This window comes from Paraferrimonas sp. SM1919, assembly GCF_010993985.1.
In the GTDB taxonomy this organism is placed as follows: domain Bacteria; phylum Pseudomonadota; class Gammaproteobacteria; order Enterobacterales; family Shewanellaceae; genus SM1919.
The window spans coordinates 1-115343 of the sequence record NZ_WINH01000010.1 but is presented as its reverse complement, the minus strand read 5'-3'; the positions used below and the strand labels follow the sequence as shown (position 1 = coordinate 115343).

The window sequence follows — 115343 nt, the reverse complement described above, 5'->3', positions numbered from 1 at the left end:
TAATTCACTGAATGCACCAGTAATTTACCATTATTTTGGAAAATACTGATGCTATGAAGTTGAGGATCCTTGACCCATGTATCAGTTAACCATTGTAATTGCTCTACTTTTTTCTCTTGTAAAAGTGGGGCTAGTGCCAATCCTAGCTGTTGTGTCATATTAGTCATTATATTAAAGCTTTGCTGCTGGACCAATTTACTAACGTTGTCTTCAGCCTCTCTCAAATAAGCAAAGCTCACCGTCACTAACGCAAGACTGGCAATAATAGCCAATAAACGCTGAGTTTTTTGGACTCTATTTAAACGTGTAAATATTTTCATCAATGTTCTGCTAGTAACTCGGTTATCAATATTTAATAATACATCAAAATAATAAATCTCGGCTTAGGCTAAGTGAACACGAGTTTCTTAATGACACAAATTCAACAATGGTTAACCAACCCCACCAGCAAAGCGACATTTGCTCAATTAACTCTTCTGCCAATTGAGGATGCGCCTGAGCACTTTATCTTTAAGCGCCTACTTAGTTACAACTCAAATGCTATAGAGACACTACTCCAACAACTCAGTTCAGAAGTAGCGGTAAAACCTCTGCAACCATGTGGACGTTGCTACGGTTGGAGAATTGCCTTACCACAAGATGTGGATTTAACTTGGATGGTGGATCAACAAACAGAAGTTGTCTGCGAAGATACATTGACTGCAAGCTTATCCGAGCCAGGGCTATTGTTGATGGATATGGACTCGACCGCTATTACAATCGAATGTATTGATGAATTGGCCTTATTAGCGGGTGTCGGTCAAGAAGTTGCAGCGGTCACCGCTCAAGCAATGGCGGGGCAATTAGACTTTGAACAGAGCCTAAGACAAAGAGTAAGTAAACTTAAAGGCGCAGATGAAAACTTTATTAAACAATTATGCTCCGATCTGCCTTTAATGCCGGGTATTGAGGCTATGGTCGCAAGACTAAAACAACACGGCTGGATAGTGGCAGTGGCCTCAGGTGGTTTTGTTCCTTTTGTTGAGCAGCTGAAACAGCAATTGCAACTTGATGCCGCTTTTGCCAATCATTTGGACGTTGGCGACGGCATTTTACTTGGCACGGTTTCTGGTCAAGTTGTTGATGCCAACTATAAAGCCCAAGTTTTACTAAAATTAGCTGCGCAATTTAATATTAAAGTCGGTCAAACCGTAGCGATTGGGGATGGCGCTAATGATATTCCAATGATCAAACAGGCTGCAGTTGGTATTGCTTACCATGGTAAAGCCGCTTTGGTTGATGCTGCCGACACCGCGATCCAAAACCTAGGCTTGGACAGCTTACCGCTACTTTTAGAAGACTAACAAAAAAGCCGAGGGCAGCAGCGCTCGGCTTTTTATTCTATCAGCAATATCGATTAAAGCGTCAGTGTTGCTTCTAAAGTCATTTCAATCATATCGTTGAAGGTAGTTTGACGCTCTTCTGCTGTGGTCGCTTCACCAGTGCGGATATGATCAGAAACGGTTACCACACATAATGCTTTTGCACCAAATTCAGCTGCGACACCGTAAAGGCCTGCAGCTTCCATTTCCACCCCTAGAATACCCATTTTTTCCATGGTATCGAACATGCTAGGATCTGGAGAGTAGAAAAGATCAGCAGAGAAAACATTACCAATGCGGGTTGCAATGTTTTGCTTTTTCGCTGATTCAACTACTGCGTTTAGTAGGCCGTAGTCAGCGATAGCTGCGAAATCGTGACCACCAAAACGCATACGGTTTACTTTAGAGTCAGTTGCAGCACCCATACCGATAATCACATCACGAACTTTTACGTCGTGGCTAATGGCACCACATGACCCCACACGGATTAGGTTTTTAACGCCATATTCTGTGATCAGTTCTTTTGCATAGATCGATGCTGAAGGGATCCCCATACCAGAACCCATTACAGAGATGCGCTTGCCTTTATATGTTCCGGTGAAACCAAACATATTACGGACGTCTGTCACTTGAACTGCATCTTCTAAGAAAGTTTCTGCAATATACTTGGCACGCAGTGGATCACCTGGAAATAGAACAGTTTCAGCAAAAGCGCCTTCTGGAGCATTAATATGTGGAGTAGCCATTGATTGACCTCTAATTAGTTTGATAAAAACGATTGACCGTAAGCCATTGGCTCTAGGTCGAAATAGGATGCGATTGATTGACCAATATCGGCAAAGGTGTCACGACGGCCTAATGAACCTGCCGCGAGTCCTGCACCAAAGGCAATCACAGGTACGTGTTCACGGGTGTGATCCGTGCCTGGCCAAGTTGGGTCGCAACCATGGTCTGCGGTGATAATCACTAAATCATCTTCGTTTAATAGCTCGAATAGCTCTGGCAGACGGGCATCAAAGTACTCGAGTGCACGGGCATAACCCGCTACATCACGACGATGACCATAGTGAGAATCGAAATCGACAAAGTTGGTGAATACAATGGTGTTGTCACCCGCTTTTTTCACTTGCTCTAGGGTTGCATCAAATAGATTTGGCAACTCTGAAGCTTTAACCTTTTGGGTTAGACCTTTATGGGCATAAATGTCAGCAATTTTACCCACGCTAACCACTTCACCGCCAGCTTCCGCCAGTTTTTCTAAAACTGTTTTTGCAGGTGGCTCAATTGAATAGTCTTTACGGTTGCCGGTACGGGCAAAACCGTCAGCTTTATTGCCAATAAATGGACGCGCAATCACACGGCCAATGTTATATGGCTCTAGCTCTTCACGGGCAATTTCACAAAGCTTGTATAGGTTGTCTAGGCCGAAAGTTTCTTCGTGACAGGCAATTTGGAACACCGAATCTACCGAGGTGTAGAAAATCGGCAAGCCCGAGTTCATGTGCTGTTCACCCAGCTCGTCTAGGATCACAGTACCACTGCCGTGGCAGTTTCCTAGGAAGCCTTCTAACTCGGCACGGGCTAAAATTTTGTCAGTTAGCTCTTTCGGGAACGAGTTTTGTTTATCAGTGAAGTATCCCCACTCAAACAATACTGGCACACCGGCCATTTCCCAGTGACCACTTGGGGTGTCTTTGCCTGAGCTAATTTCAGCGGCATGGCCGTAAGCACCAGTCACGCTAATCGATTCGTCTAAGCCAGGTGCCCACTTGTTCGAGCTTTCAAAACCAGCATGAAATAAACCTAATTTAGTTAGGTTTGGTAATTTTAATGGGCCTTCGCGGCCGTCATCGGCTAAACCTTGGGCACAGTGCTCTGCAATGTGGGCAAACGTGTTTGAACCAACATCACCAAATTTTTCAGCATCAACGGTAGCGCCAAGGCCGAAAGAATCCATCATTAAAATTATTGCTCGTTTCATTAAGAACCTCTTTATTAAGCCTTTCCGTTAATCACTTGGTAGACTTGAGTCGGTTGTTCAACTTGTGAATCACCTAATTGGATGGCGGATAATATAGACTTTTGTGCCGCATTGAAAGTGTCTTCACTGTTTGCGTGCACCATCGCAATTGGCGTATGACTATCTAGCTTATCACCTAGGCTACAAATATCCGTTAAACCTACGCTGTAATCTAAGCTTTGGCTTGGATGCGAACGTCCACCACCTAAGGCTACCACAGCCATACCCATAGCGCGGGTATCCATCGTTTGAATAAAGCCAGCTTGCTGGGCGTATACCGGGCGAATGATTTTCGCTTGTGGTAGGTACAGATCTGGTTTTTCAACAAAATCGGTCGCACCACCTAAACCTGTTACCATTTTAGCAAATTGTTCTAATGCTTTACCGCTGGTTAATGCTTGCTCTAGTTTAGCTTGGGCCTGTTGTTCATCACTGGCAAGGCCTGAAATCAGTAGCATTTGTGTAGCTAGGGCTAGGGTCACCTCACGCAAACGCGGGTTTACAGGTTCATTCTTTAGAAATGCTAGGGTTTCACGAATTTCTACTGCGTTACCAGCACTTGACGCTAACACCTGATTCATGTCTGTCAGCAGGGCATTGGTTGGCGTGCCGGCACCTGTGCCCACACCCACAATCGATTCTGCCAAGGCAATGGATTGCTCCATGGTTGGCATAAAGGCACCACTGCCAACTTTAACGTCCATGACTAACGACTCTAGCCCAGCAGCTAATTTCTTCGACAAAATAGAAGAAGTGATCATGGCAATGGAGTCAACCGTAGCGGTGACATCACGAATACCGTATAAACGTTTATCCGCTGGCGCTAACGACGCCGACTGACCAATAATGGCAATGCCTGCTTGTTTTACTACTTTTTCAAACTGAGCGTTAGAGACTTCGGTTTGGTAACCTTTAATGGCGTCTAGCTTATCTAGGGTGCCACCGGTATGCCCAAGGCCACGGCCAGAAATCATAGGCACATAACCACCACAGGCGGCGACTAATGGCCCTAGCACTAGGCTGGTTAAATCACCTACCCCACCGGTAGAATGTTTGTCTACCACGGGGCCATCAAAGTGCATTTGCGACCAATCAATAGTATCGCCAGAATCACGCATGGCCGCCGTTAAAGCTACCCGCTCGTCCATGTCCATATCATTAAAGAAAGTGGCCATGGCGAAGGCCGCTACTTGACCTTCAGAAATTGAATTGTCGCTAATCCCTTTAACAAAAAACTCGATTTCGGCTTTGCTTAGCTTATTACCGTTACGCTTTGAACGGATAACTTCTTGGGCTAAAAACATCTTAAAGGCTCAACGTTAGTTAGTAGTATTAGTACGCATTTTTGTCAGTGTTGGCTTCGCCGTAACCTAAAGTTGCTAATAAGTTAGCAAGTAGGCTTGATGCGCCAAAACGATACTTGTCTTTGGTTAACCACTCTTGACCTAAAGTATCGATCGCCGCTTGCATATAATCAGCTGCAGTCTGTGCGTCTTTAACACCACCAGCGGCTTTAAAGCCCACTTCAGGGTTGTGCTCTTTAATGGCTTTGAGCATGATTTTCGCTGCTTCTAGGGTCGCGTTTACTGGTACTTTACCGGTAGATGTTTTAATAAAGTCGGCACCAGCTTTAATTGAAATTTCAGAGGCTTTTGCAATTAGCTCTTCGGTTTTTAACTCACCAGATTCGATGATCACTTTCAGCATTTTGTCGCCACAGGCAGCTTTACAGGCCTTAACTAGTTCAAAACCTACTTCTTCATTGCCCGCCATAAGGGCACGGTATGGGAACACTACGTCTACTTCGTCGGCACCGTAGGCAATGGCAGCACGGGTTTCAGCTACGGCAATTTCAACGTCGTCGTTGCCATGTGGGAAGTTCGTTACTGTGGCAATGGCTACGTCTTCACAACCATTGGCTTTTAGGGTTTTGCGGGCAATAGGGATAAAGCGTGGGTAAATACAAATTGCAGCGGTTTTACCTGCTGGAGAGTTCGCTTGTTCGCATAACGCAATCACTTTCGCATCAGTATCGTCATCGTTAAGTGTGGTTAGGTCCATGAAGCTGATTGCTAATTTAGCGGCTTGCTGTAGATCGGTCATTGGAGGCCTCAATAAAGAATTAAGAATCTGTATATTTTAGCTTAGAACAGGAAGGATTAAACCCATTCAAGTTACTTTTATTTATGCGTATTAAATCTTATTTTGAAAACAAAAAAGGTGAGCTAGCGCTCACCTTTTAAAATTTGTTAACAAGTTCTAAGTTTTATTAGAAATCGTAAGCAATACGGTAAATTAGTGCATCACCGTAGTGTTGTGTGCCTGAAGACGAACCGAAAACGCCTAACTTGTTTTCAAAGTAACGGTACTGAACGCCCATTTTGAAGTTTTGAGTTAGGTGGTAGAAGATGATCGCCGCACCTTGAATAGATGAATCACCACCTTCAACAGCTGCTACTTCTTTAGCACGGTCAAATTCAATTTCGTTCCAGTTTACGAATGACCAATCTTCGTTGAAGCGGTACATTGCCGACCAACCAGCCATATAACCGTTGTCGCCAGAATAGTTGAATGCTGAGCCATAGTTTTCGCGCTTGTGGATTTGGTGCATACCAATCCAAGGCTTGAAGAACCAACCTTTACCTGCAAGCCCAGTGTAACCTAGACCTAATACTTGGTTATGCTCTGAAGCATTAGCGTTAGCGTGGTTGTAAAATTGACCGTAAGCAGACAGACCAGAATCACCTAGGTAGATGTGAGCAGAACCTTTAACGGAAGTTTTCTCTTTCTCACCTGCAGTACCAATGTTCTCGTGATCATAGAAGCCGTAAACTTCACCCCAAGAGAAACCAGCACCACCTTCAAGACCTAATACCGCTTGGTTACGACCAGACGCACGATCTTGACCACCTGGTCCTGTAATTGGGTTTGCACCATCACGCCAGTGTTGGTAATCAAGATACATGCTACCAAAACCATACTTGTATTCAGCTTGTGCTTGTGCGCTTAAGCCCATAACAGCTGCCGCTGCTAAAACTAAAAACTTTTTCATCATTTACCCTATTTAGAATAATTTATTTATCCTGAGGCTAACCCCTCAACGATGGCTATTGTATGCAATAGTTCACATTTTTTTAGCGACCCAGATCACAAAACCTAAGGTATTAATGTTCCCAGCAACATCCCCACAGCATTGCTACCACAAGTGTGGCTACACCAATTCAACACAAAAAAAACAAAAACCGCTTGGGTTGCCCCAAGCGGTTTCAAAAGGTACTCAATTGGCATTAACCACCTGTTCCGCCGCCACTGCCGCCAGTACCCGAACCTGAGCCTGAGCCTGTACCCAACCCACCATCTGGTAACATACATTCCAATCTGTCTTCATCCCAAACGGCTGGCGCTTGACACTCAGGTGTTTCCTGCACCTGACAGCCTGCCGTGCCAGAGTTTTCATCACATGGTTTAGCCGGACTTACACCAACCCCACCAACGGCGTTGACCTCTTCTGGAGTCCAAAGTTTTTCGGCAACTTCATCGAATAATGTTTTACCTGGAAGGGTAGGCGTCACTAAAGCAGATTTAATATCAAAGTAAACTTGCTCACCATTACTTTCTGGAAAATTAGGGTAGTCCCTCAAAACCACAGCTGTGGCATTGTTAGTTACCGTCACCATTTGCTCCGGTGTTGCGCCATCAGGGGCTGCAATCAATACATCGTGTAGAGCCTGAGTCACAGTTACTACCCTAGAGTATGAGCCTGGGGTTGCAAGCGCCTTAATGGTCTCGATCGACTCTTCCGGGTTTGAAAGAAATTCAATCACACTTACACCCGCTTCAGATAAGGCTGTTCCTAGGCCTAAATCTTCAATCAACTCAGACGCTGTTGAGTCATCATAAGGCTGATCACCTAATATATTAGTCAGTAGGGTTGTCACCGGTGATGCCGCTTTAGGTTGTCCCACCGCAAACATACCTATTGGCGCTTTATATACTGCCCCAGCCATCGACTTACCATTAGCAGCATCCACTGATTCAGTGCTAGCAGTAAAGGTGTAGCTACAGTTTTGTGGCGTATTTACTACGTCTCCAGCAGTATTACTTGAGAAATAACTATATCCATTAATGTCTGTTGGGGTACCATTGTAAGAAGTACTACCACAATTAGCCACGGTATCCATTAAGGTTACCGGGCCATCAAACGCTTGAATTTCAATAGTTTCAACCGGTGGTGGTGGCGTATCCACCACTACAAAGTTAACATTATCGCTGCCACAAGCGGCGATAATGCCCGCCGTCAAAGCAGTGATTAATAACTTGGTTTTCATCTTAGTTCCTTGTTTCATCAAAATTTCTCCCTAAAAGCGGTAGCGCAAACCTAAAGAGGTTTGGGCGATATTTGGACCACCAACATTAGTATAATTTTGATACTCTATTTTGGCAGAAAACGCAGCATTAAAGTCATAAGCTAAACCGGCACCCACCGTAGAGGTCCAGTCTTTGTTGTCATTAAAAACCCCTTCACCCTGTGCATCCCAATCAAAATGCGCTGTACCTAATTTCGCATAAATACTGGCATTGTCGACAAATTCGAAGCTGGCGATAGCAGTAAATTCGAGTGCAGTGGCACTGTAAGAACCCGCAACATCTTTTAGCTTGGCTTTACCAAAATCAACGTAGCCCATTTCCACGGCTAACCAGTCATTAGCTACGAAACCAACACCAAAGCTGTAGCCATTATCTTCGTCATCCACACCAGTGACTGAGGTTACACCTTCTCCCAGGTCGCCAAATTTAGATTTTGAAGCTTCAACAGAAAGATAAAAAGGGGTTTCAACAGAGTGATCAGCAGCATAGGCATTACCCACACCTGCAAGCAAAATCACTGGGAGTAAAGTAGAGCGAACATCCATAGTTGCTATTCCTTTGTGAATTCCGAAAAATTGTATAATTAATAGTCTGACTTAAAAATTTAGCACAACTTAGTTGAATAAACTTCCTAAGTCAGATCAAATTATAGACAATATGTACAAATTTCAAACAAATAATACAAAAAACAGCAATTTAAATTAAAGATTTTTTTTCAACTGTCGCTTTATTGCAGCAAAAAATCAACCGTCGTCAGCACTTCGGTCATTATCAAGCTCAAAATAAGAAGCAACAAAAGTCGATGAGGGATTAAATAGCATAATAAAGCCCCTAATGGAGCACCAATGCTCACTACTGGAATAGCGCTAAGCAACAACTCCAATAATCGCTGGTTCTCGCCACTAAGGACTACAAAATGATATGCCGTTGCCACTAATGAAGTTGTCGCCATCACTAATACCGATGTTGCAATGGCCATTCTCAGAGGAATACCAAGTAACAACGCGGCAAAGGCAAACACCAGCATATCGGCTCCTGAACCAATTAAGCCACTAAGTACGCCGCCACAAAAACCGATTAAACTCGCTGTACCATTTATCGAACTATGGCTTAGTTGCTTTTGTGGCTGATATTCCAATTTAATGAGCACCACAAAAACAAATAATAAAAAGCTACTAAATAGTACTTTTAATACCACCAAAGGAAAAACATCAGAAAATAAAATCAGACTGCTTAACACACCTAGACACGCGGCTGGCATAGTATGAATTAATACAGGCTTGTATACTGGGATCTGTTTATGCAGAATAAAGAAACTGGCAGTTCCCATTCCCACCGTTTGGATAGCTAAGCTAAATTGCTTTGCGAATTCTGGGCTATAGCCAAGTAGTTTGGTCATGACCGGAAATGCCACAGCCCCTCCCCCTAATGGTGTACCACCTGCAACCATAGACCCAAACAGCATGGTAATTGCAATAGGGTAGTGTTCAGCAATTACCTCTAGGTAACCATTGAAGCCTTTAATAACCACAAAAACAGCAATCCAGCTAAAACTCAGTAGAATAGGTAATTTAAAATGGTTTAGCGTTCGTCTGAATAGAGATAAATGCATTTACTTACTTAGAAACAATATCAACAAAAACATTCGCCGTGAGTCTAGGCGATTGTGAATTTAAGTCTTGCTGGGCATTAATTAAGCCACAATGGAGCAAATTAGCTGGGTAAACCACCACTGAGTTATCGCAGTAATCAAAACGATGAATCAGCTCATAATGGCTATCACTACCCTGCAAGTAACCTGATGATTGATAATCATTGATAAAGTCTGATGCTGTTGTGGCGGCTAGGTATTGTTGCTCAACATTGGCGTTAATGCGCTCAAGTCCGGTTTGCTTATGCCTAAACAACCCGGTTCCCCCATGCTTATGCTCCGATAAGTAATGCATAATCGCTAAGCTATTGGCTTTAGTATTATCAATATGTGGGTACTTTTGGTTTATGGCTAATTCTTGTGGTGATTTAGCCACCACAGAGAACACGGCATTGGTTGGCTGTAAACCATGATTTTGAGTCAAACCCAAATGCTGATAGAGATATGGCGCGATGGCACTAAAAAGCTGTTGCACATACTTTTTAGGTAACGGCGCCCGCTTACCAGGGTAATAACTTTGTTGCTCTTTAACTAATTGACCGTCATTAAGGGCATATTGACGCCAATATTGGTGATCAATATCGACATCAAATATTTGTAGGGCCTGATGTTTGCCTGCCCCTACTTCAAAAGCTTTAACATGCATTAGTCGAAATTACTCGGACAATAATGAGCAATAAACTGCAAATGCGATGGCCAATTCGCCACCTTAGATTTGGCATTCTCGGCAATATTATCTAAGAACTTTTTCAGTTCAGCTTCTGGCATTAAATCTACCGCAGGATGGTAGGTTTTAGGGGTTAAGCCCTGACCTAACATCACCTGTACCCAGGAACTTTCACCAAAGATCTCAATGTCTTTTTTGAACGTATGGCCAGTGTTTTCAAACATTTGCATTCTATGCTTTAGCCCCGCTGGCACCTGCATGCCCTTACAGTATTGCCAAAATTGGGAATCGTCACGCTGAGTTAAGTGATAATGCAACACCACAAAATCACGCACGTTTTCAATTTCTTCTAGGGTTTGGCTGTTAAATTCATCAATAGATTGCTGGGATAACCCGGCCTGTGGAAACAGCTGTACCAAGCGTAAAATGCTGCGCTGGAATAGATGAATGCTAGTGGACTCTAATGGTTCAATAAAACCGCTAGATAGGCCAATGGCAACACAGTTTTTGTGCCAGTGCTGTTTACGGGTCCCGGTTTTAAAGTTAATCACCCTTGGTTGATTAATGGGTTCGCCGTTAATGTTGCTGAGCAGTTTGTCAATGGCTTGCTCATTAGTCATGTATTTAGAGCAAAATACAATGCCGTTACCGGTACGGGTTTGCAGTGGAATTTGCCACTGCCAGCCGGCATCATGGGCAATTGAGCGGGTAAAGGCTGGGGCATTGTCTAACTTTTGGGTTTGCACCGCAACGGCGCTATCCATTGGCAAAATATCTGACCAATCGTGATAGCCCACATGCAAGGTTTTTTCAATCAATAATGCCTTAAAGCCGGAGCAATCGATAAAGAAATCCCCTTCAATTACCTGACCGCTTTGCAGTACCAGTTCACTAATATTGCCGGTCTCTTTACAGGTATTCACTTGCTCAATCATGCCTTCAATGCGGGTACAGCCATGTTCTTCGGCCATTTGTCTTAGGAACTGGGCATACTTAGTGGCATCTAGGTGATAGGCATAATTTAAATCCTGCTTATTTAAGATGGCATAGCGACCTTCACGGGCCCCTAGATGCTCGGGGCAGTAGTCCCCAATTTCTGGGCTGGCAAGGCCAAGCTCAACCCCTTTTTTCCAAAAGTGTTGGAAGCTGGTTGCCCAAGAATTACGACCTAAATAGCCAAAAGAATGAAAATACTCATGCTGCTGTGCTTTCCAATTTTCAAAGTTAATGCCTAGCTTAATGGTGGCATTAGTCTTAGCCATAAATTCTTTTTCGTTAATATCGAGAATTCGGTGTAGGTTATGCAAAGTAGGAATGGTGGCCTCGCCTACCCCTACTGTGCCAATGGCATCGGATTCAACCAGGGTAATGTCTAAACCTTTCCCCATTAATTTAGAGAAGGTGGCTGCGGCCATCCAGCCTGCGGTACCGCCACCAGCAATGACCAGTTTTTTTATTGGTTTTGCATTCATTCGCTTGGTTTCCATTATTGATACTTTAATTTCTCAGCCAACATAGCTCTAAGTCTTTGGCTATTTTTGGCGCTAATTGGTTGCTGCAATATCCCTAAGGCTTGCGCTGGAATATGCCCATGTTGGTTATCGGCAAACACATAATAATCAAACAGCCGCTGCCAGTGTTTACGCTCGAATTTATCAAGCCCGCGGATATTTAAAATACTGTGTAGCAGCGCATCCATAGGTCGTCCACTTTGGCTTGGGGTTTGTTTCCACCAATGGGTCACTAACAAGTTAATATCATCCAGCCCTTCCACATGGTGCCACCACATGCTCGGTATAAACAGGGCATCACCCGCTTCTAGGGTTACCGTTAGCCCATGTTCTAAAGCCTGTTTAAACTTAGGAAATTGCTGCCAATCTGGATTATCGAAATCGACCATAGAAATTTCCTGACCACCTGGAGCAAACAATAATGGCCCTGGGTAAAGATTGGCGAGTTGTTCAGGCGGAAACAGGGTAAAGCGGCGGCGACCACCGCCACAAACGGCTAAATTATTGGGGTAATCGTAATGGGCCGCCACCCGAGTGCGGTTACCTAACCACAAACTGGTGAGTTCTGTTTGCGAAATGGCTAAAGGGTGAGCATCCGTAAAGCCATTGATCAGCGAATTAGCTTCGGTAGAACCCATGTAAAAGCCCTGTTTACCACCCGAGGCTGACTCAGAGGCTAGCGCCCCTAATAATTGACTGAGCTTAATTTGGGCTGAGCTGTAGTTAAAGCCCTGCACAGAATCGTCATAGAACACCCTGCCCTGCTGTTCGGCTGGCAATTGATAGGCAACAATGTCACGCCCAGTGTAACCCTGCTCTAGATAATCAAGCAGGGCTTCATCGGATTGTTTGGCCTGCTGCACTAACGGCCAATGGTTGGCTACGCCCCTAAATACTGCCGGCTGATTTTGTGTCGTTAATTTAGGTAGTACCTTAGCCAAATCATCAGCTTGATACTCAGCTATGGGTTGCAGTTGTTCTATGTATTCCATTATCCGATTACTTTTCTTAGCTCAGCGTTAAGCCGTTTGTGCCTGCATTACAGTGGCGTTCTTACGGCGCACCAACTCACGTACGTGAGACTGGGAGGCAATGATCATATAAATCGCTTGTAAGTAGCCCTGCTTGTGTAGGCCTGCCAATTGCTCGGCGGTTAAATCGTTTAATAAGTCTTCATTGATGGTGTAAAAACCTATCATTTGGTTTTCTGAGCCATCGTTTAGGGTAATGTCTAGGGTGAAAGACTCGAGTAATTCTAACTCACAAATGGCATCGATAAACTTCTGGGTGCTTTCTAGACCATGGTGCATAAGCTCAAGCATATTGCCGGCATCTTTTAGGTAGTCGGTTGGGCTGCCATCAAGGTTAAACAGCGGCTCGCCTTGAGACTCAGATACCCTTGGGCTGTCCATGTCGATATGGATAACACGGTTGCTTCTTTCTTTACCATCAATCACTTGCTTTTGCATACCGATTAAAAATGGCAAGCGCTTTACCGAAACAGGAATGTAGCTGGCGTCCCAACCTTGCTCAGTTAGGAATAGGTTTTCATTATGTTGGAAACCAAACATGGCATGGGGCAAGAAACGACCCGATTGCTGATCTTTTTGGAAGAAAATTGGGTAACACTGCTGCACATTACGAAACTCTTCTAAAAAAGTAATGCTGGTCCACAGGTTATCGCCTAATTCAACTGAACGGGCGGTATTAATTTTTACGTTTTGGTGATCGTTTTGATTCAGTAACTGTACGTTAGTCATTGTCTGTCCCTGATTTATTATTTTGGTTATTCGTTAAGTGATTTAAGAGCTGCCTGTTGCTTGGCAACATGGATAATAAGCGATTAGTTTGGCGCACATTATCGTTAAAACTTTGATTGGCCATGGCCTGTAATTTGGGGTTGTTGACGGTATTGTTTAGCTGCCAGCCCATACCTAGTAATACATACAAATAACTGGCCGATGGAAATAGGTTGTAGTTGTATTGATTCGGCATCACATGGGGTAACTGGTAACGCCATAATGCTAATTTTTGCTGCAAACTTGTCGGTATGCTGTCCTGATGTTTTTGCGCCTGCCAGTAATCACTGTCATTAGTAGATAACACATAGTGCAGCTTTAAAAACTCGATAATATCTTGCCAGTGGCGCAGCATGGTGTGGTTATAAATATCCGCCAGCATTTGCATATGACTACGGTCTTGGGGCAGTTGGTTCGCCACTAGGTTAGCACCCTGCTCTATCAGCGCCAAGGCTGATGCTTCTAAGGGTTCAATAAAGCCTGCTGACATGCCAATAGCGACACAGTTTTTATGCCAAAAGGTCTTATGGTGGCCCGGCTTAAATTGAATATGGCGGTAACTAAGCTGTTCTTGTTCATCCCCTAAATAAGCTTTTAGCTCATCTTTAGCTTGTTCAAAACTGGCGTGTTTAGAGCTGAATACATGGCCGGTACCGCGGCGGTTTTGCAGACCGATGTCCCATATCCAACCGATATCAGTGGCGGTAGATATCGTATGCGAGACAATCTCTTGTTGGGGATCTTGATAGGGCTGCTGGGCCGCCACTGCGCTGTCATTTAATAACACATGCTCAAGCCCCTTAAATTCAACTCCATAGTGCTTATTCAACAGTAGCGATTTAGAACCGGTGCAATCTATAAATAAGTCACCTTTAATGGTGTTGCCACACTCAAGCTGCACTTGTTTGATATAGCCTAGATTATCATTAGTAATAGCAACCACATCGCCAATAATATGCTCCACTTTGAGTACTTGGGTGCAATGCTGGGTTAAAAGCTGGGCAAATTTTACTGCATCAAGGTGGTAGCCATAATTTAAGCTGCCTTGGTAAGGCTTTTGAATGGTGGTTTTCGGGGCTAAATTAGCATCACAGACCGCCACTTGGGATGATACCGCCGCCGCAAAATTCACTTTATCAGCATGGGGCTGCCAATAGGGACCCAAGTTTAACTGATAGTAATTAATGGGTTGGGTAAACGGGTGGTAATAATTGCTGTTAGGTTTATGCCAGTTTACAAACTGCGAACCCTGTTTAAAACTGGCATTGGTAAAGGCTAAAAATTGGTTTTCATCAATACCAATTTTTGACAAGGTTTCACGCATTGACGGCCAGGTACCTTCGCCCACGCCTATGGTTGGAATATTGGCCGATTCTATTAAGCTGACTTGTACATTGGGGTTTTGGCTGGCAATCAATCCAGCGCTTAACCAACCGGCGCTGCCGCCGCCAACTATGGTAATTTTTAGTGCCTGTTCCATGGGTCTTAATACCTTGTTTATTACCCCTTGATACTAACAAAAAACCAAACAAAACATTACAACAAAATGACGTTTATCGTGCTTTTTAGGTAAAAAAAAGCACAGCTATTTGCTGTGCTTTTGAACTCTTCTAATCAAAGGGTAAATTAGAAGCTGTAGCGTGCGCCAACCATGTAACGGGCACCAGATTCAACTAGGCTCAATACCTGTGATTCTGAGCGACCATGCACACGGATTGGTTCATTAGTAATGTTGATACCTTCAACAACTACATTTAAACCTTTAACCCAAGGCAGTTCATAACCAACGTTGAAGTCTACTTGGCCATAAGCTTCAACAAACTGTGGCGAAGCTTCACCAGTATCTTGACCTTTACCAGTTAGGAACTTGTCACGCCAGTTATAAGCTAAACGCGCTTGAACACCATGGTTATCATATACCGCAATAAAGTTAGCGGTATCTGAAATACCCACGATTGCTGGCTGGTCACCTTGAACAGCTGGGTTGTATTCTGACTCAGAGTTCACCTTAGTGTAGTTAGCAATCACACCAAAACCAGTGTCACCAAAGAAGTGTTGCACACCAGCTTCTAGGCCATCAATTACGAATTCACCTTCGTTAACAGGCACATCTACGATGTAGTCCATCGGTGCATCTTCAGCTGCAGCGTAAATATGGCCATTGGCTACGTCTACGTTTGGATCATCAGCGTAGTTATCAAAGATGTACTGGCGAATTTCATTGTTGTTGGTTGCACCTGCTGCACGAGCCGCATCCGCTTTAGGGCCTTCGAACGGGTTATTTAAACCGTCAAAATTACGGGTTAACTTGCCGTTAGAAATCGCATTAACGGTATCTTTACGGAAGTAACCTACGTTCACGTAGCTGCCTTCGGCGTAGTACCATTCCCAAGCAAGGTCGATGTTTTTAGACTCTAGCGGTAATAGTGCTGGGTTACCCGAGCTACCACCAAAGTTTGACACGTTACCTAGGGTTGGTACTGAGGTACCACCTTGAATGGCAACATAGTTAGGACGCCCAAGGGTGTGGCTGTAGGCCGCACGTACTAGCATGTCTTCCATCACCTCAAGGTTTAGGTTGACATTAGGTAACCAGTAGTCGTATTCACCAGTTTGAGTTTGGTAAGTTAACTGGGGATCAATTTGCTCAAGCTCGGTATCACCTACCCAACGGATATCTGAATATTGCTGAGTGTTAGAGGTTGAAGTGACTTCAGTTTTCTCGTAACGCAAACCAACATGAGCACTGAATGGCATATCGGCAATGTCTGTCTCAAGGTTGTACTGGAAGTAGGCCGCCATTGATTTCTCATTGGTTAGGCGGTCATCACCTTTAGAGAAGTCTGATGAAGGGCAATAACCGTTACCACAATCACCACCTGCATCAGATGGATACATTTCAGCTGCACGGGCACGTACTTTCTCAAAGTCCCATAGGAACATGTAGTCTAGGATATTGGCTTGTAAGGTATCTTTGTCTAACTGAGGGTGCTGATCTGCAATTGAGAAGTCACCACCTGAGGTATCAAACTTATCTTGAATCGATGAAGTTGGGAACCAGGCATCATCCATATCACCCGGTTGGCTAACACCACCCCAATCGTTACGTTGCACGTTCACAGACTGTTGTAGGTTTTCTACTTCAGTAGAAGCTAAACCAAAGTCAATGCTCATGGTGTCATTTAAGAGGTAGTTACCATCGAATTGAGCTTGGGTAATATCCATCTTGTTATGGGCATTACCAAATACCGAACCAGTAACGATCATGTCTGATGGCTCAAGCGGTTTTGTGAAACCTACCGATAAAATTGGACGATCACCAGTAAAGTCGGTTGCAGAGAAGGCACGAACCATACCCGCCATTGATAAATTAGCCGCAGTACCGTGCGGGCCATTCGGACCATATTCAGCAGTTGATTTATGAGCATCAAGTGAAAGTGATAAATCATCATTTACTTGCCATTCAATATTGAAACCAAGCTGTTGTGACTCACGACGCTCAGCAGACATACCCGCTGCCATTGACACATCAGGCTGACCTGGCTGGCCTTCCCAATAAACTAATGGAGAAGATACTGCGCCATCAGTCCAAACGCCACGAGCACCGTTTACGTCGTCATTTAGGAAGTTGTACCAAGCTGAAATATCGTGGTGCTGACGGTCGATGTCATTTTGCATCACATAGTAATCTAGGGTCGCACGAATTGAATCGGTTGGCTGGTACTGCAGTACTAGCTGACCGTTCATACGCTTACGCTGTTGCTCTTCAAACTTGTAAATAGTGGTTTGTGGCACACCGTAGATTTGGCCTTCACCTGGACGGTTGATGTGATGGTCTGGATTTTGAGTAATACCACCCCAGCTATTGGTGTTATCTTGGTCATGAGTAAAAGTACGCCAACCAGTACCTACGTTGGCTTGGGCGTTACCGCTTTCACGATCTTGGTAACTGAAGTTTGCCGAAATACCAAATTTGTCATCGGCAAAAGTACGGCTGTATAAAGCTGAGATTTCAGGAGTGACGTTTGCATCACGGCTAGATGAATCCGTTACCGCTTTGACACCAAAACTGGCTTTCACGCCTGGGCTGTTTAATGGCTTGTGGGTGGTAATGTTAATGGTAGAACCAATACCACCGGTACCAAGGGAAGCTAATGATGTTTTGTAAACTTCAACGCCAGATACACCCTCAGCAGCAATGTTGGCAAAATCAAAAGAACGATTACCTGTGGTGTTTGGAAGTTGACGACCATTTAAGGTGACTAAGTTAAATTCTGGGCCGAAACCACGAACCGATACCTTAGAACCTTCACCGTTAGAACGGTCAATCGACACACCAGTGATACGCTGCAGTGACTCAGCTAGGTTAGTATCTGGAAACTTACCGATATCTTCAGCGTTAATTGCGTCTACTACACCCGCGCCATCGCGCTTCATGTCCATAGACTTAATTAAACTGCCACGCATACCGGTAACTTCAATTACCTCTACCTCGGACTCTTCAGCGAAAGCTGGAGACATTGCACCCATTCCTAATGTAATGGATAAACAAGTGGCTAACCTGGTTTTGTTAAAACGGGTAGGTTGCATCACATTTCCCTCGTGTTTAGTTGTTATGGTTTTTAATTACACTTCCTTAGTACCACATCAGAAAATATCAACTATGAAAGCGCTTTCATTAAGAGTAAAACATTGTTACAAGTTGATCAATACCTTTTAACATATTTTTAATACCTTACAACTCGCCCTATTTACCCTTAAATTTCAACGCTATATCGGCACTTTTAGCTGCTAACTTGTGAAACTCAACAATTTCCTCAGAAAAATTTTTCCTAGTCCTACTAATTTTGTAACAATCATTGGTGACATGAGGGAACAGTTTTTTTAACTCATCTTGACCGTGTAATGCCCCTAATAATCCCCCCCAAGTTGCTGCAGGGTTATCACTGTCCCAACCTGCTAAGGTGGCAATTTTTACTGTTTGTAGGTAATCGCCTTGGCCGTAAAACCAACTCACTAGTGAGGCGGCAAAATTAATGCCCGCATCAAAAGGGGATTGGTATTGATAACCGTGGGTTTTAGTTAGCTGATATTTTTGGTGAACAAGGTCCCGGGATACTTCCCAATAGTCTTTATTAGGATTGGTTTGATAGCTTTGATGCACCAAGTCATACATTTGTGCGGTCAGGCTGGCATCATTAAAGTGCGCCCTTGCCTGTTGTGCCAGCCATAAACTTTGCTGCTGCAAAGTTAAATTAGCAGGCAATAATCCCAGATAGCTGTGCATCAGCACATAAAACTTCGCCATATCCGCCGCATCACCACTGGCACTGACACTGATAGGCAGCTTAGCTAACTTTAACGCTAACTCTGGTTTACCAAAGGCAAATAGACCAAAGATCTCAGTGGTTAACTGGGCATCAATCTTGTCAAAATCAGAATTTAGTTTGGGATCGGAGGTTTGTGGCGGTTGCACGCCCTGTTGCATCAACTTAAAGGCCTTTTGGTTGGAGGCCCATAAAAAGTTTTCCCGCTGCAGTGGCTGGTGTGGGAACTGGCGATATAAAGGCGCCTCTTCCTCTGTGTATATGTGCGCCAGCCAAGCATCAGTAATTTGCTTGGCAGTCGGAAGTAGAGGTGCGGTTTTCGCCATTAGGTGGGTATAGATATACTCAATATCGGTATCGTCATCGCTGCCCCAGGGCTGATCGAGTTCACCAAAATAAAAGGCAATTTTATTACTGTGGGGGGCGTAATTGCCCCACATATTTGGCCTATCGTACTTACCCCAATCACTCGAGGTATAAAACGGCAGGGTCTCAGGGGTACCGACCTTATCCATTTCAGTCACTAGACCTGTCCAATTGGCAATGGATTGGCCCAGCCAAAAGCCATGGAATCTATCTTGCAGGCTAATCGTTTTATCTTGAGCAAGATTATCTTCAACAGCACTATTACTAGCAAAAACTAAAGGGCTAAAGAGCCCCCCAGTGAATAGTGCTCCAATCACTAATTTGGATATTTTATTTATCATTGTAGGTTTGCTCTGTTGTTAATCTTTATTTAGCAATAAGGCGGGGAAAACCCCGCCTTAGTTAATTTATGAGCCTAAAAGGGTATTTGAAACCTCTTTATTGTACGACGTTCACTTGTTGGCTTAGCTTAATGTCCATTTGTGAGGCACCTACTGATACCGTAAAAGCACCTGGCTCTACCTTCCAATCATTACTATTGACATCCCAGAAGGCAAAATCACGCTTAGTTAGTTGCAAGGTTACTTGCTTGGTTTCACCGGCTTTTAACGCCACCTTAGTAAAGCCTTTTAGGGCTTTAACCGGTTGCACTACGCTTGATTCAAGATCAGATAAGTACAGCTGCACAATCTCTTCGCCATCACGTTGACTGGTATTGGTGATGTTCACCGTCACGGTTAACCCCTCTACGGCGTTAACCGATGATTTGCTCAGTTTAAGGTCGCTATAGTCAAAGCTTGAGTAGCTTAAGCCGTGACCAAATGGGAATAACATTGGTAAGTTTTTAGCCTCAAACCAACGGTGGCCAATTAACACGCCCTCTTTATAAAAAGAGTCTTGGGCGTTGTAGTCATCGAGCATCATTGGTGCGGTATCGGCTAATGACTTAGGCAACACATAAGGCATTTTACCGCTTGGGTTTACTTTAGCTGTTAACACGTCTGCAAAAGCGTTACCGCCTTCCATACCGCCGTAACCTAACCATAATAATGAGTTCACCTGCTCAAGCCATGGCATTTCTACAGCGGAGCCAGCCACTAATGCTACCGTTAGCTTATCGGTCACTTTGGCAAGGTTACTGATCACCTCATTCTGGTTACCCGGCAAACGCATGTGGCTTCTGTCAATGGCTTCACGGTCATCGGCGTGGGATAGACCACCGATATAAATCACCTTGTCAGCGGCTTTGGCGGCAGCTAAGTACTCTTCCTTGGCTACAAATGGATTGCCAGGGGCTTCCATGGCTAGGGTGAAGTCAGACTGGCCAACAAACTTAAGCTCGATTGGGTACTCTTTACCTACTTCAAGATCGCTACTAAATGCGTTATCAGTAATAGCCATGACTTTGCCATCAAGCTTGATACTGATAGTGCCAGTATTGGCGAGCTTAAACTGATGTACACCAGATTTTTGTGGCTTAATGGTGGCGGTCATCGATAACGATTGATAACCCTCATCGGCGTTGTATTTGTAGTCGGAGTTCACCATCCACGACTCAAACGCGAGATCTGTAAAGTTATTGTCTTTAAAGTACTTAACATTCCAAGCTGGGGTGCCTGTCCAATGGCGTGAGCTAATATAGTCAGCGGCAATGGGCTCAATGTTGTCTGATTTAGCCCGCAGGTAAGTAATGTTTACTTTATCACCTAAACGGTTTTTAAGGCCTTGCAGTGGCGTTACTTCATAAGGGGTTTTGACCTCCGATGAACCACCACCTAAACCATGCACCTTGTCAGCATTAGGACCTAATACCAAGATATTGGTTATATCATTATCCAGCGGCAACTGATTACCATCGTTTTTAAGCAGCACTATGCCTTTTGAGGCAATAGTATAGGCAATGTTTTGATGCTTTTTAGTATTACGTTCACCGCTGCTGCGGCCTTCATCCATCGCCCCTACCCGCTTGGTTAAGCGCAAGATACGCAGGGCTTTATCATCAATTAACGCTTCATCGACCTTACCGGCTTTAACCATTTCTAATAATGGCTTAGCAAAGTTGAAGTCTTGATAATCGGCAACGTCAGTACCCATTTCCAGATCAAGACCACCATGGGCGGCTTCATAGGTGTTGATGTCAACGTTCCAGTCGGTCAGTAATACCCCATCAAAACCCCACTCACCTTTTAAAATGGTGTTATTTAGGTGCGGTGCTTGGTTAGCATTGGTACCCATATATTCGTTATAGGCCCCCATAATTGAGTAAACGCCGCCCTCTTTTACTGCCGCTTCAAAGCCGGGCAGGTAAATTTCACGCAAAGTACGCTCATCGGGTTGGGCATTAACGCCAATACGGTTAAGCTCTTGGGTGTTTAGGGCGTAGTGCTTGGCATTGGCGGCGACGTCATTCTCTTGAATACCTTTGACTACGGGCACTACCATCTTAGAAACTAGGTAAGGATCCTCACCCATGTATTCAAAATTTCGGCCATACAGGGGTAAGCGGGCCATATTAATGCCAGGACCTAAGATAATATCCTTACCACGGTTGCGGGCTTCGGCACCGAGTACCTGACCGTGTAACTTGGCCATTTCTAGGTCCCAAGTTGCTGCCACTGTGGTTAGTGGGGCAAGATAGGTCGAATAGTCATCATCACCACCCACTGGATTCCAGCTGTGGCGTTCGATTTCGTAACGAACGCCGTGGGGGCCGTCAGATAGGACTAACTCGGGTACCCCTAAACGCGGCACCCCAGCATTGGTAAACTTTGAGTTGGCATGCAGTAATGCAATTTTTTCTTCAAGGGTCATTTGTGCCAAGATGGCTTGGATTTGTGCTTCTGAATCGGCCCGTTCGGCTTGAGGCGATTTTGAACAAGCGACTAAGGTTGCTGCGATCATTGCAGCCAACGTGAGCTTTTTCATAAAATTTCCTTATAAAAAAACCCCAGCCTTTTTCAGGCTGGGGTTTGTTACAATAATTATAGCTTGATACAAATACTTTGCTGTTCCGCGGTATCTTTGCTAAAGCGGATATCGCCAATAGCAATTTGCTGCTTTCCTTTAGAAGTCAGGGTAAACGGCGAATGCACCTGCGATACATTAAAGCCAGCATCAATTAGGCAAGATACTGAGATACTAATACTTTGCCATTGATCAAGCTTTAAGTGCTGATTAATTGGGGTCGTGATGGTTTTACCGTCATTATTGAACGTTAGCTCGACCGCATCGTTAGATAGCTCTAGCGCTTTAGCTGAGAAGCTCAGTACCGCATTGGCATCCACCATTTGGCTTAAGTCTTGGCCAAAGGCATTTGAACTCATCAGAGCAAAGCCCACTTCCGCTTCGCCGTTAAAGGTAACCAGAGTTGAGTCTTCCTGAACATGATGATCGTAGGTACGGATGCTCACGCCTGCTTCAGCTTGAACCGCATCATTCACCTTATGCTGACCATCAGCGGCAACAATGGTTTTAGTCCATAGACCTTGGTCGTCACCTGGGTAAACGGCAAGCTCGTTGCTGGCTTCAACCTTAAGTGCTGGCTGTTCATTAAGCTGTGGTAGTTGCTTAGTGTCTTGGTAACTTAAGCCATAACCATAGGCAAATAGCGGATCGTAATTTTCATCCTGGTGATTAAGTACAAACTGGTTATTCTGCTTAGGCCAAGAGTAAGACAGTTTACCACCAAAATCGTACTGAACCTGCCCTTCGGCATCGGTGAAAATCACATCAGCAACCGCCGCACCTTCACTGCCTGGTAACCAGATTGCTGCGAATGCATTTGATGCGTTAATTTCCGGGTTCACCCATAATGGACGACCAGTAATAAACAGTGATACCACAGGAATGCCTTGGGCTTTTAGCTTGTTAAGTAAGGCTAAATCTTTTTTATTACCCACTTGGTACTCTAGCTGTTTAATATCACCTACGCCTTCTGCGTATGGTTCTTCACCAAAGACCACGATAGCCACATCAGGTTTTTGGCTGTAGTCACCGGCTACCGATAACTCGACCTTACCACCCGCTGCGGTGACTTGCTGTTTAATACCGTCATACACTGAGCTGCCACCAGGGAAGTCAGCATTTACGTTATTGGTTCCCTGCCAAGTGATTGTCCAACCACCCGATTGTTTACCGATATTGTCTGCACCATCACCCGCTACTAGCACATTTTGGTTAGGCTTAAGTGGCAGAATGTTGTCATTGTTTTTAAGTAGAACTAATGACTGACGAACCGCATCTTTGGCGATTTCACGGTGCTCAGCTTTACCGATTAATTCTAACTTGCCCGCTAATGGACGGTTCGCTGGGCTTGGTTTTTCAAATAGACCAGCACGAACCTTCACACGAAGAATACGAGTTACCGCATCATCAATACGAGCCATTGGGATTTCACCCGACTTAACTTGTTCAATGGTGTTGTAATACAAAGGCTTCCAGCTCGCGCCTGGTACCATGTAAATATCAAGACCAGCATTGACTGCCTGTGGACAGCTTTCGTTGCTGCAGCCTTTTACTTGACCGTGACCGTTCCAGTCACCGACGACAAAGCCATCAAAGCCCATTTGCTCTTTTAATACATCGGTAAGTAAGTACTTATCGCCGTGGATCTTGCTGCCATGCCAGCTGTTAAATGATGCCATCACCGACTGGGCACCGGCGGTTAAGCCACCGACATAACCTTGGGCATGGATATCAAACAGCTCTTGTTCGGAGGCAATGTTGTTACCTTGGTCGTCACCATCTACCGTACCGCCATCACCAATAAAGTGCTTAACGGTAGAAATCACGCGCTCGTCACCTAGGAAATCACCATCAAGGGGACCTTGTAAACCTGTTACGATAGCGGCCGAGTAATCACGGATAATATCTGGGTGCTCAGAATAGCCTTCATAAGTACGGCCCCAACGATCATCACGAACCGCAGCAACGGTTGGCGCAAATACCCAATCGATACCGGTTGCCATTACCTCAGTCGCGGTTGCCTTAGCAATTTGTTCAATTAGCGCTGGGTTGTTGGCCGCACCTAAACCGATATTGTGTGGGAATAAGGTCGCGCCAATTACGTTGTTGTGACCATGCACCGCATCGGTACCCCACATGGTTGGAATCGTTGAACCATCTAAAGAATCATCGATCGATGCTTGGTATAAGCTTTCCGCTAGGGCAATCCAATCTTGAGGAGTGGCATGCTTGTTATTATCAGGAAAAGCGCCACCGCCGTTTAGAAATGATCCGAAGCCATATTTACGCATATCCTCTACTGTGATATCACGAATTTCAGGCTGGATCATTTGCGCCACTTTTTGCTCTAGTGTCATGGTCGCCAGGATTTTAGCCACTTGGGCTTCAACATTAGGCTGCTTGGCAATTTCTGCCGTTAGATCAGGCCAAATTTGGGCAGTGCTGCTTTCTGGGGCTGCTTTATCGCCACAACCTGCGATTAAACCTAAACTAATTAAGCTGGCTAAATATAATTTTTTCATTTTTTTTATAATTCCTTTTATGCCGGACGAGAGCCTTTGTAACCGTAGAAGGCGATGAATAGATAACAGATAATTGGTAGCAAGAACGATAACTGCAATGTTACGGTATCTGCAATATAACCCTGAACTACTGGCACGATAGCGCCACCAACAATGGCTAGACAAAGTAACGACGAACCTTGAGCGCTTAGGCTACCTAGTTTTTGCAGCGCTAACGAGAAAATGGTTGGGAACATAATCGAGTTAAACAGGCCAATTGCTAATACAGCAACCATTACCACTTCGCCGCTGGCAAATGAAGTGATCAATAGCAGTGCAATGACCATAAGGGCATTAAAGCCTAATACCTTACCGGCATCCAGTTTCTGCATAACCGCCGCACCAACAAAGCGACCAACCATAGCGCCGCCCCAATAGTAGGTTAGCAACTTAGCCGCATCGTGTTCAGGCAGTGCCATGATGTGGGACTCGCCTAAAAGATTAACGAGTAGACTGCCAATCGCCACTTCGGCACCTACGTAACAAAAGATACCGATAACACCCAACATCAAGTGTGAATGATCCCAAGCGCGTTTATTAGAATCCGCTTTGGTTTCTTGTATTTGTGGTTGTGGCAGAGATAATCGACCAAAAATAACGGCTAGAATCAATAACATACTAGTTAGCACTAGGTAAGGTACCTGCACACTTTCAGCGCCATTTTGCGCTAACTCTGTGGCACTGTCTAAGATAAGTAGTGCACCAAACCAAGGTGCAACAGTGGTACCTAGGGAATTAAAGGCTTGGGTAAGGGTTAAACGTGAAGAGGCCGTTTTAGCATCCCCAATAATCGTTACATAGGGATTCGCTGAAACCTGTAAAAGCGTAATACCACTTGCCAATACAAATAACGCCCCTAAAAACAGAGGGTAGCTATGAATACTTGCCGCTGGGTAAAACATCCCACAACCAACCGCTGCAATCAGCAGACCGGTAACAATCCCTTTTTGATAGCCAATTTTTTTTAACAGAATACCTGCCGGCACAGACACAATAAAATATGCACCAAAAAAGCAAAATTGAATCAGCATTGCTTGGGTATAAGATAAGTCGAATGCAGTCTTTAAATGTGGAATCAAAATATCGTTGAGGCATGTAATAAAGCCCCACATAAAGAAAAGGCTGGTTAGTGCGGTCATTGCAAAAGCAGGTGTTTTACCTGTTGTTGTATTCACTGCCTGTTCCGCACCGGCTGGAATGGCCATATTAGTCTCCCTAAAATTCCAGATAAAATTTGACTTTGTTCACATATACGCTTAAAAATGTAAGCGCTTTCAAACTTGTTTTATATAACAGTTGCAGCACCAATTACAAGCCTAAACAAAAAAGAAAAGGCGAATAAATATAAATAGGAGCCATTGTGCAGACATTTAATTTCCAGCAAAACTCACCCCTATTAGCACCTGACTTTACATTTGGTGTCGCTACGGCTTCTTTTCAAATAGAAGGCCATGGTACTGGTCGACTGCCTTGTATTTGGGATACTTTTTGCGCCAAAGAAGGCACCATTAGCGATAAATCTGATGGCACTATCGCCTGTGACCACTACAACAAGTGGCCCCAAGACATTGAATTAATTGATGGCCTTGGTATGGATGCTTATCGTTTATCTTTATCATGGCCACGCTTGACCGATGAAAATAATCAATTAAAGGCAGAAGGTGTTGAATTTTATAAAAACATCTTAAAAGAATTAAAAACAAAGAATATTAAGACATTCGTAACCTTATACCATTGGGATTTGCCCCAGTGGATTGAAGAACAAGGTGGCTGGTTAAACCGTAATACGGCCTACCTGTTCGCCGAATATGCGGCGCTTGTGGCTAAAGAGTTGGCTCCTTGGGTTGACAGCTTTGCAACATTAAACGAACCTTTCTGTTCATCATATCTTGGCTATGAAGTGGGTATCCATGCTCCTGGTTTAACTGGCCAAGCAAAAGGCCGTGCGGCTGCGCACCATTTATTATTAGGCCACGGTTTGGCTATGACTGAACTGCAAAAGTACGCCCCTGATGCTATGAACGGTATTGTACTTAACTTTACCCCGGCTTACAGCGCTTCAGAGAGTGAAGCCGATAAACAGGCTGCCAGCTATGCCGATGATTACTTTAATCAGTGGTACATCAAACCTATCTTTGACGGTGAGTATCCTGCAATCATTGAACAACTTCCTGCAGACGTTCGCCCACCGATTGAAGCGGGTGATATGGACATTATTTCCCAAAGCGTCGACTTTTTAGGGATTAACTACTATACCCGTGCCATTTATCAAGCATGTCCAGATAACATTTATAAAGAGTTGCCAGCCCCAGAGCCGACTACCGCCATGGGTTGGGAAATTTACCCACAAGCATTTGGTAACCTACTGATTGATCTAAATAAACGTTACCAGCTGCCACCTGTGTATATTACTGAAAATGGTTGTGCGTCATTTGATGAAATTGAAGGCGATACCATCCATGATAAGCAACGTTTAGATTACTACCAAAGCCACCTTGAGCAGGTTGAGCGCGCCATTAGTGCTGGGGTTGATATTCAAGGTTACTTCGCATGGAGTCTAATGGATAACTTTGAATGGGCCCTTGGCTACTCTCGCCGTTTTGGTATTGTGTATGTGGATTACGATAACAACCAAAAACGTTACCTTAAGGATTCAGCGAAAGCATTTGCCGAGCTAAATCGCCAAAGGAAGGCTTAATTATGACGCGTTTAGCGATTACTGAAAAAATTGGCTACGCAGCAGGGGATGCTGCAGCCAACCTTGTATGGCGTGGGGCGCTTACCTACCTAGCCGTTTTTTATACGGATGTGTTCGGCTTAACTGCGGCAGCCGCCGCAGCTCTATTCCTGATTGTTCGCTTAACTGATGGCATAACCGATATTATCGTCGGTATGCTGGCAGATAGAAGTAATTCTAGGTGGGGAAAATTTAGGCCTTGGGTGCTGTTTTCTAGCCCGTTACTGGCATTATTTATGGTGATGAGTTTTACCACCCCTGAATTTAGCCAGAGTGGCAAGCTTGCTTATGCTTACTTCACCTATATCGGCTTAACACTATTTTATACCCTAAATAATGTCCCCTATTCAGCCATGATGGGTGTGATGACCGACGATCAGCAGGAGCGTACTTCGTTATCGAGTTACCGTTTTGCTGGAGCATTTGTTGGGGGTATTTTTGTGATGGGGCTGCTACCCGAGTTCGTTAAATACTTTGGTCAAGGCAATGAGCAACTAGGCTATCAATACACGATGTATCTATTTGCCTTGATGTTATTGGTATTCATGCTGATCACCTTCGTCACAACCAAAGAAAGAGTGGTAACGACTGAAACACCTACACCAGGTGAGTTTAAAGATCTATTTAAAAACTTACCCTTTGTGCTGTTACCTTTTGCCGCGATTTCACTGTTCTTTTACTACCGTGACCTTGTGACCGGGATCATCTGTGCCGTTGCTCTATTTATCTGCTATGTGGTCATTAATAAACTCAAAAGTAAACCCCAAGATAAGTTATCTAAAACACAGCTAGACTTCATTGATCTATTGAGCAACCGCCCTTGGTTAATCCTTATTGGCATGGGCTTTTTATTAATTATGTATACGGGTATACGCTATGGTGTCGCTGCCTATTACTTTAAGTACATTATTAATAATGAAACCTTACTGGGCTACTACTTTATTACTCTACTGGTCATATCTATTCCTGGTGCTTTAGCGACCAACAAATTGTCTAAAGTCTTCGGTAAAAAAGCGCTATTTGCAGGATCATTGGCGCTGAGTGGCTTTATCAATGGTTTTATTTTCTGGGTGCAGCCAGAGCAAATTGAATTGTTGTTTGTGTTAGGTTCTGTCAGTGAATTCTTTGCTGCAATAACGCCAGCTTTATACTTTGCCATGCTAGGAGATAGTGCCGATTATTCGGAATGGAAAACCGGCAGAAGAGCAACAGGTCTGGTCTATTCTGCAGGCACTTTTATCCAAAAAACCGGTGGTGGATTTGCGGGCGCATTAATTTTATTAATACTTGCAAATCAGGGGTATAATAGTCAAGATAGCGAGTCTATACATGCTGCCAAGGACAGCATTATTTGGCTTATGAGTTGGATCCCATCTATTTTTGCCTTTATCGGTGCAAGTTTGATCTTGTTTTACCCTATTAGTGGCCATTTGATGAATACAATCAACTCAGAATTGGCTATTTCAAGGAAGCAATAACAAGCATATGGCAACCATTTATCAAGTATCTCAACGGGCGGGGGTTTCACTTGCGACCGTTTCTAGGGTTATCAACAACAACGCTAAAGTCAAACAAGCGACCCGAGAAAAAGTACTTAAGGCTATGGATGAGCTTAACTATAGGCCCAACCATACTGCACAATCATTAGCCTCTAATCGCTCCAATTGTGTTGGCCTAATGGTTGCCGAACTTGGCGGACCTTTTTTTGGTGACATGATGGCTGGCGTTGAAGAAACCTTACGCTCAGCCAACAAACACGTTATTATTACTACAGCCCACAGTGATCCGGCGCTCGAAAAAGAAGGCATTAATTTCCTTCAAAATCGCAGTTGCGATGCTATTATCGCTCACTGTGAAGGCCTCACTGATGACCAAATCATTGAGCTTAGTGAACAGTCTAAAGTGCCATTATTTTTAATGGGACGACAAATTCCTAAGCTTCAAAATCGCTGTGTTAGCTTAGACAATGAATTTGGTGGCTACCTTGCAACCAAGACCCTTATCGAAGCGGGGCACCGCCAAATAGGCTATATCTCTGGCCCTATGTTTAAAGAAGATGCTGTCGAACGCCTAAAAGGCCATCAACGTGCACTTGAAGAGTTCGGACTTCCATTCGATGTCAATGACGTTTTCACTGGTGACTTCCATGAATCTGGAGGTCAAGATGGCTTTCTCAGCCTCACAAGCAAAGGCCAATATACCGCAATAGCCTGTGGTAATGATGAGATGGCTGCTGGAGTGATTAAAGCCGCCCATGATCAAAATTATCTCTTACCAGAACAATTGTCGGTGATCGGGTTTGATGATGTGGTCTTCGCAACTTACCTATGGCCTGCACTAACAACAGTATCAAGTTCGACTTTCCAAATTGGTAAAGCTGCGGCAAACATGATCATAGAAACCATCTATAAACAGAGCAGCAAACAATCTGGAATCATCTTTGAGCCTAAACTGATCAAACGAAATTCCATATATAAAATTAATGCTAAATAAATGCAGTAATAATCCGTTGTCTCGCTGTCTTGCAAATATAGCACCCGAAAAGTAAACCGTTTTAGCGTTTAAGGTTGGTTCTATCGTTTGCAAGCTTTTGCTATCGAGCTTGTAAAAATGATTGCCAGTGGTGCTATTCAAACTTATGGTGAATAAATACCTCAGTCTCGATATATCAAAAGTCCATGTATGGTGTAATGGGCTTTGGCGGACGGTTAACTGGGGTTTGATTACCATCAAAATAATACCTTAAATAAAGTGAGAGTTTATTTGGGGCATAAAACTCTGACTTTTGCAGCACCAGTGCGGCCCCTAGGCTAATGTGCTTTGACACTTTATATTCCGCATTAACATTAAAGCCGTAGCCGATACTGGTGCCTTTTGAACTGCTAACAATGCCCGGCGCTTTAGCCATTAAACTATCTTGAAACCCTGCATGATGAGGGTAATAAAGGCTATCTTCAGAGGCGGAGCGTGACCATGAAATTCTGCTATTAATGCGATAACTAAAATCCTTGATCCTTCCATAAAAATCAACAGGCAGAGACACTGATGAATACTGCTGTGGACTCCAATAAGCTCCTTGCCCTAGTGTAAACTCGCTGAGGTTATAGCGGTATTTAAAGGCCATTGTTGATACCCCTAAGGACATCGCAACAGGCTCGCTATCGTATGCCTGATAATAGCCCCCTATCATAATGCGATCACGGTAATTATTTTTGATATTTTCACCAAATATCAAGCCATGGTCCAATACCGACCAAAAACCATACCCCTCACCTTGATCATAACTTAGGGACAACCCCAAAACCGCTCTTTTTACAGCGCCATAAAAGATACTTGAGTTTGGATCGCGGCTACCAGCAAACGCCAGATTACTCGAGGTCATTTGTCTTTTGGAGGCCGATAACGACCAACCTAAGTCACCCCAGTCTCCATCATACTCAACGCCACCTAGCCAATCTGTTGTTGCAAACCCCAATGGGGTGGTACCCAAATCGGCCCGCCAATTAGGCGCTTCCACTCCTAAAGATAAACTGTAGCCGTGACTTTTTTGTTCAAGCATTTGCGCTCTACATTGCGGCTGACACAGAGCCAAAGTTCCAAAACGACCACTTTGTGGTGCATTAGTTTGCAACACACCTGAGTCAATAATGGTAGGCTCAATCCCCAAAAACCAACGGCTATTTATTAATAAACTTTCTGGTACCGGCATGGTTAGAAAGATAGGCATACTATTGAGTGTCACATTAGCTAATCCCTCAACCCCTTCTTTAGCATAATGGTCCCAACCAATTTCTAACAGGTGTTGCTGTTGCTGTGCCAGTTTTTGATACTGGTAATCCAGTTTATTAACGTACCAGTGGTCGATTTGGCGATTAATTGGGGTTGTTGACTTAGATAACAGTAGATTATTGACGAGGCTTTGAGCTAATTGTTGCTGTTCCACTAAAGGAAGCAGGCCCACATCAATTTGTTTCGCTTGGCTCACAGACAGGTTAGAAATTTGCACGTTTTGAGAACTAAACAACTGCTCTAGCATGGCAGCATCAAGGGCTTGACGTAAATATTTTAATCTCTGTTTTGTTTCATGTGCTTGCGCAGCAACCAGTGCTTGTAATTCATAGCCAATGGGATCCACTGGGTAGCGATTCTGATATTGTGCTGCCCACTCTCGGGTGATGCCCAAGTTCGCTTTCACTTGCGCAGGCTGCGCCAACAACCAACGATTGACTTGTCTAATGATGCTGTGGTTATTAGCCAGCTCAGGTTCCCTCTGTAACAGCTCGAACAGCTGTGGCAACTGCTTTAACCTTTGATAAGCTTTCAGTTGTACTAATGGCTCTGAAACACGGCTTAGCGTTTGCCATAGCCAGGGTTGATTAACTTGCCATAATCCATCCTGTGCCTGCTCAATAAACCATGTGATTAATCGCAAGCGCTGTTTATCGGTTAACTGGGCCCGCTCAATTCGAGCTAATGCCAGCTGCTGTTTATCGGGGTTGGATAAGGTTTCTAGATAACTTAACGCATATTCATTATTAACAACGGTGTCAGCCTCAAGCAATTGTAACCATAGCGTATTCGCCTGCTCACTCAAGCCAAATTCTTGATAGGCAAAAGCGGTCTGCTCAAGACTCCAATTAAATTCTGTCTTAAAATTCTGCACCATTGTTATTTTATTAGCCTGCTCCTTATCGAGTTGTTGCTGCACCAATAACCTCTGGATACGATATTGATTATCCCTCATTGCTTGGCTAAATTCATGCTTATTAATATCGGCAAACTGTTTCAACGCCGCACGGTAATCTCCTTTATAACTTAACAGCTGGGCGTAAGAGTATTTATCGTCCACACTGTGCAAACGATTAAGATAGAGCGCTTTTGCTTTCGGCCACTGTTGATTATCAATGTATCGCTTAGCTAGGTCATAACGCGTCCAAGGGTTGTTATCAAATGCTAACGCTTGCTTTAGAGTGGCTCGAGCAACGGCATCATTCCCTTTTGTGCTTGCATTGTGAGCTTGTACTATCAACTCTTTGGCTTTAAGTTTTTGCCATTGAATTTGTAATTGCCTTTGGGAAGAAAGGGAGAGCGAATTATACCACTGATAATAGGCACCAGAACCTTGCACCTGCGCCAACAGCTCACCATAGTTAGTAAGCACTCGCTGATTACCCTCATTCCCTAGCAGCAATTGAAAATACTCATTTAGCGCCGCCTCATTTTGACCGTTAGCTTGATACCAGCGAGCAAGCACCAGTTTATGTTCTATCCCCAATTCATCCATAGTAGAGACAAGATCAATGGTTTGCCGTGCTTGAGTTAATAAGCCTAGATTAATTTGTTGTTTGGCGGTAGCGAGAGTCGACCAGTAATATTCATTGTCATACTGTGCTTGCCAAGTGCTTATATTTTCGCCATTTAAGGAGATCGCCTGTCGATATAAAGCCAACGCTTGGTTGGCATCGCCGATTTTAGAATATGCCCTTGCGAGATTGCCGAGGATCTGTTCATCTTCTCTAAAGTAGCCTTGGGCGTACTTTAATTGATTAATCGCTTGTTGTAATTGGGCTGGGTTGGCATTGGGGTTTGCTATGGTATCAAGGGCTCTCAATTTGGCATGATATTGTGGTATTTTTAACAGTTCTTGTTGCTTTTTATATTGGGATTTTTCTGCATCGAAGTGCAATTTAACAAAATTATCTTGAGGAAATCGCTGTATATATTGCAGATAATGAATATCATTGGTTGGTTCGTAGGGCATTTGCAGTAAAGCACTTTGCCAGACTTGCAAAACCTCAGCAGCTATCCTTTGATTATTCGCAAGGATTTTGAGCTTTTCAAAATCTGCTTGTTGCACTCGACCACTATTAATCAATACCTTTAAATACCTAATTTGCACTCTTTCGTTAGTGGGGTAACGCAAACTCAACTGTTCAAGCTTGTCAATTACTAGCGCTAATTTAGTCGCATCAACGGCTAATAATAGCGGCCAATAATCTAAGGCTAAGGGCCAGTATAGCGCCTCTGACGTAACCACTTGTTGATAAATCTCTAGTTGTTTCGAATGCTGTTGCTGGCGCTCAAATAATTTTAACTTGGTCCGAATTGTTTTATCTATGCTGGCAAACTGCAGATAACTATTAAGCTCCTGATAGAGTTGCTGCTGGCCTGTTATTAAAGAAAGTTTTAATAACACCTCATTGGCCTGCGCAAATTGCTGGTTCTCGATATGGCCAAGGACGACATGTTCAAGTACTTTAGGGTGCTCAGAATCGATCTTAGCAATCTTATTGATAACTTGGCTTTGATAGTAGCTGTTATCTTGTCCTTGCCAATAATGATAACTCGCTAGCAAGTGAGCCAGCTCTGACTGGGCCTGTGCCGGCACACTTGCTACAGCAATAAACAGCATGATGGCTATCGAGCTAATCCATCCTTGGATAACTGCCATATTACTCGCCTAATTCCTTCCTTTGCTGGGCTTGAAAGCGTAGTAAACGCCACAACACTACGCTTAACACCAACACACTAAAGACAATAAACCAAAAGATGTATACTGGATGCCTACCAAGATGGTAGCGAGTCATATCCCAAACAGGCAATGAGCCAACATAGTATTTATCCCCTACATTAGAATGAATGATTTTATTTTTATGCAGAAGGACACTGGCGCCAGTCAACTGCATTGCTTTGCCGGGGTCCCTAAGGGCATTACTCACCATGACTAAATTTTCCGGGCGGTCTGCCATAATAGATAACACCGTTCTACCCGCATCAAATGGCGACTGAAACTCTGTCATAGCCGCCATATCACCATAACTTTGATTGCTAATAGACACCAGTACCGGATCTTTTTCGCGGACAAAGCGATTCTTTAAGCTACTCTTTTCAAACATATCTTTGGCTAAGGAAAGCGATCGTGAAGAACCTTGCACCAACACATTCACTTGATCATTGTCGAATACTTTTTGCTGTTTTTCTAATAACTGGTTCAACAAAATAATATCCATTCCTGAGGTAAAGTCTTGAGCTTGTTGCCAAAGCTCAAAGTTGATTCCAGGGTAACCAGTGATCGCCGACATATGCGCTAACAAATCAAACAACAACTCCAACTCACTCCTGTGCATACGCTCTGGAATGACAAATGCGGTTTGCGATAGATCGGCCATTCTTGTAAAGGGCAGACCTGAATAAGAAAACGATGATATATTGGGCATCTGTGCGTAATAATGAAAGCCACTAAAGTCGATGGTCGATTCACTATCGATTGATGCCAGTTTTACCGCAGGTTCAGAAATACAAGCGATTGAGTTATCGTGAATATCAAAGTCAAAGCTGATCTTGTTATTAATGCCCAATTTAAAACTCGGTACAAACAAGCTATCAGAATCAACTATTGAATCTTTTGTAAATGGTAAACGGAATAAGGAGGCTTCTTCTGCTATTCCAACCTTTGAATTTAGTGCTATTGATTGCACCATATAATCATTAATAAATACATTAAGCATAGATTTGGGCTTCTCTGGGGGCTGAGAATAGCGATAATTGATATCAATAGGCACCCCATAAGTTTCCCAAATAAATAAATCTGCAGGAATATGCATATTTATATCAATTGGCTGTAAATATTGGCCTTTTTGTTGTAACTCGAGTTCAGAGGCAACCATTTCTATCAGCTTCATCGGTCGATCGTGTACAATCCAGCGCGGCGCTTGATAAGGCTTCATGTTGTTTTCTACGTCCAACTCTAAAACCTCTGCGGCTTGACCAGACATGCTTTGGTAGCCCATCGCTAATCCTTTTGCTGCTTGCTGAAGTTGTTGTAAATCTTTCCCCAAAACCAACAGTAACTTTAAACGTGAATTTAATGGATGGCTGACCATAGCCACCGTTGGCTTTTTAATTTCAGGGTAATTTTCTAAAAAGAATGGCCGTAACTCATTAGTGGCTAAAACAACAGCATGCTTTTGTGGTAACTGATCGGTCAGCACCTGACTTTTGACCTTACGCCAGTGAGCCAGTTGCCCTGCCCATGCCGCTAATTGACCAGCACTATGGATTAATGGTTTAGGCTGTTGCTTTGGCAATACAAAGGTCAGTTGTTGAGTTTCGCTATCTCGTTCATCAATAAATGGTGCAGGTAACAAAGATAAATCATTACTTAAGCTCACCATATCTGTTTTTAGAACTAAAGCACTGTCTTCATGCAATTCAAACCATAAACCGTTATGATTAGGGTTATGACACTGGGAGTCATAATACGCAACCAGCTCGAATCTAAGCTGATTGTAATCTGACATTTTATAGCTAGGTAAGTTAATACTTTTGCTTAGTTGCTTACCCGCTTGCTTAGGATCAATGCTGATAACCGCCACAATATTATCGTTTAAATAGACTTTTATTTGCGACTGGTTGGCCAACAGTGTCGGTGAATACATGTATTTAAGATTTAACTTGGCATCAACGATTATCTGATCTAATCGGTTAGAAAAGTTTAAGTACAATTGATGGCCATTGCCTTGCAAGCGCATCGGATAAGATTGATTTAATTGCTTTAACATAACTTGCTTGGCTGCAGTCGCAACCGGCACTTGATAAGCATCGAGCCAAAGTTGTTGTAATTGCGCTTGTGGATAAGGTATCCCCCAAAAATCTGGCTCAACAAAGACTTGCTTGAGTTTTTGTTCATCGCTTAAGGTTGACTGACTGGCATGAACTGATGAATTTAATATCAGCAATAGCACTAACAAAAACTTATCCATGTTTTGGTCTCTTCGGTAAAAAACTTTTAATAAATTGGTAAACCCAATACAAACTTGGTTGATGCTGTTGCAGCCAACTCAAAGAATAGCGCCACAAATTACGATACCCAGTAGTACCTATGTTCAACAGCTGCCAAAAACGCTTCCCTAGTTTCTCATCAGGACGGTTATCCAGCATTGTCGATTGCCAAGAATCGGCTCTGGAGAAAGTGACTTCGATTAATTCTTTATCTTTCGCTAAAGTCATGTTTACGAGCTTTAACCCCAGAGCACGCCCCTTTTGGTGCATAATACGTGCATCAAATACTCGAACGATATCTTCACGATCGATGATTACCTTAATCTGTTGACTGCAATCTAATGTCAGGTCTTGTTGTAATTGAATTCCCATTCCAGATTCTGAAAAATCTGCAAGTTTGGCTGGATAAACATGGCCACTAACGAGTTTTATCTGGATCTGGTAATCGGTTTTTATTCGATGGGCCTTGCGGATTTGTTTAAGCTCAGTCGCAACAGCTAAGACCCCTCCTAACAATAATAAATTGTAAAAAGTCCACAACATATTTAAAAATATGGCCCAATGTTCACTATTGATATCTGTCATTAAGCGCCAAATTCCAAAGCTAAAACCAATTAAGTTGAGGATAATTAAAATGAACACTGGTCTTGATGTCAGCCAATCAAGGTAATCTTTTTCAATAAACCCCCCTTTTTCTGTGACATTAAAGCTACCATGTTGAGGAGAAAACAAAGCCACCATCGTAGGGCGGAAGGTATACCAAGCAAACAAGGTTTCATACATATCCCCCCAAAAAGAATTACGATACTTGCCATGATGACGAGCAATCACTATTTGCGACATAAATATGGAAGGCAGGACATACAAAAATATGGTCAGGGCAGGTGAATAAATGATATAGGTATGCAGCAGCAAAAACGCTAAAGGCGACAATAGGAAAACCAATCTCGGCAAGCCAAAAAAGAAATGCAACATAGCCGAGCTGTAACAAACTTTTTGCATAAAGCTTAAACCTTTAGCAAACCAAGGATTATCCGTCCTGAAGATTTGAGCCATTCCCCTAGCCCAACGGATCCTCTGCCCCACATGGGCTGAAATACTCTCGGTCGCGAGACCCGCTGCCAATTTAACATTAATATAAGCGGAGTGATAACCCAGTTTGTGGAATTTTAGTGCGGTATGGGCGTCTTCGGTGACAGTTTCTGTTGCTATTCCGCCTATTTCTTCTAGCATACTTCGTCTTAATACCGCACATGAGCCGCAAAAAAAAGTCGCATTCCAGAGATCATTGCCATCTTGAATGAGTCCATAAAACAGCTCCCCTTCTGCGGGTGCTCCTCCAAAACTACGCAGGTTTTTTGCTACTGGGTCATCAGAAAAGAAATGGTGGGGGGATTGCACTAAAGCTAATTTATTATCTTTTAGGAACCCACCCACCATCAGCTGTAAAAAGGCCCGCACTGGGATATGGTCGCAATCAAAGATGGTAATTAATTCACCATGAGTAAGGGTCATAGCGTTGTTAAGATTACCTGCTTTAGCGCCGTTATTATTATCTCTGGTAATATAGTTGCACCCCACCTGCTTGGCCAGTTGCGCCATAGACTCGCGTTGCCCATCATCTAATAAATACACATTCAATTTATCCTGGGGCCAATCCATATTAAGCGCGGCGATAATGGTCGGTTTCACCACTTCTACTGGTTCGTTATAGGTAGGAATATAGACATCAACACTTGGCCATAATGCCGGATCTTTTGGCAAAGGGGTCACTTGTCTCTTTAACGGCCATGCCGTTTGCAAAAAGCCAAATAACAACACCAACCAAGTATAGATTTCAGCAATCAGTAATACCGCTCCAAGTACTAGTCCTAATTCATCATCCCAGTTTAAGGTATTAGTACTTCGCCAATAGATATAACGACTGGCAGCAATAATGGCTAAGAACATTAACACCAGTGTGGTTACTCTTCCCTCAATTGCCCGCAACCAAAGAGCCACAGCCCATAAGATCACAGAAAACCATAACTGGGCATGATCATCAAAGGGTACTATGATTGCGATAAATGCGAAAATAAGCATCAAGATACTTAACGTCAAGCGCAACCAATGGATATTAAGCCAATTAATATAAAGTGGCTTTAAAAAAGGACCTTTTAAGGTTTGCTGGCTACGGACAAGTAAGGCTCGGCTTGAGCCAACCACTATAGCTTTAAGCATCACCGCAAAATTTGCACTATTAGAATAAACAAGGTGTTGCTGTTTTTGGGCAATCATAAACCAGTGATCAACGAATAAATAAAGGCACTGGATTGGAAAACGAATAAAGTCGCCTAATGAGAAGTAACTAAAATTGATATTAGTAAAATTAGCTTTTACGTTTTGACAAAAATAATAAAACCCAAAAAAGTCCTTTTTACGGTAATAAAACAAGCCGGATATCATCCAAATAAAATACAGTAACCACCGATAACTTGCTGCCATCTGCACTTGCTTTAATTCTAGATGGCGATAATGATAGACATTAATCAAAGACGATAGGGGAATAATGCTGACTAAAAACCAAAACCCTTTAAGCAGTTGCTTTATCATGTCGAACTTGTAAATCCATTAACAATTCAATCGCCAATAAGTGAAAACTTTTTGCACTATAGCTATCAACAAAGGCATCTATAACATTGGTATTATGCGCAAGCGCCTGGGAAATAAATTCATCTTTTAAAATTTGCGTACATTTTTCACCAACATGCTCATACCAATGTTCCCGCAACAATAATTTTAAATCTTGCTGCAATAACAAATCAGGATCAAAATCATTAATTATAAGATGTCTTGCCTGTTTAAATGTATCTAGAGAGCAGCCACATAATCTTTGATAGCTATTCATAGTGGCATTTGCAACCAGTAATTTTATTGTATCTTCAGGCAACCAGCTTTCAAACAAACAAGACAAATCTCCTAAATGGAAGATGATGATAACATCATCACTTAAAACTAGCTTACCGATAAACTGCTGTAAAAACCCCTCTGGTGCATATAAAGCTTGTCTTAAAAAAATTTGGTCAGATAATACTTTACCAAAAGGAAAAAAAATTAATCCAGATGGTGAACGAAACTGTATTTTCTGACTTTCTAATGTGTTTGATAAACATTCCAAATCAAATGATTTAGCGTTTATCATACTTGCTAACCAACCTTGCTGATATGTATTTTTTACTCCTAAGTGCCATTTCAAGTCATTATTGGGGCATAAATCAATAACGACAACCTGTTGGCCAAGTTTTTGCCATGCACTGGCTAGGTTTGCACATATGGTTGAGGTACCTACTCCTGCTCTTAATCCCTTAAACGCAATATACTTAGTCATTAGTCGATATTTCTTTTTCTAGAGTGGTTACCTTATCGTTAGCTTCACCTTGATTAATTAAACCCCAGCGCATTTTACTTTGCTCAAGTTGGCTTTTTAATACCATTTGTTGATACTGCTCGGGCGAATAATCATTGAGTTTAGATTTTAAATTTTTAATATCCTTGCCGATAGTCATAGTTCCCTCTGTAGTTGCAACAGATTTATTTTTTAGTTACAGCCATCACCGTCGATGTTAACATAATCGCAACACCCTATTAATAACACAAAAGTAGCAAATGCAGGTAAATATTAGTGGGCTTAATCCAGATCAGCATTCTTTGCAGAAGGGGCAGCTTTTTGGTTTTACTCTAAAGGCGAGTCATTGGGCCGATATTTTAACTCATCAACTTGATGCCAAATATAAAACCCTTGTTACTTTTTTAGATAACACCCAAGGCTACCCTATATCAAGCCAGGACAATTTACAGATTCTGCAGTTCAAACCCAGCAAAGCACTGTTTAAATCTCGAGTTATTCAGCGACTTTGTGGTGAGCTTAAGCACTCTTGCCCGCAACCTTCCTTAATTATTATTGATGCAACCCAGAGCTTATTTATTGAACCCGGTAAAAAGCGTGGGGTAGCTAATCTCATGTATTTAAGACAGTGGGCTCATAGGACTGGCCATGCGGTAGTGTTATACTTTAGCGCCTTAAATACCGAGAGCGTTGCTACTTTTATTTGGCAGCAACAATCCCAGTTCCATGGCTTAGTCGATATCAGTGGAGAGTTTTCGCCAAAGCACTGGCATACTTTACACTGGTTCGGTACAAGTAAAACCTTTGCCAATGAACACTATTTGCTGACAACCAACAATAATCTCATGACTGCCCAGCATTCTTCTGTTCCAGATGAAGTTATTCAAAATACTCCCAAAGAAGCGGTTATTATTGTTGATAAACATTACCCACAAATTGGCAGTAAACTAAATGAACAATGGTTAATTACCCATGATGATCAAAAAATTTATGAGCTCGCCCATGCAAATCCACACGCTGTAGTGATATTGCACCTATTTGCTAATACCGATTTATATTTATTTACCAAAATGATACATCAACTTCGCAAAGATAATGGCAATAATTTAAAAATAATCATCCATAAAGTCAGCTTTAAATTAAGGCAAAGTGAACAGAATTTACTACGGCATATGGGGGCCAATATAGTTTTACCAGCAGAGCTTGGCTCTAGTACCCTATATGGTATTATTGACTCAATCCGCTTTATCAAGTTTTATCATGACATTGACAGTGACTTTGAAACTAGCTTTAAGCGCTCCATGATTGTGACAGCAAAATCCTACCAAGAACCTCTAACATTTATTGAAATTTGCAATAAATTAATTCATACCGCCAGTCAATTCGGCATCAGCTTTTCATTAGTTCAATTACAAACCTCTATTAACATTAGCCCTTTAGAAACGGTTAAGTACTCTAATTGCCAACGTAATGGCGATATTTTTACCATTATCAATGCCCAGGTCTACTTTTTCTTTTATGGTTGTCGAGAAGAGCATATTAACTCGACTCTAGAGAAAGTTATCGGCACTAGGGCATCAAGTTTATATCAACGTCAGCGTAACTTTTGCCATTATGAAAATGCAGGGATTTTACTCACTCAATTACAGGACATTGTCTCTACGACCCCACAAGCCTTATATGGCAAGATGGTTAATGCGGCTATTAAAACTCACAACATTGATGATAAACAGCAAATCCCAAATTCAATAGCACCTATACCAAATAAAGCAATTATGAGCGTCCCTATTGCGACTAAATTTAAGGAGTAGCCCTATGAGTTATAGTGAGTTTTTAAGCTATATGCTAATGTTTCTCTTTATTGGGATCGTTATTGGTTACAGCTTAAATATAATCAGTCAATACATAATAAACAGTCGTTTTTATTACAAAATAACGCCAAAGATAACGAAAATCAAAAAAGTACAACACCATGATTGAGCAGCCGTCACTCCAGAAAAATAGTACCATTAACCAAATTGGCTTTTGGTTTTTATATTTCACTTTAAAATTTAGCTTGTACTTTAATGGTAATATTAACTTCCATCTATGGGAAAACTTAGCCTTCTTCCTTTTTTTAATATTACCGATAGGCTCCAATCTGCTCTGCCACCTAAGAAACATTTTAGCGGTGCCACTTGGCGTTGCACTTTTCTATTATGACTCTTGGTTGCCAAGTTTCACCCGGGTAAGTAAGCAGTTTTATGACTTAAGTCAGTTTAGTTTTGATTATTTTGTTGAATTATTCTCCCGAGTAATAGACTGGCAGACAGTAGCTATTGGTTTTATAGCTTGGGTTGTTTATGTCAACATTAAACAGATTATTCGTTTAAATAGCGTCATAGTGGTTGGTTTTATTGTGATTATGATTCACAGAGCCAACACCACTGAAACCACCGCTGAAAATCAAACTTTGCCGCAATCCAATGATAGTGCAGTACTACAGGACAATGCTATTTTAGCTAATTCCCCTTCGCAAATGCTCCATTGGTTTTATCAAAACGAACAACAAAAGCGCATTGATTATTCTGGGGTAACCGTTCAAACCGAATTTGACATTTTAATTATTAATGTTTGCTCACTGGCATGGCAAGACTTGAAGTTCACAGGCCTAGATAGCCACCCTTTGATGTCTGAATTCGATATTATTTTCAATAACTTCAATAGCGTAAGCCCCTACAGTGGACCTGCATCCATACGTTTAATGAAAGCCAACTGCGGCCAAACTGCTGAAGCCGGAATCTATGAGCATAGTAGCAATGACTGTTACCTCTCTGAGTCATTAAAATCCTTGGGTTTTGAAGCACAGACCCTATTTAACCACGATGCCCAATTTGGCAATTTTGCCAAGGAAATTGATCAGTACGGGCGCTGGAATGGCAAGCGCATTGATAATCAGCAGGCAAAAGTAAATCAGCTTAGCTTCGATGGCTCTAACATTTATAGTGACGCTTCAGTCCTTCAACAATGGTTCAATTTGCCCCAAAACAGACCGACGGTTACCTATTATAACTCTATCAGTTTGCATGACGGTAATAAGCTAATCGGCAATCAACAAAACCTTAATTCATTAGAAAGTTTTCACCCTAGATTGAGTCAATTCTTAAACGATATTTATGGATTGTTTAATACGCTACAAAATAGTGACCGTAAAACCATGGTTATATTTGTCCCTGAACATGGTGCAGGATTAAAAGGCGATAAATTGCAAATAGCCGGAATGCGTGAGTTTCCTAGCCCAAATTTAACCTTAGTTCCAGCTGCTGTTAAATTCTTTGGGCTGCAGCAGCCACCTCAGCGGACTCAGGTCATCAATCAAACCATGAGTTATTATGCGCTTGCTCAAATCATACATTCAGCCATAACGAAAGATATCTTCGGCAATCAGGATGTGACTATTAGCCAACTGCTCGCAAACATTGAAGCCACTACGCACGTTGCAGAAAATAACGGTGCTACTGTGGTTAAATTTGCTGAGCAATATTTACTTAGGGTGGACCCATCAGAACAACAATGGATCCCATATTGAACATAGCCAGGAGTTTGAATCAATATCCAAGCTTAAAAAACGATCTTAGCAAGCCGTTGCTTGCTAATGTAGTGAATATACATCTGGGGGTGAATGACCGCTTCCCATCCGGGGTTAATCTGCATATCAGTGGCTAATTCATCAGAAGCGAAGCCTAAAAATTTAGCATCGTGTTTGGATTTTAATAAATGTTCCACTTCACTGACTTTAACGGATTTATCACTGCATAATTGACTGACATAAATAGTTTGTCCTTCACCAGAGGTGAGCAGTTGGTGCATTGCCATCGTGCTGCCATGATCCTGCATCGCTCTGACCATTTGTTCTGCGGCCTTAGGCGTTGCCACTTCAATATTGACCCCAAGTTCTCTTAATGTATCAGCTTTGGCTTCATCAACCAGGTAGGTGGTGATATGGCAATTTGGCTGTACTTTATTCTTGAAGTGAACCGCATTAGCAAAATTTTCGTCATCGTTCATACCATCAATGATCACTCTATCGGCTTTTTCAATGGCAATTTTAGCTAAGCTACTATTATCGCTATAGGAATCTAAATGGCAAAACTCAACATAGTCCGTATCTGGATACGGATGCTCAATATGCTCTTTAGTCACCAGTAGTATGGTTCTTGGTTTACGATTGTTATCGGCCAGAATTAATTCAATGATTTTTTTAGAACGATGAATATGTCCTGTGACTAAAATAATATGCCCACTCAAATCAGCAAAGCTTTTATGTCCCATTAATGTTCTCCTAATTCTAGTGGTAATGATTTCCCCCCCTTTAGCCAATAAAATGGTAAACATGGTTAAAGAAAATGGAATAAAATAAATGCCAACAATTAAACGACCCGCCTGCGAAACTGGTGACATATCACCATAACCTACGGTCGAACTTGTTACGATCCAGTAATAAAAATAATCAATCCAAGTGGTTATGAGTTGCTGCTCTTGTGCTAGATAAAACAACCAGTAAGAGGTTATAAAGTGCCCCAAACAAAACCCCAAAATAACCAATAAAGATAATTTATTAATATGGCTGTAAATAAAGCTGATTAGTTTATAAAACACCCTTCCCCCAAGTACTGCTGCTGATTATTGTCTAAATTCATATTGTTTGGCATTAACTTAGTATTATTTTAACAGCTTAACTAAACCTGCATGTCTTTGCACTCTCTTAGTAATGCTGCGCTTTAGTATATCTTCGACACCAAAAATCGTTAATTTTGATTTTGCTCTTGTGATGCCGGTGTAAACCAATTCTTTAGTTAAAATTGGGTTATCTTTTTCTGGTAACAGTAAATACACTGAGTCAAATTCACTTCCTTGTGACTTATGTACCGTCATCGCAAAAGCCGTTTCATGGGCTGGCACTCGGGCAGGTAAAACGGCTTTAATACTGCCATCAGCGAGTTGGAAATAAACCTTTAAACGATTGCGCTCGCTGTTAGAGTCATATAAGCACAAACCAATATCACCATTAAACAATCCTTGGGAGTGATCATTACTGCTCACCATTACAGGTTTGCTGTGATACCAATAATCTTTGCTATTAATTAATCCACTTTGAGACAGGCTAGTGGCAATTAAATGGTTTAAGTTTTCTACCCCTGTTGCCCCTCCTCGCAGTGCGCACAGCAACCTTGTTTGGGAAAAAAGTTTTAAGGATTGACGTGCGATGTCATGAACCTCAGTGGCATGATAATCCCTAGCGGCATATTCTAGGTAGCCTTGATAATCTTTTACTAAAGCAGCCAATAGTTGTTGTTGGCTATCCGCTTTTAAAGGCACAAAATCAATATCATCAAAGCTGTCAAATAATGGCATCATTTGTTGCACTCGACCTTCATTTGTGGCCCGAGCTAAATTACCAATACCGGATTCGCTGCCAAAACGGAAACTCTTTTTAAGCATACACAAGCCATCAGCAATACCCCGGGAAGATGATTGTGCTTCTATATTAAAGCCCGTTAACGTCGACAGCTTGCTTGCTGCATCGTCAGAATAGCCTTGCTTTAATAATGAGCAGATATCACCTAATATCGCCCCGGGCTCTACCGATGCGAGCTGATCTTTGTCACCCAATAACATCAACTTGGCATCTTTAGGCAGAGCCTCTAGCAACTTATACATCAGTGGTAAATCCACCATAGAAGCCTCATCCACGACTAAGACATCCAGATGCAGTGGGTTATGACGGTTATGTCGAAACTCTTGAGAATTAGGTATTGCCCCAAGCAAACGATGAATGGTGGCGGCGGCTGTAGGAATTTGCTGTTTTATATGGGCATCGATGCTCAGTGAGGCTAAAGCTGCAGACATTGATTCAGTTAACCTTGCCGCCGCTTTCCCTGTCGGCGCTGCCATTTTTATATTTAAAGAATGTTGCCCATGGTGGGTCATCACTAATGCCGCTAATAATTTAGTAACTGTAGTCGTTTTACCTGTCCCCGGACCCCCTGAGATAACTGCAAAGTTATTATTAAGAGCCACTGCTGCCGCAAGCTTCTGCCAATTTAAACGCTGGGCCATAGCAATGATATTATTTAGGGGTTGCAACGCCACGGCTTGTTGGGCATTGTTCACCACTTTTACGGCTCTGGCCCAATCGATTAACTCAGGCGCCACCACATCAAACAAATCAATCAGAGTGGCAATAATAGTTTGCTCATCGGCTGCATCTTGGCAAGCTTGCCAAACCCACTCTAAATCAACGCTAAACAACTCATCAAGCACTTGGCGGGTATTCTCCAGTTGCTGTTCGATCATGTTAGTTTTGCTAGTTAAATTTGTTAAATGCCCCGCAAGGGCCTTTTCATAATGCCAATAACGATGCAAATACACATTATTATTATCAAAAATCAACGGTGCATTAGCTTGATTGCGTAGCAACTGGCTATTGGCAAATGCACGCTTGATTGCGTCGAGGGATAACGAGTCTCGCCAACAACTGACATCAAACTCTAGGCTGCTAAACTTAGCATCTTGCTCAAGCTGATAGTGTCCCAAACCGATAGCAGCAAGAGGTTCCTGATAGTGACCTTGTGGATTTAATAACGGCAAACAAATATGACCTTCACTGAGCGCTTTTGAAGCCAGCACCGCCAATAGTGATAACGTAAGCTGATATTGTGGCTCACTCTTTTGTGCAATTAACTTGGCAAATTGCACATCAAGTTGTCGTAACCGCTTCAGCTCAACCAGTTGCTGTAACATTTGCCATTGGCTTTTCATATCAACACTCATGGGCTACTCCCTTAAACGCCATATCTAATGCTGTTAATAATGCTTCGCTGGGCTTATTAAAAAAGATCCCCTCATTGCCATTTTCATTAATTCCACGAACAAAGATGTAATAGGCACCACCAAAGTGTTGCTCATAGTTATAGTCGCTCAAGGTCATCTTTAGATATCGGTGTAATGCCAGGGAGTAGATTTGATATTGGAAATCATAACGATGCTCCACCATAGCCCCATTAAGAGCCTCGCTGTGGTAGTCTTCAGGGGTGTCCCCAAGGTGGTTCGATTTCCAGTCAAGTACATAATATTTGCCATTAGATTCAAACACTAAATCAATAAACCCTTTAAGCATGCCCTGCAACTGCACGAAGCTTAAAGGCTCAGCGATGGCCGCAAGAGGATCGTAGCTTTGAATAATGTTATTGATGTTTTGCGCTTGAATTTGTGCGGGCAGCATAAACTCCATTTCGACTAAACGTTGATTATTGGCCACCGTATTGAGGGCGGCCCCATGGGGCAGAGTTTTAGCTAACACCTGCTGCATCATCGCGGTGATTATGGGTTGGTAAGCCAGATCATAGTGTTGCTCGGTTAGCTTTTGTGCAAGCATGGTTTGCACTGAATCTGCCTGCATATTTTCAGTAAAATCCACATTTTCAAACACTTCATGGAGCATGGTACCTGCCCGAGCCCCACGGGGAAAATTAAACATGGACAGCTCACTAGCCGTGACATCATTACTTTGCTCTTTGGCTGCATCCACATCCAGGGTACCAAAGCTGAGGCCGTAATCTGTCTGATTATCATGCCCTGCAGTTAAGCCTGAATAACTGCTCATGCGCCAGTTTCTATCAATACAACTTTTGAACACTAAAGGCTTGGGCTGCGCAGTGTCTGCCGTTAATGGCACATATTTTTCATCGGCAGTAGCCACAGGCTGACAAATTTCACCACTGTCAGTATTGGTCAACAGATGTAAGGCGTTTTTAAAGCCGGCAATATCGGTTTTTTCATCTAGCCCCATTAAATACCCCAAAGCACAGCTGGCATTCGATAATGCTTTACCCCGTGCTGCCTTAATTGGAGCTGCGCCAATAAAACAGGCAAATACCGGACGGGTCAGTGCCACGTATAATAGGCGTAAATCTTCCGCTAAACGCTCGGCTTCGGCTTCTTCTAGCGACTCTTTTTCATTTTCAATATCATAAACCTGCTGCCCTTGCTGATGATCATAATATTTAGGCGTTTTGGCCTTTCTCATATCAAAAGCAAAGGGCAAAAATACCAAGGGATATTCCAAACCCTTAGATTTATGAATGGTAATAATTTGCACCAGATTACGCTCTGATTCTAACCTCTGCAGAGCACCATCGGAGCCATCGTGCTCAGTGAGCTTTTGATTAAACCAAGTCACCAACGCATGTTTAGAATCTAACTTTTCTGACTGGGCCTGTAATAGCTCACTTAAATGGTGGTAATCGGTCAGGGTACGCTCCCCCTGCTCTTGCCCTAACAGCATTGACGCTAAATTAAAGTCAAAGCCCAGCTTTTGCAGCATCGATTGCACCCCACGCTTATGCCAAAGCTCGAAATAGCCTTTAAAGCGTTGCAGCATTTGCTCCCATTCGCTCTCATCCTGGTTAAAGCGCTCAAGCTGATAATGGCTTAAACCAAATAGGCTTGATGCCAGAGCATTTTTTAGTTTGAACTCATGATTGGGTTCGCTACAGGCCAATAAAATGCGCAGCATATCTTGGGCACAACGGCTGGAGTACACAGACTCACGGTTAGACAGATAAACACTATCAATGCCCTGCTCTTTTAAGGCGGTTTTGATCAGTTTTGCTTCACGCCCGGTGCGCACCAGTACTGCAATATCTTTTGGTTTAATGGCGTGTTTGGCGTCTTTTTCTTGAATAAAGGCCTGCTGTTTATCACTTAGGGTTAAGATATGTTGAATTTTAGCCGCGGTCGAATGGCTCATTAACCTTTGGTATTTATCTTTAGTGATAAATTCGTCGCTGTCTTGGTACCAAAGAGTTAACGCCTGTTGCTTTTCACCGGCTAAGCTCCAATGCATGTTCTCAGCCTTGGGACTATGCTTTACCGGTTGAAACGGAATTTGCTGATAACAAAAGCTTTCCTGCCGCAAATCGAACACATGATTGCTGGCGGCCACCATGTCTGCCGATGAGCGCCAGTTCGTCTCAAGAGTATAATGGGCTGGTGCTTGGGCTTTGGCCTTCATATAGGTAAAAATATCTGCGCCACGGAAACTATAAATTGCCTGTTTAGGGTCACCAATCATAAACAACCCCAGAGCCTTTGAATCTCGAGCACAATCATACAAGGCACTAAATATTTGATACTGGCATGGATCGGTATCCTGGAATTCATCAATCATGGCAATCGGATACAGTTCACGAATACGATCGGCCAATAATCCCTCTTCATCCACTGTTAAGGCTGCGGCTAACTGACTGAGCAGATCATTAAAAGTCAGCAGTGAGCGATTGCCTTTATAATTACTAAACTGACTGCGTACCCATTCGATGGCGTTTTGCTCAAGGAAAGGCTTTAGTGGTTGGCTGTTTTCTAAAAAGGCTTCAATTTGCGCAAAAACACCATAATCAGGCAGTGTCTTCCCCTTTTTAAGGGCCGCTTCTAAGGTGCCTTGACCATAGCGCTCAAGCTTATCTGGCAAACTCAAGCCGGTGTCGTTTTCGGCCCAATCTTTAATTTGTTTTAACCAGTTTTGCTGCCAATCACTGCGGTATTTACGGCCATTTAAAATACCACTGTCTAAATCCTCCACCAGCTGTTGCCAATCCAGCTTGTTAAGCTCGGATTTAAGTTGATTAACCAGTTGAGTTTGCTTGGCAACAAAATTCTCAACGCTATCGGTGCTAGCCTTTTGCTTCAGGGCTAAATCCTGCTTAAACAGGTTTTGGTAGTCTTTATATATTTGCGCCGGGCCACGCCAGATTGCCCTGACATTTTGCGCTAAATTAGCATTGGCTTGATACACCAGTTGACGCCAATAATCGTTCACCAATTGCTTTAAGATTTGGCTTTCATCTTCAATAAATTCGCTGACGATGGCGCTGCCAGATTCAAAGGCATTTTGCGAGAGCATGCGCTGGCAAAAACCATGAATGGTAAAAATAGCGGCTTCATCCATGTCCCGCTCGGCGGCCAAAAGCAAATCCGCCGCCTCTGCTAAGTTATTAGAGTCATTAATTAACTCAGATAAAATCGGATCTTTAGAGTTGCCCTGTAAAAAGGCTAAGCGGGCTTCATGGAGGCGACTACGAATTCTGTCCCTTAACTCGGCAGTCGCTGCTTCGGTGAAGGTTACCACTAGAATTTGACTGACCGTAAGCGGAGCTTGTGGTCTGGCATCGGCTTGACCGTGGCCTAAAATAAGCCTTAAATACAAAGCGGAAATCGTAAAGGTTTTCCCCGTACCGGCGGAGGCCTCTATCAGGCGCATGCCGTGCAGCGGGAAGCTTAGTGCTTGTAATGGCTGAGGTTGAATGTTGACCATATTATTGCCACTCCCTTTGATACTGCTCTATGGTACCAAATACCTGCAAGGCGGTAGCGATAACCTGCTCGGCTAATTCATCATTCCACTTGCCAAAGGCGCGGTGAATATTAGGATCGTCAGCGTCGCAGCTAAAGCTAAAATCATCATGGAAGGTTTTAGCCAATTGCTGCAACCTGTCTTTGCTTAGCTCTTGTTGTAACTCTGTATTATTAGGCTCTTGGGCAAGCTCTTGCTTCATTTTCTGACTCAGTTCAAACGCTTTAAAGCTGGTTTGCGGGAAGTAGGCTAGCGGCGCATCTAAGCCAGCAAAGTAGTACTGCACAAAAACCGCCAGCTCTGCATGCGCTATCTGCGGATTTAAGGCCTGCAACACAATCCCAGCTGGTTCCCCCTTTTCAATACCGATAATCTCAGTATTAATGCTGTGCCCCATGGCACAGGCTGCGAGGTGATCGAGCCACGCCGCCAGTAATTCTTTGACACCAATTTTCCCGGTCTTAAATCTAAGTAATGTTTTTTGCTCACCAATCACCACTAGGTGTTTCAACCAGCCCGTTAGGGTAAAGTTAAATTGCTCCACACTAAAATCTAAGTTGATTTCAATATCATCCAAGGGCTGTTGATAGCGTTCGCTAAGTTTACTGGCGAGTTCATCAACTTCATCATGTAAACGCTCAAATTCTAACACTGCCATTTGTCCTTGAGGGGCCATTCCTGTCGCTTTCAATTGTCCTAAAAGCTGTTGTTTATTTAGTTGCCCCAGTAGGGTTTCAGATAACAATAAACTTTTAACTGCATAGCCTTCCAGACCATCAAACACAAACGGTTCATCATCAAGTTGCTGATATTGTTCAGTCGCTAGATTGACTTGCAAACGACGTTGATAAAAATAAGCGACAGGCAAGCGCCAAAATCTTTGTAATTCTGCTAATGGTAACTCTTCATCTAGCGCCAGTGACGATAAATAACTGGGCAATGTTTGCTGCTGCAGCGGTACCAGCGGTTCGACTACATAGCGATTGTCATAACTGCCAATTATAAAATTCTCTTCAGCATAGGGAGAAAGTGGATATTGCTGGCTAAGATGTTGTCGCAAATGCTGGGCCGACTGTGTTGGCGTTAATTTTTGATCGCCAACAAGGCAGAAGTTCTGCTGGCAATATTCCACCAATTCAGACACCAAGATTGAGGGCATTAATTCACTGTTATCTTTAGCGCTGCGACCAATAAAACTCAAGTATAAGGTCTCTTGAGCGGCCAATAGTGCCTCTAAAAACAGGTATCTATCGTCAATCCGTCGGGAGCGATCACCTCGGCGCATGGTATAGGGCATCATATCAAAACCAATGGGGGTGACATTTCTCGGGTAGGCACCTTCATTAAGCCCCAACATGCACACCTTTTTAAATGGAATTGCGCGCATTGGCATAGGCGTACAAAAATTAACTTGGCCCGCTAAGAAGCGTTGTGATACCTGTTCACCGCCAAGTTGCTCACGCAAGTATTGGCTTATAACTTCGGGACTTAACTCAGCCTCGAAGCCTGCATTGTCAACCTGAGTGTGTAACTTAGTCAGGCTTTTGCGAATGAGCTCTAATGAGTACTGGGAGTCTAAATCATCAATAAAGAATTCCTCTAACATGGCACCAAGTAACTGTTGCCAACTTTGCACGCTTTGGCTGGCCTTGAGCTGGCTGTTAAAAGAACTGATCTTCTCTACAAATAAACTTAATTTGCCTACGGCCTCGGCATGGCTTCCCTGTACTTCATTAAGGGGGGAGATTTGGTAATCATCAAAATCCAGTAGCTCACTTTCAGCCCCCATGGCATAGCCAAATAGCATACGTTCGAGCCCAAATTGCCAATGGTTCTGCGCCATAGTCGGCAGATAATCTTCCACTTGCGTATCGCTATCAAGCCCCCAACGGACTCCCGCCTCATCTACCCATTGCTGCAACACATCAAACTCGGCTTTGGTTAGATCAAATTTGGCCAATATGCTTGGGGTTTCTAAAATCGCCATTAACTGTGAGTTACTGCAACGGCTTAATGGCAACGTTAAGATTTCATTAAAGGCGGCAATAATTGGATTTTCATCTAACGAACTTCTATCTGAAATAGAGTAAGGAATATAGTGCTCACCCTTAGCATTGCCAAACACGGTTTTAATGGCCGGTGCATAGGCATTAATATCCACCGCCATCACAATAATATCTTGGGGCTTTAGACTTGGGTCGGCGGCAAACATTTTAAGCAGATTATCATGCAGCACCTGTACTTCCCGCATCGGGCTGTGACAACTGTGGATAGATAAGGATTGATCATTCAAAGGGATCTGGCGTTTATGCTCGGAATCATTAATCTCCTGAAAATCCGTATTTTCCGTTAGACTTAAAATATCCCTCTGCACAGATGCCAATAGGGTATCTCTATCAGGCTCAACAAAGGCGTCTAACTCATGGGGTTCTAGTTCAAGTAATAGGGTCAGATTATCCCGGCCCAGCTTACCCCAAGATGCCAATAATGAGTTCCCCACCAGGTTAGACTGTTCATCATGCAGCGCCAATTCTGCCTGTTGCTGCTCATTTAGCAGCGCTGTGGTGTCTGTTACCTCTGAGTGATCATACTTCCACTCTAAGTGTTCACGTTTGCCACTTTTCAAGCGGTTAATGGTTTTATGATCTTTAATATCACCCCAGTAATACTGACAGGGGTTGGTCAAAAATAAATGAACATCAATATGGTCACCGAGGGCCTTTAACACCTCAAGGTAGCGCGGTGGCAAGGATGAAATACCGAATACAAATAGCCGTGTCGGTAACTTAGCAAGCTCAACCTTCCCCTCGGCCAACGCCTTAATAAAATCATCAAACAGGTTAGCCCTGTGATACTTTGAGTGCCCCAGCTTTTTATTGTACTTTTCTAGTGCGCGCCATAGCTTGGCCTGCCAAGGGTGCTTACCTTCTAGCTCGGTAACATGGATGTCCTGTTCCCAGGCCAAAATCCAGTCTGGGCGATACACAAGATAACCATCAAATGTGTCGGCAATGAGCATCGCCAGTTGATAAAGCTTGGTGCCCTGCTCGTCCACCGCTAGATATTGTTTAAGTGGCGCAAAATCATCATCGTTTAAATGCTCGGGCAGGATGGCCATGATTTTCCATGCCATTTCATTTTTATTAAAGGCGCTTTGCTCAGGCACATTTGGTAAAACTTGAGTAAACAGGTTCCAAATAAAGGTCGCCGGCAGCGGGAATTCAATATTGGCGGCAATGCCAAAGCGTTCACTAATGCCAAGTTTCAGCCACTGCGACATACCCGGGCTTTGCACCAGAATTTTTTCACTTTCAAAGGGAGATTGCAGCGGCTCAACCTTGGCCACCTCAATAAGCAATTGACGCAGTAGCTCGACCTGATTGGAGTGATATAAATGCAGCATAAAAAATGATGACCTATCTTAGGGCTGTTGAAATTTGCTGTTTGGGTCGAAAGCAGTTTGTTAATCTTTACTCTTTATTTCAAAAGAAAAAGGCGGAGCGATTGATATGTGGTTTTTCCATACCAATGAGCTTCAACGCAGTAGAAATGGTTAACAAACGCTATCCGTAGGTTCACATAAAGTAAACCTGAAAACTCAACACGCCGTTGTAACAAGTCATCACTTTATCATATAAAAGTAGATTTTAGTGGTTCGCAAGCTTATGAATTAATGCATTAAACTCGACAGCATTTCACTAATTAACATGCCTTGCTTATTAATGCCGGTTTTCTTGTAGACATCTTTTAAGTAACCCCGCAGGGTCTGCTCTGATTTTTGTTGAAATTCGGCAATCTCTGTAATCGACCACCCCTTAAGTAACGCTTCACACAACTGTGATTCTGGATTGGTTAAACCATAGTATTGGCAAATCGTATTAGCATCTGGGAAGCTGTTATCACCTTCGCTATAAATTCGAACCAACATGCCACCACCTTGCAAAGTATCAGCAGCTATAGATTGAAAAGTAAACAACAATCTTTCACCGCTTTTGGTTTTTACCACTAGGGTTTCATTATAAATTTCTTGTTTAACATTGCCAGAGTGGATTGCCCTCAAGCCATTGACGCGCATTTCATGCCTTAAGTTAGGGTTATCCAACTCCAGGTATTTATCAACTAGCCTAATGTCCTGGCGATGTTTACCAATAAGTTGCTTCGCTCTCTGGTTAAGAAATAATAGATGCTGATTTTCATCAAATATTAGAGTTGCTTCGGGGAAGGCTTCTATCATTTGTGAAAAGGTTCCTGCTAATACTTTAGCCGAGCTTAACTTGATATACACCTGTAGCGCCTGCTTAATAAAGGGCAGGTATTTATTTAATGCGTCTATTTCCAATTGCAGAAAATCAGATTGCTGCTCATTACGCTGCAAAATAAATAAAAAGATTTTCTTATCCGTACAAAGGGGGGCTGCTAGAGCAACATCGGATACCCCCTGAGCCTTAAAATTCTTGATGATTTTGGGTTTTAAATTGGGATCAAAAGGTATTTTTGCCAGATTTAACACGCTTTCAGGTTTGTGCTCTACCCCAGCAATAATAACGAAGTCATTATCAATTTGATTGGTCTTAACATACCATTCTAAATATTCATCGGGGATACCGTGATGCCATACATTAAGTAATTCACTATTGTTAGTATCCATTTCCAATAACATCGAAGCATAGGCATTAAACTCTTTTGCCATAAGCTCTAAAAATTCATGAAACCCAGTTTTACTTAAAAGCGCCCCCATTAAGCTATTGATAATCTCAGTATTTAATTGGCATTTGGCTAAATCCACTTAGCTCTCCTTTTCAATTTAAACTGTTATTGGCAATGCTTTTAATCTAGCACAAAAGCACGGAACTTAACCGCTACACAAGAAGTAAACACTCACCTAGCGCGTAAACATGGTTAACATATCACCGATTAATAGACCTTGCTTATTTAATCCCGTCTTACGATAAACATCTTTTAAGTAGCCCCGCATAGTCTTCTCTGATTTTTGTTGAAATTCGGCAATTTCAGCAATGGCCCCGCCCCTTAACAGGGCTGGGTTAAGCCATAATAATTCTTAATTATGGCTAACTTACGACCTTGGTTGATGGTTCAGTAATATTTTAATAGGTTTAAAGCTTCAACAATAATCTCAGCGCCACAAACAACACTAATAATCCGGTCAATAGCGCTAACCCTTTGGGTTTGAACCAGTTGATGGATAAGCGAGTCCCCATTTGCCCACCCACGATAACCGCAATTAACAATGGCCAATAACTGACTAACTCTTGCAATTGCCATTGTTTGGTTAACTGCCCCAGCAGCCCAGAAATAGAGTTAACCAAAATAAACAATGACGCGGTTGAGGCAATATGTCTGGCTGTTCCGGCTCTTAGGTAGTACAAAATTGGCGCTAAAAATATGCCACCACCTATGCCTACCATGCCTGATAACAAACCTAAGCATCCGCCTAACAATGAAGTCTGCCAAATAGTCATTGGCTTAATGTTATCAATATCATCAGCATGACCAAGCGCGTCATAAACCAGCTTTATACCACTAAGTAACAGGCTAATTGCTAACAGCCATATAAACAGGTTTTTGCTAATTGGCAGCAAGCCACCAATAAATGCCATGGGCACAGAAGATAGCGCTAACGGATAGAAAAGAGTCCAATTAATTTGCTGATGACGGTAATAGTTAATGCTGTTGCCTACCACCACCGAAATATTACAACTCAGGGCAATCACTGGCAAAATGGCAAAGGGCACGCCCCACATAATCAATAGCGCTAGGTATGAAGAGCCGCCACCAAAGCCAATGCTGGCATAAATTAAAGCAACGAAAAAAAATAAAACCGCAAGCATCATTGGCGAAAATTAACAATATTAGTCGGTTGTTCAGAGCAAGCAGGGCATTGCTCTAGCTTTGGCAAGTTAAATTTATTAAGCTCCATATGGCCACCATCAAAAATGACCATGGTGCCAGAAAGGCTTGGTTCGATACCCACAATCTCTTTAATAACCGTCATTGCCTGCATTGAGCCAAGTACGCCGACTACAGGCGCTAATACTCCAGATTGATGGCACTTAGGTGTGGCCTCAGGACTGGGCAGTTCAGGGTAAAAGCACTGATAACAAGGATGCTCGCCACCAAGATAAGGCTTAAAGGTAGACAATTGACCACTTAACCCCATCACTGCTGCCGACACTAAAGGCACTCTTAATTGCATACAGGTTTTTGCCACCAAAAAACGGGTTTCAAAATTGTCACAGCCGTCAGCGACAATATCTGCCTTGCTAATCAGCTCTTGGGCGTTATCTTCAGTTAAACGCTCGGTAATGGCTTCATATTGCAGATCGGGGTTTATGTCATACAAACGTTCACAAGCGACGTTGGCTTTGTAACAGCCAATATCCGCCTCTTCAAACAAAGTCTGCCTTTGTAAATTTGACAACTCAATATAATCATCATCAATCACAGTGATCTTGCCCACGCCCGAACTGGCAAGGTACTGTAACAAAGGCGCTCCTAAACCACCTGCGCCAATCACCAATACTGATGCATCTAGCAGCTTTTGTTGCCCCTGTTCGCCTATCTCTGGTAAAGATATGTTGCGTGCATAACGCACCTGTTGACTATGATACACCCTGTTTTCTCTTATTCTTTTGGTCGCGAATATCCACATCAATCGCCAAACTAAAAGCCTGTCCGGCGATATTTATCCCTTGAGCTATTGCCGCTTTAGTGGGTAACTGGTTCATATAATGTTCAAACTCAGCTTGGCTGATTTGCAAAGTAATTTGATTGTCTTGCTGCATCAAAGCGAGCTTTTGTGGCTGCTGAGCTAGTTCAAGTTGCAAATGATAGGGGTTTAGTCCCCAAATAACTTGCTGACATAGCAGCCCTTGCTCAGCCAATTGCTTGGCTTGAACCAGGCTGATGCGCACATGCAATGATTGATTATCGAGTCTTATTCTCATGGTAGCTGCTGCCACTGACTGGGGGTGTTGACGTTGATCAACTGTTGCCTTTGACTGGTTTCCAGCGCCAGCGCCCCTACATCCTTCAAGAAAGCCGCAATAGCTAGGTCTTTGCCTTCATCTAAACGTTGCTTTAGTAAAGCCTGGGTTGTGCCATTATTGACCAACATAAAAGGTAATGGATTATCAATAAAATGTACCCCTTGGGCATGCTGATTGACGATCAATTGCTGCAGCAAGCTAGGCAGCACTAAAGGCATATCCACCGCCATAAACAATAGATAGGCATGCTCTTCTAAAGCAAGCATACTGGAATAAATCCCCCCCAAAGGCCCCATGTTTTGATAGCTATCACCAATATGCTCTGGGTGGGAGTAGTAGACTTGGTGGATGCCACTTAAGGTTAGGGTGTGGTGGCTGTGCTCAAGTAACGTGCGGCCATGGTAAACCAGTGCCGCTTTGTCTTGGCCCATGCGAGAGGACTTGCCTCCTGCTAAAACCACCCCTACGACTGGCTCAAGCATAATTACTTATTGTTCTCAGTATGTTTATGGACATGATTGTGAGCATGCTTAGAAGAGTCATGATTGTGATGGCAAAGCTCACACCCCTGAGTCCAATCACTGTCACCATCAGCATAATGCTCAAGCTTCCAAATTGGGCTACGGTGTTTGATTTCTTCAATCACATAACGACAAGCCGCAAAGGCTTCCACACGATGGGGAGACGCCGCCGCAATCACAATAGAAATGCCGCCCACATCTAAACGTCCTTTCGCATGGCTAACGTATAAATTCAGTTTTGGTCCCCACTGCTGCATCGCCTCTTGGCAGATTTCAGTGAATGATTGCTTCGCAAGAGGTTCAAAAACATCATAACTCACCCCAAGCACATCTTTGCCTTGGTTAAGATCACGTACCGTGCCAACAAATAGTACCTCTGCACCGCACTCATTGGTGGTGACAAACCCTAAAGACTCAGCTACATCAAGCTGCTTATCGGTAACGTCTCTAACTTCAACCAATACCTTGTTAGCCATTTAGCCTCCTGAAACTGGCGGTAAAATTGCGTACACAGTCTCTGACTTAAGCTTAGCCGATTCTGCTAATACACTTTGTTCATCCGCAAAACGCGAGCTTTGCAGTAGGGCATCGTTGTCAAAGCCCTGAGGTAACTGCTTTAGGGCTTGTTTAAAGGCAATTCTAAGGTCGCTTACCTTAGGACTGTCTGTGTTAAGGGTCACATCAATCTGCTGACCAAATGGCCGAAAGGCCCCAAAAAGTTTTACGCTAATAATCATAGTTTCTTAAAGAGTTAACTGCACTGGAGATAAGGGATAAACGGTTACTATCTGTTGTTCATACTGCTTAGCGGGCTCATCCAACACGACCCAGCAATTGGCTTTTAATAGTGGCTGAATTTTAAAGGATTCCTGCCCCGGTAATATTTCAGCCTGTAATTGGCCTTGGCTATCTACGGACATTAACCCCTTAGCAAAAAACCTAAACTTGTGTTTTTTGTTAAACGGCTTTGCCAACTTAGCCATTATGGGTTGCTCAACTGGCAACCCCTGTAAGGTACGAATTAATGGATATACAAAAAATCGAAAACCCACCACCGATGAAATGGGGTTACCAGGCAAACCAAAGTAATGGCAGCCATTTTCAAAACGGGCATATAAAATAGGCTTACCCGGACGAATTTGGACCTTGTGGTACTCAATAATCGCCCCAAGTTTGCGAAGTGAATCGGGAATAAAATCGTGCCTTCCCGCGGATACCGCTCCAGTTGAGATAATAATATCCTGAGATTCAATTAATGAACTTAATGAATCTTCAAAAAGCTCGGGATCATCAGCAAATGCGCCCACATAATCGGCATCAATTCCCAATTCAGCGCAGCATTGCTGTAAATATGGCGTATTTGAATTGCGTATTTGTCCTGGGAGTAATTCTTTAGTTGGGTCGTCCTGCAGCTCGGTGCCAGTCGCTATCAAAGCCACTTCTGGCGGCCTAGTGACCTCGACCGTTGCCTTGCCAATGGCCGCAAGAGCCATAATATGGGGCGCTTCAATAATATCCCCCTTGGCAATTAATATATCCCCTTGGTGAATATCTTCACCGGCCAGGCGAATATTATTAAAAGCAGGTACGCTAGCACTAAAGCTGACCACTGCTGGGTAACCATTGGCTTGGCGCTCGAGTACCTCAACATCTTCTACTTTGACTACCGCATCATAGCCACTTGGCACTGGTGCCCCGGTCATGATCTCCCAAGCTTGCCCTAACCCTGCACTTGGGGCGTCTCCAGCGACACTATCCCCCGCCACTTTCATGATCACTGGCGCCTGCTCAGAAGCATTAGCAAGTTCACTGGACACCACCGCAAAGCCATCCATCGCAGAGTTCGCAAAAGGAGGAACATTCACGCTGCTTTTAATGTCTTTGGCGCTGACATAGGCTTGGGCTGCACCAATGGGCACAGCCATAGACTGTAATGGTTGTGCTTGATTAATTATTTCTAACGCTTGTGGGTAACTGATCATGGTTTATCCGCAGATATTATCGTTATTGATTTGATGTCCCAACAGCTTTAGACAATGTGGTAATAATCCTTTCAGCGCTTCAATGCCATCTTTAACGCCACCGGTAGAGCCTGGCAGAGTCAACACCAAGGTGTCATCAATAACCGCCGCCACACTGCGGCTTAACCAAGCCGTTGGCACATTTTGGGCACCGCTTGAACGTAATAGCTCACCAATCCCTGGAATAATAAACTTGGCCATCGAAGTGATGGTGGCTACGGTGATATCCCTTGGAGCAATCCCTGTCCCACCCGTGGTCACAATGAGCTGCGCCCGGGTTCTCATACTATCTATGGTATGACTTAATACCTTGGCCTCATCAGCAATAACCTGATAATCAACAAGGTTTGCCCCAAGTTGTTGTAATTGCTCACACAACCAAGCCCCTGAACGGTCTTGATATTCGCCCTTTGAGGCGCGATCGCTTAAAGTCACTACTGCAACATTAATATTTGCAAGCAATGGTTGAGATTTGGTTTCAATAAAGGGGCTAAGCTCTTCTGGTACGCCATCCGGGTGCAACCATAAACCTTTTTTGCCGCCCTCCTTTAATAACAACCGCGAGTCTGACATGGTTAAGGCTGGCTCGACTGGCTTAGTTAAATCGTAAAGGGTTAATAAGGCTGCCTGCACGCCAGCTAAGGCTTCCATTTCAACACCTGTTTTCGCCGTCGTCGCGACTACCACATAAATGGCGACTGATTTGGTTGCCGGCTCTAACTGGGGAAATACCGCGACATGATCAAGTAATAATGGATGACACATTGGCATTTGCTGCCAAGCATTTTTAGCCCCTTGCACCCCGGCAATCTCAGACAGTTTTAACACATCACCTTTAGGCAGGGTCTGTTCGCTAATGTGCTTATAGCCAACCTCGCCCACATAAATGCGCCCCATGGCAACGGCTCTTCTAAACGTGGCTTGTTTTTTGGTGATGTCAGCCATGTGATAGCTGGATTGCTCAAAGAACTGATTAATGTTTTGTATTTTCATTATTTAATTTTTCTATTTTAAATTAACCACCGATAATGGATAAATTGGTGGTTACCCCTGTGTCCCCAACGGCTAAAAAATGCGAAGACGCTTTATAGTTCAATTGCTCTTGGATACAGCTGATTAATTGCGGTTGTTGTTCAGGCCTTTGTAATAGTGGCCTTAGGCTCACGCCCTGCTCACCAAATAAACACAAACGCAGATCGCCAACCGAAGTCACCCGTAAACGATTACAGCCAGTACAAAAATCCTTGGAATAAGGGGAGATAAACCCCAAAGTGCCTTGGTAATCACTATGATAATATTCTACAGCTGGACCATCGGCACTGGCTTTAATTTTTGGCTGCCAGCCCCCTGCTTCTAATTGGCGATACAGCACCTCATTGGCGACATGGTGCTTTTTAAAATAAGTTAAGTTATCGCCGGTTTGCATCAATTCAATAAAGCGAACCGACACCTTTTTGTGTTTTACATATTCTAAGAACTGCGGCAGTTGTTGGTCATTGACCCCCTTTAACAACACCGCATTGAGCTTTATCTTGGCAAACCCAAGTTCAAGTGCTTTATCTATCCCCTTAAGAATACTGGCTAACTTATTGTGACCTGTAAGTTGATAAAAACGTTGTTGATCCAGAGTATCTACACTGACATTTAAATGGGTTAATCCAGCTAAAAACCATTTTTGAACTTGTTTTTCTAGGCGATAACCATTCGTTGTAAGGGCTACTTGGCTCACATTAGGATGGTTGGCAACAGCCTTTACTATCTCCACAAAATCTCTGCGTAATGTAGGCTCACCACCTGTTAATCTAACCTTATAAGTGCCTAGTTCAGTAAAAGCATCGACCAAGTTAATAATTTCTTGACGGCTCAAAAAGCTTGGCTTACTACTGCAGCGTTTAAAACCATCAGGCAAGCAGTAGTCACAACTGAAGTTGCACACATCAGTCAAAGACAGCCTTAAATAAGGAAATGTACGGCCAAAATTATCCGTTAAAGCCTGAGCCATTAGATTGATTTACCTATAAAATATAGCCTTACCAGTAGGATATTTTTACCCAACCAGCAAAACAAAATGTTTATTAAAACCTAACACATTTATTTGAATTTTGCTTCCCGTGGATGATTTTTTAAAGCTATTCTAATATCGTTCATCTCAAACTATGATGTGCGCCGCAAAATGATGCCAACTAATATGAGATTGATGCCACTTCATCTAGTATTTGTTGAAGTTGGCCAATGCAAGATCCGCAACCTCGACCAGCACCCGTTTTATTGCCAAGTTGATTGACACTAGAAGCATCATTTTGTTCTATAGCATCAGTTATCTGCTTGAGTCTGACCTGTTTGCAACTGCAAACAATAGGGCCTAAAGATAAACTGGCACAACCTTTTTGTTTTAGTAAACTTAGCTGTAAATCTTCCATGGAAACAGCATCTAAACTCATTTCTAAAAATTGATTTTCAATAGTAAGCTTGGTTGCAACTATTAAGTTAGCACACAGCTTGTCTTCTTGAAAAAAAAGCTTGTTAGAACGACTAAAATGTTGATGTTGCCATATTTTATTTACCCCTAGTTGTTCGCTGATAACCTCATCAAGATACTGCTGCAGTGACATTACCGATTGACGACTGCTTATCTGATACAAAAATCCACCCGCTATAGTTTGTACCACCCAATAATCAAACTCCTTCATATCCAATTGCTTAGTTGTAGCGAGTAGCGCTTGCGATTGGGCGCTGTAGTTTTCCAGCCTCACCGGCGTCGCCTTTAATTGTGGCTGTCCTGAGATGGGATCCGTTAATGCTTGTGTTAACCTACTGGGATTAACCCCACTGGAATTACTGTTGCTCCAGTGAATGGGCATAAATAACTCTTTAGCTCTTAATCCTTTATCTATTTGTATTTTGAGCACCAATTTTTGCTGTTGACTCACAACTGAAACTAGTTGACCTGAACTAAAGTTAAGTGCTTGAGCATCCGTCTCACTAATATGCAATAAAGGTTCACTATAATGATTACTCAATTGATTGACCAAGCCAGTGCGAGTTAGCGTGTGCCAATGATCCCGCACTCGCCCACTATTTAATAAAAAAGGAAATTGACTGCTATCCATAATGGCTTGATTTTGGGTTGTCGGCACAAAATTTGCTCGCCCCGTCGCCGTGAAAAATTGATTATCCGTAAATAACCTTTGCGTCGTCATCCCCATTGTCAAAATGGGCCATTGACTAGGCTTAAATTGTTGATACTGTTCATCAGTGATATCTTTAAGTCCTGCTAAATTTAAGTCTCTAAATAACTCTGATTGTCCAAAAGCAGTCAAGCCACAATGCTCTCGAAAAATATCCGCTTCACTTTGATAATCAAAATATTCGCCAAAGCCCATAGCCTTAGCAACATTAACGATTATCTTCCAATCGGGCAAAGCTGCGCCAGGGGAGCTAACCAGTTTTCTCTGCCTCGAAATACAGCGTTCTGAATTGGTGACCGTGCCAGATTTTTCTCCCCATCCCTGTGCAGGTAGCTTCACATTTGCAAAAGCGAGGGTATCGTTTTGTTTAACCACATCGGAGACAATCACTAACGGACATTTCTCGAGTGCTTGAGCGACATAATCACTATTCGGCATACTTACTACGGGATTGGTTCCCATAATCCAAATTGCTTTAATTTTTCCTGAAGCGACTTGTTCAAACATTTCTACCGCTTTTAAACCAGGTTTACTCGCCATTGTGCTTGCCTGCCAATATTGAGACACTAATTTTGCAGCTTGGGGATCATCAAAATCCATATGAGCAGCCAACATATTAGACAACCCACCTACTTCACGTCCCCCCATCGCATTTGGCTGCCCGGTCACTGAAAATGCGGTAGCCCCTGGCTTGGCAAACTTGCCGGTTGCTAAATGACAATTAATGATGCTATTTACCTTATCGGTACCTTGTAATGACTGATTAACTCCCTGAGAAAATATCGTCACTGCCTTTGCAGTTGTAGCAAAGTTATCAAAAAAGTCTTGCAGTTGTGCTACTCCAATATCGGTATATTGGGCCAATTTATGGATGTCAGCCCATGATTTTGCTTGCAGCAATGCTTCATCAAAACCTTGGGTATATTGTTCGATATAATCAGTATCGATATGATGATTTAGGGCTAAATACGCCAATAAACCATTAAACAAAGCGACATCTGTGTTGGCTTTTATTGATAAATGCAAGTCTGCAATTTCACAGCTCGGAGTATGTCTGGGATCGATCACTATGACTTTGAGTTTAGGGTTGTTTTCCTTAGCGGTTTTTATGCGTTGAAATAAAATTGGGTGACACCAAGCCAAATTAGAACCCACCAGCACCAATAAATCACAAAGCTCTAGATCTTGATAACAGCCAGAGACGCTATCAAAACCAAAGGCACGCTTATGCCCTGCGACTGCTGATGACATACAAAGTCTTGAATTAGTATCAATATTGCCACTCCCAATAAACCCCTTAAGAAGCTTATTAGCAACATAATAGTCTTCGGTCAGCAATTGCCCAGAGACATAAAATGCTATCGCATCGGCACCATGTTGATTCACGATTTGCTTAAACTGCTTAGCAATAAAATCGCTGCTTTCAGCCCAGCTGTGGACCTGTCCATTAATGCTAGGATAGAGCAATCTAGACTCCAACGTGAGGCTATCTGCTAAGGTTCTGCCCTTCGAACAAAGTGCACCTAAATTGGCAGGGTGACTGGCATCTCCTCGCAATTCAAGTTTACCTGCTAGATTGACTTTGGCCTCGATACCACAGCCAACGCCGCAATAAGCGCAGGTTGTTTTTGTCCACGGGGATTGATTTTGCATATTTCGGTTCTTCAATTGATCGCTGTAAGTAAAACACAGCAATTAACTCGCCAAATACAAGTTAAAATAACTAAACCAAATAAAAACCATTAATTTACAATAGGTTAAATTTATGGATTAACATTACTATCCTATATTGCAACAACCATTTGTTTTGCAAAGGCAAATTCTCACCATTTTGGAGCAATCACTTTATTCAAAGCCCCATCCTGCAGCAGAAATATTGAAAATACCCCACCAGTCACAGCCATAAAACTTTTCAGAACCCAGATATTCTAAATTAAACCAATACAAAACATATGCTTAGCGCATGGTTAAGTTTTGTTCACCCAAGGCTGGCACCTTGTTTGCCTGAATAACAGTATCCATTTCTTTCAATGCGGGTGTTCTATGGCAAAGCCAGCAACAACAAATATAGCTAAAGTCGATATCGTCGGTGCAGGCCCTGGAGATCCAGAACTGCTGACCCTAAAAGCCTTCAATAGCATTAAAAATGCTCAGGTTATTTTATTTGATTACCTAGTTAGTCCTGCTATTAGGCAGCTATTTCCCGCAACCGCTGAGTCTATTTGTGTAGGTAAAGCCAAAGGTTCACATAGCTTAGATCAAGACTCGATTAATCAATTAATGATCAATAAAGCCAAGCAAGGCTTAAGGGTATGCCGTTTAAAAGGGGGGGACCCTTTTATTTTTGGTCGTGGTGCTGAAGAGATGCTTGCTCTAAAACAAGCAGGCATTACTAGTCAGTGTATTGCAGGAGTCAGTGCTGCTACAGGAGCTAGCACCAGCTCTGGTTTTCCTTTAACTCACAGAGGGATATCTCAGGGGTGTACCATGATAACGGCACACGCCGAAAAAGAGCTCACAATGAATTGGCAAGCACTGGCCACCTTAAACCACACTTTAGTGTTCTACATGGGGCTCACCAAAGCCAACGTCATTTCCAGCCAGTTAAGGCTTCATGGCCTTTGCGCTAATACTCCAACTGCAATTATCTATCGTGGCAGTCAACCCCAGCAACAGACTTTTCATTGCCACCTCAAAGATCTAAGCAAGTGTATTAGTCAACATAAAATAAATTCCCCTGCACTAATTGTTGTCGGTGAAGTTACCCACTTGGCCGAACAGTTAAGTTTGCAACCAACACATATTCAATCCGAAGGGCAGCCCCTTCCTATTACCGCATAAGGATACTGCTATGAATAAAAGCAAAGTTTTAGTCATTGGCAATGGCATGGTAGGCCATCGCTTTATTGAGGATCTGTGTTTGCTAGATAGCGATAAACAGTTCCAAATCACCACTTTCGCCGAAGAACCAAGACTGGCCTATGATAGGGTTCAACTTAGTAGTTATTTTACTGGTAATAGTGCCGATGATTTAGCATTAACTACTGCTGCGAATTATCAGCAACAACAAGTGAGCTTCTTAGTTAACAATAAAGTTATCCAAATTAATCCAACGGCCAAAAGCATCACAACCGCCAATGGCCAGTGTTATGAATATGATAAATTAGTCTTAGCAACTGGTTCTTATCCATTTGTCCCTCCAATTCCTGGTAATGATGGCGAGCACTGTCATGTGTATCGCACCATTGAAGACTTAGAAGCGATCAAATCTTCAGCCCACGTCAGCAAATCTGGGGTGGTTATTGGTGGCGGCCTTTTAGGCCTAGAGGCTGCTAACGCCCTTAAGCAACTGGGGCTAGAAACCCATGTGATTGAGTTTGCACCCAAATTAATGGCGGTGCAGCTTGATGATGGTGGCGCCAGCTTGCTCCGTAGAAAGATTGAAAAATTGGGGGTGCAGGTGCATACCTCAAAAGCGACCACAGAGATCATCAGCGGTGAGCAGCACAGATATCGCCTTAACTTTAGTGATGGCAGCTTTGTAGAAACCGACACCATTGTATTTTCTGCCGGTATTCGCCCCCAGGATGATCTCGCCAAAGCCTGTGGATTAACCCTCGGTGAGCGTGGTGGCATCGTGATCAATCAACACTGTCAAACCTCCCATCCAGATATTTATGCGATTGGTGAATGCGCCCTTTTTGATAACAAAATATTTGGCCTAGTCGCTCCAGGCTATGACATGGCCAATGTGGCTGCTAACCATCTGCTTGGGCAACCTAAAAGCTTTAATGGCGCCGACATGAGCACAAAATTAAAGTTACTAGGGGTGGATGTGGCCTCTATTGGCGATGCCCATGGCAACACCCCAGGTTCAATGACGTTTAGCTATGATGATGGTGTTGAACAAATTTATCAAAAGTTGGTGGTATCTGAAGACGGCCGCAAGTTGCTTGGCGCAGTCTTAGTTGGTGATACCAGCAAGTATGGCAACCTACTGCAAATGATGCTCAATGATATGGACTTGCCTGAAAACCCAGGCACATTGATCACCCCTAGCGCCAATGGCGATGAAGCCATGGGAGTGGACGCCCTCCCCGATAGTGCTCAAATCTGCTCATGCTATAACGTATCCAAAGGTGATATCGCCCAAGCGGTGAGTGCTGGTCACTGTGATATGGCCGCGATTAAAGCCAGCACCAAGGCCTCTAGTGGCTGTGGCGGCTGCGCAGCGTTAACCAAGCAAGTGTTAGATGCTGAACTGGCCAACCTAGGCATGGAAGTCAATACCGATATTTGTGAGCACTTTGCCTATTCAAGGGTCGAGCTGGCCGATATCGTACGGGTGAAAAAGATTAAAACCTTTGATGCCCTGTTAGACGAATACGGCAGTGGCCTTGGTTGTGATATTTGTAAACCTGCGGTCGGGTCAATTTTAGCGTCTTTTTGGAATGATTATATTCTCGAACAAGAACATATTGGTTTACAGGACACCAATGATATTTACCTAGGTAATATGCAAAAGGACGGCAGCTATTCAGTGGTGCCTAGGGTACCTGCAGGTGAGATCACTCCTGATAAATTAATTGTATTAGGGCAAGTAGCTAAAGATTACGATCTTTACACCAAGATCACCGGCGGCCAAAGGGTGGATTTATTTGGTGCCCAATTGCATGAACTGCCACAAATTTGGCGTCGCCTTATTGATGCTGGCTTTGAAACGGGCCACGCCTATGGCAAATCCTTACGTACGGTAAAATCCTGTGTTGGTGACAGCTGGTGTCGCTATGGCGTGCAAGATTCAATGACCATGGCGATTGATTTAGAAAATCGCTATAAGGGCCTACGCTCCCCCCATAAATTAAAATTCGCCGTTTCCGGTTGTACCCGCGAATGCGCCGAAGCCCAATCTAAAGATATCGGCGTGATAGCCACCGAAGCGGGCTGGAATTTGTATGTGGCCGGTAACGGCGGCATGCGCCCCCGCCATGCTGAGCTGTTTGCCAGCGATATTGATACTGACACTCTGATTAAATACATCGACCGCATTTTAATTTTCTATGTTCGTACCGCCGATCGGCTGCAGCGTACTTCGGTGTGGATGGAAAACCTTGAGGGCGGTTTAGATTACCTAAAGAGTGTCATCATTGATGACAAATTGGGCCTTAACGATGAACTTGAACAGCAAATGCAGCATGTGATTGGCACTTACCAATGTGAGTGGAAAACCACTATCGAATCACCACAAATGCTCAAACGCTTTAATCACTTCATCAACAGTGACGCATCTGATAGCAGCCTTAACTATACCCGCGAGCGTGGCCAGAAACGCCCGAGTCGTCAGCACGAAATTAAGATATTGGAGATCAACTAATGACAACATGGACACAAGTGTGCCAAATCAACCAGCTTATTCCAGAAACAGGCGTGTGTGTTCTGGTCGCAGGAAAACAAATTGCCATTTTTTATTCCAAACCACTTAACCAGTTATTTGCTGTTGATAATTTCGATCCCATTGGAAAAGCCCATGTGCTCTCAAGGGGGATCATTGGCTCCCAAGGTAAACAAATTATCGTTGCCTCACCCCTTTATAAGCAAAGGTATTGCCTTGAGACTGGTCAATGCCTGGACAGCCCAGAGGTTCGGATAAATACTTACCCAATCAGATTGGTACAAAACACTATTGAACTGCAAGTCTGATCAATAGATAACAACACTTGTCGGTTTTTCTATCATTTGTCTTGCTACAAATATTAGTAATCCAATGTTTTTGATAATCAAAACCGGCAAGCCATCACAGCTTTATTAACCTCTAAAAATATCTTCTATATCATTCTAAATAAATCGATGATGCTCACGTTTTATGTGTTATTTCGGTAACTTATCTCGAATAGATCAACTATTGTTTAATCGTGAGTATTCATTATTTATAAAGCTAAACTACACTTAAACCTATAAAAATAATATAGGGTTCACCACTTTGGAACTTTCGAAACGAAAACTGTTCAGTCCCAAAGCGACAGAGACTAATGTTAGCTTGCCTTGGATAAAAAACTTAGACAACTTCTGCTCACAATGCAGTCAATGTGGTGAGTGCATCAGTGCTTGTCCGCAAAACATCATCGTAAAAGGCGATGGCGGCTTTCCTAGCATTGACTTCCGTCTTGGTGAGTGTGATTTTTGCTACAAATGTGCCGGTGCCTGTCCCGATAATCTCTTCAATCCCCAAGATAGCTCCCCATGGCAACAAAAAGCGTCTATAAATAAACTATGCTTATTAGAAAATGGCGTTGAATGTCGCAGTTGTGGCGATTCTTGTCCAGAAATGGCTATCACTTTCAAGTTACAGATTGGACGCCCAGCAAAAGCTGAAATTAATCAACAAGCCTGTAGTGGATGCGGAGCCTGTGTTGCCGATTGCCCCACTTCAGCCGTCGAAATAATACAACTGTAGGAATAGAACTCATGTCTTTAGCTGAAGTACATATCTCCAGCCTGATTGTTCAAGTTAGCCCAGATAAGCTAGCCCAGACTAAAGCCAGCATTGAAGCCATGCCAGAGGCCGAAGTCTACGGCGAAAGTGATATCGGTAAATTAGTTGTAGTGCTAGAAACCCAAACCCATGGCTTTATTACTGACATAATCGAAAAAATTAATAACTTTGATGGCGTGCTGACGACCACCATGGTTTACCACCAAATCGACCAAGATCCAGAAGAAGGGGCGCTTTTTTACGAAGCAGCAGGTTCTGCTTCAGCGCCAACGTTGAATGAGGAACAAGCATGAAACTTTCAAGGCGTGAATTTATTAAGTCTAATGCCGCTCTATCTGCGGCCGCGCTAGCCGGTATTACACTACCTGCAACGGCGACTAATCTAATCGCGAGCCGAGATGAATCCAAAATAAAATGGGATAAAGCTCCTTGTCGGTTTTGTGGTACCGGTTGCTCGGTTCTGGTAGGTACCCAAGAGGGCCGCGTCGTTGCCACTCAGGGTGACCCAGAATCTCCCGTTAATAAAGGGCTTAATTGCATCAAAGGCTACTTCCTTTCAAAAATCATGTACGGTGAAGACCGCCTGACACAGCCATTACTAAGAATGAAAGATGGCAAGTTTGATAAGAGCGGTGACTTTGCACCTATAAGCTGGGATACCGCCTTTGACATTATGGCAGAAAAATGGAAAGCGGCCTTGAAAGCCAAAGGGCCCACTAGTGTGGGCATGTTTGGCTCAGGTCAATGGACTGTTATGGAAGGCTACGCTGCCGCGAAAATGATGAAGGCCGGTTTCCGTTCCAATAATATTGACCCTAACGCTCGCCACTGTATGGCTTCAGCTGTTGGTGGCTTTATGCGAAGCTTTGGTATTGATGAGCCAATGGGCTGTTACGACGATTTTGAAAACGCCGACTGTTTCGTGCTTTGGGGCTCGAACATGGCTGAGATGCACCCTATTTTATGGACCCGCATCACCGACCGTCGTTTATCCCACCCCCACGTTAAAGTAAACGTACTTTCGACTTATTACCATAGATCGTTCGAATTGGCCGACCATGGTTACATTTTCAAGCCACAAACCGATTTAGCTATCGCCAACTTTATTGCTAATTACATCATTGAAAATGATGCGGTGAATTGGGACTTTGTTAATAAGCACACCCACTTCAAGCAAGCGACCACAGATATTGGCTATGGCTTGCGGGATGAGCACCCGCTGCAGCAAGAGGCTAAAAATGCCAACTCGGGTAAGATTGACAGCATCAACTTTGAACAATACAAAAATTCTGTTGCCCCTTACACCCTCGAAAAAACCGCAGAAATGACAGGGCTAAGCGAAGAAAAGCTGTTAACTCTTGCGAAGCAATTTGCCGATCCAAACACCAAGGTCATGTCGCTGTGGACCATGGGTATGAACCAACATACCCGGGGTGTCTGGATGAACTCTCTGGTTTACAACATTCACCTATTAACAGGTAAGATCTCTACTCCGGGCAATAGTCCGTTCTCATTAACCGGACAACCATCAGCCTGCGGTACGGCTAGGGAAGTCGGCACCTTTGCTCACCGCTTACCAGCGGATATGGTGGTCACTAACCCTAAGCACAGAAAGCATGCTGAACACCTATGGAAAATTCCAGAGGGCACCATTCCGGCAAAACCGGGGTTCCATGCGGTACTGCAAGACCGTAAATTAAAAGACGGTGAGTTAAACGCTTACTGGGTAATGTGTAACAACAATATGCAGGTTGGTCCTAACATTAATGAGGAGCGCTTACCTGGTTACCGTGACCCACAAAACTTCATCGTCTGTTCAGACCCTTATCCTACCGCCACGGCACAAGCGGCAGATCTAGTGCTACCAACCGCGATGTGGGTCGAAAAGGAAGGCGCTTATGGTAATGCCGAGCGCCGCACCCAGGCTTGGTACCAACAAGTAGAAGCACCAGGAGATGCTAAATCTGATTTATGGCAAATCATGGAGTTCTCGAAACGATTCAAAATCGAAGAAGTATGGCCTGAGGAGTTAATTGCCACAATGCCAGAAGTTCGAGGCAAGAGCATGTATGAAGTGCTTTTTAGAAATGGCCAAGTGGATAAGTATCCTTTATCTGAAGCGCAAGCCCTTAACCATGACGCCCGTGATCAAGGCTTTTACCTGCAAAAGGGTCTATTTGAAGAATATGCCAGCTTTGGTCGAGGTCATGGCCATGATCTCGCCCCCTACGATCATTACCACCAAGTGCGTGGCCTGCGCTGGCCTGTGGTTGATGGCAAAGAAACCCAATGGCGCTTCCTTGAAGGTTCAGATCCTTACGTCGCGAAGGGCAAAGGTTTCGAATTCTATGGCAAACCTGATGGTAAAGCATGGATTATTTCAGCGCCGTATGAGGCGCCACCAGAAACCCCTGATAATGAACATGACCTATGGCTATGTACCGGCCGAGTGCTTGAGCATTGGCACTCCGGCACCATGACACGCCGTGTACCTGAGCTGTATAAAGCGGTACCAGACGCCCTTTGTTATATGCATCCTGCGGATGCCAAAGCCCGTGGCGTTCGCCGTGGTGACGAGGTATTGATCAGTAACAAACGTGGTGAAGTGCGGGTTAGGGTGGAAACCCGTGGTCGTAACAAGCCGCCAAAAGGTCTAGTGTTTGTGCCGTTTTTCGATGCTCGTATTTTGATCAACAAACTGATTTTAGATGCGACCGATCCACTGTCAAAACAGACTGACTTTAAAAAATGCCCAGTGAAAATCACTAAGGTGGCCTAACATGATGAAGAAATTAATTTTAATCCTTGTGGCACTAACCTTAGCTGCCAGTTTTCAACTGTTAAGTGCTGGTGGTATAGGTGGACTGGAGTCTTTACGTGGCAGTTCTGAACTGTCACATACTCGACCTGCCGATCCACTTAAGAAAGTTCCTAGAGATCAATATGATATTGAAAGTAACTATGTTTTCCAACCACCGCTAATCCCGCACCATATTCGCAATTATGAATTATCGCTAAATGCCAATATGTGTCTAGCATGTCACGGTTGGAAGAACGCTAAGGAAATGGGAGCCACCAAAATAAGTGTTACTCATTTTACCGATAGAGATGGCAATGTTTTGGCAGATGTTTCACCAAGACGTTATTTCTGCGTTCAGTGTCATGTGCCACAAAACGATGCTCGTCAGCTTGTCGGCAATACCTTTAAACGTGTTAAATCACTCCAGTAACCAAAGTGAACCGACATGAAAGCTATTATACGAAAATTCAAGCAATTCTGGGCAGTTTTAAAGCGCCCAAGTAAAGCCGCTGTTGGGTTAGTGTTGTTTATGGGGTTTATGGGTGGTCTGCTGTTTTGGGGAGCATTCAACACTGGCATGGAATACACTAATACTGAAGAATTCTGTGTCCAATGCCATGCCCCAATTGTTGAAGAAATTCAAGAAACCATACATTATGCTAACCGCTCAGGGGTACGGGCCATCTGTTCAGACTGCCATGTTCCCCATGAGTGGACAGATAAAATTGTCCGTAAAGTACAGGCTTCCAAAGAATTATTTGCTCACTTTGTGCTGCAGACCATTAATACTCCTGAGAAGTTCCAAGCTCGTCGTGGTCACCTTGCCGAGCGTGAATGGGCTCGCTTAAAGAAAAATGACTCACTCGAGTGTCGAAACTGTCACAATTTTGAATATATGGATTTTTCAGAACAGAGCCCACGCAGTGCTAAGCAACATTCCACTTCACTCGCAAGCGGTAAATACACCTGTGTCGATTGTCATAAGGGGATTGCCCATAACTTGCCAGATATGCACAAAGTAGAAGGCTGGCAGTAAGGAGAAAGCATGAGTACTTTAGAATCGGTTATTTGGCATGTGCTTGGATACAGCGCAATGCCGGTTATTATCCTGACTGGGTTTGCAGCGGTTGCTGCAGTCTCGGTTTGGATCCTTTCGAAGACAGCGGATAAATAGAAACGAGATCCGAGGGCGCTTCGCTTCGAGAAACGAGGTGAATTGCGATTACGGAATACGGAATACGGAGTACAGAGTACAGACTGTCCGTAATCCGTCTTCTATCATCTGTCATCTAAAACAAAGCCAGAGCAATTGCTCTGGCTTTTTTATGGATACTGATTCGGTAATCTGTAATCAGGAATTAGTATTCTTCTATCCGCTTTTTACAAGGCTTGCAAAGTGATAACAAGGCGCTGAGAAAACGAGCCCGGGGAGCATAGCTTGCCTATGTGACTCGGGTCGTTTTCGAAAGCAACGCAGTTAGCGCGAAGCAAACGCGGTAAAAAAATTATAGTGCGGCGATAGCGGCGTTTAAGGTCGCACTCGGACGCATTGCATTGGCTGCTTTATTGGTATCAAACTGATAATAGCCACCTAGATCTACGGCCACACCTTGGGCAGAGTTTAACTCATCCACAATCACTTGCTCGTTAGCAGTAAGGGTTTCAGCTAGAACCTTAAAGCGTGCTTGTAGCTCTGCGTTGTCAGTTTGCGCCGCTAGTGCCTGTGCCCAGTATAGACATAGGTAGAAGTGTGAACCACGGTTATCTAGCTCGTTCACCTTACGTGAAGGTGACTTGTTATTGTCTAAGAACTGACCCGTTGCTTGGTCTAGGGTGCTTGCTAGAACAGCAGCTATCGCATTATCGTTTACTTGTGATAGATGCTCTAAAGACGCCGCTAGTGCAAGGAACTCACCTAGAGAATCCCAACGTAAGTGGTTTTCAGATTCTAGCTGTTGTACGTGCTTAGGTGCAGAACCACCGGCGCCAGTTTCAAACAGACCACCACCATTCATTAGCGGAACGATAGACAGCATTTTCGCTGAAGTACCCAGCTCTAGAATTGGGAATAAGTCGGTTAGGTAGTCACGCAGTACGTTACCAGTAACAGAAATGGTGTCTTGACCTTCTTTAATGCGCGCGAGCGAGAACTTAGTCGCCGCTTCTGGCGCTAGAATGTGTAGCTCTAGACCATCGGTATTGTGCTCAGGTAGGTAAGCATTTACCTTCTTGATTAGCTCTGCATCGTGGGCACGGTTTTGGTCTAACCAGAATACCGCAGGCGTGTTAGATAAACGGGCACGGTTAACCGCAAGTTTCACCCAATCACGGATTGGCGCGTCTTTCACCTGGCACATACGGAAGATGTCACCTTGGCTTACTGCTTGAGAAAGCAGTACTGAGCCATCAGCAGCAACCACTTCAACGGTACCTGCTGCAGGTACTGCGAAAGTCTTGTCGTGTGAACCGTACTCTTCTGCTTTTTGTGCCATTAGGCCAACGTTAGGTACAGAACCCATAGTGCTTGGATTGAACGCACCGTGCTCTTTACAGAAGTCAATGGTCGCTTGGTAAATTGAAGCGTATGAACGATCTGGAATTACCGCTTTAGTATCTTGCAGTTTACCCTGGGCATTCCACATTTGACCCGAAGAGCGGATCATTGCTGGCATAGAAGCATCAATAATCACATCTGAAGGTACGTGTAGGTTAGTAATGCCTTTGTCAGAATCAACCATAGCTAGATCTGGGCCAGCAGCGTATACCGCTTCAATATCGCTAACAATTTCAGCTTTTACAGCGTCATCTAGCTTTTCGATTTTAGCGAACACATCGCCAAGACCGTTGTTTACATCTACACCTAGCTCTTCAAAGGTTTTGCCATGTTTCGCAAATACGTCTTTAAAGAATACTTTAACTACGTGGCCGAAGATGATTGGATCAGACACCTTCATCATGGTGGCTTTCATATGCAGTGAGAACAATACGCCAGACTGCTTAGCATCTTCAATTTGCGCAGCAATAAAGTCTTGTAGGGCTGATACTGATAAACGCGCCGCATCAATCACTTCACCGGCTTGCAGTGGGAAGCTGTCTTTTAGGGTGATCACATCACCGTTGTCTGTCTTTAGTTCAATACGAACGTCAGTGGCTTCGCTAACGGTGGTTGAAACTTCAGAACCGTAGAAGTCATCGCCACTCATAGAAGCAACGTGAGAACCAGAATCAGCAGCCCAAGCACCCATTGAATGTGGGTTTTTCTTAGCATAGTTTTTCACAGATGCTGGGGCACGACGGTCAGAGTTACCTTCGCGTAATACTGGGTTTACCGCAGAGCCTTTAATTTTGTCGTAACGAGCTTTGATTTCTTTTTCAGCTTCATTCGCTGGCTCTTCTGGGTAGTTAGGTAGGTCAAAGCCCTTTGCTTGAAGCTCGCTAATTACCGCTTTTAGCTGTGGTACTGACGCAGAAATGTTTGGCAGCTTAATGATGTTGGCTTCTGGGGTTTTCGCCAGCTCGCCTAGCTCTGCTAATGCATCACCAATTTTTTGCTCTTCAGTTAGGTTTTCTGGGAAGTTTGCAAGTACACGACCCGCTAGAGAAATATCACGAGTCTCAACTTCTACGCCAGCGGCTTCAGTGAAGGCTTGAATAATAGGTAGTAGTGAGAAAGTCGCCAGTGCTGGTGCTTCATCGGTAAGGGTATAAATAATTTTTGACATCGAATCGTCCCTAAGTCTTTATGGGTCTAGCCCAAATACTTCTTTTCTTCTAAAAAATCGGGGCAAATAGTAAACCATTTGTTGTTGCTTTTGTATGTTTTTATCGAAACATTGAAAATTCTTTACAATAAAAAAAGCTCCCAGAAGGAAGCTTAGTTGTTGTAAGTTGCGCCTTATATTACTCGGCTAAAGTTCAACTATGGTCAAACTATGACTATTTTGCTCGGCATTAAAGCTAAATTTTGCATCTTTATACTTCGGAGGTCCCATCGAGCCCTTGGCATTGTTAGAGCAGCCTACAGGTTCTCTAGGAATACCAATCCAGTTAGAATTTAACTCCCCATTGGCATCCTTATCATGATAAACATAAATTGCATATTCACCATAATTTAGCTCGACATCAAATGTAGTCGTGCCTTGGAGATCCGCAGCACTTAACACTTTTTTATGAACCATGCGCTCTAAGTCTTCTTCCATCCAATCTTTTTTATTGTCGTAGAACTGGACGACAATATTTCCTTGGTTAGACTTAATGCCATCAATAGTCACCGTTAAAGGTTCAGCCATTACGTTACCAACAAATACTGTCGTCGCAATTAAGAGCATCCTTTTCAAAGTCATCGCTTTTCTCCTGTATATAAAATTATTGCATCGAAAATTCCATTTCAAACTGATATTGATCAGGACGATACAAGGCATATAAATGATCCACCAATACGCCATCAGCATCATACATGGATCTATCTAACACTAATAAAGGCTTACCCGCTGGAATATCAAGCTGCAATCCGGTATCCACATTTGATAGCGTAGCACTGACACTTTGCTCAACCTTATCTAGGCGCAGTCCAATTTGCCGAAATAGCTTCAGCCTAGGCATAGATAAAATATTTTGTTCGTTATATTGCTCGCCAATATCGCGGGTCCAACTGACATAGTAGCCAAAAGGAATACCATCAGCTAAACGGCAACGAACGGACTGATACAGCATCTCACCCTCTCCAAGATTAAAGCGCTTGGCAATATCTATAGGCGGTATTTTCTTTGCAAAAGTAATGGAACGTACCTGGGTTGCTTGCCCCATGGTTTGTAAACTTTCTAATAAACCGCTTAACGGCGCCTTTACCTGTTCGGTGCGATTTTGAAAGGTCACATGGGAACCACGGCCGCGCTGGCGCTTGATATAGCCCTCTTCTGCTAACTCATCCATAGCGCGTTTCGCTGTAATACGGGATACCGCGAAAGCCTCTGATATTTCATGCTCAGTTGGCATTTTTTCGCCATGACCAATATCACCTAATTGGATCTTTTCTTTTAAAAATAGATATACCTGATGATACAGAGGCGTTGGCACATCATGATTGAGTGCCGTTTTAAGGCGGGGATCCTGAATAAGGAGATTAAGTTCCATAAACACCTAAAGATTGTTATTGATATAAGTCAGTTTAATTAAATTATACCCCGCTGCTTTGATATATCAATAGTACATTTGCTATCTATCAATGCAACAAGTTTCGTTACCGCCTTAGACTCAAAACAATCGTCCATGAAATCACCATTACTATGTCTGATTACTTGTTGTTAAAACTATTACATTTGTTATTTTTCGTATATTGGCTCGGGGGAGATTTGGGAACCTTCTATGCTTCACGCTATGTTGCCAACAATAAATTATCGGAACAACAGCGATCTACTGCGTTAACCATTATGATGGGCGTCGACCAAGGCCCCCGCATTTGTATGGCATTGATTTTAGCCCCAGGACTGCAAATGGCGGTTAACACTGGCATGATAACCATGCCTAGTTGGTTAATGGCAGTTATCTGGGTGATTTGTTTAGCTTGGTTAGCTATGGTGCTGGTACTGCATTTCGCCCATGGTAAGTCTTTTACTAAATCACTAACCCAATTCGACTTTGGGTTTCGATTAGTGGTGATTGCCAGCTGCTTATTTTTTGCTGGCACCTCATTAACCGGCGATGGTGCCATCACCCAAGACTGGCTCAGCTACAAGTTAATTGTGTTTGCCGCCATGGTGGCCTGTGGGTTGGGCATTCGCCTGCAACTCAAACCTTTTATCGATGGTTTTGGCATGATGATGCGCCAAGGCGCATCGGCAGAATCAGATCAATTAATTAGCTCAGGACTCAGTCGAGTTCGCCCCTACGTTTATCTAATTTGGGTTGGCCTTTTAGTCAATGCAGCCTTTGGTATTCACCTGATTTAAGGACTGAAAAAATGCAATTACTAAGCTCTAATTTTTCTCCTTACTCGACCCGAGTACGTATCTTAATTGCCAAGCAACAGCATCAAGTAGAAATCACAGCCCCTGACTTTGCCCTTAGAAGCCCTGAGTTTTTAGCCAAGTACCCCCTTGGCAAAATCCCAGTACTTAAGCTCTCGGACAGTGAGTATTTATCAGAGTCTTGGGCGATCATGCAATATTTAGATGCCCTATCCGAGCAATCACTGAGCCCCTCTGCACCGTTGGCTAACGCCCGCATGCATGAATGGCTAAGGTATGTTGATCAGCATCTTGCTCCTTCATTATTGCCATTATTTGGGCAATTGCTAGGTGGCCCTGCGATTGATGTGGATGCGCAAATGCAAAAGGTAAGGGTAGAACTGGATAAGGGCGAACGCCTACTCAGCAGCAATAACAGAGAATTAAAACCACTGGATTTAGCAGACATTGCCACTGCCGCGGTGATGTACTTTGTGGTCGCTACTCCTGCCCAGTTCGGTGAAATGAATATCTTAAAGGACTTTCCTAAACTGAGCGCCTGGTGGCAAAGGGTACTACAGGACCCAGAAATTGAAACCGGCGTTAGTGAAATGCGCCAAGCCTTTGAAGGTTTCCTGAAAAAATAACACAGTTATTTTCCACGCTAATTCGCCCCGAATATTGGGGGCTTTTTTATTTCCTTAAGAAAGGTAATAAGTATTTTTCCTGCTCTTCACTAAAAGCGACCCATGACATATGCGGTCTATCCTTAATATTAACAATATCAAAATTGGGTTTGTTAATTCCTTTAACGACTACCGCAGGCGCAATACTATCTTGGTCAGAAACAAACACTAAACTCTCAAGTTTTGACTTTAGCGCAAGCTGGCTAAAGTCGGTTTGAGCAAGGGTGACTTTAGCGTCAGTTAATACCCTATCGACGCCCTCTGCTATCGCATCCTCACCAACAAGCTTTGTTAATGTTGGATAGAAAAGTTTAGCAACAGACTGCACCGATTTATCAAACACCTGCGGCGGCGCAATATAAATGGCTCCCTTTAAATTGGCAATGGACTGACTTGCATGTAACGCGGTTAAACAGCCTAAAGAAAGGCCTAACAAATAAACCTGATGCTCATTAGGGACAGTGTCATTAACAAATTGTGCTATGGTACTAGCATCTTGCACGCCCACCCCGAAAGCTAGTGTCGAACTGCCATGTCCAGCAAGGTCGGGAACTAACACATTAAAGCCATATAACTGCAGCTGAGTCGCAGCGATGAGCATTTGCTCTTTTGCCATGGAATAACCATGTAGCAACACCACCGTTTTATTGGCTGCAAGATTTTCTTTCTTTGCTTTAATAAGTTGATCTATTTTTGTAGAAACTACCTCTTCACCAACCGCCATAGGGAATTCAAAATTTAACTGCAGCTTCCCCTCGGCTAATGCTGGCGCGGATAAATTGTCAAAACAAGTCTGGCTATCGGCACAGTAGTGTTTACTACTAACATCAAAGACTTCATAAAGTAAAGCTGCCGTATCACCCAATCCATTGATATCTTGAGTGGTCGGGTTTTGAATTTGATAGGCAACGATTGAGGAGCAGCCACTCAACAGCAAAGTGGCTAAAGCGATGAACCCTTTTTTCATTGTTTCTTCCCTGAAACGACTTAATGTAATAAGCCCTATTACTATCGAATTGCGGTTTAAATATCAACTATTTGTGGGTGTTTTTCACTCGCATCACAAAAGCCGACTTTAATCAATTTTTCAATAACTGCTTACCTGTGAAGCCAACTAAGCAAGTGTAAAAATCAAGATTAATCATTACTCAAAAGTTAAGCAAAACCTTTAAAAAACACTACGCCATGACCCCGAGTCGCTGACGCGAGCTATACCGCTAATGATAGATGTAATAGCGGGAAAGGATTACCCTGAGCATCAACTTCACTCCTGCCAGTTTGCACAAACCCTAGGGCAAGATAAAAGGCCAAGGCTTGGGGGTTCTGCTCGTTAACATCAACGCTGCTGGCTTTGAGCTTTCTTGTGGCAAACTCTACCAATAACTGCCCTACCCCTTTTCTAAAGTAATTAGGGTGGACAAACAGCATTTCTATATTGCCATCGGTCACACCCACAAACCCCATTATGTCTTCGCCCCGCTTCTGCACACAAAACAGTTGCACCGCAGCCAAGTACTGATTACGTAAACTCACTTTAAGTTCGCTGATTAACTGATTAGGTAGAAAATCATGGGTGGCCCTAACCGAGCGCTCCCAAAGTTCTATCAGCTCATCGTAATCCGCTTTTGTGGCAGCTCTAATGCACATATAGGCTTCTCAATCTCAGTTGTCTGGCAGTATCTATGACAGCCAAAAAAAACTTGCATCCATTTTAGTAATAAATGCCAAGTTCTACCAAAATTGTTATTGGGAGGAATAGAGGTATGGAGCCGTTCCCTCATTATTAGGGAACTGGGCAAAGTTAACTATGGTCAGGTAAGTACTGACAAGGATAATAATCACAGAGAATACCCCCCCTGCCCCTAACCACTTTAAGATTGAAGGTTGCTGGCGGCGTACTCGCAGCCAATACATGCGCATCCCGGTAATAGATAAGACGCATAAAATAAGGCCAAATCCAAACCAGATCAGCTTAGTGGTTAGCCCACCAAGTGTACCAAAATGAAAGTAATCCATGGCATCCCCAAGGCGTACTAAGGGGCTTAGTTCTTGGGCCCGTTGCTGATTAAGCACTTTACCTGTGTACATATCTAACCACAGGGTATTGCCCCTATCTATGGTTAACATGGCATCGGTCTGCCCAGATACACTAAAACTACCGTTATAGCTTACAGGGTAAGAAAACTGCCTAATTTCTAGTTGTGGCCAGTGCTGCTTGGCAGTTTCAAGCAATTGACTAAAAGGTAACGCCTGTTGTTCATCGGTATTTGCCGTTGCCACAAGCGGCACTTTATAGATAGGTGCCCCTAGCTGGGAGGCGCCATGTTCATACAAGTAAAAGCTACCAGTAAATCCCATAACTGCAATAAACCACAGGCTATAAACCCCTGATAATTTATGGCTATCGGACCAAAAGCTGCGCTTATTACTGGCTTTAAAATAGCTAGGCAACCGTTTAAAACCATGCCACCAGTTTTTATAAACCTGAAAGGAAGAAATAAACAACCCAATAAGCAGTAAGCTCATCAAACACACTAGCCACTTGCCCTCGGCGCCCATAGATAAATTACGGTGAATATCTCGCAAGAAGCGGCTATAACGACCATAGCTGCCCTCACCGGTGATGTGGCCAGTGGTGGCATCAAAGTAAACGTATTTCACCTCTTGTTGATTGCGAATACGGACTTCGCCGGCGTGGTAATCACTGCTTTGCAGGCGAGCATCTTGGATTTGATAACCGCTGTAGTGCTGGTTTAATTGCTGCTCTAGCTGCTGCCAATTGACTTGGCCTTGGTAGGGTTGGCTGGCTTGAAACTTATCATCACTTAGGTACTGCACCTCGTAGCTCAGCACCGCTAGGGTGCCGGTGAATGAAACCCATAGCAACAGCAGGCCAAAAAAGAAGCCACAAAAATGATGCAGGTTAAACCAAGATTTTGCTTTCACTGTTTTATGTTTAAGTTTCAAAGAAGTTGGCTGACATTATAAAAAAGTCAGCCCTTAATGCCAGTGATAATGATTATCAATTAAAGTTTTATATGAGGAATGTGAAATTAATCACTCCATGCGATCATCAATATTATTTGGTTCAGATTTTGTTGCCCATCTTGCTTACCAAATTTAATTAGCAAATCATCACGGCCATCGTTATTAATGTCTGCAACGCTCACCAATTGACTGTTTTTAGGTAAGTTGACTTCAAAACTAGCAGCGCGCTTATTAAACAGGGCCGCGCTTCCTTCGCCAAAATAGACATCCACTGCCTCACTGTCATCCCCAAGCAGCAAATCTTTAAAGCCATCGCCGTTAACATCGGCGAGCTTAACTAATGGGTTGCCGCTTTTACCTGAGCTTAAACTAAAGCTTAAATCCACTTGCCTAGTGACATTGGCTTTTTTTGGAAACTGATTGTTGTTATCCAGTTTAAAAAAATGCACATCCTGAGCAATAGAGCCTGATAATAATGCACTGATGATCTTACCTAAACCAATATCAAAACCGATGGCCACCACCTCAGGTTTATTGTCTTTATCTAAGTCTTCAAAGAAGGCATTTTGCAGGGTTCCCTCTGCCTTGACTATGGTATCTGCCGTCTTGGAAAAACTTAGCCCCATATCGGTTGCCATCCCTAAATACAACTCATAGTCGTTACTTCTATCAAGTACCCCTGAGCTTTGCGAGTAACTCACCAATAAGTCCACTAAACCATCATTATTCATGTCCTTAAGGGCACGAATGCGTCGAAATTTTAGGTTTGACTGATCGGGTGTTTGGCCGTGCTTGTCGCGCTGTTGCCACCATTGGGACACACTCAAGCGGATTTGGCCAAAGTCTTTAATGATTGGTTCGGGATCAAACTGATAAAAGCTAACTTGCTTAAAAATAGCATAACCGTTATCGGTCACCCAGATAATGTCACTTAAGCCATCTAAGGTCATGTCAGCGACATAGACATTAGCTGGGGTATATTGATATTCACCCCGCTCAAGATTGAAACTCGATTTTATTGGCAACAGCATAGATTGGTATTGCTGCTTTTTGGCGATCAGCACTTCGAGTTGATTAAAACCCTGAATAAAGACATCTTCGATGCCGTCATCATTGACATCGCTAAGCAACTCTCGCTTGGCTAAATAGCCCTGATATCCCCCCTGAGCCAACAAGCCAGAATTGTTGCTGATCTGTAACCACGATTTAGTTTGATAATTGAGGACATAGACGCCACTACTGGCCTGTACCACCACCTGTTGTGCTTTTTGATAAGCGGTGTGCTCGGAAATATCGAAGGCAAAGCTATTATCAGGGAAGGGCAGCTCTAAAACGGTTGTCAGCTTGTTCTTAGTCAGTTGCCAAACTAACAGATGATACTGCTGCTGTTCATTTATTCCCACTGAGATTAATGATTTAGCCTTACCATTAAATTCGAGTTGGGCCGCTTCTATTGGCTGTGTCAATTCGAATTGACTTGTGTAGACAATTTTATCAAAGGCCAACTTGGCACAGGCATTAAACCCCACCAATAGTAAAACGATAAAAAAATAACGAACCACAACTCTCTCCATGTTTAGTAATTACTTAGCTATATCACCGCTATATCGATTAATTGTATTTACCCTTAGCTTTGCCCCAAGGATCGCTGTCGGCTTGTTGTTTAACGACTGGTTTAAGCCCTAAACATTCCTTAAGGTATAAATTTTCTACCTCTTCCCTAGCCCAAGGCGTGCGCCTTAAAAAAGTCAAACTAGACTTGACGCTTGGGTTTGACTTAAAGCAGTTTATTTTTACCTTAGCCGCCATTTTTTCCCAGCCAATGGTGGCTTCTAATTCTTCTACTATGGTTTGTAACTTAACGCCATGCAATGGATTATTTTGTTGAGTATTCATAATTTTGTAAGCAATAGTGATACATAGCATGATCTTAACCCAGTTTTGCAATCTAAGCTTAACTATCTATGGCCAAAAAATGCTAAACTACACGCTTATGCACTAGACCCCATACATCGAGAAGCACAGTGACTAATAACGATTACCTTCGCCGCCTGCGTTTTATCTTTCAGCTAAACGACAAAAAAGTAGCTGACATCTTTAAGCTTGCTCAGCATAAAATAGACATCTCGGATATTCCGCTATGGCTAAAAAAAGATGAAGATAAAGACTTTAAAGAAATTAAAGATATAGACTTTGCGGCATTCTTAAATGGTTTTATCAACCTTAAGCGTGGTAAAAAAGAAGGCGCCCAACCTAAACCTGAGCATAAGCTAAACAACAACATTGTTCTTCGTAAGCTTAAAATTGCCTTAAATTGGCAAGATGACAACATTATCAAGTTACTTGAAAGCGTAAACTTCCGTATTGGTCGCTCAGAATTAAGTGCTTTTTTCCGTAAAGAAGACAATCGTCATTACCGTGCTTGTCAATCTCAGTTGATGCGTAATCTTTTTAGAGCCTTGCAACAACAGCAACGCCCAGATGCGCCAGTGACTCGTGAGAAAATAGATTCTCAGCCCAGAAACGCGAATAAGCCCCAATACGGCCGCCAGCAAATTCAAATCTGGAAACCTAAGCCAAAGACTAACAAAGACTGAGCTTTTGTACGAGTTGCCACAGCTTGTCAATATGCTGTGGCGGACTCTTGGTAAAAGGTACTGGGGTAATTTTGGCTTGGCGGCGATCAAACCAAAATTTGGCATTGGGCAGTTGCTCTTGAGCAAGGCACCACAACATGGTATCCGCCCCTTGGTCTGGTGTCCTTAATCTGTCCTCAAAAAGTTTGGCAAAGCCAGGAATCGAATCTTGGACACCTTCGGTATCTACCCAGCCTGGGTGGGAAGCGGCAAAAGTATACTCTGAAAAAGCTTCTGCAAGCAGCGGTAATAGGGTTACCTGAGCCCTCTTAGCATTGGCATAGGCATCTACCTTATTGTATGGTCGCTGGTGATACCCCAAATCCCTTAAATCCAATCTTTTTAAATACATGCCACCACTGGAATTAAAATGAATATGCGCGTTTGGTTTAAGCTTGCCTTGGCTGTGCAGGCAGTGAAACAATTTTAGATGGCTGATGACTTGGGTATAAAATATCGATTCGATGTCGCTGGGATGCAATATTTTTTGAGCAGGCATGGCGCCAGCGTTACATACCAATGCATCCAAAGGGGCGATACCGTTAAAAACGCTCATATCATCATCAAGTAGGTCAAACTGAAGATAGTGCCCCATAACTCCAAGCTCACCTTCGAATTTGGCATTCCTACCTGTAAAGTACACCTCAGCGCCGTGGGCAAGGAGTTGCTTGGTTAACGCTAGGCCAATCCCCTTAGAGCCACCTGTGACCAATATTTTTTTACCGACAAAGGCTTGTTGATCAAGTTGCTGGTAATTTTTACTATGTCTTAGGTATCCAGTTTTATCAAAACTATAAATAACCGATGCATCTAACAGTGCTGATATCAAAATATTTCCTTATTGTTAACGAATGCCCTGAAATTTGTCTTCTGCGTAACTATTACGTCAACTAGGATAAAAAAAGTTCAAAAATGGCCGCTATTTTAATATTAGGTGGTTTACCTTGAAATTGAACCTTTTATAATATCTTTTTGAATTTTTAAGCGCACTTCATGAAGCCGTTAATTTTACCTCTTATCCTCTTAACAAGCCTACTTAGTGGCTGCACGAGTCATTACCAACCCGGCACGTTTTCGGGGTTGAATAACTGGTTACTGCAAGAACAAACTGGGCAATGGCAGCAACAAGCTAATCAAGCCCAACTTAAGCTTGGCCAAAATATCCAACAGCTCAATTTACACTGCGATGACCAAGGTCGTTTAACACTTGATTTAATTGTGCAATCACAAAACACTATGAATGCATACGCGAGTATCCACTTAATCAATCATTTTGGCCAAGCTCATTTTATTAACGTTGAAAACGTAGATGAACTTGCTAACAATAGATTACAAATTTCAGCCAAAGTAAATCAACTGACCAAGGACTTTTTAGCGGAACACCCTTTATCGATGATAAGTGCCATTGCTGGTGAATTAGCGTTAGCAATTAACATACAAAATCAGTCACATTTACAGAAATTTTTAAATCAGTGCAAAGCACCAGTGGCGCAAACCGCTGCGCTGGTGAAGCCGAGTTCTAAATTTACTCCCGTCGCTACCTCAAATTTCTTTGTGAAATCAGTCGATTTAAGTGAGCTAGCTTTGCATCAAGACATTGCTAAGCTCAATGGAAGTATTATTAAAATTCATTCCAATAAGCTTAATTATCAAGTCACCCAAGTGCTGCAAAACAATATCGCTTTATTGCAGCCTCCACTCAGTAATACCGATGACATCATCTTGCCAAATATTGTGATTCGTGGTGCAAACCAATATAAGGTAGGAGACAACCAGTTAGAAAGCGCCCGCTATTATCGAGTTGAAGGTCTACGTCACTACGGCACAGTTGCGGGTTCTGAACAACAAGCATTGATGCTTACTGATGTCACCGATAAAGTCATTAAAAAGTAACCCCCTTACTAAGAGCGCCACTGGCGCTCTTATGCTATTGATAGGCAATACAAAAGCTGCTAGCTTAGTTTTTAAGCAAATGGGATTTTGTACCTATGTCTGCATGAAGTCGCGCAGCGATTAATGGTTCAGGGTATGACTCTGCATGAAATTAAGACAGGGTTTAAGGTTTGGGTTGATCACAGGGCGGATATAGCCGCCTAAATAGAAAACCAAAAAAGGCGCCCAATGGTGGCTTTTCTTTTACTGCAACAAGTGTATTACTGCGGCGATAAGATAAATAAGATAAGCCCAAGCTAAAACCGAACCGATCAGAAATAGCGGGGATTTACCTTTAACTAAGTAAGCATATTTAGAAATTCTACTTTTCAACATTTTACCCCCAAATAATTTACCTTTAAGCAGGTTATTACATTGTCTATTTTTTTGTCAACTATACAGGAAGTAATATGCAGTTAACCACCACCACACTGACCATAGAGAACCAAATCGCGGTTGTTACCCTAAATCGCCCCGCCAAAATGAATGGGGTAAATATGGCCATGTTTAATGAGCTTAGGTATTTAGCCAAAAAGCTAAAATCAGACACTAGCATTCGCGCCGTGATCATCACAGGTGCCGGCGGTAACTTTAGCGCCGGACTGGACTTTAAAGCCATGACCTCAAGCCCACTGTATGCGTTCAAACTACTCTTTAAATGGCTCCCGGGTAATGCCAATCGCGCCCAGCAAGTGTCTAGTTTATGGCGAAAAATAGCTGTGCCCGTTATCGCGGTGATTGAGGGTTATTGTTGGGGCGCAGGTATGCAGATAGCATTAGGCTGCGACTTCCGTTTTTGCCATCATGATGCCAAATTAGCGGTGATGGAATCAAAAATGGGGTTAGTGCCAGATATGGCAGGAACGCTTGGGATGCGCGAGCATCTTAGTAAAGATATCGCCATGAAACTTACCATGACCTCAGAATCTATCTCTGCCGAGCAGGCCATAGCCTTAGGATTAGTGACCCAGGTTTCTTCGACGCCAATGGATGATGCCTTAGACTTTTGCGAACAAATTAAACAAAAATCACCCGATGCCATTGCCGGTATCAAATCCATATATGCGCGCTTTTGGAACGCTTCCCCAAGAACAATATTGGCGTACGAAACCTATAGCCAAGTCCGCGTTGCCATAGGTAAAAACTTTGCCAAGGTGCAACAAGCCCTTAACAAAAAAGTCGCGGCACGTTTTAGTAATAGACAAAAGTTTTGGTAAACCCAATAAACAAAAAAGGAAGCCTAGGCTTCCTTTTTATTTAATAACTAAACAGTAGTTTATAGCTTTTTAACACCCATATTGTATAGCGCAAAGCCATAGATATCGGCATATTGCTCTATCACTTTGGAGGTTGGCGTGCCTGCACCGTGACCCGCATCGGTTTCAATACGAATAAGGGTTGGATTACTACCCGTATGCAGTTTTTGTAGCTCAGCAGCAAACTTGTAAGAATGCGCCGGTACCACACGATCATCATGGTCGCCAGTGGTGATAAGGGTTGCCGGGTAATCTACTCCCGCCTTAACGTTATGTACTGGCGAATAGCCTTTGAGGTAATCAAACATTTCTTGGGAGTCATTGGCTGTACCGTAATCGTAAGCCCAACCTGCCCCAGCAGTAAACGTGTGGTAACGTAACATATCCAGAACCCCTACCGCTGGTAAGGCAACCTTAAATAGCTCTGGACGTTGCAGCATGGTAGCGCCCACCAGCAGACCACCGTTTGAACCACCTTGAATCGCTAATTTAGACGATGAGGTGTATTTGTTCTCAATTAAGTATTCAGCCGCGGCAATAAAGTCATCAAATACATTTTGTTTTTGCATTTGAGTACCCGCTTTGTGCCAGGCTTTACCGTATTCACCACCACCACGTAGGTTAGCCACCGCATATACACCGCCAAGCTCTAACCATAGGGCACGGGTAGTACTAAAGCCAGGACGAAGACTAATATTAAAGCCGCCATAACCATAAAGTAGGGTTGGGTTAGCGCCATCAAGTTCAATCCCTTTTTTATAGGTAATGGTCATCGGTACCTTGGTGCCATCTTTTGAGGCATAAAACACCTGCTTAGACTCATACTTAGAACCATCAAATTCGATATTGGATTGGCGGTATAATGAAGACTCACCACTGGCTAAGTCATAGCTGTAGATGCTGCTAGGGGTATGGTAGTTACTAAAACTGTAATAAACCTGCGCCTGTGACTCTTTACCTGAGAATCCAGAGGCCGTGCCAATGGCGGGTAAGCTAATATCACGTACCTTGTTACCCGCAAGATCGTACTGCTCTACTTTAGTGGCTGCATCCATTAAGTATTTAGCAAATACAGTATCACCAGCCTTAGAGATATCAAGCACCTGCTCACGCTCGGCAATAATATCAACCCAAGTATCTAAGGCATTTAAGTTGACCTTAACCAGACGCTGATTAGGGGCTTCTTTGTTGGTCAACAAATAAAAATCTTCACCTTTAGAGGTCACTAATTCGGTATCAGAACTGGTATCGCCCACCAAGGTGTATAACCCCTTGCTGGCATCGGTTAAGTCTTTAATAAATAGCTTGTTGCCAGAGGTCGACACTGAAGCATATATAAACAGATACTTTTCATCCTTGGTGACCGATGAACCCACATAGCGGTGCTTTTCGCTATCCGTGCCACCAAATACCAACTCATCTTGGTTTTGCTCAGTCCCTAACTTATGGAAGTAAAGTTTATGCTGGTCTGTTTTGGCCGATAACTCACTGCCTTTAGGCTTGTCGTAACTTGAGTAGTAAAAGCCAGTATTACCACGCCAAGAAATATTAGAAAACTTAACATCAACCAAAGGTGCTTCTAGCTTTTGTTTGGTGTTAGTGTCAATCACATAGACTTTACGCCAGTCACTGCCACCCTCTGATATTTGATAGGCCGCTAACGAACCGTCTTCTGAAAAAGTAATGCCTGCCAGCGATACGGTGCCATCTTCACTGAAGCTATTAGGATCTAAGAAGATCTCTTCTGCTTCATCGCCCCTTTGACGATAAAGCACCGACTGATTCTGGAGGCCGTCATTTTTGTAGTAATAGCGGTAATCACCCTCAACAAATGGAATACCTTCTTTTTTATAGTCCATTAGTTTTGTTAAGCGCTGTTCGATTTGCTCACGGTAAGGGATTTGCTCAAGATAACCTTGGGTCACTTGGTTTTGAGACTCTACCCAAGCAGCAGTTTCGGCGCTCATGTCGTCTTCTAGCCAACGGTAAGGGTCGGCAACTTTGGTCTCGAAATAGCTATCGACGACCTCGCCTTGCTTAGTCACGGGGTACTGCAATTTAGTCTCACTTGCCTTATCAGAACACGCAGTTAGAGCAATGACCGCCCCTACTGCTAATGCTAATTTTTTAGTTATCATCACGTCATCCTTATGATTGTATACAACTTAATTCCAACATATAGGAATCCAATAAGCAACCGCTTCACAATGTTGCTTACTTCCCCTCAAGATGAGTTCGGCTATGTTTTATGTTTCAGTTTGCTTATGACACTTTGCTGACTTCGGTGTTGATTTCGTAATCCTTGAATAAATCACGTTTATTAAAAGCGGCTCCCATAAAACGCCTAAAAGCTTTGAAATTAGTTAACCACGCGACTTTGGTGCCGGACTTAGTTGCCGCTAACACCCCTTTAGCTAAAAAAGGTGCCACTGTCTCTACTGTGTCCGCCAAAATATTGAAGATCTTCTTCGACTTTTGCCATTCGGCAGAGGTTAAATCATAGTCACCTAGTAATAATTCTGTAACGACAATGCCGGGACTGAGGGTATTAACCATCACATTGGTGCCCTTTACTTCCTTTTGTAAAGCGCTATTAAGATAATTCACAGCTCGTTTGGTCGCACCATAAGCCACCATCCCCGGTTGGGTAGCCCCATCACTGCCAAAGCCTTCCATATTCCATATTTGCCCAGCATCTTGCTCGAGCATGCCCTTCAGAACGATTTGATTGCTGAGTAACACTCCTGTGAGATTGGTTGCCACTATATTTTTTAAATCTGGGCTTTTGCTATCTACTAAATGGGCTCTTGGAATACTCATACCTGCGTTATTGATCCAGTAATCTATCTGCCCAAAGCGTGCTTTAGACTGATCCCACATTGCTTGGATTTCGGTAACCTTATTAATATCACAGGCACAGCCATGTACCTGTTCAGGAGAATACTTTTTGGCCAGGTTCATGATCGTCTCCGCCACCGTATCGCTAGAACGCCCACTAATCACAACGTTACAACCGAGCTTTAAAAACTCTTCCGCTAAACCTCTACCGATTCCTCGTGTACTGCCTGTAATCACTATTGTTTTCATGCTTTGTCCTAAATCAAGTTGAGTGGTTATGTTATTGCCTTAGTTAACAATAAGATATAATGTTATAACTTTCAGATCAACGGAGTGAAGGTATGAATTTTGCGGTTGGTAGTGTGGGCCACACCTTAATGCAGATGCGAGGAATTTGGCATGATTCAATTGAGTTATACCACCTTGATGGCAGCCCTTTAACTGATGATACGGCCGCAGGTAGTGGCACCCCCGGCAGCTCGCCTTTTGATAATCTGGTTTATATCGATTTTGATGGTCACACCTTGAAGCTCACTAATGTCCATTTTAGGGGTCGAGATGTGGCGGCTAAAACCTTCGTCGCTACCATGCAAGATGGCCTATTAGTATTTGATGAATTAGGTCCTGGTGCTTATAAAAATGTCGGTATGTCTGGTGGTCCCGGTATTTTAACCTTCAACGCCCAGCAGCTATCAGACGCCACCGGTGTCTATATGGAGCCAGATTTTATTATGCTTACTAGCACCAATGAACGGGTACGACATACTGTGCTGTATCGTGATGGTAAAGCGACTCGCACTTTAACCGCCAAAGGCTATCGCTTATCCCCCCTTTGTTGTCGACGCCATGAACTTGACCCAAGAGGGCCTCAAGGGCCAGTGCATGAGCCCCCTTTTAAAGCAACTATTTGGCAACATTTAACAAATAAATAACTACAAAAACAACAACAAAGTAGCACAATCGCCTTTACAGGTTAGCTACAGGAATATATTATTTATGCAACTTAACAAACTAGGTCATGGCCATTACAGCGGTGTCCAAGTGCCAAGTTCATTAATAAAAAAATATCAGTTATTTTCCTAGGGGAAGTCATGAAATTAGTTAAATCTGTCGCGATATCTAGCGCTCTAATCGCCACTAGCTTTACTGCTCAATCCGAAATTCTTTGGAGCAATGTCGCGCTAAGCTACCTTAATGGTGATGGTTACAAGCAAGCTTTCGGTCCTGCTGCTGGTACAGAAACCAAAGCTGACGTATTCACCCTAGAGCATGCAGGGGCTTACAACTGGGGTAAAAGCTTCTTCTTCATGGATCGTTTTATTGATAACAACAACGTTATTGGTAACCAAACCTACACTGAGGTTGGCTTAGACTTTAGCCTGTCGAATCTGTTTAACACTAAATTAGAAAATGCAGTAATTAAAGATGCTTACCTAGTGACCCAATGGGAAAACGCTAACCCAGTAAATACCGACAACTTGCTTGCCGGTGTTGGTGTACGCTGGAATGTGGATTGGGCAACATTCATCGATACCAACGTTTACTACCGCATCCAAGATAAAAATGGCATTGGCACTGAAAACAACATGCAGCTTACTACTGCATGGTCTATCCCGTTCTCTGTAGCCAGCACAAAGTGGACCTTCGATGGTTTCTTTGACTACGCCACAGCGCACAAGAATAACTTTGGTGATGTTGAAGCGACATTCCACACTCAACCACAAATCAAGTTAGACCTTGGTGATCTTTGGGGCACTAGCAACAAGTATTACGTGGGTATGGAAGTGGATATCTGGCGTAACAAGTACGGCCAAAAAGACATTAACGAGACCACCCCACAGTTGATGGTTCAGGTTAATTTCTAACCTGTTCTAAACTGATCAAAGCAGCCTACGGGCTGCTTTTTTGTATTGTGCTTTATTGATTTGTACTATCTAATATAAATTCTACTTAAAAAGGAAATTATTATGATCGAACAGGGCCAATACTTACCTAACATCCCAGTTTCAGAGCTCAGCTCTGAAGGCATGCAAAAACACGATTTAAGTGAATTATTGAAAGCCAAAGTTGCCATATTATTTGCCGTCCCTGGTGCCTTTACTCCAACTTGTTCTAATGCTCACCTCCCTGGATTTATTGATGCTTACAAACAATTACAAGCTAAAGGAGTGGATTACGTCGGCTGCTTATCTGTGAATGATGCCTTTGTTATGAAAGCCTGGGGAGAGACTCAAGGGCAGCATCAGATCCACATGCTTGCCGATGGTGATGGTAGTTTTTGTTCGGCTTTAGGCTTAACAGTAGACACCAAAGATTTTGGCGGTATACGCTCGAAACGATTTGCCCTTATTGTCAAAGATGCCAAAGTGGTTCATATTGCCGTTGACCAACCTATGCAGTTTGAAGTGTCTAGTGCAGAAGCCATCTTGAAGCAACTTTAATAATTGATTATTAGATTTCTCTAATATAAAATAGTGATCAACTAATTTAGCATTTGAGGTTATTGCGATGAATTCTCCACTTCATGATCTTGGTCACATTGATCTTCACGTTGCCATTGAGCGCTTAAAAGATGGCGCACTTTTAATTGATGCTCGTCCACCAGCCATGTTTGCGCAGGGGCATATTAAAGGGGCGATTAATCTTCCTATCGAAGTGCTTGAACAACATACCCTAGAAGTACCAGCGGCAGGTGTCGTGGTTTATTGCGCCAAGGGAATTCGTGCCACGACTGCCACCCAGTGGTTCAACCAAAATGGGATTGTAGCGGTTAATGCCGGTGCTATGGTTGACTGTCAGCCACTGATCATTGAGTTGTAAGCCATGATCCAAATCGATTATTACTCAGACGTGTTATGCGTCTGGGCCTATACTGGCCAGCGTCGTATCGACCAGTTAAAGCAAGCATTTGGCGATAAAATTCAGATTAACTATAAGACCATGAATCTATTTGGCAACGGTAAGAACCGAGTTGAATCTAAATTTGCGGATAAAGGCGGCCTAGCTTACTTCGGTAACCATGTTAATCAGGTGATAGCTAAATTCCCCCATGTAGCAGGCAATGATAAGCTTTGGAGTGAGACCCAACCAGAATCTTCCATTCCTGCACATCTGGCCATTGCTGCGGTTGGTTTGATTGCAAAGGACAAGCAAGACGATTATGCCTGGGCGATACGCCAAGCCTTTTTTGCCCAGGGTAAAGACATCGCCCAACAAGCTGTTTTAGTGGAAATTGCACAATCTTTAGCGATTGACAGCGCGGCCATGCAAGCCCTTATCAATAATGGTCAAGCACACTCTATATTATGGCAAGATAACCTCAGTGCAATCGATGCCAAGGTTACTGGCAGCCCAACGCTGATTTTTAATGAAGACCGCCAATCCATTTTTGGTAACGTCAGCTATGATGTGATGCGCGCCAATGTGCAAGCATTAATTGACGCCAAAGAAGATTAATACTTATCTAACATCGATTCTGTAAAGTCGCTTGGGTTAATCTCAAATCCAGCGGCTTTTATTTTTTGCTGCAACGCCACTATTTTTGCCTCTTGCTCTGGCAAGGTTAAGGTATTGTCATCAAGCAAATACACGGCTTTTTGTGAAGCTAAATAAAAGCTCAAAATAATATATGCATTTTCATCTCCGCCCTCTGCTGCCTGTTGAATCTTTTTGTGCTTGCGGTAAATCTTGTTGTGCAGTTGTTTTAATGACCACACTTGAAAGAGCTCTTTTAATGGTGCTTGGCCCTTAAGGCCATTGAATATTGCACTGCAAAGTAGTGCGGCCAGCACCACTCCCAGTACATTAAATTTAAAGTTACCGGTAGAGCCATCTGCCAAAGGCGACTCAGCCCCCCATAGGCTAATAAATAATTGTCCAAAAACAATCGACAATACTGCTAGAGCTACGACGAATGCGGCAATAGTGTATTTAACTTGGGTACGGTATTGGGTTTTATTTATATTTTTAAAATCAATCATGTGGTGACTTAGTGGCGAATAAGATAAATACATTATACGTTTTTTGAAAATTTTGGGATAGACGAAGTGCATACGGGCAAGTAAACTGGTTGGCCTTATTTTCCTATCAAGAGCATTTCCCATGTGGTTTAAGAACCTGCTTATTTACCGTTTCAAAGAAACCGTTGCAATCGATCCTGATTCCCTCGAACATTCCCTACAAGAGTTTAAATTCAGCCCATGTGGTTCGCAAGATGTAAGCAAAATTGGTTTCACCAAAGCCATGGGGAAAATTGGCCATTCATTGGTTCACAGTGCCAATAATAATCATCTGATTTGTGTCACTAAAGAAGACAAAATCTTACCCGCTGCGGTGATCAAAGAAGAACTCGAAACAAAGGTCGCTGAAATTGAAGAGCGTGATGCCAGACCACTACGCAAACAAGAAAAAGATGCCCTAAAAGATGACATCACCCAAATGTTATTACCAAGGGCCTTCACTAAGCGCAGCCAAACCCGCGCATTAATTATGCCAGAAGCAGGCTTAATTATGGTTGACGCTAGCTCTAGCAATAAAGCCGAAGAAGTATTAGCCCTATTACGTAAAGCATTAGGCAGTCTGCCGATTCTGCCCCTTAACTATGTTGAACCTGTTGATGTGCAGTTGACCTCTTGGCTTGAACAGGGCTACGCCCCTAGCCCATTTACTATTGGTGAAGAAGCTGAGTTAAAGAGTCTCTCTGAAGATGGTGCTATGGTGAAATTTAAAAACCAAGTGCTTGATGATGATGAAGTAACCGCTCATATTAAAGCAGGCAAAGTGGTACAGAAACTGGCCATGACATTCGGTGAGTCAAGCGATTTCATCTTCGCCCATGATTGCTCCATCAAGCGCTTAAAGTTTACCGACCTCATCCGTGGTGAAAATGATTTATTAGGCAACGATGACCCTATGGCGCGCCTAGATGCGGACTTTGCGCTAATGGTCGGCGAACTTGCTTCATTAGCTAATGCTCTAAACCAAGCTTTGGGCGAAGTCGATTAACTCGACAAGATAAAAGTTCAGAGTAAACAAAGGGACCTATTAAGGTCCCTTGTTATTATCAAAGGTTCTAGCTTTTCATTTTAACGCTGGATGCTTCACCCCAAGCCAAGCTTCAAAGAAATCCATCTGAGCTTGAGTCGGTTCATTCATTGCGGTAATTTGCATCGGTTTAGAAAAACGCTCCCCTAATACTAAGGTTTTAGTTTCTAATAAACCGCGTCTAAAGAAGCTTATTTCAACTTTATCACCAGGGGCAAAGTCTTGCAGACGATCATTAAAGTTAGCAGCGGTGAGTTGGCGACCATTAATCGCAACGAGCTCGTCCTTATTAACAAAACCTGCATTCCAAGCAATACCACCACGCATCACCTTGTCCAGCTTGGTCGAGCCTTTGGCTAGAGTAATATCAAGGTTCGCAAGCTTTTCAGCTCCCTTAGGGTAAGCGTATTTTAGACCCGCTTTAGCAAGCAGTTGCTGCGGCTTGAGCGCAAATGGTGATTCAATGTTTTGTCGCCACCAATGCTTATACGAACGGCCAGTTAGTTTGGCTAAAATGTTTTGAATATCATCGGCATTGAAGTGTTTTGGCAACGCATAATCTTTGTACAACATACCATGAACATCACGGTAACTGGCCTTAAGATTGCTGTCGCTTAATAGTTGGAAATCTAATAATAAAGACGCCAAGTACCCCTCTGAGTAAATATTTACCGAATGATTAGTGCCATAATGGCCAAAACGACCAATCCAAGTATTCTCACTGCCTTCACTGATACTTTGCTGATGACGACCAGGGGTCTGCATATGTTGATTGATTCTCTTACTCAAGTCTTTAGCAAACTCATCAAAACTGATCACACCTGCACGCAACAGCAACGGCATTTCAAAATAGCTGGTCGAACCCTCAGATAACCAAAGTAGATCAGTGATTTGCTCATTCTGATAATCATAGTTAGCAATAGGCTCTGGGCGATAGGCTTTTACATTCCAAGTATGGATAAATTCATGACTAACGGTTGCCATAAATTGGACATAATCTTCGCGCTTTCTAAAGGTGTGTCCCAAACGCTGAATAATTGTGGAGTTAAGATGTTCTGTGGCACCACGGGCATCATGGGTCGCATGAATCATAAACACATAGCGCTGATATGGGTAACCTTGCCAAATTGCTTTAGAGGTTGGTAGTAACTTTTTAATGTCGCTAATGGTCTTATCAACATCGTAGTTTCCGTCACCCCAGAAAACAATCTCATAGTCACGACCATCCTGTTGCCACTGATAGGATTCATTGATGCCGGTTTCGATTGGAGAATCGATTAACACATCATAATTAGCAGCTTTAAATGAATGTTGACTGCCTGCATTAGCCATGCCAGAGAAACTTTGCCAGTTTGATGGAACCTTGAGTTCAACTTTAACTGCATCATTTTTATGCTCTGGGGTATACATAAACGCACCTGAGGCATCAATAAAAGCATGGGTTTCATCTAAGTGCCGTAAGCGCACTCCTAATTCATCGGCGTGCAATTGATAAGTTAACGTTACCTTTGTTGGCTGCGTTAAATTTGCTTGCCAGCTCCCTCTTGCGGTTCTTGCGAGTTTAATATCATTGCCAGCATTATCGGTGGCGTTTAATAGTCTGATCCCATCTGCTGTAGGTAATAAAGTGTATTTACCAGTTCGCCAATTAGGGATATGGAAATCTACTGAGCCTGCAACCTCTGGAAATTCAGCCGTCACCTTAGCTAAATGCTGCTCACCATTAGTTAAATCTATCTTATAGACAACCTCTGCGGTTGATAAACTAGGCAATAAAACTATCGCCCCTAAAAAACTCATGCTCCAGTAATTCACAAAACTTACCTTTTAGTTGTAATATAAATCAACAAGTATAACGATATGATTCTTTGGGGTCACTGCCTGTGGTTCGTTTTTTAACGCTAATATTATGTTTTTTAGGATTTGTTTGCAGCCAAATAACTTGTGCTGTCGCCGCCTCTGAAGCTGAAGAAATTAACTTAATTGCCAAACTCGCGATTAATCCTGAACAACAATTTAAGAAGTTAAAGCAAGAGTTACAAATTGACCGAGTTACAGATTCCTCCCCTACTTTAGAGTCTCATGCGGCGGCTATAGGACTTGACCAGACAGCAACGAGCGAACGACTACGCTTATATCATTATTTACTCACTCAATATGGTAATTATGCCGAGAATAGTGAAGCTCAAGCTGCCGATTTAAAACGATGGCTTGAGTCCCATTCCTTATCTACGCCAACAAGCAATGCCCTTGAAACCCTAACAAGGGCAGTTTATGCAGGCAAAAAACAGGCGCAATATAATATTGCTAGGGAGCAATTACAAAGATTATTAGAACTAAAACTCAATTCCAATATAAAGCTCAATCAATGGATTTATTACGAAGGCTACCACCTCAGAGCAAGTTTAGGCTGGACCACAAAGGAAAAAAAAGAGCTACTGCCGCTGTTACGCCATGCTGAAGTCTTTAGTGAAAAGCTTAATCATCCATTCTTTAGGGCCAGCATTCAATCTAAATTAGGACGCTACCACCACAAAAACGAAAACTATAGTCAGGCCTTAGAACACTATGCCCAAGCATCGGCAAACTTCGTTAAAATTAATGCGAAACGGCAACTTGGAGAAGTCTATACCTTCCAAGCTAGAGTCTTACTTGAATTAGAACTGTTTTCAGAAGCTCGTAATAAAGCCTTACAAGCAAAAGCTATTTTCGACCAGCTCAACTTGCCCATTGAACAAGCGAGTTCTTACCAAACTCTGGCTCAAATCTATCACTATGAAGGTAAATACAGCCAGGCTATAAACTTGTACTTAGAAGAACTTGAACTAAATCGAAAAAACCAAAAGCAAATCGCTCAAGCTATCTCACACTTCAATTTAGCTGAGAACTATCTGAAAATTGGCAATATCAAGCAAAGTATTAAGCATGCTAACCTAGCTCATGATTTTTTTAATGAGCACCAACTCAATCATTATAAGTTGCATAGCTCATTTTTACTGGGAAAAATAAACCATAAGCAGGGTTTATTAAAGCCCACAACCCAATATTTACAGAACGCTAAGAATCTAGCTAACACTTTAGATGCAAATAAAGAGTTAATGGAGATCAACCAACAACTATTGCAGTTATACGTAGACCAAGAGTTATTTCAAGATGCCTTTTTAATACAACAAGAGATAAACAATTCAACAGCAAATTTCTCTGCTAATTCCGAAAAGTCAGATTCTGGTGCAGAGATTGTGTTATTAGAAAGTCTGTCTAAGCAGTTAGAGAAACAAAAGCAACAAAACTCTCTAATATTAACAGAGTATGAAGAGCTCTCAAAAATCAGTATTTTTTTAGCGATTATTTTATGCATATTAACATTAACCACTTTAGTGCAAAGGTATAAACACTTTAAAGGTAAGCGTATACTGGCAAGCATCAGCGATGACAATATCAGAGAAAGATATACCAAACTTCCAGGATTAAATGCTTTAGAAAACCATTTAAACCTGCAAACAAGTCATACTCTGGCAATCATTTGTATAGAGGAATTACTCAATCAGGACATACAAACAGGCCTAGAGCAACTTAATGTAGAACATCAGCTGATTTTCAATGCGCTCGATGGCGCAGAAGGAACGTATTGCTTCCTTGCTAGACCAGGATTGTTTGTCATCACCTTTAATCAAAAATTAAACGTTAAAGCTACCCATTTAAAAATCCAACAATTATTAGCTCCTCTAAAATTACCCAAATACTATTCAATGGGTATGATTAATCTTCCATTTTTGAAACTTGAACACTTTATCTTTAACCCGAACAAGCTGTATCAGATTGCTTTGTATGCTTGTAACCTTTCAATGCAAAGCCATATAAGAAAGCATGAAGCCATAGGTTTAGAAGCGATAAACTCCGCTTCTGCAGTGATGTTTACTGACCCTATTTTTGACAATTTAGCAATCAACCTTAGTAAGGGGATCGTTAAAAAGTCCACTCATAGGCTCAATTAATTCAAACTTGAGCATTGCTCGAAATAGCTTGTGCAAATATTGCCCCTTTTCTGTTCAACATAAGTGAGATAACATATTATTAACGGACATTTAGAGCAGGATGAGGCATGACTCAAGGAATTTCTGAACAATCTGAATATAAACAAAGCCTTAATCATCAGTTAACGACAAAGTTATCGAAACTGTGCCAAGGCTTTAGCTTAGATCTAGACAAACAACTAAAACGAATTGAAAGCCAAAACTACAGTACCAATACTCTAATAAACGCAAATAAGCTAATTGATCAGCACTTAGTGGCAAGGAATAATCAATTAAAAATTAGCCATAGTGCCCTTAACAATATTTTGCAACAATTGACGTTGCTAGCGCCTGATTCTCAAACTATTGGCCTGCGTATTGAGAAGTTGTCTAATCAATTAGAAAAACCCATTCAAAGTGTCTGGGAGTACTCTATTTACTTACAACAGCTACTAGAAGTTGCGATGAAAATCATCCCCAACCAAGGAGCATCATCAGCACCACAGCAACCTAAAGTACAAATGTTAGCCAAAGAGTTAGTCGCCAGTCTAAATGCTCTCGATTTGAGGGCTGAATTACAACAAGATGCTCAAGATATTTGTAATAAATTGCATCAAAAACTCGATATCAAGGTGTTAATCGATCTCTATAAACGCGTTATCAAACTGCTTATCACCACTTTTGAGTATGAAAAAAACGCTGCTAAAGCTTTTTTAGGGATCTTACACTCCTCATTAGAAGGGATGGCTCAAGCTTTACATTCGTCAATTAAATCTGCCGAAGGGGCCAACCTTTTAAAAGAAAAGTTAGATTTGCGAGTTAATCATACGCTAGCATCTCTCACCCTTTCTGTTGAGGAAGGATTAGAGCCTAGTGAGATAAAAGATAGGATCATGCACAACATTGAACAATTGAAAAAAGACCTATCAGCAAAGACAGAATTAGAGAAACAGGAAAATAGAAAACTCAACCTCTCCCTTTTCCAAATGAAGGAAAAGCTGAAGCTTATTACCTCAGAAGCACAAACTTTTCGTTCAATGTTAGTCACACAAAGTAAAATTAATCAGCTAGATAGTTTAACGCAAATACCGAATCGAAGTGCCCTTGAAAACAAAGTTAAATCAACCTACAGCCAGGTTGTCAATCATGATATTAGCGCTTGGATTATCATTGCAGATATCGATAGATTCAAGAGCATCAATGATAATTTTGGCCATAATGCTGGTGATAAATGTTTACAAGTTGTCGCATTAACTTTACAAAACACAATACCAGAAGAGTCTTTTATTGCTCGCTATGGTGGTGAAGAATTCGTAGGTATCTTGGAAAATGTGGATGCTAAGCAAGTCACGCAGATATGTGAAAATATACGTATTGCCATCAAAAACCTTGCATTCAAATTTAAAGAACAACAAATCCAGCTTACGATATCAATCGGCGCCGCTCAATTCAAAAGAGGGGAGGCAACTGAACAGACTTTTGAAAAAGCAGATTCTTGTTTATATGCAGCTAAAAGAACCAGTAGGGATAAAGTAATCGTTTATGAATGCCAGTAAGCAAATGGTCATTATTGATGCATTAAACCTAATTAGACGCATTGAAGCTGTCATCGATAGCGAGCAACCACAACAGCTGATCAACCGAGTCATCATTGCTTTAGAAAAAGTGATCGCGAAATTTCATCCAGAATATATCGCGATGGTCTGGGATGGCAATCAAGATCAATGGCGCAAACAGCTGTATGCTGAATATAAAGCAGACCGAAAACCTATGCCGGAATCCCTGGCACAACTCCTGCCTCAAATAAAATTGGCAATTAAAGATATTGGCATTTTTAATCTAGAGTGCCCTTATGAGGCGGATGACACCATAGCAACTTTGGCTCTCAAGGCAAATCAACAACATTTAAAGGTAACCATTATATCAACTGATAAGGGTTTTTATCAGTTGCTTACAGATGGTATTAAAATATGGGATTATTTCAGTCAGCAAAACATCGGCATAGAAGCTATAAATTTTGATTTTAAAGTACAGCCACATCAATTACTGGAGTATTGGGCCTTGGCAGGCTCCCCTGGGAATAAAATTAAAGGGGTAACAGGCATTGGTAAGAAAGGGGCGAGTGATTTACTTAACACTTATCCTGATTTAAAAAGTATCTACCAAAATGTCGATAAGTTAGCCCCTGCGCTTCAAAACAAACTATCAGCAGGTAAGCAGCAAGCCAAGATAAGTTACTTGCTAGTCAAATTAAAAACCGACTTAACATTAGGTATTAGCCTTAGGGAATTGAGGTTATAAAAAATGAGCAAAATATCACCACCCATTTGGATTGCAATGATCATCATTGGCTATGTCAGTTTCATCGTTGCCATGAATGTCTTTTATCCAACGAATATTAACAACTTGGATTGGGAAGATAGGCAGTCTCTAAATCAACAACATATTGCCCACTTAGAGTTAGGACAAGCTAAAAAAAATATTTTAGAGAATATGGGCACTCCCGATTTTATTCAAAGCTTCGTCGCTGAACAAAACTCAATAGAAGTATTGTTTTATCGCACCCATCATGTCACTAGCGATGGTGAAACCACAAAAGATGAATGCACGCCGCTGCTGTTCAAAAATGGTCAGCTTGAGGCGATCGGTAATCAGGCATTGGAGCACTTCACGCAAGCGCTCCAACAGGTTAATTAAAAACGAATGTTAGCACCTATGAACCAGTTATCGTCAAACTCATAGTTTGTTTGGTTCACTTTCAGCTGAGTATTGCGGTAGCCTGCAAATACTGCCATTTTAGGGCTAAATTGATATTGTAATCGAGAGCCTAGCTCATGGTGGCGGTCAATTGAACCAAAAGCCAAAACCGAAGGCGTATATAGACCATGAGCATACCAGCTTAATTCTTTAGTAAATGGGTAGGAATATCCCAACACTATCGAAGCTGTTGAGCCATTATCCACTAAACGGTTCCAAAATTGAGTCGCTCTAATACCGATATCAAACTGATGCTTATTGGCTTTATGAGCCATACTTAATTCGGCAAATAGCGATTTACCGGTATTTTCGTTATACCTAAAGCCAAAACTTCCAGTGGCATTCTCTCCAATGGTACTTGCAAAAGCAATTGCTACCTTGTTATCGTTTAATTCGATATCGGCTTCAGTTTGAGCGTAGGTAGTTGTACTTGCAAGAACAAGTGCAGCTACTAGTGACATCTTTGTCATTGCTATATCCTATAAAAAATAAACCTCTACAAATTAACCAACCCCCACTCAAGTTACAAGTTTTGAAATGTATTATTGAACATTCCTCAATTCCCTAATCGAAAGCCCACTGATAAAGTAAACGATTAATACATTTTCATAAGGAAAAGAGATGTTTACTAAAGTCAGTGTGTCTAAAATCAGCCAGTTATATTTTGAAGGAAAAGTAAGTTCAAGGCAGATTGATTTAGGCGATGGTCAAAAAAGAACCCTAGGGGTAATGCAGCAAGGTCAATACCGATTTAGTACTAATGAAGCAGAAGTAATGACCATTTTGTCTGGCGAAGTGGAGGTAAAACTCGCTGGTGAGAATCAATTTACTCCGTATAAATATGATCAAGAATTTCATGTCCCTAGTAACTCTTATTTTGACATCAAGGTGTTACAAGTGACTGATTATATTTGCCGTTACATAGGGTAATTGCCATTAGCCATAATCGCGGTTATGCTGCTGTCAATAACAAAGCAGAGTGTGTAACATGGCAACTTCTTTTTACCCTATTGGCAATCAAAACCAACCTTGGAATGACTCGCATAAACAAGCTTGGTTTGAGCGCCAACATATCCAACGCAGCTATCAACAACACGTCCTAGATAAGCTTGATTCCATTCGCCAGCCTTGGCAAGTGAGTCAATATGGTGCCCTTGACATCGATATTAACCGCTACCCGCTAAAGTACATTAGTAGTCGCCCCTGGCACCAAAGCAAACCTTGGGTGCTGATCACTGGCGGGGTTCATGGCTATGAGACCTCCGGTGTCCAAGGAGCCATAGCGGCACTGCCATATTTAGAAAAATATTTAGATCGATTAAACCTGATCATTTGTCCTTGTGTCAGCCCTTGGGGTTATGAGGTCATTAATCGCTGGAACCCTAAAGCCATCGATCCCAACCGCTCTTTTTATGCCAATTCACCCGCCGAAGAATCGGCAGCACTAATGACATTAGTGAAAAGCATAGGTTCTGAACCCTTAATGCATATTGATCTGCATGAAACCACAGACACCGATGAGAGTGAGTTCCGCCCTGCTCTGGCAGCACGAGACGGCAACGACTATATCGCTGGTATTATCCCTGATGGTTTTTACCTCGTTGGTGATAGCGCCAACCCTCAGGATGCATTTCAGCAATACATTATTTCTCAAGTAGAGACCGTTACCCATATCGCTCCAGCCGATGAGAATAACCAAATTATTGGTAGTAATGTGACTCAAAAAGGAGTGATTAATTACCCTTGTACTGAGCTAGGGCTTTGTGCCGGCATGACTGCAGCCAAATATAAGACCACCACAGAAGTGTATCCCGATAGTGATAGTGCGAGTGATGAACAATGCAACCAAGCACAGGTAGCAGCGGTGATCGCTGCGATTGATTTTGCCCTAAAGGATTCAGATTAAGTTATGCAAACCATTGCTAGTAGTATTCATCCTAGTATTACCGATGTCAGCAATAAAACCATTTTTACCCGAAAATCTGCCCGAGCAATTGTGCTCAAGGAGCAGCAAATCCTTTTGCTGTACACTGGGCGCTATGACGATTATTCCTTACCAGGTGGCGGAGTTGATGATGGCGAAAGTATTGAACAGGGGTTAATAAGGGAATTAGCCGAAGAGACGGGGGCCAATAACATCAAGGTAGAAAAAGAATTTGGTCTATATGAAGAAATTCGCCCTTGGAACCGCCATGGCTATGAATTGGTGCATATGCTTTCTTATTGTTATGTCTGCTCTATTGGTGATCAGCTAGATGCCCCAAAGCTCGAAGATTATGAGCATGCCAATGGCATGAAGCCCGTTTGGATTAGTCTTGATGAAGCCATTAAGCATAATCAGCAGACTTTTTCAGATTCAGATAAAGCCGGCCTATCTCTGCAGCGGGAAATCACTTTACTTAAAAAAATAAAACAGGAATTAGCTTAAATGCAAACTAGCGATATAGAATTAGCAGTGGCAACTACTGCAGATATTGAACAGGTACTTGAGCTGCATTTTCGTTATCAAGTTGACTCCATCAAAGAAGAAGATAAAGCCGATGGCTTTGTTACTACCCCCTTTACTAAGGAGCAGTTAACGGCACTAATCGAACAAGAGTCTGGTTTATTTATCGCTAAACAAGATAACCGAGTCATTGCCTATGTAATGGCGGCTTCATGGCGGTTCTGGTCGGTGTGGCCGATGTTTGCCTACATGATAAAAGCCCTACCAGGTAAGCAATACCGAGGCATTGATATTACCTCTGAAAACTCATATCAATACGGCCCTATTTGTGTTGATAAAAGTGTGCGCAATCAAGGGGTGTTTGAAGCCATTTTTGAGTTTGCTTTGGAGCAGATGAGTCAGCGTTTTGAAGTATTGATTACCTTTGTTAATAAGATTAATCCCCGCTCTTTTGCTGCCCACAGCCGTAAAGCTCGCTTAGAGGTATTATCTGAATTTGAATACAACAATAATCATTACCATGAGATGTGTTGCTTAACGAACAGGTAAGAATATTACAACGGCAGTCGCTACAAAGCCAAAAGTAGCACCCTATAGAGTTATGGGCATGAATTTGTTGACTTTTATTGTTTTCTAGAAAAGTCAATTAAGCTATGATTCCCAAAGCAGGCAAGCGCTTACATACACTTTACTGATATTAGTTTAATAACCCCCTTTTATTATTTATGCAAACACACAATCCTTTTTCTAAACTCATTGAAACAAAATGGTTCAATGTTCTAGTTAACTTAGCCATTGTCGTCAATGCGGTATTAATTGGTGTAGAAACCTTCCACACCAGCACTCTGATCACCACAGTTCAAACCAGTATCCTTGCGGTATTCGTCATTGAAATCTTTATCCGTTTTAGAGCTAGCTCTAACTTAAAAGCTTATTTAAGTGACGGCTGGAACTGGTTCGATGTTATTTTGGTCTCAATATCTTTGATCCCTGAATCCTGGGTTGAGAATTCAGCCATGTTAAGCGTATTTAGGGTTCTGAGGGTATTTAGGGTACTGCGCCTCATCAAAGTACTGCCTGAATTAAGGGTCATTGTCAGCGTGTTATTGCGTTCAATGAAGTCACTTGCCTATAGCTTTGGCTTGTTAAGTATCTTTATGTATATGTACGCGGTGATGGGCGTCATCATGTTTAAAGGGGGCCCTGTTGCGGCAAATGGGCCAGATTATAGTGCCTCCAGTCCAGATCCTTATGGCACTATTTCAGAAGCCTTTTTTACTTTATTTAGGATCATGACTGGGGAAGATTGGACTGATCTACGTTACAACTTATTAGGTAGCCAAGTAGCAGGTGCCAGTGATTGGTTCGTGACTTTATATCACGTTTCTTGGATGGGGCTTTCTGCTTTCTTATTGATCAACTTAGTCATCGGCTCGGTCGTAAATAACTATGATAAAGTCATGGCTGAAGTAGAAGAAGAGCAAAACCCAGATGATCACAAGCAAAAAATTCATGAACTGCACCATAAAGTTGATGAACTTACTAGCCAGCTAAAGCGTTTAATTGATCAACAACATCCAAAGTAAGCTGTCCATAACAACAATAAAAAAGGGTTACCAGGTATACGGTAACCCTTTTTTTAAAAACAAATTTAAGCTTGTCAGCAGCCTTAATCTGGCTTCTGGTAAACCTTTTCACCATCGACCCAGGTTTGTAGGACTTGAGTTTGCCAAACTTGAGATGGAGCGATTTTAGTGATATCCCTATCGATAATGATAAAGTCCGCCAACTTACCCGATTCCAAACTTCCTAATTTGCGTTCCTGACGAGCAGCATAAGCACCGTCTATGGTAAAAGCCTTTAACGCTTGAGTCAGGGTTAACGCCTCTTGTGGTCGCCAACCATTATGAGGCATGCCTTTATGGTTTTGACGGGTTAAAGCAGCATGGATCCCATAAAAAGGGTTAGCATGTTCAATGGGAAAGTCTGAACCGAAAGCGAGTTGGGTGCCATTTTCTAATAAAGTTCGCCAAGCATAAGCGCCCTCTAATCTTGCCTCGCCAAGCCTGTCTTCAGCCATATGCATATCACTAGTGGCATGCGTAGGCTGCATTGAAGCGATTAAACCTAATTGCTTTATTCTGGGAATGTCTGCTTTATCGAGGACCTGGGCATGCTCTATTCGATGGCGTAAATGTTCTGTTTTAGTCAACTTAATGAGTTTTTCATAAGCATCTAGCACTTTCCGGTTAGCTTTATCACCAATCGCATGAGTATTGACTTGCAACCCCATCATCATAGCTGAATACATTTGAGACTCTAACTCTTTATCACTTAGCAACATTTCACCATGGTAATCTGTTCTATCATGATAGCCCTGCAATAACGCGGCTCCCCTTGAACCTAAAGCGCCATCAGCTAGAATTTTGACACTGCTTAATTCCGCTTTGCCATTATGATGATAATGGGCACCATCTTTGATTAATAAACGAAAGCTAGCAATATTAGCATCAAGCATAATATAACTTCTGATAGGCATTTCATTATCGTCTGCTAGCGCAATATAAGCTTTTAATTCCATTTCTGTCACCCCGGCATCATGCACAGAGGTTAACCCATAACGAGCTAAGTCTTGCAAACCCTGTTGAATCATTTTGCGGGTATAATCAAAATCCTGCGGGGGCATTTGATTGGTGATAAGTTCCATAGCATTATCAACAAACACTCCAGAGGGTTGACCATTGGCAAGGCGTAAAATTTCACCACCTTCAGGGTCTTGAGTCGCTTTAGATACGCCAGCAAGCTCCATTGCCGCAGAGTTAGCCCAGCCTGCATGACCGTCTATCCGAGTTAACCAAACAGGTATATCAGGAAAGACTCTATCTAGAGTTTTTGCACTAGGAAATTCTTTATCTTGCCAATGTTCTTGATTCCAGCCAAAGCCAACCACCCACTCTAGCTCTTTATCTTGAGAAAAACGTTGAACTTTAACGACCGCATCCACCTCTGAAGTGGCGCTTAACAAATTAACCTGAGATAACACCTGACCCCATGCCATAACATGTCCATGGCTATCAATTAAGCCCGGTAGCAAAGTGTTGCCATTGCCATCTAACACATTATATTTGCTTAAATCTAATACTGATGGGTTTTGATAAGTAGCGATCACCTTGTTATTTTCAAAAGCTAATGCTTTAAAATCTGTCAGCTTTTGTTCGACAATGTGGTAACCATTTATATTGATGATTAAAGTGGGTTTGGCCACAACTGTAAAACTTAAAAAGGTCATTAAAATGAGCAATATAGTACGCACTCATAAACTCCAAATTGAAAACTTTTTTGCTACCTTAGCACACCAAATAAAGTTTAAATAGGGCAGCGGTAATGTTTGCAGATATTCCTCGTCGACTATTCCATTAATTCTGCAATCAACATCCCCACAAGAACAAAGATACCGCCAATTAGCCCCCACATCCCTAACACCTCATTCAACAGCATTACACCAGCAATTGCTGCAAATACAGGTTCTGTAGAATAGATTAAGGCAACCCGCCAAGACTCTAAATACTGCTGTGACAAAGTTTGCACCACATAAGCTACACCACTTCCCAACACCCCACTGACAAAGATAGTAAGCCAGATATCTGAATTAAATTGCATGACTAATTGTGGCATTCGTTGTAATGATTCTACTTCATAAATCGCCGCTGCTATTAATGAAATAACCGCGACAACCGCTAATTGCACCAAGGTCAACACCAGTGCATCACACTGCTGAACATAGACCCCGGTATAGACAATATGTAACGCAAAGAAAAAAGCACAAACCAACACCAAAGTTTCGCCTATCCCAAAACCCGATACCCCACCAGTTAACAGTAACAGGCCGACCGTGGCTAGCCCGACTCCCAACCAGACTTGCCACTTCAGTCTTTGCTTGAGCCATAACCAGGCAATAAAAGGCACAAATACCACATTAAGGCCTGTAATAAATCCAGTATTGGCGGTAGATGTAAATTGCAGGCCAATAGTTTGTGTGGCAAAAGCAGCAAATAATAATCCACCTAGCGCTACACCGTGGTGAATACTCTGTTTGCTCCATTTTAATTTAGACCAGTTGTTGCTGAGGATTAAATAACTAGCAATGGTTAAGACTGCCACCATAAAGCGCAGTCCGTTAATGGTATGCGGACCAATGATTTGTAGAGAATTATGACTAACAACAAAGCCTACTCCCCAAATTGCTGTCACTAGCAACAGCAACCATCCCCATATATGTGCCTGTTTATTCATGAATAATTATGAAGTGAAAAATTGATGGCGCTAATGCTAGCATAAAGATAAAAAATGGCTACTGCCCCACATAGGTAAAGGATTAAATCTCATGAAAACTAAGGAACGTATTTTCCATAGCGTTTTATTCGAAATTACGGGGTTGCTATTTCTTATCCCCATTGGTGCCATTTTTACCAACTTTAACCCCTCAACAATCATCTGGGTAGCGCTTGGTTGTTCTCTGTTGGCGATGTTGTGGAATTATGTGTTTAATATTATTTTCGATAAGGCCTATGGCGCTAATAGAATAGAACGCTCTGCCATGGTAAGGGTGATTCATAGCATCGGATTTGAATTGGGCTTATTAGCACTGACTATCCCATTTATGATGTGGGCCTTGGCTATGGGGTTTTGGCAAGTACTGCTGCTCGATATTGGATTAATTCTATTTTTCTTGGCTTATAACTACCTTTACAATCTTAGTTATGACCATCTGCGCGCCCGTTTTTTGAAGTCATCGCCACACCAGCTATAACGCCCCGCTATTGCTTTTTCTAAAGCAACAAATTGCTCTGGTCTATAATTGTAGCGAGATAATGACTAAAGCTAATCCGCCAGCAATGCTGAGACCGATTAGCTTAATGAATAATCTGCCCAGCTATTGTGCGCTATCCCACCATAAGTCATAGAGCTCAGACACCACCACATTGGTTACCGGTTTAGCTTGCCAAAAGGCTTCTACCTGCTGGCGCTGGTCATTGGTACATTGGCCAATGCGCTGAGTCGCGACGATCCCTTCCCAGTCCTTATGGCCACCCGCATGGAAACCTAAATCGTTAGGCTCTATGATGGTGGCAATAAATTCATCAACTATGGCATCTATTTGCTCTTCGGTGACTTCATCATTAAATAGCCAAGAAACATCGAAGGCCAACTCTTGGAACTCATCTACCCGTAATTTTTTACGTAAACGACGACTTCTAGCCATAATTCTCTCCTTTATTTACGAGCGTACATTATATCCCAAACACCATGCCCCAAACGATGGCCACGCTGTTCAAATTTAGTTAATGGTCGATGCTCTGGGCGAGGCATAAACTTCCCCTCAGGGGCGATGTTTTCATAACCTGCTACTTGGTCCATAATTTCTATCATATGCTCTGAGTAATTTTCCCAGTCTGTGGCCATGTGAAATACACCACCCACTTTTAGCTTACCAAGAATTTTTTCTGCGAATGGTATTTGCACGATACGACGTTTATGGTGACGCTTTTTGTGCCATGGATCAGGGAAGAATAATTGCACTGTATCTAACGAACCATCAGCAATAGCGTTATCTAGCACTTCAATCGCATCGTGGTGGTAAACCTTAAGGTTAGTGACACCCGCTTCACCGGCAGCCATTAAACAAGCACCAACACCAGGCTTGTGTACTTCAATACCAATAAAGTTTTTGTCTGGAGCCGCTTGCGCCATTTCAACGAGCGATGCCCCCATACCAAAACCAATTTCTAGCACTACCGGATTATCATTACCAAATAGTGCCTTAAAATCTACTGGCTTATCTGTATAATCAATGCCGTTTGATTGCCAGTAATCAGCAAAGGCTTGTTCTTGACCTTTAGTCAAGCGTCCCTCTCGCAGTACAAAACTACGAACTTTACGAAGGTATTTACCTTCTTCATTAAATTCTGCGGTGGTGACTTCACTCATGGTAGGCCCCTAACATTGGCAATTTATCTATTTAAATTAAAGCAGGCATTATGCAAACTTAGCAAGGTTAAGCAAGTTTTGTTGTAAAACTTACGCTATAAAACAAGGAAATTAGGATTGTCTTCGTTTTCAGACCGAATTATCAACTGGTACCAAATACACGGCCGCAAAAACTTACCTTGGCAGCAAGATAAGACTCGCTATCGAGTATGGATTTCAGAAATTATGCTGCAGCAGACTCAAGTTACTACGGTTATACCTTTTTATCAGCGTTTTATGGAGCGGTTTAAGACAATTGAAGAACTTGCCGCGGCACCAATTGATGAAGTATTACACCTATGGACAGGCCTGGGTTATTACGCCCGTGCCCGCAACTTGCATAAAGCCGCCATGCAAGTGGTCGAGCAACATAATGGCGTGTTCCCTGATACCCTAGAGCAAGTCATGGCGCTATCAGGCATTGGCCGCTCAACCGCAGCGGCGATTTTATCTCTGACTGATAATCAGCCCCACCCAATTCTGGATGGTAACGTAAAAAGGGTACTGGCACGCCATGGTGCTATTGCGGGCTGGCCGGGTAAAAAAACCGTTGAAAATGCCCTCTGGCAACAGGCTGAAGCCCTTGCGCCTTTAACCAATATGCGCCATTACAACCAGGCTTTAATGGATATAGGTTCTAGTGTTTGTACTCGCTCAAAACCCAAATGTGAATCTTGTCCTGTCGCTAGCGACTGTCAAGCGCAATTACAAGGTAGACAAATGGACTACCCCGGCAAAAAGCCTAAAAAAGACAAGCCTGTAAAGCCCGCTATCATGTTGTTTATGGTAAAAGACAACGCTCTGTTGCTTGAGAAAAGGCCACCGGCAGGGATCTGGGGCGGTTTATGGTGCCCACCACAGTTTGAGACCAAAACCGAGCTAGAAAACTGGTTACAGAAAAACAGCCTGAGTAACAGCAGCTTAACTCACTTAACTGGTTTTAGGCACACCTTTAGCCATTACCACCTCGATCTAGACTGCTATCAGTTAAACTATTCAAATGCACTCAGTCATGGGATAATACAAGACTCAAGCAGCTTATGGTACGACCTAGGCCAAGACCACAAAATTGGTCTTTCCGCAGTCACCGAAAAACTTATCCAAGCTTATAAGAGTAATTAAGGAGCCTAATTATGTCACGTACAGTACAATGCGCATACCTAAAAAAAGAAGCCCCAGCAATGGCATTTCAGCTATATCCAGGAGAGCTTGGTAAACGTATTTTTAATGAAATTTCCCAAGAAGCATGGAAGCTTTGGCAGTCAAAACAAACCATGCTGATTAATGAACATAAACTTAATATGATGGACGCCGATCACCGCGCCATGCTAGAACAGCAAATGGTTGGCTTCTTATTTGAAGGTAAAGAAGTACAAATCGATGGTTACGTACCACAACAAAAGTAACCTTACATACTAGTTAACATATTTGGCCGCAAGCTATCGCATTGATTTGGCATCAATATTTTCTTGCTAAGCCGATAAGGAAAATTATGTTGTTAGATAACGCCTGTATCTATCTGCAAAATATTACTGTCATTGATCATGCTTATATGACTGACACTGGTTTACTTCAAGGTGAATCATTTAATTTTAGCTGTGAAATCTATGGTCAAATAGACCAACAAGAGCATGTTATTATTGATTTTTCAGGGTGTAAAAAGGCCATTAAAACCCTTATTGATGACTCAGAATTTGCCATTGATCATCGACTGATTTTAATAAAAGACTGGTCAGATTATCAGCGGGATAACCATCACATAAAAAATGCTAACATTGATATGTTGCTTACAGCAGACAGTTATACAGAAATTAATTGGCTGCAAAACTACCCTAACAGCGTCAAACATTACCTAGAAACCATGCTGTTACAACAATTAAAGGCCCAAGGCTATCCGATCACTAACATTGTCGTCGAACTGGATACGGACTTTACCATACCAAAAGCAGCAAAAAGCCACATTAATTTTCACTATGTACATGGTTTAAAGCACAGCTCTAGTTATGGATGCCAGAACATAGCCCATGGTCACCGTTCTTACATTGCCTGTGATGCCCAAGGGCCAAAAATTGCACAACTGCTGCAACAAATGGCTGCCAGTTTTAGCGGCATACTTGCCTGGGATGATAACCTCGCTGGCCGCAATACCATTGGCTATACCTGTCCTAGAGGTAAGTTTAGACTGGATTCTGAAAAGTTTGTTACACTTGAAGATGAAACCACAATTGAAAATCTAGCGTATCACATCGTTAGTGCTTACGCCGCTCAGTTAAAAAAGCTTAACGTCAGTAGAATATGGGTTTCTGAAGGGCTCGCTAAAGGCGCTCTGGTAACTTTGAACTAACTGAGGCACTATAGTAAATGAATAAAAAGTTAAGGAATTACGATGCGTGATCCAAATAAATGCGATCCAATTCTTGGTGCTAAAGTTGAAGCTCACCTTCGATCCATAGGTATGCATACGCCTACCAAGGCTAACCAACACAGCGAAACAGATAAGCAAGAAATCATTGCTGGGCACTTTCGCGGCATTATGCAAGCCCTTGGTTTGGACCTTAGTGACGATTCTCTTATTGATACGCCAACTCGAGTCGGTAAGATGATGGCCTCAGAGTTAATGTGGGGCTTACAACCTGAAAACTTCCCTAAATGTACTGCCATTGAAAATAAAATGGGCTATAACGAAATGGTCTGTGAAACCGGTGTGACCACCCTATCACAGTGCGAACACCATTTTGTGACCATCGATGGCTATGCCACGGTTGCCTATATCCCCAAAAATAGAGTGCTGGGATTATCTAAAATTTCTCGTATTGTCGAGTATTTTTCCCGTCGCCCTCAGGTCCAAGAGCGATTAACGGTACAAATTGCAGAAGCGTTAAAATGTATCCTAGAAACCGATGACATTGCCGTCGCCATCATCGCTAAACACTACTGTGTTAAAGCTCGTGGTGTTGAAGATCATGCTATGGCGACAACCACCACCAGTTTACATGGCTGCTTTAAACAGCAATCAGACACCCGTAAAGAGTTTTTGACTTACCATCAACAATCACAGGCATTAATGCGTTAATTCATGAATTATATTGCCCTAGAAGACTATAAAAAAGCTTGGATTTTCAGGCACCAAGAGCTCCCTATCAGCGAAGACGATAAAGCTCAAATCAAACCGATGTCAGCCACTCGCTCTACCCAGTTGTGGAAAGAGCGGATTTCTAAACAGAGCGACCATCCAGATTTTTTCAAAAAAGGCGATTGGGCTTTCGAAATTGAAACCTGGCAAGAACAAGGGGAATGGGAAAGCATTTTTGATTCCGCTGACACCGCTCTACCCGAGTTAATTCTTGAATCTATTGAGTGGCAGGACAACACCGTAGTTTATTACTGTTGTGACCAAAACAACGTAATAGAAAGTAACTGGGGTGTTTTCAAACGTTGCTGGAAGAACTTCCTATTTATGGATGATGGTGTATTGCTGATCGCTAAAAAGCGTAATGAGGTGGTGCAATTCCTTTCAAATGGAAGTTTTCAAATAGGAAAAATAAATCAACAGAATTAATTTAGTTACTGTTGCAAGCCCAATATGGGCCAATATATTTCAGCTTTCTGCGAGTAAAAACCTCTTTATTAGCCGTGAATCAAGCGGCTATAATCATCCTAATAGAATTAGGTAATCAATTATGAACATCGAATTAAAACAGCAAATTATCGAGCAAATGCAGGTAAAACCAAGCATTGACCCTGCTCAGGAAGTCAGACGTCGCATCGACTTTATTAAAGCTCAATTAACTGCAGCTGGTATGCACTCCCTAGTCCTTGGCATTAGTGGTGGTGTTGATTCAAGCACTTGTGGTCGCTTATGTCAGCTTGCTATTGAAGAGCTTAACAAAGAACAATCAGAGATTAACTACCGCTTCTTCGCGGTGCGTTTACCCTATGGCATCCAAGCTGATGAGGATGATGCTCAACATGCGTTGGCCTTCATTAACCCTAGCCACCCAATCACTATCAACGTTAAAGCTGGCGCTGATGGCATCCATTCTGAGGTGATGGCTGCCGCAACCGCAGCAGGCCTTGAAACTGTCGCTCATAGCCATAAGGATTTCTGTAAAGGCAATACTAAGGCTAGAATGCGTATGGCAGCGCAATTTGAACTCGCTGGTTTATACCGAGGTTTAGTTCCTGGTACTGACCACAGTGCCGAAAATATTATGGGCTTTTACACCAAATTTGGTGATGGTGCCTGTGATTTAGCCCCATTGTTTGGCCTATCTAAGCGCCAAGTACGCCAATTAGCCAGCTACCTCGGCGCAGATACATTAATCTCAGGCAAAGTCCCCACCGCTGATCTCGAAGACGATAAGCCAGGCCTGGCCGACGAAGAAGCCCTAGGGGTAACTTACGACCAAATTGATAATTTCTTAGAAGGTAAAGAAGTAGAAGCTGATGCTGAAGCACACATTATCAACACCTACCTAAGAACCCAACACAAACGCGAACCTATTCCGACACCGTAACGACCAAGAAAGTCGAAAGCAAGTGACTTCATTCGACTTTCGTCGTTTGACTTTCGACTTCAACTTTAACTACGCAGTGACGCTCTCGAAGCAAAGCGCCCTTGCCCGCATACAAAAGTAGCAAAACGGCTACAAAACATGCGGTCGGGTGTGTTTTTAAAAATATTTGATTTTTTTGGTTGACCTTAAAGTCGAAAACGAGTTTAATAGCGCCCCGTTGAGACAGCGAGGTTAAGCCACTAAACTGTATCAATAAGACACGCCTCGATAGCTCAGTCGGTAGAGCAGAGGATTGAAAATCCTCGTGTCGGTGGTTCGATTCCGCCTCGAGGCACCAT

At 42.8% G+C, this 115343-nt stretch carries 99 protein-coding genes and 1 tRNA gene (1 of these 100 running past the window's edge); 43 read left to right on the top strand and 57 right to left on the bottom strand.

Translation table 11 applies throughout. The features are described from left to right. On the bottom strand, positions 1 to 320 hold the 5' portion of the coding sequence (locus GFB48_RS07995; RefSeq protein WP_163933664.1) for an AhpA/YtjB family protein. The gene continues 280 nt to the left of window position 1, outside the view; the window shows 320 of its 600 coding nt (coding positions 1–320); it begins with the start codon at positions 318 to 320; its stop codon lies beyond the left edge, outside the window. 90 nt (positions 321 to 410) lie between these two features. Here GFB48_RS07995 and serB point away from each other — a divergent pair, with 90 nt between their 5' ends. After that, complete coding sequence (gene serB / locus GFB48_RS07990; protein WP_163933660.1) at positions 411 to 1343, top strand: phosphoserine phosphatase SerB; 933 nt, start codon at positions 411 to 413, stop codon at positions 1341 to 1343. A gap of 53 nt (positions 1344 to 1396) precedes the next feature. Here serB and deoD read toward each other — a convergent pair whose 3' ends face one another. From deoD to GFB48_RS07900, 18 genes are all read right to left on the bottom strand, one after another. Next, positions 1397 to 2107, bottom strand: a complete 711-nt coding sequence (gene deoD, locus GFB48_RS07985; protein ID WP_163933657.1) for a purine-nucleoside phosphorylase — start codon at positions 2105 to 2107, stop codon at positions 1397 to 1399. Between the two features lie 14 nt (positions 2108 to 2121). Beyond that, entirely contained in the window at positions 2122 to 3342 is a 1221-nt protein-coding gene (locus tag GFB48_RS07980; RefSeq protein WP_163933654.1) for a phosphopentomutase, read from the bottom strand. A 14-nt stretch (positions 3343 to 3356) separates the two neighbouring features. Further along, positions 3357 to 4685: a thymidine phosphorylase gene (gene deoA, locus GFB48_RS07975; RefSeq protein WP_163933651.1), complete on the bottom strand. Its 1329-nt coding sequence runs from the start codon at positions 4683 to 4685 to the stop codon at positions 3357 to 3359. 28 nt (positions 4686 to 4713) lie between these two features. Continuing rightward, entirely contained in the window at positions 4714 to 5484 is a 771-nt protein-coding gene (deoC, locus tag GFB48_RS07970) for a deoxyribose-phosphate aldolase (protein WP_163933648.1), read from the bottom strand. A gap of 166 nt (positions 5485 to 5650) precedes the next feature. Next, a complete protein-coding gene (locus tag GFB48_RS07965; protein WP_163933645.1) occupies positions 5651 to 6436 on the bottom strand; it encodes an outer membrane protein OmpK in 786 nt (261 codons plus the stop codon). Between the two features lie 232 nt (positions 6437 to 6668). Next, positions 6669 to 7709: a hypothetical protein gene (locus tag GFB48_RS07960; protein ID WP_163933642.1), complete on the bottom strand. Its 1041-nt coding sequence runs from the start codon at positions 7707 to 7709 to the stop codon at positions 6669 to 6671. A 30-nt stretch (positions 7710 to 7739) separates the two neighbouring features. Next, positions 7740 to 8294: an outer membrane beta-barrel protein gene (locus GFB48_RS07955; protein WP_163933640.1), complete on the bottom strand. Its 555-nt coding sequence runs from the start codon at positions 8292 to 8294 to the stop codon at positions 7740 to 7742. A 182-nt stretch (positions 8295 to 8476) separates the two neighbouring features. Then, positions 8477 to 9361 (bottom strand): sulfite exporter TauE/SafE family protein, encoded by an 885-nt coding sequence (locus GFB48_RS07950; RefSeq protein WP_163933637.1) that lies wholly within the window; start codon positions 9359 to 9361, stop codon positions 8477 to 8479. A gap of 4 nt (positions 9362 to 9365) precedes the next feature. Further along, complete coding sequence (locus GFB48_RS07945; protein ID WP_163933634.1) at positions 9366 to 10046, bottom strand: DUF6445 family protein; 681 nt, start codon at positions 10044 to 10046, stop codon at positions 9366 to 9368. Continuing rightward, on the bottom strand, positions 10046 to 11539 hold the full coding sequence (locus tag GFB48_RS07940) for a tryptophan halogenase family protein (RefSeq protein ID WP_163933631.1): 1494 nt from the start codon (positions 11537 to 11539) through the stop codon (positions 10046 to 10048). Before GFB48_RS07940 ends, GFB48_RS07945 begins: the two co-directional genes overlap by 1 nt. 14 nt (positions 11540 to 11553) lie before the next feature. Beyond that, positions 11554 to 12570: a cupin-like domain-containing protein gene (locus GFB48_RS07935; RefSeq protein WP_163933628.1), complete on the bottom strand. Its 1017-nt coding sequence runs from the start codon at positions 12568 to 12570 to the stop codon at positions 11554 to 11556. Between the two features lie 27 nt (positions 12571 to 12597). Then, positions 12598 to 13338 (bottom strand): SapC family protein, encoded by a 741-nt coding sequence (locus GFB48_RS07930; RefSeq protein ID WP_163933625.1) that lies wholly within the window; start codon positions 13336 to 13338, stop codon positions 12598 to 12600. Continuing rightward, positions 13331 to 14857, bottom strand: coding sequence for a tryptophan halogenase family protein (locus GFB48_RS07925; RefSeq protein WP_163933623.1), 1527 nt, complete (start codon positions 14855 to 14857; stop codon positions 13331 to 13333). The genes GFB48_RS07930 and GFB48_RS07925 overlap by 8 nt, the downstream gene beginning before the upstream one ends. A gap of 146 nt (positions 14858 to 15003) precedes the next feature. Continuing rightward, positions 15004 to 17967 carry a TonB-dependent receptor gene (locus GFB48_RS07920; protein WP_163933620.1) on the bottom strand — a complete coding sequence of 988 codons (2964 nt, stop codon included), beginning with the start codon at positions 17965 to 17967 and terminating at the stop codon, positions 15004 to 15006. A 157-nt stretch (positions 17968 to 18124) separates the two neighbouring features. Beyond that, on the bottom strand, positions 18125 to 19411 hold the full coding sequence (locus GFB48_RS07915) for an ADP-ribosylglycohydrolase family protein (protein ID WP_163933618.1): 1287 nt from the start codon (positions 19409 to 19411) through the stop codon (positions 18125 to 18127). A 97-nt stretch (positions 19412 to 19508) separates the two neighbouring features. Continuing rightward, positions 19509 to 21995, bottom strand: a complete 2487-nt coding sequence (locus tag GFB48_RS07910; RefSeq protein ID WP_240464845.1) for a glycoside hydrolase family 3 C-terminal domain-containing protein — start codon at positions 21993 to 21995, stop codon at positions 19509 to 19511. 56 nt (positions 21996 to 22051) lie between these two features. Continuing rightward, a complete protein-coding gene (locus GFB48_RS07905; protein WP_163933615.1) occupies positions 22052 to 24556 on the bottom strand; it encodes a glycoside hydrolase family 3 protein in 2505 nt (834 codons plus the stop codon). Positions 24557 to 24573: 17 nt separating this feature from the next. Further along, on the bottom strand, positions 24574 to 25800 hold the full coding sequence (locus GFB48_RS07900) for a sugar MFS transporter (RefSeq protein ID WP_163933612.1): 1227 nt from the start codon (positions 25798 to 25800) through the stop codon (positions 24574 to 24576). 155 nt (positions 25801 to 25955) lie between these two features. On the opposite strand from GFB48_RS07900, the gene GFB48_RS07895 reads away from it, so the two are divergent. From GFB48_RS07895 to GFB48_RS07885, 3 genes are read left to right on the top strand one after another with little or no spacing between them, the layout of a single operon-like run. Beyond that, entirely contained in the window at positions 25956 to 27293 is a 1338-nt protein-coding gene (locus GFB48_RS07895; RefSeq protein WP_163933609.1) for a GH1 family beta-glucosidase, read from the top strand. 2 nt (positions 27294 to 27295) lie between these two features. Beyond that, on the top strand, positions 27296 to 28810 hold the full coding sequence (locus tag GFB48_RS07890; protein ID WP_163933606.1) for an MFS transporter: 1515 nt from the start codon (positions 27296 to 27298) through the stop codon (positions 28808 to 28810). A 7-nt stretch (positions 28811 to 28817) separates the two neighbouring features. Next, positions 28818 to 29825 carry a LacI family DNA-binding transcriptional regulator gene (locus GFB48_RS07885; protein ID WP_163933603.1) on the top strand — a complete coding sequence of 336 codons (1008 nt, stop codon included), beginning with the start codon at positions 28818 to 28820 and terminating at the stop codon, positions 29823 to 29825. 175 nt (positions 29826 to 30000) lie between these two features. On the opposite strand, the gene GFB48_RS07880 is transcribed toward GFB48_RS07885, so the two are convergent. From GFB48_RS07880 to GFB48_RS07860, 5 genes are read right to left on the bottom strand one after another with little or no spacing between them, the layout of a single operon-like run. After that, positions 30001 to 33783 carry a cellulose synthase subunit BcsC-related outer membrane protein gene (locus tag GFB48_RS07880; protein ID WP_163933601.1) on the bottom strand — a complete coding sequence of 1261 codons (3783 nt, stop codon included), beginning with the start codon at positions 33781 to 33783 and terminating at the stop codon, positions 30001 to 30003. A gap of 1 nt (position 33784) precedes the next feature. Next, positions 33785 to 36094 (bottom strand): cellulose biosynthesis cyclic di-GMP-binding regulatory protein BcsB, encoded by a 2310-nt coding sequence (bcsB, locus tag GFB48_RS07875; protein WP_163933598.1) that lies wholly within the window; start codon positions 36092 to 36094, stop codon positions 33785 to 33787. Continuing rightward, the gene (gene bcsA, locus GFB48_RS07870) at positions 36087 to 38705 is read right to left on the bottom strand and encodes a UDP-forming cellulose synthase catalytic subunit (protein ID WP_163933595.1); all 2619 of its coding nucleotides are present in this window, start codon (positions 38703 to 38705) and stop codon (positions 36087 to 36089) included. Before bcsA ends, bcsB begins: the two co-directional genes overlap by 8 nt. Further along, entirely contained in the window at positions 38686 to 39480 is a 795-nt protein-coding gene (locus GFB48_RS07865; protein ID WP_163933592.1) for a cellulose synthase operon protein YhjQ/BcsQ, read from the bottom strand. Before GFB48_RS07865 ends, bcsA begins: the two co-directional genes overlap by 20 nt. Beyond that, positions 39473 to 39658: a hypothetical protein gene (locus GFB48_RS07860; protein ID WP_163933589.1), complete on the bottom strand. Its 186-nt coding sequence runs from the start codon at positions 39656 to 39658 to the stop codon at positions 39473 to 39475. Before GFB48_RS07860 ends, GFB48_RS07865 begins: the two co-directional genes overlap by 8 nt. Positions 39659 to 39758: 100 nt before the next feature. On the opposite strand from GFB48_RS07860, the gene GFB48_RS07855 reads away from it, so the two are divergent. Next, positions 39759 to 41309, top strand: a complete 1551-nt coding sequence (locus GFB48_RS07855) for a BcsE family c-di-GMP-binding protein (RefSeq protein WP_163933586.1) — start codon at positions 39759 to 39761, stop codon at positions 41307 to 41309. A 161-nt stretch (positions 41310 to 41470) separates the two neighbouring features. Beyond that, entirely contained in the window at positions 41471 to 43066 is a 1596-nt protein-coding gene (bcsG, locus tag GFB48_RS07850; RefSeq protein WP_163933583.1) for a cellulose biosynthesis protein BcsG, read from the top strand. Between the two features lie 32 nt (positions 43067 to 43098). Here bcsG and GFB48_RS07845 read toward each other — a convergent pair whose 3' ends face one another. The 15 genes from GFB48_RS07845 to GFB48_RS07775 form a co-directional block, all read right to left on the bottom strand. Continuing rightward, positions 43099 to 44136: an ion channel gene (locus GFB48_RS07845; protein WP_163933580.1), complete on the bottom strand. Its 1038-nt coding sequence runs from the start codon at positions 44134 to 44136 to the stop codon at positions 43099 to 43101. 63 nt (positions 44137 to 44199) lie between these two features. After that, positions 44200 to 46311 (bottom strand): exodeoxyribonuclease V subunit alpha, encoded by a 2112-nt coding sequence (recD, locus tag GFB48_RS07840; RefSeq protein WP_205597700.1) that lies wholly within the window; start codon positions 46309 to 46311, stop codon positions 44200 to 44202. Further along, a complete protein-coding gene (recB, locus tag GFB48_RS07835; RefSeq protein ID WP_163933578.1) occupies positions 46301 to 49852 on the bottom strand; it encodes an exodeoxyribonuclease V subunit beta in 3552 nt (1183 codons plus the stop codon). Before recB ends, recD begins: the two co-directional genes overlap by 11 nt. Position 49853: 1 nt before the next feature. Continuing rightward, complete coding sequence (gene recC / locus GFB48_RS07830) at positions 49854 to 53294, bottom strand: exodeoxyribonuclease V subunit gamma (RefSeq protein ID WP_163933575.1); 3441 nt, start codon at positions 53292 to 53294, stop codon at positions 49854 to 49856. Positions 53295 to 53561: 267 nt separating this feature from the next. After that, positions 53562 to 54677: a helix-turn-helix transcriptional regulator gene (locus GFB48_RS07825; RefSeq protein WP_163933572.1), complete on the bottom strand. Its 1116-nt coding sequence runs from the start codon at positions 54675 to 54677 to the stop codon at positions 53562 to 53564. 328 nt (positions 54678 to 55005) lie between these two features. Then, the gene (locus GFB48_RS07820) at positions 55006 to 55743 is read right to left on the bottom strand and encodes a sulfite exporter TauE/SafE family protein (RefSeq protein ID WP_205597699.1); all 738 of its coding nucleotides are present in this window, start codon (positions 55741 to 55743) and stop codon (positions 55006 to 55008) included. Further along, positions 55740 to 56522, bottom strand: a complete 783-nt coding sequence (locus GFB48_RS07815) for a HesA/MoeB/ThiF family protein (protein WP_163933569.1) — start codon at positions 56520 to 56522, stop codon at positions 55740 to 55742. Before GFB48_RS07815 ends, GFB48_RS07820 begins: the two co-directional genes overlap by 4 nt. After that, entirely contained in the window at positions 56512 to 56856 is a 345-nt protein-coding gene (locus tag GFB48_RS07810; protein ID WP_163933566.1) for a hypothetical protein, read from the bottom strand. The genes GFB48_RS07815 and GFB48_RS07810 overlap by 11 nt, the downstream gene beginning before the upstream one ends. After that, the gene (locus tag GFB48_RS07805) at positions 56853 to 57380 is read right to left on the bottom strand and encodes a molybdenum cofactor guanylyltransferase (RefSeq protein WP_163933564.1); all 528 of its coding nucleotides are present in this window, start codon (positions 57378 to 57380) and stop codon (positions 56853 to 56855) included. The genes GFB48_RS07810 and GFB48_RS07805 overlap by 4 nt, the downstream gene beginning before the upstream one ends. Before the next feature lie 2 nt (positions 57381 to 57382). Beyond that, entirely contained in the window at positions 57383 to 57895 is a 513-nt protein-coding gene (locus GFB48_RS07800) for a molybdenum cofactor biosynthesis protein MoaE (RefSeq protein ID WP_163933561.1), read from the bottom strand. Continuing rightward, entirely contained in the window at positions 57896 to 58156 is a 261-nt protein-coding gene (locus GFB48_RS07795; RefSeq protein ID WP_163933558.1) for a MoaD/ThiS family protein, read from the bottom strand. It abuts the gene before it with no gap. A 6-nt stretch (positions 58157 to 58162) separates the two neighbouring features. Next, complete coding sequence (glp, locus tag GFB48_RS07790) at positions 58163 to 59401, bottom strand: gephyrin-like molybdotransferase Glp (protein ID WP_163933555.1); 1239 nt, start codon at positions 59399 to 59401, stop codon at positions 58163 to 58165. A gap of 3 nt (positions 59402 to 59404) precedes the next feature. Beyond that, positions 59405 to 60433, bottom strand: coding sequence for a bifunctional molybdenum cofactor biosynthesis protein MoaC/MoaB (gene moaCB / locus GFB48_RS07785; protein WP_163933552.1), 1029 nt, complete (start codon positions 60431 to 60433; stop codon positions 59405 to 59407). A 22-nt stretch (positions 60434 to 60455) separates the two neighbouring features. Then, positions 60456 to 61442 carry a GTP 3',8-cyclase MoaA gene (gene moaA, locus GFB48_RS07780; RefSeq protein WP_163933549.1) on the bottom strand — a complete coding sequence of 329 codons (987 nt, stop codon included), beginning with the start codon at positions 61440 to 61442 and terminating at the stop codon, positions 60456 to 60458. 181 nt (positions 61443 to 61623) lie between these two features. Further along, positions 61624 to 64281, bottom strand: a complete 2658-nt coding sequence (locus tag GFB48_RS07775; protein ID WP_163933546.1) for a nitrate reductase — start codon at positions 64279 to 64281, stop codon at positions 61624 to 61626. A 390-nt stretch (positions 64282 to 64671) separates the two neighbouring features. Between GFB48_RS07775 and cobA the strand changes: the two genes are divergently transcribed. The 9 genes from cobA to GFB48_RS07730 all read left to right on the top strand — a co-directional run bounded on the left by cobA (position 64672) and on the right by GFB48_RS07730 (position 73095). After that, positions 64672 to 65469 carry a uroporphyrinogen-III C-methyltransferase gene (gene cobA, locus GFB48_RS07770; protein WP_163933543.1) on the top strand — a complete coding sequence of 266 codons (798 nt, stop codon included), beginning with the start codon at positions 64672 to 64674 and terminating at the stop codon, positions 65467 to 65469. Positions 65470 to 65479: 10 nt separating this feature from the next. Continuing rightward, positions 65480 to 68002, top strand: coding sequence for a nitrite reductase large subunit NirB (nirB, locus tag GFB48_RS07765; protein ID WP_163933541.1), 2523 nt, complete (start codon positions 65480 to 65482; stop codon positions 68000 to 68002). Next, the gene (gene nirD, locus GFB48_RS07760; RefSeq protein ID WP_163933538.1) at positions 68002 to 68328 is read left to right on the top strand and encodes a nitrite reductase small subunit NirD; all 327 of its coding nucleotides are present in this window, start codon (positions 68002 to 68004) and stop codon (positions 68326 to 68328) included. The genes nirB and nirD overlap by 1 nt, the downstream gene beginning before the upstream one ends. A 280-nt stretch (positions 68329 to 68608) precedes the next feature. Continuing rightward, the gene (gene napF / locus GFB48_RS07755) at positions 68609 to 69082 is read left to right on the top strand and encodes a ferredoxin-type protein NapF (RefSeq protein WP_163933534.1); all 474 of its coding nucleotides are present in this window, start codon (positions 68609 to 68611) and stop codon (positions 69080 to 69082) included. An 11-nt stretch (positions 69083 to 69093) separates the two neighbouring features. Then, positions 69094 to 69414, top strand: a complete 321-nt coding sequence (locus tag GFB48_RS07750) for a chaperone NapD (RefSeq protein WP_163933530.1) — start codon at positions 69094 to 69096, stop codon at positions 69412 to 69414. Next, positions 69411 to 71900 carry a periplasmic nitrate reductase subunit alpha gene (gene napA, locus GFB48_RS07745; protein ID WP_163933527.1) on the top strand — a complete coding sequence of 830 codons (2490 nt, stop codon included), beginning with the start codon at positions 69411 to 69413 and terminating at the stop codon, positions 71898 to 71900. Before GFB48_RS07750 ends, napA begins: the two co-directional genes overlap by 4 nt. A 1-nt stretch (position 71901) precedes the next feature. Next, positions 71902 to 72351 carry a nitrate reductase cytochrome c-type subunit gene (locus GFB48_RS07740; protein ID WP_163933524.1) on the top strand — a complete coding sequence of 150 codons (450 nt, stop codon included), beginning with the start codon at positions 71902 to 71904 and terminating at the stop codon, positions 72349 to 72351. 15 nt (positions 72352 to 72366) lie between these two features. Continuing rightward, positions 72367 to 72957, top strand: coding sequence for a NapC/NirT family cytochrome c (locus tag GFB48_RS07735; protein WP_163933521.1), 591 nt, complete (start codon positions 72367 to 72369; stop codon positions 72955 to 72957). 9 nt (positions 72958 to 72966) lie between these two features. Continuing rightward, positions 72967 to 73095 carry a TIGR02808 family protein gene (locus GFB48_RS07730; protein WP_163933519.1) on the top strand — a complete coding sequence of 43 codons (129 nt, stop codon included), beginning with the start codon at positions 72967 to 72969 and terminating at the stop codon, positions 73093 to 73095. 331 nt (positions 73096 to 73426) lie between these two features. On the opposite strand, the gene GFB48_RS07725 is transcribed toward GFB48_RS07730, so the two are convergent. The 3 genes from GFB48_RS07725 to GFB48_RS07715 all read right to left on the bottom strand — a co-directional run bounded on the left by GFB48_RS07725 (position 73427) and on the right by GFB48_RS07715 (position 77054). Then, positions 73427 to 75643, bottom strand: a complete 2217-nt coding sequence (locus GFB48_RS07725; protein WP_163933516.1) for an NADP-dependent isocitrate dehydrogenase — start codon at positions 75641 to 75643, stop codon at positions 73427 to 73429. 186 nt (positions 75644 to 75829) lie between these two features. Continuing rightward, positions 75830 to 76264, bottom strand: a complete 435-nt coding sequence (locus GFB48_RS07720) for a DUF2141 domain-containing protein (RefSeq protein WP_163933514.1) — start codon at positions 76262 to 76264, stop codon at positions 75830 to 75832. Positions 76265 to 76286: 22 nt separating this feature from the next. Then, a complete protein-coding gene (locus tag GFB48_RS07715) occupies positions 76287 to 77054 on the bottom strand; it encodes a GntR family transcriptional regulator (protein ID WP_163933511.1) in 768 nt (255 codons plus the stop codon). A 152-nt stretch (positions 77055 to 77206) separates the two neighbouring features. Here GFB48_RS07715 and GFB48_RS07710 point away from each other — a divergent pair, with 152 nt between their 5' ends. Both GFB48_RS07710 and GFB48_RS07705 read left to right on the top strand, forming a co-directional pair. Continuing rightward, positions 77207 to 77869, top strand: coding sequence for a hypothetical protein (locus GFB48_RS07710; RefSeq protein WP_163933508.1), 663 nt, complete (start codon positions 77207 to 77209; stop codon positions 77867 to 77869). Between the two features lie 11 nt (positions 77870 to 77880). Continuing rightward, positions 77881 to 78513: a glutathione S-transferase family protein gene (locus GFB48_RS07705; RefSeq protein ID WP_163933505.1), complete on the top strand. Its 633-nt coding sequence runs from the start codon at positions 77881 to 77883 to the stop codon at positions 78511 to 78513. Between the two features lie 46 nt (positions 78514 to 78559). On the opposite strand, the gene GFB48_RS07700 is transcribed toward GFB48_RS07705, so the two are convergent. The 5 genes from GFB48_RS07700 to GFB48_RS07680 all read right to left on the bottom strand — a co-directional run bounded on the left by GFB48_RS07700 (position 78560) and on the right by GFB48_RS07680 (position 83436). Further along, on the bottom strand, positions 78560 to 79519 hold the full coding sequence (locus tag GFB48_RS07700; protein WP_163933502.1) for a carboxylesterase: 960 nt from the start codon (positions 79517 to 79519) through the stop codon (positions 78560 to 78562). A 242-nt stretch (positions 79520 to 79761) separates the two neighbouring features. Further along, positions 79762 to 80199 carry a GNAT family N-acetyltransferase gene (locus GFB48_RS07695; protein ID WP_163933499.1) on the bottom strand — a complete coding sequence of 146 codons (438 nt, stop codon included), beginning with the start codon at positions 80197 to 80199 and terminating at the stop codon, positions 79762 to 79764. 96 nt (positions 80200 to 80295) lie between these two features. Beyond that, positions 80296 to 81498, bottom strand: coding sequence for a PepSY domain-containing protein (locus tag GFB48_RS07690; RefSeq protein WP_163933496.1), 1203 nt, complete (start codon positions 81496 to 81498; stop codon positions 80296 to 80298). A 107-nt stretch (positions 81499 to 81605) separates the two neighbouring features. Then, complete coding sequence (locus tag GFB48_RS07685; protein WP_163933493.1) at positions 81606 to 83102, bottom strand: VCBS repeat-containing protein; 1497 nt, start codon at positions 83100 to 83102, stop codon at positions 81606 to 81608. A 49-nt stretch (positions 83103 to 83151) separates the two neighbouring features. Continuing rightward, a complete protein-coding gene (locus GFB48_RS07680) occupies positions 83152 to 83436 on the bottom strand; it encodes a VF530 family DNA-binding protein (protein WP_163933730.1) in 285 nt (94 codons plus the stop codon). Positions 83437 to 83564: 128 nt separating this feature from the next. Here GFB48_RS07680 and GFB48_RS07675 point away from each other — a divergent pair, with 128 nt between their 5' ends. Next, positions 83565 to 84137, top strand: coding sequence for a DUF1456 family protein (locus GFB48_RS07675; protein WP_163933491.1), 573 nt, complete (start codon positions 83565 to 83567; stop codon positions 84135 to 84137). Here GFB48_RS07675 and GFB48_RS07670 read toward each other — a convergent pair. Further along, on the bottom strand, positions 84124 to 85005 hold the full coding sequence (locus GFB48_RS07670) for an SDR family NAD(P)-dependent oxidoreductase (protein ID WP_163933488.1): 882 nt from the start codon (positions 85003 to 85005) through the stop codon (positions 84124 to 84126). The two genes, GFB48_RS07675 and GFB48_RS07670, sit on opposite strands and share 14 nt — an antisense overlap. 164 nt (positions 85006 to 85169) lie before the next feature. On the opposite strand from GFB48_RS07670, the gene GFB48_RS07665 reads away from it, so the two are divergent. Further along, a complete protein-coding gene (locus tag GFB48_RS07665) occupies positions 85170 to 86069 on the top strand; it encodes a hypothetical protein (RefSeq protein WP_163933485.1) in 900 nt (299 codons plus the stop codon). Positions 86070 to 86518: 449 nt separating this feature from the next. Continuing rightward, the gene (locus tag GFB48_RS07660) at positions 86519 to 87325 is read left to right on the top strand and encodes a crotonase/enoyl-CoA hydratase family protein (protein ID WP_163933481.1); all 807 of its coding nucleotides are present in this window, start codon (positions 86519 to 86521) and stop codon (positions 87323 to 87325) included. A 59-nt stretch (positions 87326 to 87384) separates the two neighbouring features. Here GFB48_RS07660 and GFB48_RS07655 read toward each other — a convergent pair whose 3' ends face one another. Further along, positions 87385 to 89502: a prolyl oligopeptidase family protein gene (locus tag GFB48_RS07655; protein ID WP_163933477.1), complete on the bottom strand. Its 2118-nt coding sequence runs from the start codon at positions 89500 to 89502 to the stop codon at positions 87385 to 87387. Between the two features lie 124 nt (positions 89503 to 89626). Then, positions 89627 to 90451 (bottom strand): SDR family oxidoreductase, encoded by an 825-nt coding sequence (locus tag GFB48_RS07650; RefSeq protein ID WP_163933474.1) that lies wholly within the window; start codon positions 90449 to 90451, stop codon positions 89627 to 89629. A gap of 92 nt (positions 90452 to 90543) precedes the next feature. On the opposite strand from GFB48_RS07650, the gene GFB48_RS07645 reads away from it, so the two are divergent. The 5 genes from GFB48_RS07645 to GFB48_RS07625 all read left to right on the top strand — a co-directional run bounded on the left by GFB48_RS07645 (position 90544) and on the right by GFB48_RS07625 (position 93658). Then, a complete protein-coding gene (locus tag GFB48_RS07645; RefSeq protein WP_163933473.1) occupies positions 90544 to 91134 on the top strand; it encodes a hypothetical protein in 591 nt (196 codons plus the stop codon). A 159-nt stretch (positions 91135 to 91293) separates the two neighbouring features. Beyond that, positions 91294 to 92067 carry a DUF5020 family protein gene (locus tag GFB48_RS07640; protein WP_163933470.1) on the top strand — a complete coding sequence of 258 codons (774 nt, stop codon included), beginning with the start codon at positions 91294 to 91296 and terminating at the stop codon, positions 92065 to 92067. 102 nt (positions 92068 to 92169) lie between these two features. Beyond that, positions 92170 to 92643 (top strand): peroxiredoxin, encoded by a 474-nt coding sequence (locus tag GFB48_RS07635; protein WP_163933467.1) that lies wholly within the window; start codon positions 92170 to 92172, stop codon positions 92641 to 92643. 67 nt (positions 92644 to 92710) lie between these two features. Then, the gene (locus GFB48_RS07630; RefSeq protein ID WP_163933464.1) at positions 92711 to 93022 is read left to right on the top strand and encodes a rhodanese-like domain-containing protein; all 312 of its coding nucleotides are present in this window, start codon (positions 92711 to 92713) and stop codon (positions 93020 to 93022) included. 3 nt (positions 93023 to 93025) lie between these two features. Continuing rightward, positions 93026 to 93658 carry a DsbA family protein gene (locus GFB48_RS07625; protein WP_163933461.1) on the top strand — a complete coding sequence of 211 codons (633 nt, stop codon included), beginning with the start codon at positions 93026 to 93028 and terminating at the stop codon, positions 93656 to 93658. Here GFB48_RS07625 and GFB48_RS07620 read toward each other — a convergent pair. Beyond that, on the bottom strand, positions 93655 to 94182 hold the full coding sequence (locus GFB48_RS07620) for a DUF3087 family protein (RefSeq protein ID WP_163933458.1): 528 nt from the start codon (positions 94180 to 94182) through the stop codon (positions 93655 to 93657). The genes GFB48_RS07625 and GFB48_RS07620 overlap by 4 nt on opposite strands. A 121-nt stretch (positions 94183 to 94303) precedes the next feature. On the opposite strand from GFB48_RS07620, the gene rdgC reads away from it, so the two are divergent. Further along, positions 94304 to 95206 (top strand): recombination-associated protein RdgC, encoded by a 903-nt coding sequence (gene rdgC / locus GFB48_RS07615; protein WP_163933455.1) that lies wholly within the window; start codon positions 94304 to 94306, stop codon positions 95204 to 95206. 75 nt (positions 95207 to 95281) lie between these two features. Here the strand turns inward: rdgC and GFB48_RS07610 are convergent, their stop codons facing one another. Then, positions 95282 to 97045 (bottom strand): M61 family metallopeptidase, encoded by a 1764-nt coding sequence (locus GFB48_RS07610; protein WP_163933728.1) that lies wholly within the window; start codon positions 97043 to 97045, stop codon positions 95282 to 95284. Positions 97046 to 97128: 83 nt separating this feature from the next. On the opposite strand from GFB48_RS07610, the gene GFB48_RS07605 reads away from it, so the two are divergent. The 4 genes from GFB48_RS07605 (at position 97129) to GFB48_RS07590 (ending at position 101955) form a co-directional block, all read left to right on the top strand. Further along, a complete protein-coding gene (locus tag GFB48_RS07605) occupies positions 97129 to 99240 on the top strand; it encodes a tetratricopeptide repeat protein (protein WP_163933452.1) in 2112 nt (703 codons plus the stop codon). A 107-nt stretch (positions 99241 to 99347) separates the two neighbouring features. Beyond that, positions 99348 to 100814 carry a GGDEF domain-containing protein gene (locus GFB48_RS07600; protein ID WP_163933449.1) on the top strand — a complete coding sequence of 489 codons (1467 nt, stop codon included), beginning with the start codon at positions 99348 to 99350 and terminating at the stop codon, positions 100812 to 100814. Continuing rightward, positions 100801 to 101559 (top strand): flap endonuclease Xni, encoded by a 759-nt coding sequence (gene xni / locus GFB48_RS07595; RefSeq protein ID WP_163933446.1) that lies wholly within the window; start codon positions 100801 to 100803, stop codon positions 101557 to 101559. Before GFB48_RS07600 ends, xni begins: the two co-directional genes overlap by 14 nt. A gap of 3 nt (positions 101560 to 101562) precedes the next feature. Continuing rightward, the gene (locus GFB48_RS07590) at positions 101563 to 101955 is read left to right on the top strand and encodes a DUF3192 domain-containing protein (RefSeq protein WP_163933444.1); all 393 of its coding nucleotides are present in this window, start codon (positions 101563 to 101565) and stop codon (positions 101953 to 101955) included. Here GFB48_RS07590 and GFB48_RS07585 read toward each other — a convergent pair. Beyond that, complete coding sequence (locus GFB48_RS07585) at positions 101952 to 102485, bottom strand: YfaZ family outer membrane protein (RefSeq protein WP_163933441.1); 534 nt, start codon at positions 102483 to 102485, stop codon at positions 101952 to 101954. The two genes, GFB48_RS07590 and GFB48_RS07585, sit on opposite strands and share 4 nt — an antisense overlap. 151 nt (positions 102486 to 102636) lie before the next feature. Between GFB48_RS07585 and GFB48_RS07580 the strand changes: the two genes are divergently transcribed. The 5 genes from GFB48_RS07580 (at position 102637) to GFB48_RS07560 (ending at position 106047) form a co-directional block, all read left to right on the top strand. After that, on the top strand, positions 102637 to 102945 hold the full coding sequence (locus GFB48_RS07580) for a pyrimidine/purine nucleoside phosphorylase (protein ID WP_163933438.1): 309 nt from the start codon (positions 102637 to 102639) through the stop codon (positions 102943 to 102945). Positions 102946 to 103003: 58 nt separating this feature from the next. After that, entirely contained in the window at positions 103004 to 103921 is a 918-nt protein-coding gene (locus tag GFB48_RS07575; RefSeq protein WP_163933435.1) for a M14 family metallocarboxypeptidase, read from the top strand. Positions 103922 to 103924: 3 nt separating this feature from the next. After that, positions 103925 to 104443, top strand: a complete 519-nt coding sequence (locus GFB48_RS07570) for an NUDIX hydrolase (RefSeq protein ID WP_163933431.1) — start codon at positions 103925 to 103927, stop codon at positions 104441 to 104443. Beyond that, positions 104444 to 105010, top strand: a complete 567-nt coding sequence (locus GFB48_RS07565) for a GNAT family N-acetyltransferase (RefSeq protein WP_240464844.1) — start codon at positions 104444 to 104446, stop codon at positions 105008 to 105010. 176 nt (positions 105011 to 105186) lie between these two features. Beyond that, the gene (locus GFB48_RS07560; protein ID WP_163933429.1) at positions 105187 to 106047 is read left to right on the top strand and encodes an ion transporter; all 861 of its coding nucleotides are present in this window, start codon (positions 105187 to 105189) and stop codon (positions 106045 to 106047) included. 83 nt (positions 106048 to 106130) lie between these two features. Here the strand turns inward: GFB48_RS07560 and GFB48_RS07555 are convergent, their stop codons facing one another. Both GFB48_RS07555 and GFB48_RS07550 read right to left on the bottom strand, forming a co-directional pair. Next, positions 106131 to 107774, bottom strand: coding sequence for an amidohydrolase (locus tag GFB48_RS07555; protein WP_240464843.1), 1644 nt, complete (start codon positions 107772 to 107774; stop codon positions 106131 to 106133). Between the two features lie 95 nt (positions 107775 to 107869). After that, positions 107870 to 108754, bottom strand: a complete 885-nt coding sequence (locus GFB48_RS07550; RefSeq protein WP_163933427.1) for a DMT family transporter — start codon at positions 108752 to 108754, stop codon at positions 107870 to 107872. A gap of 91 nt (positions 108755 to 108845) precedes the next feature. Between GFB48_RS07550 and GFB48_RS07545 the strand changes: the two genes are divergently transcribed. Further along, positions 108846 to 109271, top strand: a complete 426-nt coding sequence (locus GFB48_RS07545; protein WP_163933425.1) for a PACE efflux transporter — start codon at positions 108846 to 108848, stop codon at positions 109269 to 109271. Between the two features lie 123 nt (positions 109272 to 109394). On the opposite strand, the gene GFB48_RS07540 is transcribed toward GFB48_RS07545, so the two are convergent. Further along, positions 109395 to 109724: a 50S ribosome-binding protein YggL gene (locus GFB48_RS07540; protein ID WP_163933423.1), complete on the bottom strand. Its 330-nt coding sequence runs from the start codon at positions 109722 to 109724 to the stop codon at positions 109395 to 109397. A gap of 11 nt (positions 109725 to 109735) precedes the next feature. Then, positions 109736 to 110449 carry a tRNA (guanosine(46)-N7)-methyltransferase TrmB gene (trmB, locus tag GFB48_RS07535; RefSeq protein ID WP_163933421.1) on the bottom strand — a complete coding sequence of 238 codons (714 nt, stop codon included), beginning with the start codon at positions 110447 to 110449 and terminating at the stop codon, positions 109736 to 109738. Between the two features lie 117 nt (positions 110450 to 110566). Here trmB and mutY point away from each other — a divergent pair, with 117 nt between their 5' ends. From mutY to GFB48_RS07500, 7 genes are all read left to right on the top strand, one after another. After that, positions 110567 to 111610 (top strand): A/G-specific adenine glycosylase, encoded by a 1044-nt coding sequence (gene mutY / locus GFB48_RS07530; protein WP_163933420.1) that lies wholly within the window; start codon positions 110567 to 110569, stop codon positions 111608 to 111610. 11 nt (positions 111611 to 111621) lie between these two features. Then, positions 111622 to 111894 carry an oxidative damage protection protein gene (locus tag GFB48_RS07525; RefSeq protein ID WP_163933418.1) on the top strand — a complete coding sequence of 91 codons (273 nt, stop codon included), beginning with the start codon at positions 111622 to 111624 and terminating at the stop codon, positions 111892 to 111894. An 86-nt stretch (positions 111895 to 111980) separates the two neighbouring features. Next, positions 111981 to 112832: a hypothetical protein gene (locus GFB48_RS07520; protein WP_163933416.1), complete on the top strand. Its 852-nt coding sequence runs from the start codon at positions 111981 to 111983 to the stop codon at positions 112830 to 112832. A gap of 42 nt (positions 112833 to 112874) precedes the next feature. Beyond that, on the top strand, positions 112875 to 113561 hold the full coding sequence (gene folE / locus GFB48_RS07515) for a GTP cyclohydrolase I FolE (RefSeq protein ID WP_163933414.1): 687 nt from the start codon (positions 112875 to 112877) through the stop codon (positions 113559 to 113561). Between the two features lie 3 nt (positions 113562 to 113564). Further along, positions 113565 to 114047 (top strand): DUF2947 domain-containing protein, encoded by a 483-nt coding sequence (locus GFB48_RS07510; protein WP_163933412.1) that lies wholly within the window; start codon positions 113565 to 113567, stop codon positions 114045 to 114047. A 121-nt stretch (positions 114048 to 114168) separates the two neighbouring features. Continuing rightward, positions 114169 to 115005, top strand: a complete 837-nt coding sequence (gene nadE / locus GFB48_RS07505; RefSeq protein WP_163933410.1) for an ammonia-dependent NAD(+) synthetase — start codon at positions 114169 to 114171, stop codon at positions 115003 to 115005. 261 nt (positions 115006 to 115266) lie between these two features. After that, positions 115267 to 115342, top strand: a tRNA-Phe gene (locus GFB48_RS07500). Position 115343 lies beyond the last annotated feature (1 nt).

Bases quoted from the DNA above. Each gene is read 5' to 3' on its own strand.
- serB (WP_163933660.1), top strand. From the start codon at position 411: ATGACACAAATTCAACAATGGTTAACCAACCCCACCAGCAAAGCGACA.
- deoD (WP_163933657.1), bottom strand. From the start codon at position 2,107: ATGGCTACTCCACATATTAATGCTCCAGAAGGCGCTTTTGCTGAAACT.
- GFB48_RS07980 (WP_163933654.1), bottom strand. From the start codon at position 3,342: ATGAAACGAGCAATAATTTTAATGATGGATTCTTTCGGCCTTGGCGCT.
- deoA (WP_163933651.1), bottom strand. From the start codon at position 4,685: ATGTTTTTAGCCCAAGAAGTTATCCGTTCAAAGCGTAACGGTAATAAG.
- deoC (WP_163933648.1), bottom strand. From the start codon at position 5,484: ATGACCGATCTACAGCAAGCCGCTAAATTAGCAATCAGCTTCATGGAC.
- GFB48_RS07965 (WP_163933645.1), bottom strand. From the start codon at position 6,436: ATGATGAAAAAGTTTTTAGTTTTAGCAGCGGCAGCTGTTATGGGCTTA.
- GFB48_RS07960 (WP_163933642.1), bottom strand. From the start codon at position 7,709: ATGAAAACCAAGTTATTAATCACTGCTTTGACGGCGGGCATTATCGCC.
- GFB48_RS07955 (WP_163933640.1), bottom strand. From the start codon at position 8,294: ATGGATGTTCGCTCTACTTTACTCCCAGTGATTTTGCTTGCAGGTGTG.
- GFB48_RS07950 (WP_163933637.1), bottom strand. From the start codon at position 9,361: ATGCATTTATCTCTATTCAGACGAACGCTAAACCATTTTAAATTACCT.
- GFB48_RS07945 (WP_163933634.1), bottom strand. From the start codon at position 10,046: ATGCATGTTAAAGCTTTTGAAGTAGGGGCAGGCAAACATCAGGCCCTA.
- GFB48_RS07940 (WP_163933631.1), bottom strand. From the start codon at position 11,539: ATGAATGCAAAACCAATAAAAAAACTGGTCATTGCTGGTGGCGGTACC.
- GFB48_RS07935 (WP_163933628.1), bottom strand. From the start codon at position 12,570: ATGGAATACATAGAACAACTGCAACCCATAGCTGAGTATCAAGCTGAT.
- GFB48_RS07930 (WP_163933625.1), bottom strand. From the start codon at position 13,338: ATGACTAACGTACAGTTACTGAATCAAAACGATCACCAAAACGTAAAA.
- GFB48_RS07925 (WP_163933623.1), bottom strand. From the start codon at position 14,857: ATGGAACAGGCACTAAAAATTACCATAGTTGGCGGCGGCAGCGCCGGT.
- GFB48_RS07920 (WP_163933620.1), bottom strand. From the start codon at position 17,967: ATGCAACCTACCCGTTTTAACAAAACCAGGTTAGCCACTTGTTTATCC.
- GFB48_RS07915 (WP_163933618.1), bottom strand. From the start codon at position 19,411: ATGATAAATAAAATATCCAAATTAGTGATTGGAGCACTATTCACTGGG.
- GFB48_RS07910 (WP_240464845.1), bottom strand. From the start codon at position 21,995: ATGAAAAAGCTCACGTTGGCTGCAATGATCGCAGCAACCTTAGTCGCT.
- GFB48_RS07905 (WP_163933615.1), bottom strand. From the start codon at position 24,556: ATGAAAAAATTATATTTAGCCAGCTTAATTAGTTTAGGTTTAATCGCA.
- GFB48_RS07900 (WP_163933612.1), bottom strand. From the start codon at position 25,800: ATGGCCATTCCAGCCGGTGCGGAACAGGCAGTGAATACAACAACAGGT.
- GFB48_RS07890 (WP_163933606.1), top strand. From the start codon at position 27,296: ATGACGCGTTTAGCGATTACTGAAAAAATTGGCTACGCAGCAGGGGAT.
- GFB48_RS07885 (WP_163933603.1), top strand. From the start codon at position 28,818: ATGGCAACCATTTATCAAGTATCTCAACGGGCGGGGGTTTCACTTGCG.
- GFB48_RS07880 (WP_163933601.1), bottom strand. From the start codon at position 33,783: ATGGCAGTTATCCAAGGATGGATTAGCTCGATAGCCATCATGCTGTTT.
- bcsB (WP_163933598.1), bottom strand. From the start codon at position 36,094: ATGGATAAGTTTTTGTTAGTGCTATTGCTGATATTAAATTCATCAGTT.
- bcsA (WP_163933595.1), bottom strand. From the start codon at position 38,705: ATGATAAAGCAACTGCTTAAAGGGTTTTGGTTTTTAGTCAGCATTATT.
- GFB48_RS07865 (WP_163933592.1), bottom strand. From the start codon at position 39,480: ATGACTAAGTATATTGCGTTTAAGGGATTAAGAGCAGGAGTAGGTACC.
- GFB48_RS07860 (WP_163933589.1), bottom strand. From the start codon at position 39,658: ATGACTATCGGCAAGGATATTAAAAATTTAAAATCTAAACTCAATGAT.
- GFB48_RS07855 (WP_163933586.1), top strand. From the start codon at position 39,759: ATGCAGGTAAATATTAGTGGGCTTAATCCAGATCAGCATTCTTTGCAG.
- bcsG (WP_163933583.1), top strand. From the start codon at position 41,471: ATGATTGAGCAGCCGTCACTCCAGAAAAATAGTACCATTAACCAAATT.
- recD (WP_205597700.1), bottom strand. From the start codon at position 46,311: ATGAGTGTTGATATGAAAAGCCAATGGCAAATGTTACAGCAACTGGTT.
- recB (WP_163933578.1), bottom strand. From the start codon at position 49,852: ATGGTCAACATTCAACCTCAGCCATTACAAGCACTAAGCTTCCCGCTG.
- recC (WP_163933575.1), bottom strand. From the start codon at position 53,294: ATGCTGCATTTATATCACTCCAATCAGGTCGAGCTACTGCGTCAATTG.
- GFB48_RS07820 (WP_205597699.1), bottom strand. From the start codon at position 55,743: ATGATGCTTGCGGTTTTATTTTTTTTCGTTGCTTTAATTTATGCCAGC.
- GFB48_RS07810 (WP_163933566.1), bottom strand. From the start codon at position 56,856: ATGAGAATAAGACTCGATAATCAATCATTGCATGTGCGCATCAGCCTG.
- GFB48_RS07805 (WP_163933564.1), bottom strand. From the start codon at position 57,380: ATGCTTGAGCCAGTCGTAGGGGTGGTTTTAGCAGGAGGCAAGTCCTCT.
- GFB48_RS07800 (WP_163933561.1), bottom strand. From the start codon at position 57,895: ATGGCTAACAAGGTATTGGTTGAAGTTAGAGACGTTACCGATAAGCAG.
- GFB48_RS07795 (WP_163933558.1), bottom strand. From the start codon at position 58,156: ATGATTATTAGCGTAAAACTTTTTGGGGCCTTTCGGCCATTTGGTCAG.
- glp (WP_163933555.1), bottom strand. From the start codon at position 59,401: ATGATCAGTTACCCACAAGCGTTAGAAATAATTAATCAAGCACAACCA.
- moaCB (WP_163933552.1), bottom strand. From the start codon at position 60,433: ATGAAAATACAAAACATTAATCAGTTCTTTGAGCAATCCAGCTATCAC.
- moaA (WP_163933549.1), bottom strand. From the start codon at position 61,442: ATGGCTCAGGCTTTAACGGATAATTTTGGCCGTACATTTCCTTATTTA.
- GFB48_RS07775 (WP_163933546.1), bottom strand. From the start codon at position 64,281: ATGCAAAATCAATCCCCGTGGACAAAAACAACCTGCGCTTATTGCGGC.
- cobA (WP_163933543.1), top strand. From the start codon at position 64,672: ATGGCAAAGCCAGCAACAACAAATATAGCTAAAGTCGATATCGTCGGT.
- nirB (WP_163933541.1), top strand. From the start codon at position 65,480: ATGAATAAAAGCAAAGTTTTAGTCATTGGCAATGGCATGGTAGGCCAT.
- nirD (WP_163933538.1), top strand. From the start codon at position 68,002: ATGACAACATGGACACAAGTGTGCCAAATCAACCAGCTTATTCCAGAA.
- GFB48_RS07750 (WP_163933530.1), top strand. From the start codon at position 69,094: ATGTCTTTAGCTGAAGTACATATCTCCAGCCTGATTGTTCAAGTTAGC.
- napA (WP_163933527.1), top strand. From the start codon at position 69,411: ATGAAACTTTCAAGGCGTGAATTTATTAAGTCTAATGCCGCTCTATCT.
- GFB48_RS07740 (WP_163933524.1), top strand. From the start codon at position 71,902: ATGATGAAGAAATTAATTTTAATCCTTGTGGCACTAACCTTAGCTGCC.
- GFB48_RS07735 (WP_163933521.1), top strand. From the start codon at position 72,367: ATGAAAGCTATTATACGAAAATTCAAGCAATTCTGGGCAGTTTTAAAG.
- GFB48_RS07730 (WP_163933519.1), top strand. From the start codon at position 72,967: ATGAGTACTTTAGAATCGGTTATTTGGCATGTGCTTGGATACAGCGCA.
- GFB48_RS07725 (WP_163933516.1), bottom strand. From the start codon at position 75,643: ATGTCAAAAATTATTTATACCCTTACCGATGAAGCACCAGCACTGGCG.
- GFB48_RS07720 (WP_163933514.1), bottom strand. From the start codon at position 76,264: ATGACTTTGAAAAGGATGCTCTTAATTGCGACGACAGTATTTGTTGGT.
- GFB48_RS07715 (WP_163933511.1), bottom strand. From the start codon at position 77,054: ATGGAACTTAATCTCCTTATTCAGGATCCCCGCCTTAAAACGGCACTC.
- GFB48_RS07710 (WP_163933508.1), top strand. From the start codon at position 77,207: ATGTCTGATTACTTGTTGTTAAAACTATTACATTTGTTATTTTTCGTA.
- GFB48_RS07705 (WP_163933505.1), top strand. From the start codon at position 77,881: ATGCAATTACTAAGCTCTAATTTTTCTCCTTACTCGACCCGAGTACGT.
- GFB48_RS07700 (WP_163933502.1), bottom strand. From the start codon at position 79,519: ATGAAAAAAGGGTTCATCGCTTTAGCCACTTTGCTGTTGAGTGGCTGC.
- GFB48_RS07695 (WP_163933499.1), bottom strand. From the start codon at position 80,199: ATGTGCATTAGAGCTGCCACAAAAGCGGATTACGATGAGCTGATAGAA.
- GFB48_RS07680 (WP_163933730.1), bottom strand. From the start codon at position 83,436: ATGAATACTCAACAAAATAATCCATTGCATGGCGTTAAGTTACAAACC.
- GFB48_RS07665 (WP_163933485.1), top strand. From the start codon at position 85,170: ATGAAGCCGTTAATTTTACCTCTTATCCTCTTAACAAGCCTACTTAGT.
- GFB48_RS07660 (WP_163933481.1), top strand. From the start codon at position 86,519: ATGCAGTTAACCACCACCACACTGACCATAGAGAACCAAATCGCGGTT.
- GFB48_RS07655 (WP_163933477.1), bottom strand. From the start codon at position 89,502: ATGATAACTAAAAAATTAGCATTAGCAGTAGGGGCGGTCATTGCTCTA.
- GFB48_RS07650 (WP_163933474.1), bottom strand. From the start codon at position 90,451: ATGAAAACAATAGTGATTACAGGCAGTACACGAGGAATCGGTAGAGGT.
- GFB48_RS07645 (WP_163933473.1), top strand. From the start codon at position 90,544: ATGAATTTTGCGGTTGGTAGTGTGGGCCACACCTTAATGCAGATGCGA.
- GFB48_RS07640 (WP_163933470.1), top strand. From the start codon at position 91,294: ATGAAATTAGTTAAATCTGTCGCGATATCTAGCGCTCTAATCGCCACT.
- GFB48_RS07635 (WP_163933467.1), top strand. From the start codon at position 92,170: ATGATCGAACAGGGCCAATACTTACCTAACATCCCAGTTTCAGAGCTC.
- GFB48_RS07630 (WP_163933464.1), top strand. From the start codon at position 92,711: ATGAATTCTCCACTTCATGATCTTGGTCACATTGATCTTCACGTTGCC.
- GFB48_RS07625 (WP_163933461.1), top strand. From the start codon at position 93,026: ATGATCCAAATCGATTATTACTCAGACGTGTTATGCGTCTGGGCCTAT.
- GFB48_RS07620 (WP_163933458.1), bottom strand. From the start codon at position 94,182: ATGATTGATTTTAAAAATATAAATAAAACCCAATACCGTACCCAAGTT.
- rdgC (WP_163933455.1), top strand. From the start codon at position 94,304: ATGTGGTTTAAGAACCTGCTTATTTACCGTTTCAAAGAAACCGTTGCA.
- GFB48_RS07610 (WP_163933728.1), bottom strand. From the start codon at position 97,045: ATGAGTTTTTTAGGGGCGATAGTTTTATTGCCTAGTTTATCAACCGCA.
- GFB48_RS07600 (WP_163933449.1), top strand. From the start codon at position 99,348: ATGACTCAAGGAATTTCTGAACAATCTGAATATAAACAAAGCCTTAAT.
- xni (WP_163933446.1), top strand. From the start codon at position 100,801: ATGAATGCCAGTAAGCAAATGGTCATTATTGATGCATTAAACCTAATT.
- GFB48_RS07590 (WP_163933444.1), top strand. From the start codon at position 101,563: ATGAGCAAAATATCACCACCCATTTGGATTGCAATGATCATCATTGGC.
- GFB48_RS07585 (WP_163933441.1), bottom strand. From the start codon at position 102,485: ATGACAAAGATGTCACTAGTAGCTGCACTTGTTCTTGCAAGTACAACT.
- GFB48_RS07580 (WP_163933438.1), top strand. From the start codon at position 102,637: ATGTTTACTAAAGTCAGTGTGTCTAAAATCAGCCAGTTATATTTTGAA.
- GFB48_RS07575 (WP_163933435.1), top strand. From the start codon at position 103,004: ATGGCAACTTCTTTTTACCCTATTGGCAATCAAAACCAACCTTGGAAT.
- GFB48_RS07570 (WP_163933431.1), top strand. From the start codon at position 103,925: ATGCAAACCATTGCTAGTAGTATTCATCCTAGTATTACCGATGTCAGC.
- GFB48_RS07565 (WP_240464844.1), top strand. From the start codon at position 104,444: ATGCAAACTAGCGATATAGAATTAGCAGTGGCAACTACTGCAGATATT.
- GFB48_RS07560 (WP_163933429.1), top strand. From the start codon at position 105,187: ATGCAAACACACAATCCTTTTTCTAAACTCATTGAAACAAAATGGTTC.
- GFB48_RS07550 (WP_163933427.1), bottom strand. From the start codon at position 108,754: ATGAATAAACAGGCACATATATGGGGATGGTTGCTGTTGCTAGTGACA.
- GFB48_RS07545 (WP_163933425.1), top strand. From the start codon at position 108,846: ATGAAAACTAAGGAACGTATTTTCCATAGCGTTTTATTCGAAATTACG.
- GFB48_RS07540 (WP_163933423.1), bottom strand. From the start codon at position 109,724: ATGGCTAGAAGTCGTCGTTTACGTAAAAAATTACGGGTAGATGAGTTC.
- trmB (WP_163933421.1), bottom strand. From the start codon at position 110,449: ATGAGTGAAGTCACCACCGCAGAATTTAATGAAGAAGGTAAATACCTT.
- GFB48_RS07525 (WP_163933418.1), top strand. From the start codon at position 111,622: ATGTCACGTACAGTACAATGCGCATACCTAAAAAAAGAAGCCCCAGCA.
- GFB48_RS07520 (WP_163933416.1), top strand. From the start codon at position 111,981: ATGTTGTTAGATAACGCCTGTATCTATCTGCAAAATATTACTGTCATT.
- folE (WP_163933414.1), top strand. From the start codon at position 112,875: ATGCGTGATCCAAATAAATGCGATCCAATTCTTGGTGCTAAAGTTGAA.
- GFB48_RS07510 (WP_163933412.1), top strand. From the start codon at position 113,565: ATGAATTATATTGCCCTAGAAGACTATAAAAAAGCTTGGATTTTCAGG.
- nadE (WP_163933410.1), top strand. From the start codon at position 114,169: ATGAACATCGAATTAAAACAGCAAATTATCGAGCAAATGCAGGTAAAA.